At 55.5% G+C, this 115,343-nt stretch carries 106 protein-coding genes and 2 tRNA genes (2 of these 108 only partly in view); 51 read left to right on the forward strand and 57 right to left on the reverse strand.

Going from position 1 to position 115,343, the window contains the following annotated elements; genetic code table 11:
• On the forward strand, window positions 1-1,105 hold the 3' portion of the coding sequence (locus WBY09_RS01895; protein WP_336231864.1) for a hypothetical protein. 365 nt of this gene lie to the left of the window's left edge; the window shows 1,105 of its 1,470 coding nt (coding positions 366-1,470); its start codon lies beyond the left edge, outside the window; its stop codon occupies window positions 1,103-1,105.
• Window positions 1,106-1,188: 83 nt separating this feature from the next.
• Here WBY09_RS01895 and trpS read toward each other — a convergent pair whose 3' ends face one another.
• From trpS to mutS, 4 genes are all read right to left on the reverse strand, one after another.
• Window positions 1,189-2,190 carry a tryptophan--tRNA ligase gene (gene trpS / locus WBY09_RS01900; RefSeq protein WP_197147753.1) on the reverse strand — a complete coding sequence of 334 codons (1,002 nt, stop codon included), beginning with the start codon at window positions 2,188-2,190 and terminating at the stop codon, window positions 1,189-1,191.
• A 161-nt stretch (window positions 2,191-2,351) separates the two neighbouring features.
• A complete protein-coding gene (gene murJ / locus WBY09_RS01905; RefSeq protein ID WP_197146311.1) occupies window positions 2,352-3,902 on the reverse strand; it encodes a murein biosynthesis integral membrane protein MurJ in 1,551 nt (516 codons plus the stop codon).
• 540 nt (window positions 3,903-4,442) lie between these two features.
• The gene (locus tag WBY09_RS01910) at window positions 4,443-7,184 is read right to left on the reverse strand and encodes a [protein-PII] uridylyltransferase (RefSeq protein ID WP_336231865.1); all 2,742 of its coding nucleotides are present in this window, start codon (window positions 7,182-7,184) and stop codon (window positions 4,443-4,445) included.
• 178 nt (window positions 7,185-7,362) lie between these two features.
• Window positions 7,363-10,086: a DNA mismatch repair protein MutS gene (gene mutS / locus WBY09_RS01915; protein ID WP_286791116.1), complete on the reverse strand. Its 2,724-nt coding sequence runs from the start codon at window positions 10,084-10,086 to the stop codon at window positions 7,363-7,365.
• Between the two features lie 173 nt (window positions 10,087-10,259).
• Here mutS and WBY09_RS01920 point away from each other — a divergent pair, with 173 nt between their 5' ends.
• The gene (locus tag WBY09_RS01920; RefSeq protein ID WP_063086338.1) at window positions 10,260-10,760 is read left to right on the forward strand and encodes a hypothetical protein; all 501 of its coding nucleotides are present in this window, start codon (window positions 10,260-10,262) and stop codon (window positions 10,758-10,760) included.
• Window positions 10,761-11,283: 523 nt separating this feature from the next.
• Window positions 11,284-13,551 (forward strand): NADP-dependent malic enzyme, encoded by a 2,268-nt coding sequence (locus WBY09_RS01925; protein ID WP_008888727.1) that lies wholly within the window; start codon window positions 11,284-11,286, stop codon window positions 13,549-13,551.
• Between the two features lie 96 nt (window positions 13,552-13,647).
• On the opposite strand, the gene WBY09_RS01930 is transcribed toward WBY09_RS01925, so the two are convergent.
• Entirely contained in the window at window positions 13,648-14,850 is a 1,203-nt protein-coding gene (locus tag WBY09_RS01930) for a hypothetical protein (protein WP_336231866.1), read from the reverse strand.
• Between the two features lie 283 nt (window positions 14,851-15,133).
• Here WBY09_RS01930 and WBY09_RS01935 point away from each other — a divergent pair, with 283 nt between their 5' ends.
• Window positions 15,134-15,592 carry a hypothetical protein gene (locus WBY09_RS01935; protein WP_336231867.1) on the forward strand — a complete coding sequence of 153 codons (459 nt, stop codon included), beginning with the start codon at window positions 15,134-15,136 and terminating at the stop codon, window positions 15,590-15,592.
• A 101-nt stretch (window positions 15,593-15,693) separates the two neighbouring features.
• Here WBY09_RS01935 and WBY09_RS01940 read toward each other — a convergent pair whose 3' ends face one another.
• The 9 genes from WBY09_RS01940 to WBY09_RS01980 all read right to left on the reverse strand — a co-directional run bounded on the left by WBY09_RS01940 (window position 15,694) and on the right by WBY09_RS01980 (window position 23,656).
• Complete coding sequence (locus WBY09_RS01940; protein WP_008888724.1) at window positions 15,694-16,683, reverse strand: glucosaminidase domain-containing protein; 990 nt, start codon at window positions 16,681-16,683, stop codon at window positions 15,694-15,696.
• Between the two features lie 269 nt (window positions 16,684-16,952).
• Window positions 16,953-17,522: a NifU family protein gene (locus WBY09_RS01945; RefSeq protein ID WP_008888723.1), complete on the reverse strand. Its 570-nt coding sequence runs from the start codon at window positions 17,520-17,522 to the stop codon at window positions 16,953-16,955.
• 162 nt (window positions 17,523-17,684) lie between these two features.
• On the reverse strand, window positions 17,685-18,659 hold the full coding sequence (locus WBY09_RS01950) for a DUF2333 family protein (RefSeq protein WP_008888722.1): 975 nt from the start codon (window positions 18,657-18,659) through the stop codon (window positions 17,685-17,687).
• 69 nt (window positions 18,660-18,728) lie between these two features.
• A complete protein-coding gene (locus WBY09_RS01955; RefSeq protein WP_197146307.1) occupies window positions 18,729-19,271 on the reverse strand; it encodes a L,D-transpeptidase family protein in 543 nt (180 codons plus the stop codon).
• Between the two features lies 1 nt (window position 19,272).
• The gene (locus WBY09_RS01960; RefSeq protein ID WP_197146306.1) at window positions 19,273-19,818 is read right to left on the reverse strand and encodes an O-acetyl-ADP-ribose deacetylase; all 546 of its coding nucleotides are present in this window, start codon (window positions 19,816-19,818) and stop codon (window positions 19,273-19,275) included.
• Window positions 19,819-19,989: 171 nt separating this feature from the next.
• Entirely contained in the window at window positions 19,990-20,514 is a 525-nt protein-coding gene (ppa, locus tag WBY09_RS01965) for an inorganic diphosphatase (protein WP_008888719.1), read from the reverse strand.
• A 166-nt stretch (window positions 20,515-20,680) separates the two neighbouring features.
• Complete coding sequence (locus WBY09_RS01970) at window positions 20,681-21,520, reverse strand: glycosyltransferase family 2 protein (RefSeq protein ID WP_336231868.1); 840 nt, start codon at window positions 21,518-21,520, stop codon at window positions 20,681-20,683.
• A 141-nt stretch (window positions 21,521-21,661) separates the two neighbouring features.
• A complete protein-coding gene (gene galE / locus WBY09_RS01975; protein WP_336231869.1) occupies window positions 21,662-22,657 on the reverse strand; it encodes a UDP-glucose 4-epimerase GalE in 996 nt (331 codons plus the stop codon).
• 60 nt (window positions 22,658-22,717) lie between these two features.
• Entirely contained in the window at window positions 22,718-23,656 is a 939-nt protein-coding gene (locus WBY09_RS01980; RefSeq protein WP_008888717.1) for a LysR family transcriptional regulator, read from the reverse strand.
• Window positions 23,657-23,903: 247 nt separating this feature from the next.
• Between WBY09_RS01980 and WBY09_RS01985 the strand changes: the two genes are divergently transcribed.
• Window positions 23,904-24,866, forward strand: a complete 963-nt coding sequence (locus tag WBY09_RS01985; protein WP_336231870.1) for a DMT family transporter — start codon at window positions 23,904-23,906, stop codon at window positions 24,864-24,866.
• 23 nt (window positions 24,867-24,889) lie between these two features.
• Here WBY09_RS01985 and WBY09_RS01990 read toward each other — a convergent pair whose 3' ends face one another.
• The gene (locus WBY09_RS01990; RefSeq protein WP_336231871.1) at window positions 24,890-25,237 is read right to left on the reverse strand and encodes an antibiotic biosynthesis monooxygenase family protein; all 348 of its coding nucleotides are present in this window, start codon (window positions 25,235-25,237) and stop codon (window positions 24,890-24,892) included.
• Window positions 25,238-25,502: 265 nt separating this feature from the next.
• Entirely contained in the window at window positions 25,503-25,829 is a 327-nt protein-coding gene (locus WBY09_RS01995) for an NIPSNAP family protein (RefSeq protein WP_336231872.1), read from the reverse strand.
• A 90-nt stretch (window positions 25,830-25,919) separates the two neighbouring features.
• Here WBY09_RS01995 and WBY09_RS02000 point away from each other — a divergent pair, with 90 nt between their 5' ends.
• Window positions 25,920-26,600, forward strand: coding sequence for an ArsR/SmtB family transcription factor (locus tag WBY09_RS02000; RefSeq protein ID WP_336231873.1), 681 nt, complete (start codon window positions 25,920-25,922; stop codon window positions 26,598-26,600).
• A 9-nt stretch (window positions 26,601-26,609) separates the two neighbouring features.
• On the opposite strand, the gene WBY09_RS02005 is transcribed toward WBY09_RS02000, so the two are convergent.
• The 3 genes from WBY09_RS02005 to hrcA all read right to left on the reverse strand — a co-directional run bounded on the left by WBY09_RS02005 (window position 26,610) and on the right by hrcA (window position 29,236).
• Window positions 26,610-27,356: an NAD-dependent deacylase gene (locus tag WBY09_RS02005; RefSeq protein ID WP_336231874.1), complete on the reverse strand. Its 747-nt coding sequence runs from the start codon at window positions 27,354-27,356 to the stop codon at window positions 26,610-26,612.
• A gap of 128 nt (window positions 27,357-27,484) precedes the next feature.
• Window positions 27,485-28,126: a nucleotide exchange factor GrpE gene (gene grpE / locus WBY09_RS02010; RefSeq protein WP_336231875.1), complete on the reverse strand. Its 642-nt coding sequence runs from the start codon at window positions 28,124-28,126 to the stop codon at window positions 27,485-27,487.
• A 51-nt stretch (window positions 28,127-28,177) separates the two neighbouring features.
• The gene (gene hrcA, locus WBY09_RS02015; protein WP_008888710.1) at window positions 28,178-29,236 is read right to left on the reverse strand and encodes a heat-inducible transcriptional repressor HrcA; all 1,059 of its coding nucleotides are present in this window, start codon (window positions 29,234-29,236) and stop codon (window positions 28,178-28,180) included.
• A 305-nt stretch (window positions 29,237-29,541) separates the two neighbouring features.
• On the opposite strand from hrcA, the gene rph reads away from it, so the two are divergent.
• From rph to WBY09_RS02035, 4 genes are all read left to right on the forward strand, one after another.
• Complete coding sequence (gene rph / locus WBY09_RS02020) at window positions 29,542-30,258, forward strand: ribonuclease PH (RefSeq protein WP_286791126.1); 717 nt, start codon at window positions 29,542-29,544, stop codon at window positions 30,256-30,258.
• A gap of 78 nt (window positions 30,259-30,336) precedes the next feature.
• Complete coding sequence (gene rdgB / locus WBY09_RS02025) at window positions 30,337-30,936, forward strand: RdgB/HAM1 family non-canonical purine NTP pyrophosphatase (protein WP_063086365.1); 600 nt, start codon at window positions 30,337-30,339, stop codon at window positions 30,934-30,936.
• Window positions 30,937-31,045: 109 nt separating this feature from the next.
• Complete coding sequence (hemW, locus tag WBY09_RS02030) at window positions 31,046-32,239, forward strand: radical SAM family heme chaperone HemW (protein ID WP_336231876.1); 1,194 nt, start codon at window positions 31,046-31,048, stop codon at window positions 32,237-32,239.
• A 170-nt stretch (window positions 32,240-32,409) separates the two neighbouring features.
• A tRNA-Leu gene (locus tag WBY09_RS02035) sits at window positions 32,410-32,496 on the forward strand.
• A gap of 55 nt (window positions 32,497-32,551) precedes the next feature.
• Here the strand turns inward: WBY09_RS02035 and WBY09_RS02040 are convergent.
• Window positions 32,552-33,325: a class I SAM-dependent methyltransferase gene (locus WBY09_RS02040; RefSeq protein WP_083996980.1), complete on the reverse strand. Its 774-nt coding sequence runs from the start codon at window positions 33,323-33,325 to the stop codon at window positions 32,552-32,554.
• A 239-nt stretch (window positions 33,326-33,564) separates the two neighbouring features.
• On the opposite strand from WBY09_RS02040, the gene WBY09_RS02045 reads away from it, so the two are divergent.
• The 8 genes from WBY09_RS02045 (at window position 33,565) to ptsN (ending at window position 40,766) form a co-directional block, all read left to right on the forward strand.
• On the forward strand, window positions 33,565-34,179 hold the full coding sequence (locus WBY09_RS02045) for a ribonuclease D (protein WP_008888701.1): 615 nt from the start codon (window positions 33,565-33,567) through the stop codon (window positions 34,177-34,179).
• A 161-nt stretch (window positions 34,180-34,340) separates the two neighbouring features.
• On the forward strand, window positions 34,341-35,360 hold the full coding sequence (locus tag WBY09_RS02050) for a KpsF/GutQ family sugar-phosphate isomerase (RefSeq protein WP_209272095.1): 1,020 nt from the start codon (window positions 34,341-34,343) through the stop codon (window positions 35,358-35,360).
• Window positions 35,361-35,363: 3 nt separating this feature from the next.
• Complete coding sequence (gene lptC, locus WBY09_RS02055) at window positions 35,364-36,119, forward strand: LPS export ABC transporter periplasmic protein LptC (protein WP_064780189.1); 756 nt, start codon at window positions 35,364-35,366, stop codon at window positions 36,117-36,119.
• A 10-nt stretch (window positions 36,120-36,129) separates the two neighbouring features.
• The gene (locus tag WBY09_RS02060; protein ID WP_336231877.1) at window positions 36,130-37,023 is read left to right on the forward strand and encodes an LptA/OstA family protein; all 894 of its coding nucleotides are present in this window, start codon (window positions 36,130-36,132) and stop codon (window positions 37,021-37,023) included.
• 14 nt (window positions 37,024-37,037) lie between these two features.
• On the forward strand, window positions 37,038-37,871 hold the full coding sequence (gene lptB, locus WBY09_RS02065; RefSeq protein WP_443082653.1) for an LPS export ABC transporter ATP-binding protein: 834 nt from the start codon (window positions 37,038-37,040) through the stop codon (window positions 37,869-37,871).
• Between the two features lie 64 nt (window positions 37,872-37,935).
• Window positions 37,936-39,516, forward strand: coding sequence for an RNA polymerase factor sigma-54 (rpoN, locus tag WBY09_RS02070; RefSeq protein WP_336231878.1), 1,581 nt, complete (start codon window positions 37,936-37,938; stop codon window positions 39,514-39,516).
• 150 nt (window positions 39,517-39,666) lie between these two features.
• A complete protein-coding gene (gene hpf, locus WBY09_RS02075; protein WP_008888695.1) occupies window positions 39,667-40,263 on the forward strand; it encodes a ribosome hibernation-promoting factor, HPF/YfiA family in 597 nt (198 codons plus the stop codon).
• A gap of 38 nt (window positions 40,264-40,301) precedes the next feature.
• Window positions 40,302-40,766: a PTS IIA-like nitrogen regulatory protein PtsN gene (gene ptsN, locus WBY09_RS02080; protein WP_008888694.1), complete on the forward strand. Its 465-nt coding sequence runs from the start codon at window positions 40,302-40,304 to the stop codon at window positions 40,764-40,766.
• 129 nt (window positions 40,767-40,895) lie between these two features.
• Here the strand turns inward: ptsN and WBY09_RS02085 are convergent, their stop codons facing one another.
• The 6 genes from WBY09_RS02085 to WBY09_RS02110 form a co-directional block, all read right to left on the reverse strand.
• Window positions 40,896-42,461 (reverse strand): AmpG family muropeptide MFS transporter, encoded by a 1,566-nt coding sequence (locus tag WBY09_RS02085; protein ID WP_197146283.1) that lies wholly within the window; start codon window positions 42,459-42,461, stop codon window positions 40,896-40,898.
• A 153-nt stretch (window positions 42,462-42,614) separates the two neighbouring features.
• Window positions 42,615-44,426 (reverse strand): translational GTPase TypA, encoded by a 1,812-nt coding sequence (typA, locus tag WBY09_RS02090; protein ID WP_063086392.1) that lies wholly within the window; start codon window positions 44,424-44,426, stop codon window positions 42,615-42,617.
• Between the two features lie 437 nt (window positions 44,427-44,863).
• A complete protein-coding gene (locus WBY09_RS02095; protein WP_286791127.1) occupies window positions 44,864-45,853 on the reverse strand; it encodes an adenosine kinase in 990 nt (329 codons plus the stop codon).
• Window positions 45,854-46,532: 679 nt separating this feature from the next.
• Window positions 46,533-47,498 carry a SirB1 family protein gene (locus WBY09_RS02100; RefSeq protein WP_336231879.1) on the reverse strand — a complete coding sequence of 322 codons (966 nt, stop codon included), beginning with the start codon at window positions 47,496-47,498 and terminating at the stop codon, window positions 46,533-46,535.
• Between the two features lie 93 nt (window positions 47,499-47,591).
• Window positions 47,592-48,224: a BON domain-containing protein gene (locus WBY09_RS02105; RefSeq protein ID WP_296990332.1), complete on the reverse strand. Its 633-nt coding sequence runs from the start codon at window positions 48,222-48,224 to the stop codon at window positions 47,592-47,594.
• 148 nt (window positions 48,225-48,372) lie between these two features.
• Window positions 48,373-49,236 carry an AraC family transcriptional regulator gene (locus WBY09_RS02110; protein ID WP_336231880.1) on the reverse strand — a complete coding sequence of 288 codons (864 nt, stop codon included), beginning with the start codon at window positions 49,234-49,236 and terminating at the stop codon, window positions 48,373-48,375.
• 32 nt (window positions 49,237-49,268) lie between these two features.
• Here WBY09_RS02110 and WBY09_RS02115 point away from each other — a divergent pair, with 32 nt between their 5' ends.
• The gene (locus tag WBY09_RS02115) at window positions 49,269-49,676 is read left to right on the forward strand and encodes a DUF2000 family protein (RefSeq protein ID WP_197146280.1); all 408 of its coding nucleotides are present in this window, start codon (window positions 49,269-49,271) and stop codon (window positions 49,674-49,676) included.
• Between the two features lie 25 nt (window positions 49,677-49,701).
• On the opposite strand, the gene WBY09_RS02120 is transcribed toward WBY09_RS02115, so the two are convergent.
• Complete coding sequence (locus tag WBY09_RS02120; protein ID WP_336231881.1) at window positions 49,702-50,085, reverse strand: YraN family protein; 384 nt, start codon at window positions 50,083-50,085, stop codon at window positions 49,702-49,704.
• A gap of 2 nt (window positions 50,086-50,087) precedes the next feature.
• On the reverse strand, window positions 50,088-51,146 hold the full coding sequence (gene rsmI / locus WBY09_RS02125) for a 16S rRNA (cytidine(1402)-2'-O)-methyltransferase (RefSeq protein WP_336231882.1): 1,059 nt from the start codon (window positions 51,144-51,146) through the stop codon (window positions 50,088-50,090).
• Between the two features lie 68 nt (window positions 51,147-51,214).
• Between rsmI and WBY09_RS02130 the strand changes: the two genes are divergently transcribed.
• A complete protein-coding gene (locus WBY09_RS02130) occupies window positions 51,215-52,522 on the forward strand; it encodes a penicillin-binding protein activator (RefSeq protein ID WP_336231883.1) in 1,308 nt (435 codons plus the stop codon).
• A 42-nt stretch (window positions 52,523-52,564) separates the two neighbouring features.
• On the opposite strand, the gene nth is transcribed toward WBY09_RS02130, so the two are convergent.
• Window positions 52,565-53,206 carry an endonuclease III gene (gene nth / locus WBY09_RS02135; protein WP_336232363.1) on the reverse strand — a complete coding sequence of 214 codons (642 nt, stop codon included), beginning with the start codon at window positions 53,204-53,206 and terminating at the stop codon, window positions 52,565-52,567.
• A gap of 191 nt (window positions 53,207-53,397) precedes the next feature.
• Between nth and WBY09_RS02140 the strand changes: the two genes are divergently transcribed.
• The 4 genes from WBY09_RS02140 to dapB all read left to right on the forward strand — a co-directional run bounded on the left by WBY09_RS02140 (window position 53,398) and on the right by dapB (window position 58,331).
• Window positions 53,398-53,898, forward strand: a complete 501-nt coding sequence (locus tag WBY09_RS02140) for a DUF2244 domain-containing protein (protein ID WP_336231884.1) — start codon at window positions 53,398-53,400, stop codon at window positions 53,896-53,898.
• A 336-nt stretch (window positions 53,899-54,234) separates the two neighbouring features.
• On the forward strand, window positions 54,235-56,151 hold the full coding sequence (gene dnaK / locus WBY09_RS02145) for a molecular chaperone DnaK (protein ID WP_008888681.1): 1,917 nt from the start codon (window positions 54,235-54,237) through the stop codon (window positions 56,149-56,151).
• A 104-nt stretch (window positions 56,152-56,255) separates the two neighbouring features.
• Window positions 56,256-57,401: a molecular chaperone DnaJ gene (gene dnaJ, locus WBY09_RS02150; protein ID WP_063086408.1), complete on the forward strand. Its 1,146-nt coding sequence runs from the start codon at window positions 56,256-56,258 to the stop codon at window positions 57,399-57,401.
• 129 nt (window positions 57,402-57,530) lie between these two features.
• Window positions 57,531-58,331: a 4-hydroxy-tetrahydrodipicolinate reductase gene (gene dapB / locus WBY09_RS02155; protein WP_286791135.1), complete on the forward strand. Its 801-nt coding sequence runs from the start codon at window positions 57,531-57,533 to the stop codon at window positions 58,329-58,331.
• Between the two features lies 1 nt (window position 58,332).
• On the opposite strand, the gene WBY09_RS02160 is transcribed toward dapB, so the two are convergent.
• Both WBY09_RS02160 and polA read right to left on the reverse strand, forming a co-directional pair.
• Window positions 58,333-58,677: a hypothetical protein gene (locus WBY09_RS02160; RefSeq protein WP_286791136.1), complete on the reverse strand. Its 345-nt coding sequence runs from the start codon at window positions 58,675-58,677 to the stop codon at window positions 58,333-58,335.
• 106 nt (window positions 58,678-58,783) lie between these two features.
• A complete protein-coding gene (gene polA / locus WBY09_RS02165; protein ID WP_336231885.1) occupies window positions 58,784-61,615 on the reverse strand; it encodes a DNA polymerase I in 2,832 nt (943 codons plus the stop codon).
• Here polA and WBY09_RS02170 point away from each other — a divergent pair.
• Entirely contained in the window at window positions 61,614-61,877 is a 264-nt protein-coding gene (locus tag WBY09_RS02170; RefSeq protein ID WP_286791138.1) for a hypothetical protein, read from the forward strand. The two genes, polA and WBY09_RS02170, sit on opposite strands and share 2 nt — an antisense overlap.
• 39 nt (window positions 61,878-61,916) lie before the next feature.
• A complete protein-coding gene (locus WBY09_RS02175; protein ID WP_064780175.1) occupies window positions 61,917-62,678 on the forward strand; it encodes a hypothetical protein in 762 nt (253 codons plus the stop codon).
• A 20-nt stretch (window positions 62,679-62,698) separates the two neighbouring features.
• On the opposite strand, the gene WBY09_RS02180 is transcribed toward WBY09_RS02175, so the two are convergent.
• From WBY09_RS02180 to WBY09_RS02200, 5 genes are all read right to left on the reverse strand, one after another.
• Window positions 62,699-63,991, reverse strand: a complete 1,293-nt coding sequence (locus tag WBY09_RS02180) for a bifunctional folylpolyglutamate synthase/dihydrofolate synthase (RefSeq protein ID WP_286791139.1) — start codon at window positions 63,989-63,991, stop codon at window positions 62,699-62,701.
• A gap of 1 nt (window position 63,992) precedes the next feature.
• Window positions 63,993-64,919 carry an acetyl-CoA carboxylase, carboxyltransferase subunit beta gene (accD, locus tag WBY09_RS02185; RefSeq protein ID WP_063086422.1) on the reverse strand — a complete coding sequence of 309 codons (927 nt, stop codon included), beginning with the start codon at window positions 64,917-64,919 and terminating at the stop codon, window positions 63,993-63,995.
• A gap of 55 nt (window positions 64,920-64,974) precedes the next feature.
• Complete coding sequence (gene trpA / locus WBY09_RS02190) at window positions 64,975-65,823, reverse strand: tryptophan synthase subunit alpha (RefSeq protein WP_336231886.1); 849 nt, start codon at window positions 65,821-65,823, stop codon at window positions 64,975-64,977.
• The gene (trpB, locus tag WBY09_RS02195; protein WP_008888670.1) at window positions 65,820-67,037 is read right to left on the reverse strand and encodes a tryptophan synthase subunit beta; all 1,218 of its coding nucleotides are present in this window, start codon (window positions 67,035-67,037) and stop codon (window positions 65,820-65,822) included. Before trpB ends, trpA begins: the two co-directional genes overlap by 4 nt.
• A gap of 137 nt (window positions 67,038-67,174) precedes the next feature.
• Complete coding sequence (locus WBY09_RS02200) at window positions 67,175-67,354, reverse strand: zinc-finger domain-containing protein (RefSeq protein WP_040822460.1); 180 nt, start codon at window positions 67,352-67,354, stop codon at window positions 67,175-67,177.
• A gap of 195 nt (window positions 67,355-67,549) precedes the next feature.
• On the opposite strand from WBY09_RS02200, the gene WBY09_RS02205 reads away from it, so the two are divergent.
• On the forward strand, window positions 67,550-68,518 hold the full coding sequence (locus WBY09_RS02205) for an ABC transporter ATP-binding protein (protein WP_008888668.1): 969 nt from the start codon (window positions 67,550-67,552) through the stop codon (window positions 68,516-68,518).
• Between the two features lie 82 nt (window positions 68,519-68,600).
• Here WBY09_RS02205 and WBY09_RS02210 read toward each other — a convergent pair whose 3' ends face one another.
• Entirely contained in the window at window positions 68,601-68,888 is a 288-nt protein-coding gene (locus WBY09_RS02210; RefSeq protein ID WP_197146269.1) for a coiled coil domain-containing protein, read from the reverse strand.
• Window positions 68,889-69,158: 270 nt separating this feature from the next.
• Between WBY09_RS02210 and WBY09_RS02215 the strand changes: the two genes are divergently transcribed.
• From WBY09_RS02215 to WBY09_RS02235, 5 genes are all read left to right on the forward strand, one after another.
• A complete protein-coding gene (locus tag WBY09_RS02215) occupies window positions 69,159-70,142 on the forward strand; it encodes an alpha/beta hydrolase (RefSeq protein ID WP_252724008.1) in 984 nt (327 codons plus the stop codon).
• A gap of 147 nt (window positions 70,143-70,289) precedes the next feature.
• Window positions 70,290-72,026, forward strand: coding sequence for an adenylate/guanylate cyclase domain-containing protein (locus tag WBY09_RS02220; RefSeq protein WP_008888665.1), 1,737 nt, complete (start codon window positions 70,290-70,292; stop codon window positions 72,024-72,026).
• Window positions 72,027-72,176: 150 nt separating this feature from the next.
• Window positions 72,177-72,253, forward strand: a tRNA-Arg gene (locus WBY09_RS02225).
• A gap of 114 nt (window positions 72,254-72,367) precedes the next feature.
• Entirely contained in the window at window positions 72,368-72,844 is a 477-nt protein-coding gene (locus WBY09_RS02230) for a hypothetical protein (RefSeq protein ID WP_063086430.1), read from the forward strand.
• A 105-nt stretch (window positions 72,845-72,949) separates the two neighbouring features.
• The gene (locus WBY09_RS02235; RefSeq protein ID WP_197146268.1) at window positions 72,950-73,597 is read left to right on the forward strand and encodes a 5'-methylthioadenosine/S-adenosylhomocysteine nucleosidase; all 648 of its coding nucleotides are present in this window, start codon (window positions 72,950-72,952) and stop codon (window positions 73,595-73,597) included.
• Window positions 73,598-73,633: 36 nt separating this feature from the next.
• Here WBY09_RS02235 and WBY09_RS02240 read toward each other — a convergent pair whose 3' ends face one another.
• From WBY09_RS02240 to WBY09_RS02260, 5 genes are all read right to left on the reverse strand, one after another.
• Window positions 73,634-75,301, reverse strand: coding sequence for a thiamine pyrophosphate-binding protein (locus tag WBY09_RS02240; RefSeq protein ID WP_197146267.1), 1,668 nt, complete (start codon window positions 75,299-75,301; stop codon window positions 73,634-73,636).
• 226 nt (window positions 75,302-75,527) lie between these two features.
• Window positions 75,528-76,082 carry a polysaccharide biosynthesis/export family protein gene (locus WBY09_RS02245; protein ID WP_197146266.1) on the reverse strand — a complete coding sequence of 185 codons (555 nt, stop codon included), beginning with the start codon at window positions 76,080-76,082 and terminating at the stop codon, window positions 75,528-75,530.
• A complete protein-coding gene (locus WBY09_RS02250) occupies window positions 76,083-77,285 on the reverse strand; it encodes an outer membrane beta-barrel protein (RefSeq protein WP_336231887.1) in 1,203 nt (400 codons plus the stop codon). It lies immediately after the preceding gene.
• Window positions 77,285-77,938, reverse strand: coding sequence for a sugar transferase (locus WBY09_RS02255; RefSeq protein ID WP_336231888.1), 654 nt, complete (start codon window positions 77,936-77,938; stop codon window positions 77,285-77,287). Before WBY09_RS02255 ends, WBY09_RS02250 begins: the two co-directional genes overlap by 1 nt.
• Before the next feature lie 197 nt (window positions 77,939-78,135).
• The gene (locus tag WBY09_RS02260) at window positions 78,136-79,104 is read right to left on the reverse strand and encodes a DNA-binding response regulator (RefSeq protein WP_336231889.1); all 969 of its coding nucleotides are present in this window, start codon (window positions 79,102-79,104) and stop codon (window positions 78,136-78,138) included.
• A 152-nt stretch (window positions 79,105-79,256) separates the two neighbouring features.
• On the opposite strand from WBY09_RS02260, the gene WBY09_RS02265 reads away from it, so the two are divergent.
• From WBY09_RS02265 to WBY09_RS02275, 3 genes are all read left to right on the forward strand, one after another.
• On the forward strand, window positions 79,257-80,441 hold the full coding sequence (locus WBY09_RS02265; protein WP_336231890.1) for an EAL domain-containing response regulator: 1,185 nt from the start codon (window positions 79,257-79,259) through the stop codon (window positions 80,439-80,441).
• Between the two features lie 89 nt (window positions 80,442-80,530).
• A complete protein-coding gene (locus WBY09_RS02270) occupies window positions 80,531-81,010 on the forward strand; it encodes a hypothetical protein (protein WP_336231891.1) in 480 nt (159 codons plus the stop codon).
• A complete protein-coding gene (locus WBY09_RS02275) occupies window positions 80,997-82,517 on the forward strand; it encodes a sensor histidine kinase (RefSeq protein ID WP_336231892.1) in 1,521 nt (506 codons plus the stop codon). Before WBY09_RS02270 ends, WBY09_RS02275 begins: the two co-directional genes overlap by 14 nt.
• A gap of 31 nt (window positions 82,518-82,548) precedes the next feature.
• On the opposite strand, the gene WBY09_RS02280 is transcribed toward WBY09_RS02275, so the two are convergent.
• The 4 genes from WBY09_RS02280 to WBY09_RS02295 form a co-directional block, all read right to left on the reverse strand.
• Entirely contained in the window at window positions 82,549-83,784 is a 1,236-nt protein-coding gene (locus tag WBY09_RS02280) for a response regulator (protein ID WP_256430677.1), read from the reverse strand.
• Between the two features lie 15 nt (window positions 83,785-83,799).
• Entirely contained in the window at window positions 83,800-84,273 is a 474-nt protein-coding gene (locus tag WBY09_RS02285; RefSeq protein WP_008888653.1) for a response regulator, read from the reverse strand.
• A 158-nt stretch (window positions 84,274-84,431) separates the two neighbouring features.
• Window positions 84,432-84,899: a DoxX family protein gene (locus tag WBY09_RS02290; protein WP_197146258.1), complete on the reverse strand. Its 468-nt coding sequence runs from the start codon at window positions 84,897-84,899 to the stop codon at window positions 84,432-84,434.
• A gap of 39 nt (window positions 84,900-84,938) precedes the next feature.
• Window positions 84,939-85,640: a pirin family protein gene (locus WBY09_RS02295; RefSeq protein WP_008888651.1), complete on the reverse strand. Its 702-nt coding sequence runs from the start codon at window positions 85,638-85,640 to the stop codon at window positions 84,939-84,941.
• A 141-nt stretch (window positions 85,641-85,781) separates the two neighbouring features.
• Between WBY09_RS02295 and WBY09_RS02300 the strand changes: the two genes are divergently transcribed.
• Together WBY09_RS02300 and WBY09_RS02305 are read left to right on the forward strand one after the other, a co-directional pair.
• Complete coding sequence (locus WBY09_RS02300) at window positions 85,782-86,693, forward strand: LysR family transcriptional regulator (protein ID WP_197146256.1); 912 nt, start codon at window positions 85,782-85,784, stop codon at window positions 86,691-86,693.
• Window positions 86,694-86,798: 105 nt separating this feature from the next.
• Window positions 86,799-87,599, forward strand: coding sequence for a CbiX/SirB N-terminal domain-containing protein (locus tag WBY09_RS02305; RefSeq protein WP_197146255.1), 801 nt, complete (start codon window positions 86,799-86,801; stop codon window positions 87,597-87,599).
• A 9-nt stretch (window positions 87,600-87,608) separates the two neighbouring features.
• Here WBY09_RS02305 and WBY09_RS02310 read toward each other — a convergent pair whose 3' ends face one another.
• Both WBY09_RS02310 and WBY09_RS02315 read right to left on the reverse strand, forming a co-directional pair.
• Window positions 87,609-88,541, reverse strand: a complete 933-nt coding sequence (locus WBY09_RS02310; RefSeq protein WP_064780154.1) for a LysR family transcriptional regulator — start codon at window positions 88,539-88,541, stop codon at window positions 87,609-87,611.
• A gap of 103 nt (window positions 88,542-88,644) precedes the next feature.
• Entirely contained in the window at window positions 88,645-88,821 is a 177-nt protein-coding gene (locus tag WBY09_RS02315; protein WP_156518938.1) for a hypothetical protein, read from the reverse strand.
• Window positions 88,822-89,133: 312 nt separating this feature from the next.
• On the opposite strand from WBY09_RS02315, the gene WBY09_RS02320 reads away from it, so the two are divergent.
• Window positions 89,134-89,583 carry a PaaI family thioesterase gene (locus WBY09_RS02320; protein WP_286792708.1) on the forward strand — a complete coding sequence of 150 codons (450 nt, stop codon included), beginning with the start codon at window positions 89,134-89,136 and terminating at the stop codon, window positions 89,581-89,583.
• A 54-nt stretch (window positions 89,584-89,637) separates the two neighbouring features.
• Here the strand turns inward: WBY09_RS02320 and WBY09_RS02325 are convergent, their stop codons facing one another.
• Complete coding sequence (locus tag WBY09_RS02325; RefSeq protein WP_008888646.1) at window positions 89,638-90,387, reverse strand: GntR family transcriptional regulator; 750 nt, start codon at window positions 90,385-90,387, stop codon at window positions 89,638-89,640.
• 307 nt (window positions 90,388-90,694) lie between these two features.
• Here WBY09_RS02325 and WBY09_RS02330 point away from each other — a divergent pair, with 307 nt between their 5' ends.
• The 5 genes from WBY09_RS02330 to WBY09_RS02350 all read left to right on the forward strand — a co-directional run bounded on the left by WBY09_RS02330 (window position 90,695) and on the right by WBY09_RS02350 (window position 95,732).
• On the forward strand, window positions 90,695-91,780 hold the full coding sequence (locus WBY09_RS02330) for an ABC transporter ATP-binding protein (RefSeq protein WP_210515692.1): 1,086 nt from the start codon (window positions 90,695-90,697) through the stop codon (window positions 91,778-91,780).
• 36 nt (window positions 91,781-91,816) lie between these two features.
• Window positions 91,817-93,133, forward strand: a complete 1,317-nt coding sequence (locus tag WBY09_RS02335) for an ABC transporter substrate-binding protein (protein WP_008888644.1) — start codon at window positions 91,817-91,819, stop codon at window positions 93,131-93,133.
• Between the two features lie 147 nt (window positions 93,134-93,280).
• On the forward strand, window positions 93,281-94,138 hold the full coding sequence (locus WBY09_RS02340; RefSeq protein ID WP_120223961.1) for an ABC transporter permease: 858 nt from the start codon (window positions 93,281-93,283) through the stop codon (window positions 94,136-94,138).
• 2 nt (window positions 94,139-94,140) lie between these two features.
• The gene (locus WBY09_RS02345; RefSeq protein ID WP_063086472.1) at window positions 94,141-94,977 is read left to right on the forward strand and encodes an ABC transporter permease; all 837 of its coding nucleotides are present in this window, start codon (window positions 94,141-94,143) and stop codon (window positions 94,975-94,977) included.
• Window positions 94,974-95,732 carry an aspartate/glutamate racemase family protein gene (locus WBY09_RS02350; RefSeq protein ID WP_286792710.1) on the forward strand — a complete coding sequence of 253 codons (759 nt, stop codon included), beginning with the start codon at window positions 94,974-94,976 and terminating at the stop codon, window positions 95,730-95,732. Before WBY09_RS02345 ends, WBY09_RS02350 begins: the two co-directional genes overlap by 4 nt.
• A gap of 22 nt (window positions 95,733-95,754) precedes the next feature.
• Here the strand turns inward: WBY09_RS02350 and WBY09_RS02355 are convergent, their stop codons facing one another.
• Window positions 95,755-96,426 (reverse strand): FadR/GntR family transcriptional regulator, encoded by a 672-nt coding sequence (locus WBY09_RS02355; protein ID WP_286792711.1) that lies wholly within the window; start codon window positions 96,424-96,426, stop codon window positions 95,755-95,757.
• Window positions 96,427-96,577: 151 nt separating this feature from the next.
• Window positions 96,578-97,411, reverse strand: coding sequence for a sulfite exporter TauE/SafE family protein (locus WBY09_RS02360; protein ID WP_120223964.1), 834 nt, complete (start codon window positions 97,409-97,411; stop codon window positions 96,578-96,580).
• 211 nt (window positions 97,412-97,622) lie between these two features.
• Between WBY09_RS02360 and WBY09_RS02365 the strand changes: the two genes are divergently transcribed.
• Genes WBY09_RS02365 through WBY09_RS02380 form a run of 4 tightly spaced genes read left to right on the forward strand, consistent with a single transcriptional unit; the run spans window position 97,623 to window position 102,270 of the window.
• Window positions 97,623-98,567 (forward strand): tripartite tricarboxylate transporter substrate binding protein, encoded by a 945-nt coding sequence (locus tag WBY09_RS02365; RefSeq protein ID WP_064780148.1) that lies wholly within the window; start codon window positions 97,623-97,625, stop codon window positions 98,565-98,567.
• Window positions 98,564-99,115, forward strand: a complete 552-nt coding sequence (locus WBY09_RS02370; protein WP_336231893.1) for a tripartite tricarboxylate transporter TctB family protein — start codon at window positions 98,564-98,566, stop codon at window positions 99,113-99,115. Before WBY09_RS02365 ends, WBY09_RS02370 begins: the two co-directional genes overlap by 4 nt.
• A gap of 13 nt (window positions 99,116-99,128) precedes the next feature.
• Window positions 99,129-100,655, forward strand: coding sequence for a tripartite tricarboxylate transporter permease (locus WBY09_RS02375; protein WP_286792713.1), 1,527 nt, complete (start codon window positions 99,129-99,131; stop codon window positions 100,653-100,655).
• Window positions 100,656-100,671: 16 nt separating this feature from the next.
• Complete coding sequence (locus WBY09_RS02380; protein ID WP_197146247.1) at window positions 100,672-102,270, forward strand: gamma-glutamyltransferase family protein; 1,599 nt, start codon at window positions 100,672-100,674, stop codon at window positions 102,268-102,270.
• A gap of 121 nt (window positions 102,271-102,391) precedes the next feature.
• On the opposite strand, the gene WBY09_RS02385 is transcribed toward WBY09_RS02380, so the two are convergent.
• Window positions 102,392-102,931, reverse strand: a complete 540-nt coding sequence (locus WBY09_RS02385; protein ID WP_063086486.1) for a YHS domain-containing (seleno)protein — start codon at window positions 102,929-102,931, stop codon at window positions 102,392-102,394.
• A gap of 119 nt (window positions 102,932-103,050) precedes the next feature.
• Here WBY09_RS02385 and WBY09_RS02390 point away from each other — a divergent pair, with 119 nt between their 5' ends.
• The 4 genes from WBY09_RS02390 to WBY09_RS02405 all read left to right on the forward strand — a co-directional run bounded on the left by WBY09_RS02390 (window position 103,051) and on the right by WBY09_RS02405 (window position 108,719).
• Window positions 103,051-103,944 (forward strand): cupin domain-containing protein, encoded by an 894-nt coding sequence (locus WBY09_RS02390; protein WP_197146246.1) that lies wholly within the window; start codon window positions 103,051-103,053, stop codon window positions 103,942-103,944.
• Between the two features lie 236 nt (window positions 103,945-104,180).
• Window positions 104,181-105,929 carry a glucan biosynthesis protein gene (locus tag WBY09_RS02395; RefSeq protein ID WP_197146245.1) on the forward strand — a complete coding sequence of 583 codons (1,749 nt, stop codon included), beginning with the start codon at window positions 104,181-104,183 and terminating at the stop codon, window positions 105,927-105,929.
• A gap of 55 nt (window positions 105,930-105,984) precedes the next feature.
• The gene (mdoH, locus tag WBY09_RS02400) at window positions 105,985-108,102 is read left to right on the forward strand and encodes a glucans biosynthesis glucosyltransferase MdoH (RefSeq protein ID WP_197146244.1); all 2,118 of its coding nucleotides are present in this window, start codon (window positions 105,985-105,987) and stop codon (window positions 108,100-108,102) included.
• Window positions 108,103-108,239: 137 nt separating this feature from the next.
• A complete protein-coding gene (locus WBY09_RS02405; RefSeq protein ID WP_197146243.1) occupies window positions 108,240-108,719 on the forward strand; it encodes a hypothetical protein in 480 nt (159 codons plus the stop codon).
• 257 nt (window positions 108,720-108,976) lie between these two features.
• Here WBY09_RS02405 and WBY09_RS02410 read toward each other — a convergent pair whose 3' ends face one another.
• The 5 genes from WBY09_RS02410 to WBY09_RS02430 form a co-directional block, all read right to left on the reverse strand.
• Window positions 108,977-109,870: an SDR family oxidoreductase gene (locus WBY09_RS02410; protein WP_197146242.1), complete on the reverse strand. Its 894-nt coding sequence runs from the start codon at window positions 109,868-109,870 to the stop codon at window positions 108,977-108,979.
• Window positions 109,871-109,892: 22 nt separating this feature from the next.
• Window positions 109,893-110,699 carry an enoyl-CoA hydratase/isomerase family protein gene (locus WBY09_RS02415; protein WP_197146241.1) on the reverse strand — a complete coding sequence of 269 codons (807 nt, stop codon included), beginning with the start codon at window positions 110,697-110,699 and terminating at the stop codon, window positions 109,893-109,895.
• A gap of 62 nt (window positions 110,700-110,761) precedes the next feature.
• The gene (locus tag WBY09_RS02420) at window positions 110,762-111,292 is read right to left on the reverse strand and encodes an acyl-CoA thioesterase (protein WP_197146240.1); all 531 of its coding nucleotides are present in this window, start codon (window positions 111,290-111,292) and stop codon (window positions 110,762-110,764) included.
• A 55-nt stretch (window positions 111,293-111,347) separates the two neighbouring features.
• Window positions 111,348-113,132 carry an acyl-CoA dehydrogenase C-terminal domain-containing protein gene (locus tag WBY09_RS02425; protein ID WP_286792716.1) on the reverse strand — a complete coding sequence of 595 codons (1,785 nt, stop codon included), beginning with the start codon at window positions 113,130-113,132 and terminating at the stop codon, window positions 111,348-111,350.
• 22 nt (window positions 113,133-113,154) lie between these two features.
• Window positions 113,155-115,343 carry the 3' portion of a 3-hydroxyacyl-CoA dehydrogenase/enoyl-CoA hydratase family protein gene (locus tag WBY09_RS02430; protein WP_197146238.1) on the reverse strand. Its footprint extends 136 nt past the window's final position, so the window shows 2,189 of its 2,325 coding nt (coding positions 137-2,325); the start codon falls outside the window, past its right edge; its stop codon occupies window positions 113,155-113,157.

The following is a 115,343-nucleotide window of genomic DNA, read 5'->3' on the forward strand; positions in this document are numbered from 1 at the left end:
CGGCGACGATACCGGCACCCACTTCATGGCCATGATCGAAGACGGGTTTGGGGGCAGCGGCATTGATGATGGCCCGGCGGTGGCCGATGCGGGCAATGCGAACGCACCCACCAATCAGGCAACCACGGTCGCGCAGAACGGCGCCTATCAGGGCGATCTGGTTCTGCCCTGGATGACCGGCCCGCAATCACAATCTGTCAGCCCGGCCGAACAGGCCACCATTGTACAGTCTGCGCCAACGGCCCCGGTTGATCAGGCGATGCTGGCATCGAATGCCGCAGCTGGCAGCACGGGCGTTCGGGCCTCTGATTTGAATGTGCCGTGGGCACAAGGTGCGCAAATGCCTCAGACAGTGGCTGCACAGGTTGCACAAGCCAGCCAAACCCAGCCAACAACGCAGCCTGAGGCAGAACTTGCTTCGGCATCTGTCCCGCCCTCAACCGATCCGGCAGAACTGACCGTTGCCATGGCATCGGCAGGAACGGCGAACCCGGTATCTGCCTTCAACCGGACCGTCGCATCCAATTCGACGGCAACCGAGACCGCGCGTCGCCCGGTCACCAGCACCGGTGATGCCAATACCGTATGGGCGCGTGCCGCCAGCAGCGGCCGGCTTAGCCGCCAGACCAACGGCATGGCCATTTCCGCTGAAATGGCCGCCCATGAAGCCAAATACGCCAAACTGAATGCCGTGAAGGCCGAGACCGCAGAACGCAAGGCCAGCGAAATACAGACGACGTCGCCAGATGGCACGCCACTGTCGGCGGCCGAAATGGCGGCCCGCTTTAACGCTGCCCTTGGCCGTGACAAGGCACAAACCATGGCGGCAGATGCCGTCGCCAGCAGCAATGCGGTGGCCGATGATCGCCCGGAAACCGCCTATGACGGATACGATGTCGCCAACAAAGATCAGGGTGGATCGGCCATTCCCGCCAATGCACCGGCTGCTGACGCGCCAGCTGATCACCCGCTGTTGCAGCAGGCGTCTGATAACCTGAATGGCGATGCGCCGGTGGGTGCTTGGTTCAGCCAGACGATGATGGATGGTCTGAAGAAATATCAGGCGATGCAGCAGAAGCCTTCACCGTCTGGAAATGCGATCTGATAAGGCATGTTTCGAAATCAAAACAAAAAAGCCCGCCTGGTTTAAACCGGCGGGCTTTTTGATGTTCAGATGGTCTGGTGCGATCAGCTATTGAGGAAACCGACGATTTCCTTGACCTCTTTGAGGATCGGCTGGGCGATGGCGTTGGCACGCTCGGCACCCTTGGCCAGAACGGAATCGATATAGGCCGGATCGGCCTTGAGCCGTGCCATTTCTTCGGTGATCGGTGCCAGATTTTCGACAACCACGTCGGTCAGCGCCTGTTTGAAGCCAGAGAACTGGGTGCCGCCATGTTCTGCCAGAACTGCATCGACCGTGCTGTCGGTCAGCGCTGCATAGATGGTGATCAGGTTTTTGGCTTCCGGGCGGCCTTCAATACCGGCGACCTCGGATGGTAACGGTTCCGGATCGGTTTTTGCCTTGCGGATTTTTTTGGCAAGCGTTTCGGCATCGTCGGTCATGTTGATGCGCGACATATCGGACGCATCGGACTTTGACATCTTTTTCGAGCCGTCACGCAACGACATCACACGCGTTGCCGGACCCAGGATCAGCGGTTCCGGCTGCGGGAAGAAGCCTTCGACCTCGTAATCGGTGTTGAATTTCAACGCGATATCGCGTGCCAGCTCAAGATGCTGTTTCTGGTCTTCGCCGACCGGTACATGGGTCGCCTTATAGGCCAGAATGTCAGCCGCCATCAGGCTCGGATAGGCATAAAGGCCGAGCGACGCGTTTTCACGATGTTTGCCCGCCTTTTCCTTGAACTGGGTCATGCGGTTCATCCAGCCGATGCGCGCGACACAGTTAAAGATCCAGGCCAGTTCGGCATGGGCGGAAACCTGGCTTTGGTTAAACAGCACCTGATTTTCCGGATCAATGCCCGAAGCAATCATGCTGGCCGCCAGTTCGCGAATGTTGGAACGCAGTTCCTTGGGGTCTTGCCAGACCGTGATGGCATGCATATCGACCACGCAGAAGATGCATTCATATTTCTTCTGCAGTTCGACCCAGTTGCGGATCGCGCCAAGATAGTTGCCAAGGTGAAGGTTACCGGTGGGCTGAGCGCCCGAAAACACACGTTCCATAACGTCGTCGTCCATTTCAATTTAAGTTTAACAGAGCCAGCATACTCCGCCAGGTTTTGGACACCCGCCGGCGGACGAGCATGCAAGCAAACAGCGCGCGAGTTTAGGGTCTGGCCCGATTTGGTCAAGCTGCTTTCGGGAAATGCCCGGAAATATTCGGATCAGGCGGGTTTTCCGCGTTTGAGCGTCGCCTTGAGCTCGGAAAAGCTGGTCGCACCAAGCAGTTGGGCCGTAATCGCATAGACGGCCATGCCACCGGTTACAATCACCGCCATGGTGATGATGCGTGTGATCGAAAGCGCATCATTTTGCCAGAAGGCATCAATCGCAAACCAGAGTGCCGATCCCATCAGTGCTGATGCAACAAGAATGCGCGGGATGCGTCGGGCAAGGCGGGCATCAAAGGTCAGGTCGCCCCGCCGATGCAAAATAAGACCAAGCGAGGTCGCATTGACCCAGACCGAAACAGACGTTGCCGCCGCAATGCCAAGATGCCCGAACCATGGCATCAGTACCACGATCAGAACGATGTTGAGCACCATGCAGGAAATGCCGATACGGATCGGTGTTTTGGTGTCTTCGCGCGCAAAGAAGCCGGGTGCGAGGACCTTGACCAGAACCGAGGCCGGCAGGCCAAAGGCAAAGACCGTGAGCGCCATGCCGGTCATGAGGGTTTCTTCCGCGCCAAATGCCCCGCGTTCAAACAGGACATTGATCACCGGCAGGCCCATGACACCAAGGGCTATGGCGGCCGGAAGGGTCAGAAGAAGGGCAATTTCGATGCCGCGATTCTGGCTATACATCGCGGTTTTGGCATCATCACCCTGCAATTGGCGCGACAATGTCGGCAAAAGGGCGGTGCCAATCGCAATGCCAATCACACCCAGCGGCAATTGTTGCACGCGATCGGCATAATAAAGCCAGGAGACCGCGCCATCCGAGACGAGGGAGGCCAGCATGGTGTCGATCAGAAGATTGATCTGATAGACGCCGGCGCCAATCATGCCCGGGATCATGCGTTTGCCCAGAAGCTTGATGCGGTCATCAACACGCGGCATCTGCCATTTTATGGCGAAACCGACCCGTTTACACGCAATCACCAGCATCAGGAACTGTGCCACACCGGCAATCGCCACCCCCCAAGCCAAGGCATGGGCCGGGGTTTCGGTCACCGGTGCCAAGCCGAGCAAGGCCGCAATCAGGCAGATATTGAGAATGATCGGGGCGGCGGCGGCGGCGGCATAGCGATGAAGCGTATTCATCACGCCCGACATCAGCGCGACGGCGGAAATAAAGGCAAGATAGGGAAACGTGATGCGCGACAGTTCGACAGCAAGTTCGAACTTTTCGGGATTTTCGGCAAAGCCCGGCGCAAACACATACATCGCCCAGGGCATCAGGATTTCGATAATCGCCACCAGAAAACCGGTGATCAGGATCAGCATCGACATGGCGCGCGCAGCAAATTCGCGGGCCGCGTCCATACCACGTTTTTCAATGTCACCGGCCAGAAGCGGGATGAAGGCTGCGGAAAACGCGCCTTCGCCAAACAGGCGACGAAACAGGTTGGGAAACTTGAACGCGACAAAGAACGCATCGGCCATGCCGCCCGCCCCAAGCATCCCGGCAATCAGAATATCGCGGCAAAATCCCAGAAGGCGGGACAACAGCGTAAAGCCACTCACCGTGGCGATAGAGCGGACAAGCGACATTCGAGAGCGTTCCGTATTTATGCGTCACCAAAGGGCGCGATTCTGCCGGTGATGACGTGCGATTGCGGTATTTTCACGTTTGATGCACAGAAATCTGACAGTCGAAGGTGAAAATAGTCGTAATTTTTGAGGCCGAAAACCGCGGCGTATATCGCATTTTTGTGAAAGTGATTGAATTAGGTGATTTTTTTGAGGTCCCTGTGACAGCCGTCACAGAAAAACAGTTGCAACACCCGCATATTCACATTCGCTGAGGGTTCGTTGGGACGCGAGCCTCATATTGGACGGGCGGGGAAATACGGTATCCACCTCAACCTGCTGCACTCCGAGGATTTCGGCACCGTGAATAACAGGTCACGCTGTCGGGTTTGGTTTTACCCTTCCTCGTCCGTCACAATTTCCAAAGAAATATAATTCGAACAGTTTACTGGCCCTATCGGCCGGTACATCCGGATCTGATCCATACCGTGGCGTTGCCTAGGGTAGCGCATGGGTATTGGATCGATCCGGTTTGTTTTTTTGCGGCGATTGTAAAACGCGCTAGTCGTTGCGAATCGCCTGGGTCAGGGTTTCCTTGACCTGGACAAACTTGGTACGGCTGTCGATCTTGAGCCCGAACACATCCTTGACATAGAAGACGTCAACCGCGCGTTCGCCAAAGGTGGAAATGCGCGCAGAGGCAATCTGCATCGAAAGATCGCGGAGCGCGCGCGTGATGTCATAAAGCAGGCCCAGCCGGTCGCGGGCGGTGATTTCAATCACCGTGTGGGTGCGGCTGGCCTTGTTGTCGATAATGACATTCGGTTCGACCTTGAACACCGCGGTGCGGTGCTTGTTGTCCTTGGTCTGGCGGCGTTCGATTTCCTGACTGGGGCGGATCTGCCCGGAAATGACCTTTTCCAGTGTGTCGCGCAGGCGATCAAGTTTGGTGGAGTCGTTAAACGCCTCGCCATTGGTGTCCTGCACGAAAAAGGTATCAAGTGCCATGCCATCGGCAAGAGTCAGGATCTTTGCATCGACCACGTTGGCCCCGCACAGCGCCATTGCGCCTGCAATCTGGGAAAACAGGCCGGGATGGTCCGTGGTGTGGACGGTAATTTCGGTGGCATCAATTTCGGTATCGATGCGGACATCGACCGTGATCTCGGCCCCGGAATTTCGGGCGTCCCGGGTCAGATGGGCGTGATGGACGTGGATGTCGGTATCAAAGCTCAGCCAATAGGACGGATAGCCGCGTTCGATAAAGTCCTCGATATCCTGTTCGGGCCAGTCCTTGAGCGCGTCACGCAGCGCGTTTTGCGCATTTTCGACGCGCGAATCGCGGCTATCGGCATTAAGACCGCCTGACAGCATATCATCGGTGGCATAGTAAAGTTCACGCAGCAGGGTGGCCTTCCAGCCGTTCCAGACATTGGGACCCACCGCGCGGATGTCAGCCACCGTCAGGCACAGCAACAGGCGCAGGCGTTCCTGCGATTGCACCAGATCGGCAAAGGCGCGAATGGTACTGGGATCATTGAGATCACGCTTGAACGCGGTCAGGCTCATCCACAGATGCGCCTTGACCAGCCAGGCGACCGCCTCGGTATCGGCCGGCGACAGACCCAGCCGCGGGCAGAGCTTTTCGGCGACTTCGGCGCCAAGCTCGGAATGATCGCCGCCACGGCCCTTGGCGATGTCATGGAGCAATACCGCGACATACAGCACACGACGCGAAATCACCTGACCCATGATGCGGGTTGCAACCGGGGCGTCTTCGGCAAGTTCGCCGGACTCGATTTGATTAAGCACGCCAATCGCCCTGATGGTGTGCTCGTCCACGGTGTAGGTGTGGTACATGTCGTACTGCATCTGGGCAACGACACGGCCGAAATCGGGGATGAAACGCCCCAGTACACCGGCCTCGTTCATCTTGCGGAGCGTCACATCCGGGCTGTCGCGCTGGGTGAGGATTTCAAGGAAAACCTCGTTGGCGTCCGGATCGTTTTGCAGCTTGTGATCAACATATTTCAGGCTTTGCGTGATCCAGCGCAGCGTTTCGGGATGAATGCCGACCCGGTTTTGATGGGCAACCAGAAACAGGCGCAAAATCTTGATCGGGTCGTTCTTGAAGACATCAAGGCTTTCGACCGTCAGGCGTTCATTGCGCAGCTCAAACCCGTCAATTTCCTTGGTGCCAAACAGCTTGCCCGGAAAACGGATCAGCGGGCGGCGCTGATGGCTTTCTTCAAGAGCGGCACAGAAGATGCGGGTCAGGTTCCCGACATGTTTCACCATCAGATAATAGTGCTTCATGAAGCGTTCGACGCCCGATGCGCCGGCATGATCGGTATAGCCAAGCCGTTCGGCAATATCGCGCTGCATATCGAACGTCAGGCGATCTTCTTCGCGATCAGACAGATAATGCAACCAGCAGCGTACCGCCCACAGGAAGTTTTGCGCCTTCAAGAAGCCGCGTGCTTCCTTGCGGGTCAGGACCTTGAGATCGACCAGTTCCATCGGGGAATTGACGCGATAAAGGTATTTGCCAATCCAGAACAGGGTATGAAGGTCGCGAAGCCCGCCCTTGCCGTCCTTGACGTTGGGCTCGACCACATAACGTGAATCGCCCATGCGGGTGTGGCGTTCATCACGTTCGCCAAGCTTCTTTTCGATAAACTCGATGCCGCTGCCCTTGACCAGCTCTTCCATGAAGCGGGTGCGAAACAGTTTATAGGTTTCCTCATCACCCCAGACAAAGCGACTTTCAAGCAGGTTGGTACGAATGGTGATGTCCTGTTTGCCCATGCGCAGGCAATCATCGACGGATCGCGTCGCATGGCCGACCTTAAGCCCCAGATCCCAAAGCATATAAAGAATGAATTCAACGACCTGTTCGCCATGTGCGGTCTGTTTGTAGGGAAACAGAAACAGGATATCGACATCGGAATGCGGCGCCATGTCACCGCGGCCATAACCGCCGACGGCGACGACTGACATGCGTTGTTCATTGGTCGGATTGTGCAGTGGATAGACGAACGTGGTGGCAAATTCATGGATCAGGCGAACGATCTGATCCATCAGGAAACTGTTGGAAAAGACGGTGTCCTGCCCGGAATTGCTTTCTTCGAAGCGTGCGCGGATAACAGATCGCCCGGCCTCAAGTACTGATTTCAGCTTGTTGAGAACGGCGGTGCGCTGTTTGAAGCTTTTGAGTGCCGGATCGTTTGCGATCGCCTCAAGCTCGGCAAAGACCTTTTTGCGGTCGATGATTTCGCGCTGCTTCTTGATCTTGTAGGTCACGTTGGTCGGTTTCCTCGGCCCTGGCGTGCGGTCTGTCGGCGACAGGGTTTATATATCAATTTTCTTAACAGTTGCCGCACCATAGCGCCAATTTCATCTATCCGCATCAAATGCGTGCGCAAGTTCGATCGGCAGACACGCACCTGATATGGGGATAGGCCGCCTGTTTTGCAGGTGATCAGCCCTTCAGCGACTGAAGACGATACAGCGCATCAAGGGCTTCGCGCGGGGTCATGTTATCTGGATCAAGATCGGCAACCGCATCAAGCAGCGCCTTTTGCGCGTCCGACAGGGCCGGGGCGCTTGTGCGTTCCTCCTTGGCGGCCTGTTCGATGGCAACCGCAAACAGCGGCAGGTCATCGGCAAGCTTGGACACCGCGCCACCCTGTTCGCCCTTTTCCAAGGTCTTGAGCACCTGTTCGGCACGTTTGATCACGGGCTTTGGCAGACCCGCCAGCTGGGCGACGTGAATGCCATATGACCGATCCGCACTGCCAGCGCCGACTTCATGAAGGAAGACGACCTCGCCCTGCCACTCCTTGATCAGCATGGTGTGACACGACAGGTGTTTGAGCTTGGCCGCCAAAGCGGTCAGTTCGTGATAGTGGGTGGCGAAAAGACCACGGCACTGATTGATTTCATGCAGGTTTTCAACCACGGCCCAGGCAATCGACAGACCATCAAAGGTCGCGGTGCCACGCCCGATTTCATCCAAAATCACCAGCGAACGATCGGTTGCCTGATTAAGGATCGATGCGGTTTCCACCATTTCGACCATGAAGGTCGATCGCCCGCGCGCCAGATCGTCGGCCGCACCGACACGTGAAAACAGCCGGTCAATCACCCCGATATGGGCCTTGGTCGCCGGGACAAACGCGCCGATCTGGGCGAGCACCGCAATCAATGCATTCTGGCGCAGGAAGGTCGATTTACCGGCCATGTTCGGACCGGTGATCAGCCACAGGCTTTGTTCATCTTCAAGGCGGCAATCGTTGGCAACAAAGGGGGCGTCGCCATTTTCACGCAAGGCGGCCTCGACCACCGGATGGCGGCCAGCGGTGATGTCAAAGGCAAGGCTGTTATCGATGTTCGGGCGAATGCAGCCCTGATCGCGGGCGAGTTCGGCCAGAGCAGCCGATACATCAAGCCCGGCCAGCGCACTCGCACATTTGGCGATGTCATCGGCCTTGGCCAGAACGGCTGCGACCAGTTCGTCAAACAGTTCAAGTTCAAGCGCAAGGGCCTGATCACCGGCCTTGGAGACCTTGCTTTCAAGTTCGGACAGCTCGACGGTGGTAAAGCGCACCGCATTGGCCATGGTCTGGCGGTGGATAAACTCATCCATCTCCATCATCTTGTCCGCGGTTTTGGCCGATACTTCGATGAAATAGCCAAGTACGTTGTTGTGCTTGACCTTAAGGTTGGAAATCCCGGTTTGTTCGGTATAGCGGGCCTGCAGATTGGCGATCAGCTTTTTGCTTTCACTCGATAGCATGCGGAGCTCATCAAGCGGCGGGTGATAGCCCCCAGCAATGAAGCCACCATCGCGTGCGAGAAGCGGCAGGCTTTCGGCGATTGCCCGGCGCAACAGATCAATCAGATCGCCGTGATGGCCCATCATGGTCAAATGATCCGAAAGGGCTTCTGGCTGTGCAGTCAGGCCATCATTGCCGCCATCGGGTTTATTCAGAAGATTGCCAATCGCAAAGGCACAAGACAGCCCATCGCGCATCACCGCCAGATCGCGCGGACCACCCCGCCCGACCGACAGGCGCGACAACGCACGTTCGATATCCGGGCATTCGCCAAGGGCAGCGCGCAGATCAGATCGCAAGCCATCGCGATCATGGAAATATTCCACCAGATCAAGGCGTTTATTGACTTCATCGGCATTGGTCAGCGGGGCGGACAGGCGCGCGGCCAGCAAACGTGCGCCAGCACCCGTGCGGGTGCGGTCAATGACGGACAGCAACGATCCCTTGCGTTCGCCCGACTGGGTCTGGATCAGCTCCAGCGACCGACGGGTGGCGGCGTCGATTTCCATCGCCGCCCCCTCTGCCACGCGGGTTGGCGGGGCAAGGCGGGGCATCTGGCCCTTTTGGGTCAGTTCGACATAATCAATCAGCGCACCGGCAGCCGAAAGCTCGGCGATCTCAAAACCGCCAAAGGCATCAAGGGCCTCGACCTCATAAAGCTTTTTGAGCCTAAGCTGGGCATTTTCAGCATCAAAGCGTGCGGTCGGCTGCGGGGTGATGATGTTTTTATATTCGGCATAGATGTCGAACACTTCAGAACGGTTCAGCATCTTTTCCGAAAACAGGATTTCACCCGGATCAAGCCGGGCAAGGGCGGCACCAAGACCGGCCATCTCGCACGGCTGCACAAAGAAATCACCGGTCGACATATCAAGCCAGGCAAGCCCGATCTTGCCGCGCACTTCGGACACGGCGGCCAGATAATTGTGGCGCCGGGCATCCAGCAGGCTGTCTTCGGTAAGGGTGCCCGGCGTGATCAGGCGGACAACACCGCGTTTGACCACCGATTTGGCGCCGCGTTTTTTGGCCTCGGCCGGGTCTTCCATCTGTTCACAGACGGCAACCCGGAAACCCTTGCGGATCAGACGTTGCAGATAGGTTTCGTGACTATGGACGGGAACACCGGCCATGGGAATTTCGTTACCTTGATGCTTGCCACGTTTTGTCAGGGCAATATCAAGGGCTTCGGCGGCTTTGACCGCATCGTCAAAGAACAGCTCGTAGAAATCGCCCATCCGATAAAACAGCAGGCAGTCCTGATACTGTTCCTTGATTTCAAGGAACTGCATCATCATTGGCGTCGCGCCGTCTCTGGAAAAAGAAGGTGCGGTCGGTGTGGTATCGGATTTATCGGCGATCTGGTTCATGATGACTTGATAGCAAACCCTGAAGGCAAAGACGAGAGCAGGAAACTGGCGGGGTGATAAAACTTGATCTATGCCATTGCAACGCCTGAATTTCTGCGAATATATAAAGATCGTGACCAACAACCAACTGTCGTTTTTCGCGACAGAATAACAGTGAGCAAGGAGCGTACAAAATGGCAGAAGAACAGACCATCCCGCAGGCCCCGGAACTGGTCGGACTGTTTGATACCAAGGACGGTTTCGATGCGGCTCTGCGTGCGCTCCGCGATGCCGGGTTTGAACGCACCGATCTGTCGGTTCTAAGCTCCCACGAATCCATCGATGTGGCAGGCAAGGATGGTCGGTCCTGGTCCGATGTGCTGACCGCACTGGTGGGTGAAACCAAATATGAAGTGCCGCTGGTGGCGTCCGGTGCGATTGCATTGTTTGGTGGCGCTGCGACGGCGGCGGCTGCGATCGCGGTCGGGGCCGGTGTTGGCGCAGTCGCACTTCGTGAATTTATCGAAGAAGTGACCTCCACCCCGCATACCGAGGATTTCGCCCGCGCGGTCGATGCCGGATCGGTCATCCTGTGGGTGCGGATCGACCCGGACCACGAAGGTGCCGAGGCCAAGGCGCGCGCCATTCTTGAACAGAATGGTGCGACCAACATCCATCTGCATTCACCGAAGTAATCTGCACGTTTTGGTGTGGCGGGCAGCTGCGTGACAGAGTCCGTCGAGAACGATGGAATTTGCCGGTAAGGCAACGGGAACACGGGGGAATTTGCCCCCGTTTTTCGTATCGTGGAAAGTTCATATTTGTGCCAATCGGCGGGTCGGTTTGCGCGGCGCAATAAAAACGGCAAGCCCAAGGGCCCTTTGCGCGCATATGATTACGTCTCTGAAAAACCAGCACTTACTGCCAGTCACGGCGGCCGGATCATTAGGCCGGGTATGTCCGCCATTGCGTTTGCGCATGTGAAACGGGCCGGATCAGAGGTCAATGTTGCGCCGCAACATACGGAAAACGCTACGTAATTTTGCGGTTGCCGTTAACGTCGCCTTTGACCCGGGGCGCGAAGCCTGATTTATTGGGCGGTCCGACAAGGCGGCCCCACGCCGCAAACTTGTCGATCAGGAAAATCAGAACTTAAGAACAAAACAGACCGTACAGGTTGCTTTCCATCTCACCACGCAAGCGTCAGTGAAAAACACAATGTCAGATACAGAAATCAAGGTTCGTGACCGTGAAGCGCTGCTGTTTCATTCCAGCGGCCGCCCCGGCAAAATCGAAATCACCGCATCCAAACCGCTGACCACTCAGCGCGACCTCTCGCTCGCCTATTCGCCGGGTGTTGCGGTGCCTTGTCTTGAAATCGCTAAGAACCCGGCGACTGCCTATGATTACACCTCCAAGGGCAACATCGTTGCGGTCATCTCCAACGGCACCGCCGTGCTTGGCCTTGGCAACCTTGGTGCACTGGCCTCCAAGCCGGTGATGGAAGGCAAGGCGGTTCTGTTCAAACGCTTTGCCGATGTGGATGGGTTCGATCTTGAAGTGTCGACCGAAGATGTTGACGAGTTCGTCAATTGCGTGCGTTTCCTGGGCGCATCGTTTGGCGGGATCAACCTTGAAGACATCAAGGCGCCGGAATGCTTCATCATTGAACAGCGCCTGCGCGAAGTCATGGACATTCCGGTGTTCCATGATGACCAGCATGGCACGGCGATCATTGCGGCATCGGGGCTGATCAATGCCTGCGACCTTACGGGTCGCAAACTTGAAGACATCAAGCTTGTCATCAATGGGGCCGGTGCGGCTGCGATTGCGTGTTGCGAGCTGGTCAAAAGCATGGGTGTTGCCCATGACAACGTGATCATGTGTGACTCGCGCGGGGTGATCTACAAGGGCCGTGAAGATGGCATGAACCAGTGGAAATCGGCCCATGCGGCCGATACCGATGCCCGATCGCTTGACGATGCGATGAAGGGGGCTGATGCGTTCTTTGGCCTGTCGGTCAAGGGGGCGGTGACGTCGGCCATGGTCAAAAGCATGGCCAAACAGCCGATCATCTTTGCCATGGCCAACCCGGATCCGGAAATTTCCCCGGAAGAAGTTGCTGCTATTCGTGATGACGCGATTTGCGCCACCGGGCGTTCGGATTATCCGAACCAGATCAACAACGTTCTGGGCTTCCCGTATATCTTCCGCGGTGCGCTGGATGTTCAGGCATCCACGATCAACGAGGACATGAAGATTGCCGCAGCCCACGCGGTGGCATCGCTTGCGCGTGAAGACGTGCCTGATGAAGTGGCCGCGGCCTATTCCGGGCGTCGTTTGCAATATGGTCCGGAATATATCATCCCGGCCCCGTTTGACCCGCGCCTGATTACGGCCGTGCCCAAGGCGGTTGCCCAGGCCGCGATGGATAGCGGTGTGGCGCGTCGTCCGATCATTGATATGGAAGAATATGAAAATCAGCTGCGCGGACGTCTTGATCCGACGGCAGCCCATTTGCAGCTGATTTCCGATTATGTCCGTGCGCACCCGAAACGTATCGCCTTTGCCGAGGGCGAGGAAGAAACCGTGATCCGCGCAGCGGTGGCCTATCGCAATTCGGGCTATGGCACGCCGATCCTGATCGGGCGCGAAGACCGCATCCATGAAAGTGCCAAGAAGCTTGGTATTGAAAGCCTTGATGGTGTTGAAATCAGCAACGCGGCCCTTTCCAAGCATAACGCGGAATATGCCGAGTTCCTCTATCAGCGCCTGCAGCGCAAAGGCTTCCTGTGGCGTGATTGCCAGCGCATGGTCAACCAGAAGCGTAACGTCTTTGCCTCTGTCATGGTGGCACAGGGTCATGCCGATGGTTTGATCACCGGGCTTACCCGGAACTTCAATCGCAGCTTCGCCGATGTTGCCGGTGTGATTGATGCCAAGCCGGGCGAAATCCCGATGGGACTTTCGATTGCGATTGCAAAGGGCCGGACGGTGTTTATCGCCGATACCCGTGTGCACAACCTGCCCAATGCCGAAGAACTGGCCGAGATCGCCATTCAGGCGGCCGCCAAGGCCCGTCAGATGGGCCACGAGCCGCGTGTGGCGATGGTTTCGCACTCGACCTTCGGCAACCCGTATAGCGAGGATACCGACCGTATCCGCGAAGCCGTGGGCATCCTTGAAAGCAGCAATGTCGATTTCGAGTTCGATGGCGACATGGCAGTTGATGTGGCACTCGATACCGAGCTTCTGAAGCTTTATCCGTTCTGCCGTCTGTCGGGTCCGGCCAACGTTCTGGTGATGCCGGCGCTCCACGCGGCGACCACGGCATCCAAACTGCTTGATAAGCTGGGCGGTGGCACGGTGGTTGGTCCGGTGATGATCGGTCTGGAAAAACCGGCCCAGATCGCCCAGATGGGGGCAACCGTGAACGATCTGGTGAACCTTGCCGCCCTTGCCGCCCACGAGGCAGAGCACGGCTAAGCCGTTCTGAAATCAAAGATCAAAAAGGCGGAGCTGCTAAGTCAGTCTCCGCCTTTTTCTGTTCGGGGCTGGGCGAACCTTAAAGGGGCAGGGGGCTTATTCGACCGGCTGTCCCAGAATGGCGATAGCAGCCCCCAAGGCGGCCAGCACGGCAAAGAACGTGGCCTTGCCCGGATTGCCACGACGGATGGCAATGATGGCCGCCAAGGCTGCTTGCAGGCCGTAATAGATGGCAAAGGCGCGCGATGCGTAACTGACAATCGCAAAGATGTCCGCCGACCAGGTCAGTGCAATACCGATAATCCCCAGCGCCAGATAGGCCTGGGCTTCGGTAATGCGGTTTTGCGATAGTTGGGCAAACAGTCCGCCTGATCCACTGGTATCGGCAATCGCGGCACTGAATTGCGATGCCATGGCGGCCGCCACCAGCATGAACGGCAGTATCGGGGCGACGATCCCCATCATGTCGATAATACCGGTTTCCGACGATGTGATTTGATCTGGCGCGAAGACATAGGAAATCAGAAGGATGTAAATCAGATAGATCAGGGTCGACAGCCATTGGGCAAGGCGCATTGAACGGATGCGGGTTTTGGCATCATAGCTTGATCCCAGATAGCGCGATGTTTCGAACCCCTGAACCGTGATCAGAAGACCAAAACCCATGGTGATGGCAGGCCAGCCCGTAACGTTTTGGGGATTGAAAACCAGCTTCTCGTCGATGGCCTGTTCGCCGAAATGGGCCATCAACCCGACCAACAGACCGGCAATGATCGCGAGTTTCAAGCCGACCGAAACATATTCCATCTGCTCAAGGCTTTTGAACCCGTGTGACCAGCCAACCACAATGATGATGGCAAAAACACCGCTGGTCATCAGCTTGGCATCAAGGGCGGAATCAAATGGTGTCAGGCTCAGCGAAAAGGCGCCCAGCAGATTGAGGTAATAGGTCACCGAAATGATATAGGCAAAGGCCAGTGCCCAGGAAGACAGGGTTTCGACCCGTTGGGCCAGTTTGCCAAATGAACCGTCAATGATGGCGTCTTCGCCAGCCGCAATATTGGCGCGGATCACCGCCCCATAGAGATAGGCCACCAGACAAAGGGCGAGCATGACCAGCGGTGCATAACCGCCGTATCCGACATTCAGCACCGGTCCGAGCAGCAAAAAGCCACTGCCGATGATCGAGGCCAGTGGCGTCACAACAGCACGCCACGTGGTCGACCGCGAAACGCGGGGCATGGATAGCACAATCGCAATGCTGACAGTTGCGATGGCAATGATCAGATCGAATATCACGTTTTTTGCTCGGACTTTCGGGTGGTGGCGTCCTGATTTTCAAGGACTGTAAGCTGGTTGGTGTCGATTAGCATATCAGATGGTGTCTGTATCGTTGCCATCAGGGATCCCACGAATAAAATCAGCCTGCAGTCTTCGCCGGGATGAATGGTAACCTGTTTGGCATAGATATCCCGTTGTCGACGTTATTGTTGGCAGGATGTGACAGATGACCTGATTTTTGCCACATCATGTCGGCAGAAGTCAGGCAAATCGCAAAACGACCAGAAAACAGGAATCGCTCATGGGCCAGTTGACCCGGTTTTTCGCCGTTATCATGTTTTTGCCGCTGCTTGCCGCCTGCGAAGATGAACAGGTCAGCGGACCGACAGCCGATGAAATCACCACGGCGGTGATCGAACGGTTTCGCGATGATCCCTATGCCAAGGTCGGACATGTTGAAAACGTGACCAAAACCAACAGCATTTCCGAAGACGATGACGAGATGATTGTGATGGTGCGCTATGAGCTGGTGTTTGATCGCACGGTTGCCGACTTTGCCGATGACGTGACCGAAAAGGGCAAGGCGGCCGGAACGATGGACGATGTCGGCAGCACGGTGCGTGATGCGCTTGATCTGGTGAAAACCAAGATGCTGACGCTCAAGGAAGGCGAATACAAGGTGGGCGACCGTCGGGTGGTCGAGGATGAAATCCGGTTGCTGAAATCGGAAAAGGGCTGGATTTATCGCGGACGGCCATAACGGGGGCTGCTGATATCCGAACCAAAAAAAGGGACCCTATCGGGTCCCTTTTTATTTGCTTATCTGGTTTGGTGCCTGATTTATCTCTTTTGTCCTTGGGATTATTCCTCAAGGGCGGCGAGCACCTTTGGCGGCGGCGGGACGTCGCCTGCCGCAAAATCAAGACCATCAAGCTCGTTCAGCCCGTTCACACTCATGATCGCATGCAGGCTGTCGACATATTCTTCACCGCGCTCGGAATATTTGGTCAGGGTCTCGGCCAGTTCCCAGCCACTGATAAACTTGCCGTCGGCGCGAAGGGTTGCGCGACGTTCGCGCAATTCCTGATAGGCCGGGTGCGAGTTGATGTTGCGTGCATAGGCCCGCACACTGTCCATCAAGCTACCAAAAGCCTTGATGACGTGGGTTTTGCCATCTTCGCGATCCTTCGGCACGATGCCTTCATCGTCGCCCCATGCCCATTGACCAAACAGGGCGTTGCCTTTGCGCACAAAGCGTGACGTGCCCCAACCACTTTCCTCTGCCGACTGGGCAAGGATCAGGGAGGTCGGGATAACGTCAATGCGCTCAAGCAGGGCGTTGATGCCGCCATCGGTCACGCGATAGCGCTTCATCAGCTGATTGACCCATTGCTGATCGGCCTGGCTGACCGGGGTGCCGGAAATGCCCTTGGCCTGAATGGCCATCAGACGTTCACGGCGCGCGGTGATTTCTTCATTCACGCGCATGGCCAGCGGCAGCATGATTTTCAGGAAAAGCTGTTTACGCTCTTCAACCGATGCCAGTTCGCCAAGGCCTTCGGGCACACGCTTGATATAGACGCGCGGGACCTCGCCCACCTCATTGAGGTGATAGCCGATGCTTTTGAAATACTGGCTGAGTGCGATGACTTCAGGACCGCGGCGATAAACCGTTTTCTTCTTTTTGATAACGGCTTCATCTGCCGTGACTTCGACGGTTTCTGTCTCGAAACCTTCCGGAGTTGGAGAAAGATCAATTCCGGCGAAAAGCCCAATATACAGGAAAACAACCGCTCCGAAAATCGAAGCGAGCGCAACATTCCTGTAACTGTTTGTTTTTGCGCTAGTCATTGTTGAATCTCCAGGATCAGTCGAACTGTCCATCCCAAGTGGAGGTTATCTATGCCTGCCGCGCGCGATGATCGCAACGGGCAATATCTCCGAGAGTTGAAAACGCCAAGAAAACCTTTTCGTTCAGCGCATAATTTTTACGCCCGGCGCGGGTTAAAGTTCACGCCGGGCGTCTGAATTTGTTAACGACTCGTAAATCCGTGCGCGGTCAGTTCACCGGATGGTCGGACGCCATCTTGTCGGTGAGGTGTCCGAAAATCGGGTCAGGCTTAGTCAGCCATGACCGGTTCGACGGCCTGAACTTCGGGCACGTAATAACGCAGCATGTTTTCGATGCCCATCTTGAGCGTCGCGGTGCTGCTTGGGCAGCCGGCACATGCGCCGTGCATTTCAAGGAAGACCACGCCATCTTCGAAACGGTGGAAGACGATGTCACCACCATCCTGTGCCACGGCCGGGCGCACGCGGGTATCAAGCAGTTCCTTGATCTGGCTGACCAGTTCATCATCGCCTTCGGCAGCAGAGCTGGTACCGGTGGCGGCGTTGGAATCCTGATCTAGAACCGGCTGACCGGACGTGTAATGTTCCATGATCCCGCCAAGAATCTGCGGTTTCAGGGTCTGCCAGTCCTTGGAGTCATCCTTGGTGATGGTGATGAAATCACCGCCGAGGAAAACACCGGCAATGCCATCAATTTCAAACAGCTTGCGGGCAAGCGGCGATTTGATGGCTTCGTCACCCTTAACGAAGTTGGCCGTGCCAAGACGGCCCATGACTTCTTCACCCGGAAGGAATTTGAGTGTCGCCGGATTCGGGGTTGGTTCGGTCTGAATGAACATTTTCGGCTTGTCCTCTCACTCTGATTGTCGGGACTTATGCTGCCCACTCAACAATCTCTATTTCATTTGGTTAGGCCCTAAATGGGGCAAAAACCACAAAAGATCAAGTCGCAGCGCGCAACTCAGGTATTCCGGATGGCGTGTTTCGCAATCACATTGACGTCAACGTTGCAGAATGCTGCTGATTTCGCGCATCTGGGTACGGGCCCGCAAAAGATAGAAACCAAGCCCCGCCAGATGGTTAGGGAAGACGATGCCATCGGCCGATCCGTTCACAACCACCATCGGGTCAAGTGCGGCGGCCGCCTGCAGGGATCCGATCATTTCTGCCCAGACCGATGCGATCTGGCGTTCATTGATGATCTGTTCGAAGTCGGTGCCAAGATCGCGCAAGATCAGGCTATAGGCATAAAGGCGACCCTTGGTGGCATAGAAAACGTCATCGGCCGTGCGATCGAAGATCGACGGATTTTCCACCTTATCATCAATCAGGGCCGAGGCCGAGCCAAGGTCATTGGCAATGCGGTTGAGTGTTTCCTGAAGGTTATCCGCACGGCGTTCAAAAACCGCATTCCCGTTGGTCAGACGGGTATTGTAGTTTTGCAGGGACCGGATTGCCTGACGGTATTGTTGTTCGGACGTGACACCGGGCAGCAGCGAAACACTTGGATCAAACACCCATTTGTCGCCACGGAATTTCAAAAGGCCGGCGGCGTCATCCAGATCCGGGTCAACCTGACTTGACCCACGGGCGCGCCCGATCTGATCGGAAAGCTCGATCGCAAAGCGCGACAGGGCATAGACGATCCCGGTCTGGAAGTTCGGCATGTTATCAAGGGCCGCACTTGGCAGGAAGAACGGGTCGTTGGCGGTCCAGCGGTTCTGGTTGACCTCGCGATCAATCAGGGCTGCGGCGGTGTTCACCGCGTGACTGCCGCCCTTGTAATTGCCGATAAAGTCGGGGTTGTCATCGATACGATGCACAATCGCCATGCCTGCCGGATAATAGATCACGGCAATCAGAACGATCACACCAAGGCTGCGCACCCAGAACTTGCCCGAACCGAAAATAGCTTTCAGTCGGGAACCAAATCCTGCAACGCCGCCTTTTTTATAGAGATAATCGTCTTCAATCATGACTTGTCCTGTGAATTGATCCGGCAATTGAACCTAGGCGCTGTGCACCCAAACGGCAAGTCCATGATTTTACGCAGTGATGGTGATGAACGTTTCAAAGGTCGCCAGTCCAAGCAGTTGCTCAAGATCCTTCTCGGCCAAGGCAACACAGCCTTCGGTGCCAGCATAATCGGGTTTGGCGATATGCATGAAGATCGCCGATCCCTTTCCGGGCACGGGCGGGTCATCATTATGGCCCAGAACAACGATGATGTTATAGAGATCATCCTTGCGAAACAGCTTTTCATGGCTGGCATCAAACGGCAGGCGGACCGGGCAGTTATAGTCTGGATGACCGGGATCATCACACCAGCCGTCGGAAAATGAAATGGTGGTGACTGGAAGCTTGGTGCGCGGGCTGGGCCTGCGATCGGCACGATACATCACATAGCGCAGCTGCCAGCGACCGGCCGGCGTTTTACCGTCGCCTTCGGTTTTCTGGTCGGCATCAATCACGCCATTGATCCCAAGGGCACAGCGAAATGTGTGTTCACCCACGCTCAGCACACCGTCTGGCGAAGCAAACAGTTCAAGCGGTTGGGACGGCGAAGGTGCAGCAGCGTCGCTTTGCATTCTATTGATGGACCTTATCGTGGCACGCAGCTTCAATATGCTGACGCGCTAATGGTGAGAAACAACAAAGGTAAATTTGTGGCATTTGCGCCAATTCGCCAGTCAGCTCACAAATGGTTGATACGGCGATTTTGGCCGCCTGGTCTTCCGGATAGCCAAATATCCCGGTGGATATGGCAGGAAACGCCACAGAGGCCAGATTGTTCTCGACCGCCAGCAAGATTGATTGGCGATAACAGCTTGCCAACAAATCGGCCTCACCCTGTGTGCCGCCATGCCAGACCGGGCCGACGGTGTGGATGACGTATTTTGCCTTCAGTTTAAATCCGGGTGTGATTCGGGCCTCACCCGTCGGGCAGGGGGCAAGCGACCGGCAGGCGTTTGCCAGTTCAGGACCCGCCGCATGATGGATCGCACCGCAAACGCCACCGCCGGGCAACAGGGCCTCGTTGGCGGCATTGACGATGGCATCGACATCAAGTGTGGTGATGTCACTGAGGGTAATTTTGATGGCATGGGTTTTGTCGGGCGCGTTTTTGTGGGTCACGAATAGTATCCTGAAACGTGAATTCCTCCCTCAATACCAACCTGTAAGGATGGCGCCCCTGCACCAAAGTAGTGTTGCGCAACCGATAAGTCAAAAAACAACGCTCCGCCAAATCTGACGGAGCGTTGCATTTTAAATCCGGTGCTTGTCCGAAGACGGGTTGAATGCGGCTTATTTGCCGAGGCGGGTCACACCTTCTTCGATCAGTTTAGCGGCTTTTTCAGCGCCTTCCCAACCGGTGACCTTAACCCATTTGCCTTTTTCGAGGTCTTTGTAACGCTCGAAGAAGTGTTGGATCTGATCGCGCAGGATCTGCGGCAGATCTTCGTGGGATTTGATGTCGGTGTAGTACGGGTCGATCTTGTCATGCGGAACGCAGATCAGTTTTTCGTCCTGACCGGCTTCGTCTTCCATGATCAGAACACCGATCGGACGCGCACGGATCACCGAACCGGCAACGACCGGCTCGCGGAACATGACCATGGCATCAACCGGATCACCGTCTTCACCAAGCGTGTTGGGGATGAAGCCATAGTTGACCGGGTAATACATCGAGGTGTGCAGGAAACGATCCACAAAGACAGCACCGGAGTCTTTATCGACTTCATACTTGACCGGTCCGCCCTGCGGAATTTCGATGACGACGTTTACGTCCCACGGAACATCCTTGCCAACGGCAATCTTGCTGAGATCCATCTGGGAAAATCCCTTTCGCTTTTTGAACGCATGCCCCGATCACCAGGGCGGCTGATATGAGCTTCTAAGATGCAAAGACGCATCCGAAGGAAAATGATGCCGACCTTTTATCGCGAAACGCCGTCGCTTCCAAGGGGGCAGGAAATGATACTTTTGATCAGAAACGCTAGGCGGTTTCGGCAACCGGCAGCAAAGAACTTTTCACAGGCGTGAAGCGGTCTGTTTCTGCCTCAAGATTATTGAAATAACCCGGGTTCTTTGATGCGTTTGCATGACGGCTTGGCATCGAACGACCGTGGAAGAGGTGCAAGACAGGAGAGGTATATTCAACATTTTTGCGCCGGATACCTGCCCGGATCATGCGGAGTACGAAATCAGAGTCTTCCAATCCATGGCCTTCGTAGGCTTCGTCAAAGCCACCAATCTTTAAGATATCATCCTTGAAGGCCGCAATATTGCACCCCTGTGCTTTCTTCCAGCAATTGGCGTGCTCCCACAGGCTTTTCTGGCTTTGCGGGATCGGAATGAACTGAAATGGGCGATTGCAGTTGCCCGTCAGGCCCAGCATGAAGAGGATCGCACGTGGCCATTTGTGGAACCGGAGACGGTTCTTCATCGCAAGCTTGGTAAAGCGTTCCTTTAGGAAGACACGTTTGCCTGTGACAAAGCAGTTTGCTTCGGCCGCTTTGCGGTGGCTTGAAACAAAGTTCGACATCAGGCAGCAATCACCGTCGGTAAACACAATGATGTCACCCTCGGACATCGCGATGGCGCCGTTGCGCACGCGCGACAGCCGGTATCCCTGATCTTCCTGCCAGAAATGTTTGATCGGCACCGGGGATTTTTTTTGCATCTTGGCAATGGTCTGCGCGGTTTCCGGCCCTGAGCCATCATCGGCAACGATCACCTCGAAGTTATCGTCCTTCTGGTCGATCAGCGATTGCAAAACCATTTCCAGCGCCTCCGGCCAATTATAGGTCGAAACGATGACTGAGACCTTATGCACTAAAATACCCCTAAATGTTGCTTGTGGTGTCCGCTTCTGGAAGCACCAAGTCAGTGTGAGCAGACAGTATTTCCGACTGCTCTGACGATCAATACAGAATTGATACTGTCACGCGCCTGTAAAGATCACTGAGCGTCTGGCTTACCGGGTTTTCGTCATGTTTTTCTGATAATAGGCCCAGGCATGCGCGATGATCTGGCGTGGGGAAGGATAGTTTGCGCGCCATCCAAACATGTCTTGCGCCTTGGCCGGGTTTGCAACCAGTTTGGCGGGGTCTCCGGGGCGACGTGCATCTTCTATCACGCTGAAATCGCGACCGGTGATCTCTTTGCAAAGTTCGATGATCTCTTTGACGGAACAGCCTTCGCCTGTGCCGATATTGACGGCATCGAAAGCAGCATTCTCGGACGCGATGACATGCGAAAGCGCCTTGACGTGCGCGCTGGCAAGATCATCAACGTGAATATAGTCGCGAATGCAGGTTCCATCGGGCGTGTTATAGTTCGTGCCATAAATCTTGATATGGTCGCGTTGACCGGCAGCAGTTTGCAAAACCAGCGGGATAAGATGGGTTTCCGGATCATGCCTTTCGCCCATTCGACCTTCCGGGTCGGCGCCCGCAGCATTGAAGTAGCGAAGGGCAATGGCGTGAAAGCCGTATATGTCGGCGTAGTCCCTAAGCATGGTTTCGACCATGGCTTTTGAGCGACCATAGGGATTTTCCGCCCGGACCTCGAGCGTCTCGGACAGCAGCCCATCATCCCGATTGCCATAGACAGCAGCCGTTGACGAAAACACAATGTGGTTGCAGCCATTGCGCCGCATCGCTTCGAACAGGTTCAGCGCCCCGGCAGTGTTGACTTCATAAAACCTGGCCGGTTCGACCATCGAAGCGCCAGCTTCAATCAGAGCGGCCATGTGAATGACGGCAGCAGGCTTGAAATCGTCAAAGGCCTTATTCAAGGCAGCACAGTCGCGAATATCGGCGTGGATAAACGGAACATCTGGGGAAACAGCATCGCGGTGACCATTTGAAAGGTTATCAAACACAACCGGTTGGTAGCCACTTTCGCAAAGCTTGATGCAAATGTGCGATCCGATATATCCCGCACCGCCTGTTATCAAAATGTTTTGCATGAAATGGGATTACTACTTTGTTCCTGAGCCGGGTGAGAGAAACCGCAGCAAAAAATATGCTCACATCACCTTTTTGCGCGCAAGTGATGCGGTTTTCGGGTTGATGAGTTCGCGGATCCAGTTGGCGGCTTCGATCACGATCGGGTCTTTTTCGCGGGCCGGGCGGATCAGCAGGCGATACCACCAGTGCGAAATGAAATCCGGGAAATTAAGTGGCACCAGTTCACCGCGCTCAACGTAATTGCGCGCAACAACATCGGTGCTGGCAACGATGCCCTGACCGGCACGTGCGGCCTCAAGCGCCCAGATATGGTGGCTAAAGGTCCAGCAATCTGCCAGCGAGAAGCTGGCATCCTTGAACCATTGTTCGATCTGGGAGAACTGTTCGCTGTCACTGTCGATCAACAGGATATCGCGCGGCCCGAGTGTCGCGACGTCAACATTGCTGGCATCATAGCCGCGCTTGGCGAGCCATTCCGGGGCGGCAAAGGCGGTATAGACTTCAGGGGTCAGAAGCTCGGTAATCCAGTCTTCGGGACCGGGCAGGTCCTTTGGCGCGATCTGAAGGGCGAGATCAATTTCAAGCGGATCAAGACCGTCATCAAATTCGATCTTGCGAAATTGTACCGGAATATCGGCGGGCAGCCGGTCGCGCAGGTTATCAAGCTCATACAACAGCACGGTTAGGGCCGGGGTCGCCAGCGCCCCGATGCGGATCGCCTTGCCCTTGTCCGGGCCGACTTCACCAGTGATATCGGCAATGCCATCAAGCGCCTCGGTCAGGCGGGGCAAAAGGAGCTCGGCCGACTTGGTCAGGGTCAATCCACGGCCCTTGCGGGTAAAGAGTACCACTCCAAGGTTCTCTTCAAGCTGGCGGAGCTGATGACTGATCGCACTTTGCGTGACATGCAATTCTTCTGCGGCCCCCTTCACGCTTTGATGGCGTGCAGTGGCTTCAAAGGCGACAAGGGCGCGCAACGGTGGGAGCTTTCTGCGCATCGTGGGTTTCCATCCGGAGAGCATTACTGTCTTTTATTCTGTCTATCAGGCCTGATCGAAAAGTGGGCCAAAAAAATCTCAACAATGGCTGAAAAAGCTTCATTCGTATTTTTCCAAACAAGCAGGCAATATCATCGTCATACAGGGTTTCCGGCCGTAATGACTTATGCCTCCTTGCGCCACCACGTAAGCAGCCTCCCCCCAACTGCCGGAAACCCCAACACTCCTTTCGAAACCGGGATTGACCATGACCGCAACGCGACTGAGCGGAAATTTCCGCGGTGTCCTGTGGATGACGGCTGCCATGGCATCGGGCGTTTTTGTCGATGTTTGTGCCAAGCTCGTCTCGCATGATGTGCCAACCTCGCAGATCCTTGCGATGCGTGCCCTGACCACCGTTGCGGTGTTCCTGGTCATCATCATGTTTATCGGCACGCGCCAGATCCGTACGCGCCGCCCGGTGGCGCATATTGCGCGTGGTGTTTTGTGGTACGGGTCGCTGTTCTTTGTGTTCTTTGCGCTGCGCCAGATGAGCATCGCCGAGGTCAACGCCTATCTGTTTATCGAAGCCTTGCTGACCGTGATGTTGGCGGTGGTGATTTTGGGCGAGAAACTGACCCCGCGCAAAATCATCGCAACCCTTCTGGGCCTTGTTGGCGTGTGGGTGATGTGTTTCCCGCGGATGGATGGCTTTGGCGTGCCTCTGGGTGTGGCTGCGGCCCTTATCGGGGCGTTCTGTTTTTCGGCCCAGACTCTGTTTGCCAAGGTGCTGACCCGGACCGAAACCAATTTTTCCATGCTGTTCTGGCCTCAGATCATCGCGGTTGCGATCTGGGTGCCGATTGCGATGATTACCTGGTATCCGGCGTCATTGGCCGATTGGCTTTATTCATCAGGTGCCGGTTTCTTTGCCATGCTGACCAACTATATGGTGTTGCGCGCCGTGCGGGTTGCGGATGCCAGTGTGGTGTCGCCTGCGGCATACACCGCCCTGCCATTTTCGGTCGCGATGGACCTGATCTTTTTCGACATGCTGCCGGTGCCGGTGATTTTCATCGGGGCAGGCATTGTCGTGCTGGCCGTGATGCTGCTTGATTACAAGGGCGGTGCCAAAGCGGTCGAGGATGCCGTGGAAGAAGAATTTGCCGAATTTGCCGAGAGTAGCGAAATCGGGGATGAAGAAGCATCCCCGAAACCGGCAAAGGCCTGAGCCCCGATGACCGACGTTACAGATCAGCGATCATGTTGTGCGCGGGAGTCATCCGGCGCCTGATCGCGGTCATGAAGGCCGTAATCACGGATCACGCCAGCCACCCGTAAACGGTAATCCTCAAAAATCGTGTGCCGTCCCTTGATTTGGGCGGTGCGATGCTCGCCCAGATTGCGCCAGGCGACAATTGCGTCCTCATCGCGCCAGAAGGACAGCGATAGAACCTTGCCGGGATTTGTCAGGCTTTGAAACCGTTCGATTGAAATAAAGCCATCCATGGTTTCAAGCACGGGTTTGAGATCACCGGCAATCGCAAGGTAATCGTCATAGCGTCCATCGTGCGGTGTGACCTCGAAAATGACGGCAATCATGGTTTTATAAGCTCCTCAGGGTCAGGACCTATGAATTTGGTTCGAATGGCAGGGTTTATATTTGTGAAATCCAAGAAAAATCCCGCCGGGCGGGTTGGTATCCCGTGCAAGGGATTTGACGCGGGAGTTTGCAAATATAAACCCTGTCCGTCGGATCCCTCAGATATGCACGGACTACTTTGTCGCAAAACCTTGAAAGATGGATATCTTCCTGCGGTTTCGCTTCGCGTATCCGCACAGATCTGAGCGACCATTCTAACTAAATTCATAGGTCCTGACCCTTATGCGGGGTGGAGGCAATTTTCAGAAACTGGCGTTCTTCGCGCAGGATGAATTTCTCGCGCTGGGAAAATTCATAGTTCTCGCGGCCCAAGGGATCATCTTTCAGACGCGCGCGATAGGCTTCATATGATGCCAGATCGGGCAAATGATAGATACCATAGGCGGTCGAGACCGATCCTTCGTGCGGGACGAAATAACCGACAAGGTCAGCCCCGCAACGCGGAATGGCCTGCCCCCAGTTTCGGGCATATTCGATGAAGGCATCCTTTTTATAAGGATCGATTTCATAGCGAATGAAGCAGGTAATCATGACAGCGTCCTTTCAGGAGAAACATCTTGTTGGGTGACGCGGCCCATTATCCTGATTGCTGCGCATTAATGCTTCGATTAGCATCGAACTATGAAAGAAGGACCCGATATCGCCCGCGTGGCCGCATTGCTTGGCGATCCGGCGCGCGCAAATATGCTGACAGCACTTATGAGTGGCCGTGCGTTAACTGCGGCCGAATTGGCGCAAGAAGCCGGTGTGACGCCACAAACCGCAAGCTCGCATCTGGCAAAGCTTGAAGCCGGTCAGATTGTTGTGCCGCGCAAACAGGGGCGACATCGTTATTTCACGCTTTCGGGCCCCGATATTGTCGAGGCACTGGAAGTCCTGATGGGGATTGCCAATCGGGTCGGGCATAACCGCGTGCGCACCGGGCCCAAGGATCCGGAGCTGCGCAAGGCACGGGTTTGTTATGACCATCTGGCCGGGGATATGGGGGTTGCGCTGTTTGATGGCCTTGCCAAACGCAAGCTGATTGCAAGCGATGTGAATGGTGTTGCCCTGACACCGGCCGGGATCGATTTTGCCAACACGTTTGGCATTGATCTGGATGGATTGCGGGCCAAGCGCCGACCGCTGTGTCGGGAATGCCTTGATTGGAGTGCCCGACAGTCGCATCTGGCGGGCTCTTTCGGGGCGGCCTTGCTCGACCGGTTCTATGATTTGGGTTGGGCCCGACGGATGCCGGAGTCGCGCGTTGTACGGTTCAGCAATGCCGGCGAAAAATCATTCCGTGATTTGATCAATCCTTAAGGCCAGCTATCAATCACCGAGCAGGGCAGAAACAAAGGTCGGGACCAGTTCGGTGGCGGGGCCGTAGCAGCTGTGATCAAACAGTGTGGCACCCGAACTGGGTTCGAGATTGAGCTCAACCGTTTCAGCCCCGGCTTCTTCATGGGCGACCTGAACGAACCCGGCTGCCGGGTAGACATTGCCCGATGTCCCGATCGAGATGAAAAGCCCGCAATCGCCAAGGGCAGCGTAAATGCGTTCCATCTCAAGGGGCATTTCGCCAAACCACACCACATGCGGGCGCAATCCACCGGCCTTGCCGCAACTGGGGCACGGGGTTTCCTTGGCAAGGTCGCCCGGCCACTCGGTCAGCAGATCACAGTGATTGCAGCGGATTTTCAGAAGTTCACCATGCATGTGGATGAGGTTTTTGGACCCGGCCCGGCCATGCAGGTCATCAATGTTCTGGGTTACCAGCAACACATCACCGGGCCATTCGGCCTCTAGCCGTGCCAGGGCCAGATGGGCGGCATTGGGTTGAACATCCGGGTCATGCAAGCCAGCGCGGCGGTCATTATAAAAATGATGCACCAGATCGGGATTACTCACGAAGGCCCCGGGCGTTGCAACCTCGGAAATATCGTATCTCGCCCAGATGCCATCGGGATCGCGAAAGGTATGCAGGCCGCTTTCCTTGGAAATGCCAGCCCCGGTCAGAATGACAATCGTGGCTTTTTCATCGCGCAGGATTTCGATCAGGTCGGGGCGAAGCGGCATGGTGTGCGGTCCTGTGCTGGTGATCAGTACCGGTAGCCTAATGCAAATAAAACAGCCTCGCCAAGTATGTCTGGCGAGGCTGTTTTTAAACCCGATCCGCTAAAACCGGTTTATCTTCTTTGATGGCCTCAGGCAGAGGTATCAACGTTGCCGCCCGGGTTGTCGGTCTGGCTTGGTTTTTCACCGCCCGGATTTTTGGTCACACCGACCATGGCCGGGCGCAGCAAACGGCCCTTAAGCACGTAACCGGCCTGCATAACCTGTGCGACGTGGCCGTCCGGATATTCCGGATGCGGTAGTTCAAACACGGCCTGATGTTTGTTCGGGTCAAGCTTTTCACCAAGCGGTTCAAGCTTTTCGATGCCATTCTTTTCAAGCGCCTTTTGCAGGGCCTGTTCGGTCATTTCAACCCCGTCAAACAGGGTTTTCATCGCCGGATCGGCATTGGACGTATCGCCCGCAGCATCAAGCGCGCGGCGCAGGTTGTCGCTGACATCCAAAAGGTCGCGGGCGAATTTGGTGATGGCGTAGTTGCCGGCATCCTCGACGTCTTTTTTGGCGCGGCGGCGGGTGTTTTCCACCTCGGCGGCCTGGCGTAGCAGACGGTCTTTGAGCTCCGCGACTTCGGCTTCAAGTGCGGCGATCGGGTCTTGGGGTGCGGCGTCCTCAACAACTTCCTCAGTCGCCTCTGCTGCGACCTCTTCCGAAGCGGTTTCCTCTGCATTGACGTCCTGCAGATCTTCCGGAGTGTTCTTTGCGGTTTCCGACATGGCTAACCTTGCTACTTTCACGTTATGCGGCCTGACACGCAGCGCCGCGATTTATCCAATCAGTCGACCGACCAGCTTGGCGGTGTAATCGACCAGCGGAATGATCCGGGCATAATTGATCCGGGTCGGTCCGACAACCCCGATTGCACCCACAATGCTGCCTTCAGCATTCTGATAGGGCGAAATCACCATCGAAAGACCCGATCCGCCGAACAGTTTATTCTCCGACCCGATGAAAATCTGAACGCCTTGGGCATCCGTCGTCACATCGAGCAATTCAATCATCTGATCGCGGGCTTCCAGCACGTTAAACAGGCGGCGGACGGTCTCAAGCTGTTCAATCGTATCGATATTTTCCAACAGCTGGGATTGCCCCTTCACAATCAGGGACGATCCCTTGACCCCGCCGGCCCATGTTGCCAGGCCCGCATCAATCAGATTGGCGGAAAGTTCATCAAGCTCCTGCTTGAGACGATCACGCTCCTTCGTCATCAAAAGGCGCGCATCATCAAGCGTCTTTCCAGCCAACCGGGTATTTAGATAGTTTGCCGCTTCTGTCAATGCCGATGCGGGCAAATCAGGCGGAACATCAAGGATTCGGTTCTCAACACTGCCATTATGTGCCACCAGCACCGCCAGAACCTTGCCCGGCGACAGGGCAACGAATTCGATCTGTTTGAGGCGAATGCCATCTGTCTTGGGTGCAACCACAAGTCCGGCACAGCGCGACAGGCCAGATAACATCGTGGTTGCTTCGCCCAGCATCTGATCGAGTGAATAGCCCGCCTGTTCGCAGTTCTTGGTCAGTTGGTCGCGCTCGGCATTGGGAAGGTCACCGACTTCCATCAGGGCATTCACAAACAGGCGCAGGCCCTTTTCACTGGGCAGGCGCCCGGCCGAAATGTGCGGCGCGACCAGAAGACCCATTTCCTCAAGATCGGACATGACATTGCGAATGGTCGCAGCCGAAAGGTTTTCGGACATGCGACGCGCAATTGACCGCGAACCGATCGGTTCGCCGGTTTCGACATAGGCATCGACAATCTGGCGGAACACTTCACGTGACCGCGCATTCATGTCGCCCAGTAATGTATCGTCAAAATGCGCCATGTGTTGCGTGCCAATTGATCCAGATGGATGAAGCGTAAAACGTGAGGAGAATTTAGTCAGGCAAACGCATTGCGTCAATTGCACGGCCTATTGCTAAGCCAAGCTTGTAAATTTGGTCGAAGTTGTTGGTTTAACTGCTTTGCGCCAGGATTGCACCAGAACAGATAAAAACATCCGGGGAAACTGCTGGACGTTTGGTGGGTCACATCTTACTTTGGGCCAAATTTTTCAGGACAGTTTTGCTTCGTGCGCGGGCACTCAAGTCGCCAAGAATGCAAGCCCAGACAACCAAGAGGTTCCTTCTCATGCGCCCTTCCGGCCGTACCCCCGATCAGCTTCGCGATGTAACGATTGAAACCGGTGTTTCCAAATATGCCGAAGGTTCCTGCCTTATCAAATTCGGCGACACGCATGTGATCTGTACCGCCACGGTCGAAGACAAGGTACCGGGCTGGATGCGCAATTCCGGCAAGGGCTGGATCACTGCCGAATACGGCATGCTGCCGCGCGCAACCGATAGCCGCATGCAGCGCGAAGCCGCGCGCGGTGGTCAGTCTGGCCGTACCCAGGAAATTCAGCGTCTGATCGGGCGTTCGATCCGTGCGGTTGCCGATATGAAGGCCATGGGCGAAATGCAGATGCGCCTTGATTGCGATGTCATTCAGGCCGATGGCGGTACGCGCACCGCATCAATCACCGGTGCCTATGTTGCGGCCCATCTGGCGTTTCAGGGCGTGCGTCGCCTTGGCCTGATCAAGGAAATCCCGCTGACCCAGCCGGTTGCTGCCATTTCATGCGGCATCTATGAAGGTGAAGCGGTGCTTGATCTTGATTATGCCGAAGACAGCAATGCCGGGGCTGACGCCAACTTCGTGCTGGCGGGTAATGGCGGCATCGTCGAAGTCCAGGCAACCGCCGAAGACGTGCCGTTTGATCGCGCATCCTATGATCAGATGTTCGCGTTGGCGGAAAAAGGCTGCAAGGAATTGTTCGCCAAGCAGCGTGAGGCGCTTGGGCTCTAAGGTACCGTAATATTAACGGCGGGCATCGGGCCTGCCGTTTTTTCGCATCAGTTGGATATCGCAGTTTCAGGCAAGACCATGGCCCGTCGTTTCACGGAAAAAAAACTCGTCATCGCCAGCCACAACAAAGGCAAGATCAAGGAAATCGCCGAACTTCTTGAACCGTTTGGCATCGAGGTCTTCTCGGCCGGTGAGCTTGACCTGCCCGAACCCGAAGAAACCGAAAAAACCTTCATTGGCAATGCGCAGCTGAAATCAACGGCGGCGGCCAATGGAGCCAATCTTCCGGCCCTTGCCGATGACAGCGGTTTGGCGGTTTCGGCCCTTGATGGGGCGCCGGGGATTTATTCCGCGCGCTGGGCCGGGCCGGACAAGGATTTCGACATGGCGATGGAAAAGGTCAAGAACGGTATTGGTGATCATCCGGATCGCCGGGCATCGTTCATCTGTGCCCTGTCGCTCGCTTGGCCGGACGGACATGTTGAGAATTTCGAAGGCCGGGTTGAAGGCGAGATCGTCTGGCCCAAACGTGGCCCGCACGGCTTTGGCTATGACCCGATTTTCCAGCCCAAGGGTTACGGGGAAACCTTTGGCGAAATGGACCCGGCGAAAAAGCATGAAATGAGCCACCGCGCCGATGCCTTCCGCCAGTTGGTCAAGGCCTGCTTCGAAGACTGATTTCAGGTTTAACCACCTGCATTGAACTTATGCACGCATCGCGGATGTCATCATCGGCGGTGCGTGTTAGTTTATCGGCCAACATTCCCGCGTTTGAAAAGAGTCCCGCGTGTCCGCAGCCTCAAGTGAAACCGTGCCGTTTGGCATTTATATCCACTGGCCGTTCTGCCTGTCGAAATGCCCGTATTGCGATTTCAACAGCCATGTGGCGAACAGTGTTGATCATGTGCGCTGGCGCAAGGCGCTCCGGGCGGAGCTTGCACACGGTGCGGCCCGTCATCCGGGACGGACAGTGGGATCGGTGTTTTTTGGCGGCGGCACGCCATCCTTGATGGACCCGGAAACCGCCGGGGCCTTGATCGAGGACATCAAATCCTTCTGGCCGGTAACGGATGATCTGGAAATCACGCTCGAAGCCAATCCGGGCACAGTCGAGATTGACCGTTTTTCGGCCTTTGCCGCCAACGGGATCAACCGGGTTTCGATCGGCATTCAGGCGCTCAATGACCGCGACCTGAAATTCCTTGGTCGCCTGCACAGTGCCGAGGAAGCGATGCGGGCCTTGGATGTGGCGACATCGGTGTTTGATCGTTTTTCCTTTGATCTGATCTACGCCCGGCCCGATCATGATCCCAAGGCCTGGCGCGCGGAACTGCGCGAAGGGCTTGGCATCGCCAATGGGCATATCTCGCTTTATCAGCTGACCATCGAGCCGGGTACACAGTTCTATACCCTGCATCAGCGCGGCGATCTTGTGGTGCCGGACGAAGACCTTGCGACCGAACTTTACGAGATCACCCAGGAAGAAACCGAACGTGCGGGCTATCGCTGCTATGAGGTGTCCAACCATGCCAAACCGGGGCAGGAGAGCCGCCATAACCTCGTTTACTGGCGCTATGGCGATTATCTTGGTATCGGACCGGGCGCGCATGGCCGCGAGGCGGTGGTTGATGCCGATGGCAACACGACACCGATGGCAGTACGCCGTCACCGTGCGCCTGATATCTGGCTGGACCGGGTGGAAAAGCATGGCCATGGCACGCAGGAAGAAACCGCGCTCGAGGCCGATGAACGTCTGCTTGAAATGGTGATGATGGGCCTTCGGCTCAATGAAACCATCCCGACGGAACGCTTTAACCGCATTATCGGCAAGGGACCGCGTGATGTTCTGGCACTTGATCGTCTCGAAACCCTGATCGAGTCCGGTGATCTGATCTGTGATTCTTCGGGGCTGCGCGCCACCGATCAGGGCAGAAACCGTTTGAACGGAGTTCTCGCCTATTTGTTCGACCACGCGGTGTAAGCCCGAAACCGGCAAAACGCCGACAAAAACCGGGCGATTGGCGCGTACCCGCAACCGGACGCAGGAAGTTTCACCAAACCATCAAAAAGTTGGTTGACACTTAAGCCTGACCGCGTATATTCCGCCCCGTTCCGGCGGACGCCGCCCGAACAAATACCACAAGCCCCTATGCCCAGGTGGCGGAATTGGTAGACGCGCTGGCTTCAGGTGCCAGTGGCCATTAGGCCGTGGAAGTTCGAGTCTTCTCCTGGGCACCATACCCCAGCACATTTTTGATGTGCTGGGGTATTGTCGTTTTGGGCTAAAAAATATTCAGGACTTGATCCCAATGAACGTAACGCGTTGGGACATCGTTTTGCTGGCTTCAAGGCTTGCCGCGATGTTTGGTGCAAGTGAGTCGAACTGTTCAAAAACGAGGTCAAACCCGATTTTGTGAATCAGTTCCAGCAAGTATTCGCGACGTACCCAGAACGATTTGTTGTTTTCCCAAGACGCCCAGCGCAATTGCTCAAGTTGCTCTGCGCTGGTTTGTGGTGAGAACTCACCGTACCAGCGACCCGGCAGGCCCTCGTTCGTGGTGTTTTCGGATAGTGGGAATTCTCGTTTGCCGTCTTCTGCCAGTGAAACATGGGTTTGCAAGATTAGAAGCTTGCGGGTCTGTTTTGCCAGTTTTTCCAGAAATGCTCTTGGTTGGTCGAGGTGATAAAGAAGGCCACAACAAAAGCTGATATCAAACTCACCATACTTTTCGATATTGAGAACCGTATCTTTTGCAAACCGCAAATTGGGAAGATCTGTGTGCTCCCTGACATACTCACAGCATGCAAAGTTTGTTTCACGAACTTCAATGCCGAGGCTATCCATTCCCATGCGGGCAAATTCCGCCGTGTAACCACCTTCAAGACAGCCAAGATCTACGACGCTGACGCCTTTTTTGCTTCCGGGGAAAACAGTATCGATAAGTTTCCCGGTGCTAACGAACCAAGGGAACTGATCGACTGTATTGGACTCGTCCGGTTTTGTTTCCTGTCCGTTATCAAGACGAACATTGTGGGCCGTGAAGACCGGCATTTCCGAAATTGACATCGCGGTACCTTCATTTTTGCGCAGGATTGCAGTCTATTTTTGAGACAATAGATGTTAAAAGTTAAATTAAGTTTTTACCTTGTAGTTGTGAGATCGCGCTTTTAACCGGTGGGCACTCAAAAATGAGTCTGCTGCTTGCGTTTAGGGAAAAATTTGAGAGTAAATCCTTCGACTTTTGCGGTGCGATGCGCGGTTTGCTGTGTTAAGAACAGGCAAATTTTGACATTTGGAGAACCGCGATGACCAATTTCCTCCATCTCGGAGATCTGCCGGGTGACCTTGATCTTGGAAAGGTCGTAGCCATTGACAGTGAGACCATGGGCCTTAACCCGCACCGCGACCGTTTGTGTGTCGTGCAGCTTTCAAGCGGGGATGGCAATGCCCATCTGGTCAAGTTTGATGGGGAAGATTACAGCGCGCCGAACCTGAAAAAGCTTCTGGCTGATCCGTCTGTGTTGAAGTTGTTTCATTTCGGGCGTTTTGACATCGCAGTAATGGACAAATATCTCGGCGTGCGTTGCGCGCCGGTCTATTGCACCAAGATTGCCTCCAAATTGGTGCGCACCTATACCGACCGTCATGGTCTGAAGGATGTGCTGCGCGAGACCGTCGGGGTCGAGATTTCCAAGCAGCAGCAGAGCTCCGACTGGGGTGCGGCTGAGCTTTCCAAGGAACAGATCGATTACGCGGCCTCGGACGTTTTGTATCTGCACAAGGCCAAGGAAGAGCTGGATCGTCGTCTGGCGCGCGAAGGGCGCACCGAGATCGCGCAGGCCTGTTTTGACTTCCTGCCGACCCGAGCGACGCTTGATCTGGCGGGCTGGGAAGAAACCGATATTTTTGCCCATTCATAAGTTCGGCATAGGGTCGGTTAACCATCTGTGAAGATTGGCGGTGTATGGGGGATGCAATAGAATTGACCCCCACGCCAACCGGGTTCATAGTTTTGGCCCAATGATCTTGCAAGATGGGTCAAATAGCCTACCTCCGGGCGGGAAACGCTAACAAGAAACAGATGACAGTGACCCCAGTCTCAAAAGACATCTCAAACGAGTCCCCCAAAGTGCCAGCACCGGCGAGTGACGCCGATCTTGCCATCGCGCGCCGTGTTCTTGATATCGAGGCCAATGCGCTGCGCGAGCTTGCAGACTCGCTTAATGGTGAGTTCTGCAACGTTATCAACCTGATCGAGGGCCTGAAAGGCCGTCTGGTTGTCACCGGCATGGGCAAAAGCGGCCATATTGCCAAGAAAATTGCCGCGACCTTTGCCTCGACCGGTACCCCGTCCTTTTTCGTGCATCCGGCCGAGGCCAGCCACGGTGATCTGGGCATGATTGGCAAGGATGATGCGGTTCTGGCCCTGTCCAATTCGGGCGAAACCCCGGAACTGTCCGATATCATTGCCTTTACCCGGCGCTTTAACGTGCCGTTGATTGGCATGACCCGCAAACCGGAAAGCTCGCTTGCCAAGCAGTCCGATTGCCCGCTGGTCCTGCCGGCAAGCCCGGAAGCCTGCCCGAACAAGCAGGCACCGACGACATCAACCACCGCCATGCTGGCCCTTGCCGATGCGCTGGCGGTGACATTGATGGAGCGGCGCGGCTTTTCATCCGAAGATTTCCGCACGTTCCACCCCGGTGGCAAGCTGGGTCAGCGGTTGCTGCATGTCCATGATGTGATGCACGGGGTTGATACCCTGCCGCTGATTTCGCCCGATGCCCTGATGGCCGAGGCGCTTGTAACCATGACCAGCCATTCGTTTGGTTGTGTCGGTGTGGTTGATGATGCCGGTGTTCTGGCCGGGATCGTGACCGATGGCGACTTGCGTCGTCACATGGCCGATAATCTGGTGGCGATGAAGGTGGGTGATGTCATGACCACTGGGCCGAAAGTGACCAGTGCTGATGCCCTGGCGGTTGAGGCACTAGCCATCATGAATGATCGTTCGATTACATCCCTGTTTGTCTTGGATGACGGTGGTGTGCCGGTGGGCCTTGTTCATATCCATGATCTGTTGCGCGTTGGGGTGGCATAACGCATGAGCATAGAGGGCACGCCACAGTTCGAAGACCGCGAAAAAAGCCAGAAGGCAGCAGCGCATGACGAACGTCAGGCGCGCCAAGAGCGTGGCTTTTCGCGTGATCGCATGCCCTCGGCCCGGCGCAATGTGCGGATCAATCCGTTCCGGCGTGTCATCGTCAATATGCTGAAATTCGTGCTGCCGCTGATCGCAATGACGATCATGGCGCTGGTGGTTTTGTGGCCGCAGATCGAACAGGTTCAGGATAGTGGTTTTCGGCTTGGCTTTTCGACCTCGCCCGAGGATCTGATGGAAAATGTTGCGATGAGCAATCCGCGCTTCTTTGGCGTGGATGGCAATCGCCAGCCCTTCACGGTGACCGCCAGCGAAGCGGTGGAAACTGACGCAACCGAAACACGGCCCGATCATGTCTATCTGTCCGGTCCGCAGGCCGACATCACGCTGAATGACGGATCGTGGATTGCGATGACCGCCAACGAAGGCTTCTATACCGAAACCGACGGGATGCTTGATCTGGTGGGTACGGTCAATATGTACCACGACAACGGTTTTGAAATTCACACCGAGGAAGCTGAAATCGCCATGAATTCCGGCAGTGCCAGCGGTGATGTGCCGGTTGACGGGCAGGGGCCGTTTGGCACCATTGCATCGGATTCCGGGTTTGAGCTTGAAGACAAGGGGGCGGTGATCCGCTTTTTGGGGAAATCCCGGCTGGTGGTTTTCGACAGTGCATTGAATTCGACGGAGCAATGAGAGGGAAGTCATGATTGCGATGCCGCATCTCGCCCGCAAGACTGGAACGCTGCTGACACCCCTTTTGCTGGGGGGCCTTATGCTGGGTGCGGCCGCGCTTGGCCTGTCGGCCATGGCAAAGGATGCTGCGGCCAATCCGTTGGGTTTGGCCCAGAACGGCAGTGGCGGACTTGAAGTCGAGTCTGATAACGGCATCGAATGGCGCCGCAATGAACAGATCCTGATTGCCCGTGGCAATGCGGTGGCCAAACGGGGTTCCTCGCGCGTCGATGCCGACGAGTTGCAGGCGCTCTATCGTGATCGCGACGGCAATAGCGAGATTTACCGCATCATTGCGGTTGGCAATGTCAAATTGTCGTCCGATACCGATGTCGCGGTCGGTGATCGAGCGGTCTATGACATTGACGAGGCCGTGGTTGTTCTGACCGGTGATAACCTTAAATACAGCACGCCCAATGAAACCCTGACCGCGCGCGACAGCCTTGAATATTGGGAGACGGAGCGTGTCGCGGTTGCACGCGGTGATGCGGTTGCGGTGTCCGAAGATCGCACGCTGCGCGGTGATGTTTTGACCGCGCGCTTTGAGGCCGGTTCGGATGGCGCAAATGAATTGCGCCGCATTGACGGGCAGGGCAATGTGAATATTCGCACAGCAACAGAGTTTGTTGTCGGCGATCAGGGTGTTTATGATGCGAAAACAGGTATCGCCACCCTTATCGGATCGGTTAAGATCACCCGCGGGGAGAACCAGTTGAACGGGGATCGTGCCGTGGTCGATCTGAATACCGGGATCAGTCGTCTGACGGCTGACGGTAATGGCGATGGCAAAACCCGCGTTCGGGGCCTTCTGGTTCCGCAAAAAGACGAAAACAACAGCCCGGCCGATGCCGGGACCGGTAACTGAGAAAGGTCGGTCATTTGTTCTGGTCGCGCAAAAGCGTAAAATCCGACAAGGCAAAGGCGACAGCTGTATCTGGCAGCGCACAGCCAACTGACGGCGGGGCAAGCGGCCCGCGCCTGATCACCACCAACAAGGGTCTTGTGGCGCATAATCTGGGCAAAAGCTTTAAAAAGCGCCCGGTGCTGAAAGATGTCTCGGTTTCGGTGCAGCGCGGCGAGGCGGTTGGCCTTCTGGGTCCGAACGGGGCCGGCAAGACCACCAGTTTTTATATCATTACCGGCCTGATTGCCGCAGATCGTGGCACGATTTCTCTTGATGGGCGCGATATCACCATGATGCCGATGTATCAGCGTGCGCGCATGGGAATCGGCTATTTGCCGCAGGAAGCCTCGATCTTCCGGGGGATGACGGTTGAACAGAACATCATGGCCGTGCTTGAAGTGGTCGAGGATGATCGCATCAAGCGCGAACAGTCGCTTGAAGACCTTCTGGCAGAGTTTGCCATCGAACATTTGCGCCGCACACCGGCCCTGGCCCTTTCGGGCGGGGAACGCAGGCGTTGCGAGATCGCGCGTGCCTTGGCAGCCCATCCGAACTTTGTTCTGCTTGATGAACCACTTGCCGGGATTGACCCGATTGCAGTGGGGGATATTCGCGATCTTGTACGTCATCTGAAAGATCGTGGCATTGGGGTCTTGATTACTGACCACAATGTGCGCGAGACTCTAGACATTATCGACCGGGCATATATCTTGCATGATGGTCGGGTTCTGATGGAAGGTGGTCCTGAGGAAATCGTCAGAAACGACGATGTACGAAGGGTTTATCTGGGCGATCGTTTCAGCCTTTGATAACACCCACCAGACCGTCAACCAAGTCTAGGGGGAGTTCGGATTGACACGGGGTAGTGCATAAATGGCCCTGAAGGCGCGTCTGGATCTACGCCAGTCCCAGTCACTTGTCATGACTCCCCAGCTGCAGCAGGCAATCAAACTGCTGCAATTCAATAATATTGAGCTTTCCAATTTCATCGACAGTGAACTGATGGAAAACCCGCTGTTGGAGCGGGCCGATCCCGGCCAGACCTATGCTGAGGCCGGTGATGGTGCGGTTGGCAATGGCGATGAAGGCCTTGATAGCCGATCAAACGACAATTTCACTGACCGCGATGACCGGTTCGGCACGGATCGCCTGACGTCGAGCGAAACCATGGGCAGTGATGACGGCCCCCTAGATGTTTCAAGTGACGCGCTTTATGGCGGCGAGGGTGAAATCACCCGCAACGGCGAACCGGTTTCAGGCAGTCACGATTATTCCGCGCCCTATAGCGGGGGTGCGGGTGGCGGTTCTGGCGGTTCGGCCGCAGGTGGAGATGACCTTCCGGGACTTGAACAGACGCTGGCCGATGAAGCGACATTGCGCCAGACCCTTGATGATCAGCTCAATATCGCCTTTGCCGATGCCACGTCGCGTATGATCGGCAGTTACCTGATCGATATGCTTGATGAAAATGGCTATATCAGCGGCGATCTTGATGAAGTTTCCGAATCCCTTGAATGCGATATCGCGGATGTTGAACGCGTTCTGAAGGTCATGCAGGGCTTTGACCCGGTTGGCATTTTTGCCCGCGATCTGGCGGAATGTCTGGAATTGCAACTGCGCGAACTCAACCGGTTTGATCCAGCGATGGCGGCCCTTCTGGCCAATCTTGATTTGCTGGCCAAGCGGGACTTTGATCGCCTGCGTCGGGTATGCGGCGTCGATTCGGATGATCTCCATGACATGATCGCCGAGATCAAAACCCTTGATCCGCGCCCGGGCAAGACCGCCGATGGCGAAATTGCAACCCCGGTGATCCCGGATGTTTTGATGCGTGCGGCAGGCAATGGCAACTGGCACCTGGAACTGAATTCCGAAGCCCTGCCGCGGGTTCTGGTCAATGAAGACTATGTCGCCCAAATCGGGTCGGGCCTGCGCGATCGCGAAGAGCGTGGCTTCATGAGCGAGAAGCTGCAAAGTGCCAACTGGCTGGTCAAGGCGCTGCATCAGCGTGCGACCACGATCATGAAGGTGGCTAGCGAAATCGTGCGTCAGCAGGACGGGTTCTTTACCCACGGGGTTGCGCATCTGCGGCCCCTGATCTTGCGCGACATCGCCGAAGCAATCGGCATGCATGAAAGTACGGTTTCACGTGTGACCAATGGCAAGTTCATGTCGACGCCGCGCGGCATGTTCGAGCTGAAATATTTCTTCACCACGGCAATTTCATCTTCAGACGGTGGGGACGCCTATTCGTCCGAAGCGGTACGTCACCGGATCAAGTCCTTGATCGACAATGAAGAACCCAAGAAGATTTTGTCGGATGACAAACTGGTTGAGCTTCTGGGCAAGGAAGGGATCGACATCGCGCGTCGAACAGTGGCAAAATACCGCGAAGCGATGCGCATCCCATCGTCAGTGCAGCGTCGGCGCGAGAAAAAATCACGTGCTTCCTAGCACGAATTTATCGAAAAAACGCACCTTAAGGTGCTGTAATTCAAGGGAACATACCCATATCTTGACTTGGTAATGACGAGGGAATATGGTGCGCCCACCTACGAGAGGGGCACCAAACTGGTATGTCACTCAACCGGGGATAGGCGATCCATGCAAATTACGGTTATCGGTAAGCAACTTGACGTTGGCGATGCTTTTCGCCAGCACGTCGTCGAGACCTTGGACCCTGCAGTAGAGAAGTATTTCGATCACGCGATTGAAGCCACGGTGACCGTCACCAAACAGGCACATCTCTATCACGCGCAGATTTCGGTCCATGTCGGCAAGGGCATGATGGTTCAGGCCAAGGCATCAGCGAACGAGGTTTATCCTGCGTTTGATGCCGCCTGTGACAGAGTGGCCAAACAGTTGCGGCGTTATAAACGGCGCCTGCGTGATCATCACGCAACCCGTGACCACTATGAGGAGGCTCGCCTGGAGGCGATCCACTATGTGATCGCACAGGAAGATGAAGATCAAACGGACGATAATCACACAAATGGCTTCGAGCCTGTGATTGTTGCCGAGACACCCGATCGCATCGATACGCTTTCCGTCGGGGAAGCTGTCATGCGGCTCGACTTGGGGGACATTCCGGCACTGATGTTCCGGAATGGCAAACATGGCGGACTGAACGTTGTCTACCGTCGCTCGGACGGAAATATCGGCTGGTTGGACCCAAACGATAATGAAGCGAGTGGCGCGTGACAGACACAGATTCCGAGCCAAACAACGCAACGCGAAAAATGGACATATCATCTATTCTTACTCCGTCCGGAGTTATTCCGGCACTGCGTGCCGGTGCGAAGAAGGCTGTGCTTGAGGAACTTGCCGAAAAGGCCGCCGAAGTTACCGGCCGCCCTGCAAGCGAGATTTTCTCTGTCCTGCTTGACCGTGAAAAGCTTGGCAGTACCGGTGTCGGTGGCGGTGTCGCGATTCCGCATGGCAAGCTCAATGATCTGGACCGCCTGTATATGGTTTTTGCCCGTGCAGGCAATCCGATCGAGTTTGACGCGGTTGATGAACACCCGGTCGACCTTTTCTGCATGCTGATTGCGCCCGAAGAAGCCGGTGCTGATCACCTGAAGGCACTGGCACGGATTTCCCGTCTGCTGCGCAATCAGGGCATGTGCGACAAGCTCCGCGGTGCCGGATCTGCAGATGCGATCTACGCATTGCTGACCCAGGACGAGGCCGAACAGGCCGCCTGAAAAGGTCAGTGAGTGGCGGGTAACCCCCGTAACAGACACAAGATTTAAAAAACCGGACGCCTGATTGGCGTCCGGTTTTGTTTTGGAATAGTGGACCCGTCGGTGGGCCGGATTTGGTTTCTGATCTGATCAGGCTTCGGCAGTCTTGGGTTCTTCGGGGTCCTTTACGTCTGTCAGGCGGGCGGCCAGAACAACGAGATAAAGCACCGGAATGCCGATCACAGCTGTGCCGATAAAGAACCAGCTATATCCGACCGCATCAACCACCGTGCCCGAGAAGCCGGCAAGGATTTTCGGGAACAGGGTCATGATCGAACTGAAGATCGCGTACTGCATCGCGGTGAACGAGATATTGGTCAAGCCCGACAGATAGGCGATGAAGGCCGCCGTTGCGAGACCACCCGACAGGTTATCGGCCATGATGACAACGACAAACATCGTGGTGTCGGGGCCAAGCTGTGCCATGAAGGCAAACAGGACATTGGTGATCGCCGATAACAACGCGCCAAGAAACAGGATCCGCACCACGCCATAGCGGACCGACAGAACCCCACCCAGGAAACTGCCACCAATGGTCATGAACAGGCCGAATGTCTTGGAAACGGCGGCGATTTCTTCCTTGGAATAACCAAGGTCGGTGTAAAACACGTTGGCCATCACGCCCATGACGATATCGGCGATGCGATACACCCCGATCAGGGCCAGGATGACGATGGCCGCCTTGCCATAGCGGTCAATGAAGTCCTTGACCGGCGAGATGTAGGTTTCCTGAACCATGCCGGTCGGTGTCAGGCCAACCCGGGTGGTGAGCCAGGCAACAAGGATGGCAAATCCGACCGAAATGGCCAGTTTGACGGTACCGGCAATGAAGCCTGACAGCTCGCTGATCATGCCGCCGTCAGTCAGGGCGGTTTTCAGCGGATTGGTGATCTCCCCGGCATAGACATTGGCAAGGATGAAGGCGACCACGGTAAGCGCGAACATCGCCAGAAACCGGACATAGTCCGATGTTTCGTGGAAATATTTGCTGTCGAGCTTTACGACCTTGGGCTCGCTGACAAGTAAGGTGGTGATCACACCCACACACATCGCAAGCGCCATGCAGGCATAGGCTACCGTCCATGCATGGTGTTGATAGGTACCTTCGGCTTCAAACAATCCGGCAATGGTCAGGGCCCCGGCACCAGCGACGATCATGCCAATGCGATAACCGCCGATATAGGCCGAGCTCATCATCGCCTGAAGGTCGGCATCGGCGGCCTCGATGCGATAGGCGTCAATAACAATGTCCTGGGTGGCCGAGGCAAAACCAAGGGCAACCGCGGCAAAGGCCATCATGGTCAGGTTTTCTGCCGGGTCGGTCAGTCCCATCCACAGGATGGCGGCGATGATGCCGCCCTGGGCAATGATCAGCCAGCTGCGCCGACGGCCCAGAATGCCGTGCAAAACTGGCAAGGGCAGACGGTCAATCAGTGGCGCCCAGACAAACTTGAAGGAATAGCCAAGTGCCGCCCAACTGAAATAGGTAACAGTGGAACGATCCACACCTGCTTCGCGCAGCCATATCGACAGGGTGGAGAAAATCAGAAGGATGGGAATGCCGGCCGACAGTCCCAGAAACAGCATCGTGATCACGCGCGGATGAATAAAGGCCCCAAAGGCCTCGCCCCAGCTTCGTTTTTCTGCGCTGTGCATCGATTTCCCCCAACTTGAAGCATGCTGTCATGAAGCTAGGGCAAACAGGTTAAGGAAAGCCGAAACATCGGGCTGTATGGCGAAAACGCGAACAGCAAAAAGGCCGATCCATATGGACCGGCCTTTTTGAATTCGGCTTGGCAAGAGAAAGGCTTAGCCTTCTTTCTTGCGGCTTTCGCGCTTACGCACGTTCGGATCAAGGTGCAGCTTACGGATACGAACGCTTTTCGGGGTCACTTCGACCAGTTCATCGTCCTGAATGTAAGACAGCGCTTCTTCAAGCGACATACGACGCGGCGGTGTCAGCGTAACAGCTTCGTCCTTGCCCGATGCACGAACGTTGGTCAGCTTCTTGCCCTTGAGCACATTGACTTCAAGGTCGTTGTCACGGTTGTGTTCACCAATGATCATGCCCTGATAGACGCGTTCGCCATGTTCGATGAACATGATGCCACGATCTTCAAGGTTAAACAGGGCGTAGGCCACTGCTTCGCCCTGATCGTTGGAAATCAGCGCACCGTTACGACGGCCAGCGATAGAGCCCTTGACCGGGCCATAGGAATGGAACACGCGGTTCATAACGCCGGTACCGCGGGTATCGGTCAGGAATTCACCGTGATAACCGATCAGGCCACGCGACGGCGCAATAAAGATGATACGGGTCTTGCCGCCACCAGAAGAACGCATGTCGGTCATCTCAGCCTTGCGCAGGCTCATTTTCTCGACCACGACGCCGGAATATTCCTCGTCAACGTCAACCTGGACTTCTTCGAACGGTTCGGACAGAACGCCGTCGATTTCCTTGAACAGAACGCGCGGACGCGATATCGACAGTTCGAAGCCTTCACGACGCATGGTTTCCACCAGAACGCCCAGCTGAAGTTCGCCACGACCGGCAACCTCGAATGCGTCCTTGTCTTCGGTTTCACCGATCTTGATCGCGATGTTGCCTTCGGCTTCGCGTTCCAGACGGGCACGGATCATGCGCGAGGTAACCTTGTCACCTTCCTGACCGGCCAGCGGCGAGTTGTTGACCGAGAAGGTCATCGCTAGGGTCGGCGGATCGATCGGCTGGCTTTCGATGGCGGTGGTAACTTCGGTGGAGCAGATGGTGTCAGCCACGGTTGCCTCGGTCAGACCGGCAATCGCGATGATGTCACCGGCGACGGCTTCTTCCTGCGGGACACGTTCCAGACCGCGGAAGCCCATCAGTTTCGACAGACGGCCGGTTTCAACCGTGCCATCGCCACGAATAACCTTCACCGGCATGTTGAGTTTCGCACGGCCCTGATAAACACGACCGGTCAGAATACGACCAAGGAAGTTATCGGCATGCAGCATGGTTGCCAGCATGGCAAACGGTGCTTTTTCATCAACGTCCGGTGCCGGAACGTGGCTCAGAACCAGTTCCATCAGCGGGGTCAGGTTTTCTTTCGGGCCTTCCGGGTTTTCAGCTGCCCAGCCGTCACGGCCGGATGCGTACAGAACCGGGAAGTCGAGCTGTTCTTCGGATGCTTCGAGCGACACGAACAGATCGAAAATCTCGTCGAGGACTTCCTCGGCGCGCTGGTCCGGACGGTCGATCTTGTTGATGATCACAATCGGCTTCAGACCGAGTTTAAGCGCCTTGCCCAGAACGAATTTGGTCTGCGGCATCGGGCCTTCGGCCGAGTCAACCAGCAGGACAACACCTTCAACCATGGACAGGATACGTTCGACTTCACCACCGAAATCGGCGTGGCCCGGGGTATCGACGATGTTTACGCGGGTTTCGCCCCACTGAACGGCCGTCGGTTTCGCGACGATGGTGATGCCACGTTCACGTTCCAGGTCGTTGCTGTCCATGGCGCGTTCGTCAACACGCTGGTTGTCACGATAGACACCGGACTGGCGGAACATGGAATCGACCAGCGTGGTTTTGCCGTGGTCAACGTGGGCGATGATGGCGATATTGCGCAAGCTCATGGGCGCGGACTCCAGAAATAAAAATGCCGCGCGCCGGGTCATGCCCATGCGCATCGGTCAGTAAGTAAGTGTTTCAAGGCCAGTAGATATTCAGCAACAAGCGCGATGGTTGCCGCCGCCGGTATCACCGGTGGGAAACCCACATCAACGTATGTGCTGAATGTTTACTGGCCCGGATCGTAATCGTGCAGATATACCCGAAGGCCGCCCTGTCATAGCCAATGTTAAGGCGAAAGGCCAGCGTTGTAAGCGCCATGTCGGGTTGATTATTCTGCAATGCGGGCTGTTTGCGCCAAACTCTGGACAAAGTCAATGATTGTGTTGCGCTGCAGCGCCATGCAAACCCGGCCTTCGCGACAGAAAAAACGGGACGGCAATGAAATGTTGCCGTCCCGTGAAATCTTTCAAACATCCGTACTCTTTATATAAAAGAGCGATCAGAGTGCCTTTGCGATCAGTTCCTTGAGATCCGCATCCGGGCGCGCACCCATATGCGAAATCACCTCGGCAGCACAGATCGCACCCAGCTGACCACAAATCTCAAGGGTGTGACCCTGGGTGTAGCCATACAGGAAGCCCGACGCGAACAGATCGCCGGCACCCGTGGTGTCGACCACTTTGGCGACCGGTTCGGCACTGATTTCATAAAGTTCGTTCTGGCTTACGATGACAGCACCCTTTTCACTGCGGGTCAGGGCTGCAACACGGCAATGCTTGCGGACTTCGGCCAGGGCTTCTTCAAAGGTCTCGACTTCGTAAAGCGACTTGATCTCTTCCTCATTGGCAAACAGGACGTCGATATGGTCGTCGACCAGTTCGCGGAAAGATTCGCGGTGGCGATCAACGCAGAAGGAATCAGACAGGCTGATCGAAACCTGACGACCGGCATCATGGGCAACCTTGGCGGCCTTGACGAAGGCATCCTTGGCTTCGGGGCGATCCCACAGATAGCCTTCCATGTAGGTGACCTTGGCTGATTTGATCAGATCTTCATCAATATCATCCGGGCCAAGCTCGGTGCAGGCACCGAGGAAGGTGTTCATGGTACGGTGACCATCGGGGGTGACGAAGATCAGGCAACGCGCGGTCGGGGAACCCTCGGTCGCAGCCGCAGAATCAAACGCGACACCAATCGCACGGATGTCATGGCGGAAAACCTGGCCCAGCTGATCATCACGCACCTTGCCGATATAGGCACCCTTGCCGCCAAGGGCTGCGATGCCAGCCATCGTATTGCCAGCCGATCCGCCCGACATTTCAAGGCCCGGACCCATCTGGTCATACAGCGCATCGGCCCGGTCGGCATCAATCAGGGTCATGGCGTTTTTGACAAGCTCAAGACGCGCAAGGTCTTCTTCCTTGCAGTGGGCAAGGACGTCGACAATGGCGTTGCCGATCCCGACGACGTCGAATTTGGTGTCGTTCATATAGTAAATTCCTGCGGTTATGTGGGCTCAGACCCTGATTCATACGGCACAGTAAAAAACCGGCAAGCCACGCCGCGCGTGCGTTGGCCTGATCATTTTCAGTGTGCCTGATACTGACTGTTGCGGAGTATAGGGAATGCGATTTTCGGTGCAAGCTTTGCAACTGTTTCGTGCCCGGTCGTTTAACCTGTCCTTAACTTCGCCAAAAAACTGCAAAAGATGTTTTTTTAGGTGTTGATCGGTGAAATTCGATCTGGATCCGGTTCGAATTTCCGGGTCACGACTGCAAAAATCGATTTTGAACGGGCATTGGCAAAAACGGCCGGGCGCAAAGCCCCGGAAATCAACGGTTCGGGCTTTGTTTAGGTTTTGCGCAGGTAACAGCGCGCAAATCGCGCGAAAACCCCGCAAAAATACCGAAACAAGAAGATTTATATGATTTTGAAGGGCCAATTCGACCGGTTTTGCGACGGAGAGGTTTCAAGACAAACCGGTTTGTCTTTGGATAGATGCAAATAACAAATGCTATAATGTAAACTATAAATAACTTTATTTAATCCTAAATGCGGAAAATCGCTACTTTGTAGCCATACGGGTTGGCGCGATGTTGATCTGGCACATCTCGCCAAATGCGACATTTCTGGCACGCAGCACAGGATTTTTGGGCGCTATTTCGGGGTTATTTATCGGGGAAAAGCGGGATCGGCGCATTGTCGTCTGCCGATCCGGTGTCGTCCTTGTCGGTGTAATCCGCAACGACCCTGTTCTTTTCAGTGTGTGCCGTTCCGGGGCCCGCTTCATGACGGACCCTTTCATACAATTCTTCGATCACTGCTTCGATCCGGGCGCGATGAAGCGGGTCTTCACAGCGTTTGACGAACTGTTCAAACGCACCAAGCGCCATATGGTCCTGGTCAAGGCGGGCATAGAGCGCGCCAAGCTGATGCCAAAGCCCTTCATGGTCCGGCGCGATCAGCAAACTGTGTTCGACAACACGGGTTGCGAGCTCCAGTTCACCGGCGCGAAGCGCCCGTACCTTTATGTTGTTTTGAAGCCGTAACAAAATATCGATGTCGGATGACGGCCGGTAATGATGGGGTGCCAGTTCGGCATCAAGGCCGCTGAATGACTTTAGCAATTCACGTAGTTCTGCCGGACCGAGACTGATCGCGCCATGGAACGGGTCGATCATCTTGCGTTTGCCATTGGCCTGCACGCGCAGCAGGAAATGACCGGGAAAATCAATGCCGGTGACGGCAATGCCGCACCGCATGGCCGCGTGGATATAGAGCATGCCAAGGGCAACTGGCAGGCCACGCTTGCGCTCAATCACCTGCATCAGATCGGCATTGGCAATGTCATCATAGTTTTCCGCATCCCCTTGAAAGCCATTGCGTTCGGCAATCACGGTCTGCAAGGCGCGCACGACCTGATCAATGGTCGGCTCGGCTTCCTTGTCATCAACCGGCAGGGCCTGCTGATCCGCGCCATCGGTGGCAAGATCGGGCTGCAAGGTCAGACCGGCCAACTCGGCACGGACCTGATCGGCGAGATCATCCAAAATCGTAATGAACGGCGCGACATCGCGTTTATGGGTGCCGTTTGATTGGTTCAGGCGGGCAAAATGCAGGGCCGCCTCCGCCACGCTGGCGTCAGGTTTCAGGCCCTTGCCATAATCGACAAGCCATTGGCGATCCGGATCGGTCGGTGCTGTTATGTGGCTTACGGTACTGATGGCTCAGGTTCCTTGTCGGATGGCATCGTCTTTCAGACGGATATGACTGACAACCCGTTTGACATAGCTGGTGTCCCGGGCATGTGAAATCACGCGACTGCGTTCATGGTCGTCCTGGGCAATTCCCATCAGATGGACGGTGCCATTGACGGTCTCGACGCTGTAATTGATGGCAAAAACATCACCATCAAACATCAATGCAGTCTTGATCTTGGTGGTGATCAACAGGTCGCTTGCATTATCAACAAGCGTCAGGCCGTCACCGATCTCAATCTCGTTATGAACACTTTTGACCCCGCTAACCTGCCAGCTTAGGCGAACAGCTTCAAGTTGATCAGCCACGGTGGGCACCTGACCGGCCAAAAGAACTTCGCCTTCAACCACTTCAATCTCGATATCGAGAAACAGCTTTTCGTCCTGTGCCAGAAACTTCTGCCAGATTTGGGCGGTGATCGCCGTATCACTGACAGCACCGTTAAAGCCGCGCTCCTGAAAGGCGGCAACACCGGCGGTTGCGCCAGCTCCGAGCACAACGGATGTGGGCGTGCATCCCGAAAGCGGCAAAATGCACATACCCGTCAGCAGAAGTGCCCTGGCAAAGCCAAGTGGCCGATTGACCATTCTTATTGGTGACATTAACGGATGTCTCGTCCAGTTCCCCCAAGTCTTACATCACCCATCATGGCCCGCGGGGGTTAAAGAGACTTAAAACACTGGCCGGTTTATCAGCAAAAATGCATTTTTCTGCAAATTCGTGCCTAAAATCGATGTCGCAGGGCGACGATCACAGGTTGTTGCTGGTGAACAATTCCGCCCAACGTCCGGGTGACACACCATAAGTCTGGCGGAAATGGCGGTTGAAATGGCTTTGATCGGCAAACCCGGTCTCGGCGGCGATTCCGGCCAGGGGTTGCCCAACCATCATCAATGCCCGCGCCTTTTGCAGGCGACGCATCATCAGATATCGATAGGGTGTGGTTCCGAACCGCGCACGGAAATGCCGGATCAGGCGAAAACGGTCCATACCGGCAACCTGTTCAAGCTCGTCAGATTGTACCGGGCGGTCAAAGTTATCTTCCAGAAAGGCGCGCACCTGATCCATGCTTTGGCTGGCCGTAAAGCGCGGGCGTTTCAGTGGTGCCTTGGCATGTAAGGACAGGCGCCGGGCGATGTCGCTGACAAACTGATCGCGCAAAAGCGGATCCATGTCGCTTTCAAGTTCCCCCAAAGCCGATGCCATGATCGACCACAAAACCGGGTCCTGAATAACCGGTTCACCGACAAAGGGCAGGGGATCGGCTTCGTGATCAAGGCCCGATCGCAACAAGGCGGGTTCAAGATACAGCATGCGATATTGCAAGCCGTCTTCGGTCCCAGCGCCGCCATCATGCAGCTCGTCAGGATGCAGGATGATGATATTGCCCGGATTACTGGCGCGAAATTCCCCGCGATAATTAAAAGTCTGGACACCTTTCAAGGTGATGCCCAGCGCATAGGTATCGTGGCGATGCGGGGTGAACATATTGCCATAGAACAGGGCTTCGATCCGCTCGATCCCCGGTGCAGTCGGGGCCGCAACGAAGCGTTCGCGCTTTTTGCACAAACGTTCAATACCGCGATCATCTGCCTGTTCTATTGCTTCTTTCATTACCGGATCATCCGACCGATTGGAGGAAGTGAATGTTTGATACCAAAGTCGCCCTGATTTTGCGCAATGACCTTGAAACTTGGCAATCCCTGAATGTGACGGCCTTCCTGATGAGCGGCATTGTTGCCCAAACCCCCGATATCATCGGCGAGCCTTATATCGACGCCAACCAGAATATCTATAACCCGTTGTCACGCCAGCCCGCCATCGTTCTGGCCGCCGATGGCGATACCATCGCGAAAATCCATCAGCGCGCCTTAAATCGCGGTGTCCGGGTATCGGCCTATATCGAGGAAATGTTTGCCACTGGCCACGATGCGGCCAATCGGGATGTTTTTGCCAACGCGGATCCTGAAACGGCAAAGTTTGTTGGCATTGGCATTCATGCCGATAAACGCAGTGTGGATAAGATCACCAAGGGTGCGAAAATGCATCCCTAAGCCCAACAAACTGCGGGAATGCCTGCTATGAAACCTGCCAGGCATTCCTGAGATGCTCGGTCCTGCCCCAATTTCGAACAATCATCAGATCAAGGCGAAGATCACCCGTATGGCCGATCTTGCCTGCGTAAGATTCAAGGGCACGGGCGATGCGGCTTTGTTGCCTTGGGGTAATGGCATGCAGGGCGGTTGCGCGATCGGTGCGATTTTTGACCTCAATCGCGACCATGACATTTCCGCGTCTGGCAATGATGTCGATTTCACCGACCGGGCTTTTGTGGCGGATGGCCAGAATGCGATAGCCCTTCAGGCGTAACCAGAATTCACAAAGTTTTTCCGCCCGGCGTCCGGCCTTTTCCGCCCGCTTGCGGCTTGATGTTTCATCATGCACAGGACGGGATCGGGCCATGGTCAATCCGGGTCCGACTTGGCAAGTTCAAGGGCACGATTATAAAGGTCGCGCTTCTTAAGGCCGGTTTCGCGGGCCAGGATATCGGCGGCATCCTTGGTGCGGTGGGTTTTGATCAGATCGCTCAGGCGCGCGTCGATATCCTCGGCACTTGGTTCGTTTTCGCGGGCATCGGTCGGACCGACAATCACCACGATCTCGCCTTTGGGGGCGCCGGCCTCATTATAATGCGCCGCCAGATCAGCAAGTGTGCCATTGCGGACTTCTTCAAACATTTTGGTTAGTTCGCGGGTTACCGCGGCTTCGCGTGTACCGCCCAGCATTTCGGCCATATCGGTTAGGCTGGCGGCCAGTCGCTTGGGACTTTCAAGAAAGATCAGGCTGCCCGGGATCGGGGCAAAGCGCGCCAGTTCCTTTTTGCGCGCCATCGATTTGGGCGGCAGGAAGCCGGCATAAAAGAAATGATCGCTCGGCAGGCCAGACAGGATCAGGGCAACAATCGGTGACGCCGCACCCGGGGCGGCGGTGACAGTGAAACCTTCTGCCTTGCAGTCGCGTACAAGTTTGTAGCCCGGATCATTGATCAAGGGTGTTCCGGCATCGGAAATAAGGGCAAGCCCCTGTCCCTTGCCCAGACGGTCCATGATTTCGGGACGCATTTTGGCTGCGTTATGTTCGTGATAGGCGATTCGCTTGGTTTTCACGCCATATCGCGACAGCAATTTCCCCGACGTTCTGGTGTCTTCACACAGGATAACATCGGCACGTTTGAGGATTTCAAGCGCCCTGAACGTAATATCGCCCAAATTTCCGATTGGAGTAGCGACAAGATAAAGACCAGCTGAAAGCGGCAAATGGCTTTCATCATGTTTACTTGCACCCTCGCCCGCATTACCCTGCGGACGAAACGACTTATCTGGAGGTGAGAGTGGGTTGTCCGAAACGTCATCCGTCACAGAATCGGATGCAGAAAGAGGCGCTGCCGTGTCAGGCGTTGTCAGATCGGGATCGGTTTTCGGATCTATTTCCGGCTTGGGGCCGGATTGCGCGCCGGACGGCATCTGTGGTTGTCCTCTCTTTCGGGCTGACCGCTTGTAATGCGACCACGAGTATCACGGACCTTTTCGGCATGCAACGTGATGGGGCGTCGGTTGAAAGTGCCAATCAGCCGGGCGGCAATACCGTTGATCCCAACAGTGCCCCCAATCAGGGCCTGATCCCCGATGCCAGCCCATGGCCAAGCGATGCTGCCCTGCCCGAGGGTGAGGGCGCTGAGCTGCCGTTGCTTTATAATGACGATGCGGCTGTTTTTGAAAAGCGGGTCGCGTTGTTGTTGCCGCTGTCAGGTCAGCATGGCGAACTGGGCCGGGCGATGCGCCACGCTGCTGAACTCGCCATGTTTGACATTGCCGGTGATGACTTCATCCTGATGCCGATCGATACTGCTGGCACCTATCAGGGCGGGCAGAATGCCGCGCGCGAAGCCGTCGATGCCGGTGCCAAGATGATCCTTGGCCCGCTATTTGCCGAATCGGTCAGTGGGGCGAGCGAAGTTGCCAAATCGGCAAATGTGCCGGTGGTGGCCTTTTCCAACAATCGTCGGGTGGCGGAAAGCGGTGTTTGGGTCAATGGCCTGATCCCCGAAGACCAGATTGCTCGTGCGGCTGGCTATGCCACGACGCAAGGGCGTTACCGTTTCGCAGCCCTTCTGCCGCAAAACGATTATGGCCGCCAGATCGCAAGCGGACTTAATACCGTTGTCTCGCGCGTTGGCGGGACCCTTGGCCGGGTGGCGTTCTATCAGCCCGGTTCGGAAGACTTGCAGCAAACCATTCGGGACTTTGCCAATTATGACGCGCGGCGTGCGAACCTGCGCGCACACAAGGCACAGCTTGAAGCCGATGGCAGTGCCGGTTCCAAACGCGCGCTGCGACGTCTTGAAGGGGTCGATACCTTTGGCGAGCTTGATTTTGATGCCCTGATCCTGCCGGCCACCGGCGGTGAATTGCGTCAGGTTTCCTCGCTTCTGGCCTATTTCGATGTTGATCCATCGGTGGTGCAGTTTATCGGAACGTTCGGCTGGAACGATCCGGGTCTGTTTGCCGAACCGGCGCTTAAGGGCGGGATTTTTGCCGCCCCCAATCCGGAAAACTGGGAACTGTTTGCTGCCCGTTTTGAGCGTACCTTTGGCAGCCAGCCGCCCCGCATTTCAAGCCTTGCCTATGACAGCACGGCTTTGGCGGCCCTTATGGCGCGTGATGAAAACAATATGAGCCAGCAGACGCTGACCAATCCAAGCGGATTTGTCGGTGTGGACGGTATCTTCCGTCTGACCCCGGATGGTCAGTCAGAACGTGGCTATGCCATCATGCAAGTCCAGCCCGATGGCGCAAAGGTAATTGCACCCGCCCCGGCAAGTTTCGATCAGGTCTTCTGATCACGACTTGATAAGCCCAGACCTTTTTAAACGCCTGTCGGATCAAGCCCCGGCAGGCGTTTTGTCTTTGTAATTGCACAGATCATTGACGATGCAGTCGCCACAGCGCGGCTTGCGCGCCTTGCAGATATAGCGCCCATGCAGGATCAGCCAGTGATGCGCATGGGTCATGAAGCGGGCCGGAACCTTTTTCAGCAGCGCCTTTTCAACCGCCAGAACCGTTTTGCCATTGGCCATGCCGGTACGATTGCCGAGCCGGAAAATATGGGTATCAACCGCCATGGTGTGCTCACCCCAGGCGATGTTGCGCACCACATTGGCGGTCTTGCGACCAACACCGGGTAGTTCTTCGAGGGCTTCCTGATCGTTGGGGACAATGCCGCCATGCTTTTCGACAAGGATTTTGGCCGCTGCCATCACGTTCTTGGCCTTGCCACGATAAAGCCCGATAGTCTTGATGTGCTCGATCAATGCTTCTTCGCCAAGATCAAGCATGTCCTGCGGGGTTGAAACGATCTGAAACAGTTTTTTGGTTGCCTTGTTGACCCCGACATCTGTCGCCTGTGCCGACAGGGCAACCGCGACCAGAAGGGTATAGGGGTTGGTGTAATCAAGCTCCCCTTTCGGTTCCGGGTCCGCATCAGACAGACGCTGGAAAAACTCTTCGATGGCGGCTTGGTTCATCGGGCGGGCCATGGGCTGCGATCTCTTTTTATGTATCGATATTTGGGGCTCGGGGTGGCGTTGATGCGCATCCCCTGATCCGATTTAAGTGTTGCAAACTATATAAACTGTGAGGGGTGAAAAATCGAATTTTGATTGCAGCTGTCCTGTGCCCCGACGCACAATCGGATATCCAGCAACAGGTAACTTACATGCCAAACGTGCCGCGTTCAGCCAAACCGATCTTTCGGGTGGATCTGTTTCCGCCGCGATCGCTGTCGCGTCGCGCTGCCCGCAATATTGTGCTGTTCATTGCAGCACTCACCACGACCATCGGGTTTATCTTCTGGTCGGTGGGCGCGTGGCCGGTGATCGGGTTTTTGGGGCTTGATGTTGTGTTGCTGTCGCTGGCCTTTTATTTCAGTTTTCGTTCCGCCCGTCAGGAAGAACGGATCGAGCTTGCAGCAGGCAACCTTCGGGTGACACGGATTTCTGTGCGTGGCGAACGCGAGGAGTTTGATTTTCAGCCCTATTGGCTGCGCGTGGTGTTGGAGCGCGGCGAGGATGAACAAGCCGCACTGTTTTTGCGCACGCACGGCAAAAGTCTGGAAATTGCGCGTTTTCTGGGCGCAGATGAAAAGGAAAATCTGGCAAACAAGCTTGAGACCGTGTTGCGCCAAACCCGCTGTAATCCTGCCGATATTCCGATCTGAGGCCCGTGATCTGAGTGTTTTGCAACCCGGTTATGAAGCAATTCGAAAGCCGGGTTTTGTGCCTTAAAAACCGGCTTTTTTTGCCCATTGCGCCAGTTTATCGGGCCTGAAATGCAGTTGATCGGATCAAAAATGCGGTTTGAAGGCAAAAAACAGCCAAGATTCCCCACTTTGACCGCTTGCGACTTTGTGGCGACTTTCATATATAGGTTCGCGGGGTAACGAAGAAGCCCCAGAAAAATTACGTGTATTACAACCATTGGTCCCAGGAGGTCCTGCGCGGCGCTTCATTTTGGAGGCTGCGGGACGGACCGGCCGCTAAAAGAGGAACTTACTATGGGTAAGATTATTGGTATCGACCTTGGCACCACCAACTCGTGCGTAGCAGTCATGGACGGCAAAGAAGGCCGTGTGATTGAAAACAGCGAAGGTGCTCGTACCACTCCGTCAATGGTCGCTTTCACCGATGATGGTGAACGCCTTGTCGGTCAGCCGGCGAAACGCCAGGCAGTCACCAACCCGGAAAACACCCTGTTTGCCATTAAACGTCTGATCGGTCGTCGTTACGGCGATCCGGAAGTCGAAAAGGACAAGGATCTCGTTCCGTACAAAATCGTATCGGGCGAAAACGGCGATGCATGGGTTGAAGTCAATGGCGAGAAAATGGCCCCGAGCCAGATCGCAGCCATGGTGCTTCAGAAAATGAAGGAAACTGCAGAAGCCCATCTGGGTGAGCCGGTAACCGAAGCCGTGATTACCGTTCCGGCATACTTCAACGACTCCCAGCGCCAGGCAACCAAAGACGCCGGCAAGATTGCGGGTCTTGAAGTCAAACGTATCATCAACGAGCCGACCGCAGCAGCACTGGCCTATGGTCTGGACAAGAAAGACGGCGGCACCGTGGTCGTTTATGACCTTGGTGGTGGCACCTTTGACGTGTCGGTTCTGGAAATCGGCGATGGCGTTTTCGAAGTTAAATCGACCAACGGTGATACCTTCCTTGGTGGTGAAGACTTCGACAAACAGATCATCGATTACCTTGCTGACGAGTTCAAAAAAGAACAGCAGATCGACCTGCGTAAAGACCGTCTGGCCCTGCAGCGTCTGAAAGAAGCTGCCGAGAAAGCCAAGATCGAGCTTTCCTCGTCGATGCAGACCGATGTCAACCTGCCGTTCATCACCGCAGACGCCTCTGGTCCGAAACACCTTAACATCAAGCTGTCGCGTGCGAAGCTTGAAGGTCTGGTTGGCGATCTGATCGAACGCACCATGACCCCGTGCAAGGCAGCGCTGAAAGATGCCGGCATCACCGCTGGTGAAATCGATGACGTTATCCTGGTCGGCGGCATGACCCGTATGCCGAAGGTTCAGGAACGCGTTAAAGAGTTCTTTGGCCGTGACCCGCACAAAGGTGTGAACCCGGATGAGGTTGTTGCCCTTGGTGCCGCGATTCAGGGTGGTGTTCTGCAGGGTGACGTCAAAGACGTTCTTCTGCTGGATGTGACCCCGCTGTCGCTTGGTATCGAGACGCTTGGTGGTGTCTTCACCCGCCTGATCGACCGTAACACCACGATCCCGACCCGTAAGTCGCAGACCTTCTCGACCGCTGAAGACAATCAGACGGCCGTGACCATCCGCGTCTTCCAGGGTGAACGTGAAATGGCGGCTGACAACAAGATGCTTGGCCAGTTCGATCTGGTTGGTATCCCGCCGGCACCGCGCGGTGTTCCGCAGATTGAAGTGACTTTTGACATCGACGCCAACGGTATCGTCAACGTGTCTGCCAAAGACAAGGCGACCAACAAGGAACAGCAGATCCGTATCCAGGCATCTGGTGGTCTTTCCGATGACGAGATCGAAAACATGGTCAAGGATGCGGAAAGCAATGCCGAAGCTGATAAAAAGCGTAAGGCCCTTGTCGAAGCCCGCAACCAGGCAGAAGCCATCATCCACGCCACCGAAAAGAACCTTTCGGAGCATGGTGACAAGGTTGACGACGCGACCAAGTCGGAAATCGAAAACGCCCTGTCGGCTTTGAAAGAAGCCAAGGACGGTGAAGATGCCGAAGCCATCACCACCAAGCTGAACGAACTGCAGCAGGCCTCGATGAAACTTGGCGAAGCCATGTATCAGGCCCAGCAGGAAGAAGCTGGCGCTGGTGACGCGGCGGACGCTGATGCCTCTGCACAGGCCGACGACGGTGTTGTTGACGCCGACTTCGAAGAAGTCGATGACAACAAAAAAGACAAGTAAGGCGACCGCAGAGGTCGTCTTGAACGACGCCCTGTAAAGAAAAATCGGGCCGTTCCGGACGCAAGAATTTGCTGGAACGGCCCGACCGTATTTCGGAGTTACAGATGGCGAAAGAAGATTATTACGAGCTGTTGGGTGTCAGTAAAGATGCCAGTGCAGCCGAGCTGAAAAGCGCCTATCGCAAGCAAGCGATGAAATACCACCCGGACAAAAATCCGGGCGATACCGAAGCTGAAGTCAAATTCAAACAGGTCAGCGAAGCTTACGAGGTCCTGAAGGATCAGGAAAAGCGCGCGGCCTATGACCGTTTTGGCCATGCTGCCTTTGAACAGGGCGGCCCCGGTGGTGGCGGCTTTGGTGGTGGCTTCGGCGGTGGATTTGGCGGCGGTGGTTTTGCCGACGTCTTTGACGAGATCTTTGGCGCCATGGGCGGCGGACGCCGCGGTGGCGGTGGATCGTCCCGTGGGGCGGATCTGCGCTACAACATGGCGATCACGCTTGAAGAAGCGTTCGAAGGCAAAAAGGCCGAAATTACCATTCCGGGGTCCGTATCGTGCGACAGCTGTGATGGCACCGGTGCCGAAGCCGGTTCGCAGCCGGTCAATTGCCCGACCTGTAATGGTCACGGCAAGGTCCGCGCGCAGCAGGGCTTCTTTACCATTGAACGCACCTGCCCGAGCTGCCATGGCAAAGGCAAGATCATCAAGAACCCGTGCAAATCCTGCCACGGTGTTGGTCGCGTCGAAAAGGAAAAGACCCTTCAGGTCACCATTCCGGCCGGTGTCGAAGATGGCACGCGCATTCGCCTGGCGGGCGAGGGCGAGGCAGGCACCAATGGTGCGCCTCCCGGGGATTTGTATATCTTCCTCGATATCGGGCATCACCGCTTCTTCCAGCGCGAAGGGGCCAACCTGTATTGCCGGATTCCGATCCCGATGGGCAAAGCCGCCCTTGGTGGCACCATCGAGGTGCCGACCATCGAAGGCACGCGCACCCGGATCAATATCCCGGCCGGTACCCAGTCCGGTCAGCAGCTTCGTCTGCGCGGCAAGGGGATGAGCATCCTGCGCTCGCAGGCGCGCGGTGACATGTTTGTCGAAGTCAGCGTCGAAACTCCGGTTAATCTGACAGACCGTCAGAAAGAACTGCTTGAGGAATTCGACGAGATTTCGCGCGAACAGGGGTCCAGCCCGGAAAGCGAAGGGTTCTTTTCCAAGATGAAGGAAATCTGGAAAGACCTGACCGACTGATCGGCTTGCGCTTAAAAGATCAATATCTCAAACCCCCGGCCGCTTTGCCGGGGGTTTTGTTTTGCGCTGTCGGAGCCGTGTGTTAAAGCAATTACGAGTTTGAATTTGCTTGCCCGGAGGAGACCGGAAATGAAGATCGGGATTGTTGGATGTGCTGGCCGTATGGGGCGGATGTTGGTCAATGAAACGGCCAAGACCAAGGGCTGTGAAGTTGGTGGTGGCACCGATCTGCCCGGAAGCCCGTTCATCGGCAAGGACATAACCCTGATCGCCGGTCTTGAAGAAAGTGGCGTTGTGGTTGGCGATGATCCCAAGGCACTGTTTGAAGCGGTTGATGCGGTGATCGATTTCACCGCACCGGCAGCGACGATGAAACACGCGAAACTGGCCGCCGAAACCGGCACCATCCTTGTTATCGGCACCACAGGGCTTTCCAACGATCAGAAGGACGAGTTGAAGGTCGCTGCCAAAAAGGCCCCGATCATCTTTGCGCCCAATATGAGTGTCGGTGTGAACCTTGCCTTCGCACTGGTCGAGAAGGTGGCGAGCGTCCTTGACAAGGATGTGGCCGACATCGAAATCGTTGAGATGCACCACAAACACAAGGTCGATGCCCCGTCAGGTACCGCGCTTGGCCTTGGTGAAGCCGCCGCCAAGGGGCGTGGGGTTAATCTGGATGATGTTGCGGTCCGATCGCGTGATGGCCACACAGGTGCGCGTGAAGACGGCACCATCGGCTTTGCAACGCTTCGCGGTGGTGACGTGGTTGGCGATCACACGGTTGTTTTTGCCTGCGAGGGCGAGCGGATCGAGATCACCCACAAGGCATCCTCACGAGAAGTCTTTGCCAAGGGCGCGGTTCGCGCCGCCAAATGGGCCGAAGGCAAGGCGCCGGGGCTTTATTCCATGCGTGAAGTTTTGGGGCTTTAATCTAGTTCTGCGGACTAGCGAGCCTCAGATAGCCGCGATAAACTGCAAGCACGATATCAGCATCAAGTTCTGGGTTGTTGTATTTCCCATCTTTGATTGCCTGATTTGCTTCACGGACGCTCATGCCATCTCGTAGGCACTCCGACCAAATTTGGAAACGGTACCCGGACTGTTTGGTTAAAGCTCGGCTTATGGGAAGCTCTGTGCGTTGAAGCACCAAATCTTCCCGAAGCCTGTAGTGACGGCAAAATTCTCTTGATACCTCGCCCTTGGCGGACTTTGAAAGTTCGGCAAAAGCGATGTAGTCGACCTCTTGAAGACTATTTGAGCGAAGATCCATATTCATAAGTGCTCTCCTCGACTGTCATCAAGGCATAGCGAAGATTGTAAATGATGCTCAGGCACTAGCCGAGAAGTTTTGAGCAAATATCTCGGTTAGCACTTGGCTTCAGTTAATGCGCGTCGGCCCAGCTATCCCCGATGCCGGCATCGGCAATCAGCGGTACGGACAGGTGGGCGGCGTTTTCCATGACTTCGCGGATGGTTTTGATCGCCTTTTCGGCTTCGTCTTCCGGGGCCTCAAAGATCAATTCATCGTGGACCTGAAGCAGCATGCGGGTTTTGAGTCCCGCATCAACCAAGGCACCTGGCACCGCAATCATCGCGCGTTTGATGATGTCGGCTGCACCGCCCTGAATGGGCGCGTTGATCGCGGCACGTTCGCCAAAGCTTCGGCGCATGCCGTTTTTGTCGTTGATGCCGTTGATATGGATATGGCGGCCAAACAGGGTGCGGACAAAGCCGTGCTTTTTGGCGAATTCCTTGGCCTCGTCCATGTAATCGCGGATGCCTGGATAAATCTCGAAATAGGCTTCGATGAATTCCTTGGCTTCCTTCTGGGCGATGCCAAGCTGGTTGGCGAGACCAAAGGCCGAGATGCCATAAATGATGCCGAAGTTGATCGCCTTGGCCTTGCGACGGACCATCGGGTCCATGCCCTCGATCGGGACGCCAAACACCTTCGATGCGGTTGCGGCGTGGATGTCCTCGCCGTTTTTAAACGCCTCGCGCAGGGCATCGATCTCGGCCACGTGGGCCAAAAGGCGCAGTTCGATCTGCGAATAGTCGGCAGAAATCAGTTTGTGACCGGGCTCGGCGATAAAGGCTGTACGGATTTTCCGGCCTTCCTCACTTCGGATCGGGATGTTTTGCAGGTTCGGGTCATTCGATGACAAACGCCCGGTATTGACGTTGGTTTGTCCGTAACTGGTGTGCACGCGGCCCGTATTGGGGTTGATATGGTGGGCCAGCGCGTCGGTATAGGTGCTTTTAAGCTTGGAAAGCTGACGCCATTCCAGAAGCTTGGCCGGAAGGTCGTGACCTTGGGCGGCCAACGCTTCAAGCACGTCTGCCCCGGTCTGCCAGGCGCCGGTTTTGGTCTTTTTACCGCCGGGCAGGCTCATCTTATCAAACAGGATTTCACCCAGCTGCTTGGGGCTGCCAAGGTTGAACGGCTCGCCCGCCATTTCGTGAATGGTTTCTTCAAGGGCGGCCATGCGTTTGGCGAAGTCTTCGGACAGGTTTTTAAGGATCTCGGCATCGACCTTGACCCCAAGGCCTTCCATTTCGGCCAGAACTGCCACCAGCGGACGATCAAGCGTCTCATAGACGCTGGCCATATGTTCCTGCGCGATGCGGGGTTTGAGCAACCGATGCAGGCGCAGCGTGATATCGGCGTCCTCGGCCGCGTAATCAAGCGCCTTGTCGAGCGGGACCTGATCGAAGGTGATCTGGGTCTTGCCAATGCCACAAACATCCTTGAAGGAAATCGGTTTGTAATCCAGATGCAGCTCGGCCAATTCATCCATGCCGTGCCCGTGGCTGGTGCCATCAAGCACATAGGACAGCACCATGGTGTCATCCATCGGGGCAACCTTGATGCCATGGCGGGCCAGAACGATCATATCGTATTTCAGGTTCTGACCGACCTTAAGAACACCGGGGTCTTCCAACAGCGGTTTGAGCAGCTCAATCGCGCGTTCGAGCTTGATTTGCTTTGGCGCGTCCTTGCTGTTGCTTGGGCTGTCGGCGGGATTGTCGCCAAAATCAAAGCCGCCCTGTGCTTCGCCACTGACATGACCAAGCGGGATGTAGCAGCCATTGCCGGGCTCGGTCGAAAGTGAAACGCCGACCAGTTTGGCCTGATGGGCATCAAGCGATGTGGTTTCGGTATCGACCGCGACGGTGCCAAGATATTCGGCCTCGGAAATCCAGTGCTTTAGGCGGTCTTCATCCTGCACCAGTTCATATTCGGCCTTTTCGACTTTGATATCATTGACACCAACACCGGCCGCTGTCGGGCTTTCAAATTCAACATCGCCGCCGAATTTCGACTTTACTTTAGAAAGCAATGATTTAAAGCCGTGACTTGCGATGAAGCTTAAAAGAACTTCCGGATCGGGTTCACGTAATTCGAAATCACCCAGTGGTTCGACCACCGGCACATCGGTTTTCAGCGTCACCAGATCGCGCGAAATACGGGCAAGCTGGGCATTTTCAATCAGCTTTTCACGGCGCTTGGGCTGTTTGATTTCGCCAGCGCGCTCCAGTAGAGAATCAAGATCGCCATATTCATCAATAAGTTGAGCGGCGGTTTTAATACCAATACCAGGCACACCCGGGACATTATCGACGGAATCGCCTGCAAGTGCCTGAATATCAATGACCTTGTCCGGGGAAACACCGAATTTTTCCAGAACTTCGGCAGCACCGATGGTGCGATTCTTCATCGCATCAAACATTTGCACCCGATCGGTGACCAACTGCATGAGGTCCTTGTCCGAAGACACGATAATCACGTCAGAACCTTCTGCCTCGGCCTGGCGGGCATAGGTCGCGATCAGATCGTCGGCCTCAAAACCTTCAAGCTCGATCGATGGCAGATTAAATGCACGGGTCGCATCACGGATCAGGCCAAACTGCGGTACCAGTTCTTCGGGGGGCGGTGGACGATGGGCCTTGTAGTCGGGATAGAAGTCGTTGCGGAACGACTTGCCTTTGGTGTCAAAGATCACCGCCATATGGTCTGGTTTGGTATCTTCGCGCAGCTTCATCAGCATGGTGCAGAAACCATAAACCGCATTCACCGGCGTGCCATCGGGGCTCGTCATCGGTGGCAGGGCGTGGAAGGCGCGGAAAATAAAGCCGGAACCGTCAACCAGAACGACGCGACGCGGGGATTTGTCGGCGGACGAACCGGTGCTGGACGGGGCGGAATCTGTCATGCGTCTCGTGCTCTTATACTCGTTAAAAGATTGGCCGGAAGAATGCCCGATCCCGGCCTGTAAGTCGAGTGCCGCCTGCCTTAAAGAGGCAAAAACACCCAAGGCTGCTGACAGTTTTGCGCTTGCGAATGCCAAGGGTAAGCTTGCGTGGCTCAGATATCATTTCGAAATCATAACAATATCACTAAAACCCTCATTTTCCGGGTTTTTTGGCATCATTCTTCTTTGTGCTTATCAGCTTGCCCCGGGATTGCTATGGTAGCGGATTACTTCATCCCAAGGGACATGGGAGAGCGGGTTCGTGGCCCGGAAAACGAGCAAGCCGGAATTTTTGCCAAAAGGCATCGGCGTCGAAACTGCAGGTCCGGCGCGTGAGCTTTCAGATGACATGAAGCTCGCCACCCGGAAAGGCAAAAAGCAGAAAGACCGTCGCAACGCGAACGGTGGTGGATGGCGCAGCTTTTTTAGCGTCACTGCATGGCTGCGCTTTATCCTGACCTTTGGTACTTTTGGCCTGATCGTTCATGGCCTGTTCGTTGTTTTTGGCATTTATGAACGCAATCAACGCCTCGCCAACTTTGATCACTTCGTCTTGTTGATCAAACTCGTGGTGTTTGTCGCGCTGATGTACCTGTTCTACGCGATGCTGATGCATTACGGCCCGATCCGCCACAAGGTGCGTGGCATCTTCTTTCTGGCCTTGGCACCCGTGGCCGCCCTTTGCATCTTCATGATCTATGGTGGCGGACAGATTTTTGGCAGTTTCCTACCGGTGTTGCAGTTCCTGACCCTGACCGTCGGGGTGGGTGGATTTTTGCTCTATATTCTGGGCTATACCTGGATTACCGGGCGCAAGGTCAAACGCGAAGCGGCCAAACACGGTGATCCGGCCCAAGTTGTAAATGATGGCGATGCTGCGGGTGACAGAACTTTGCCACCGCTGGTCCAGGGCGATCGTCGTCGCCAGAATACGGCGGGCAATCTGCGTCTGCGCCGTACAGATGGCGGTGATGGTCCGGCACGGGGCTCAGCGCGGCGCAAGATCGAACTGCCTGACGTATAATTGCCGCATTAAAGCTTCGTTCAGGAGCTGTGTTTTTCCAGAACCAGACCCGCAAGATAGAGGGATCCCAGAATAAGCACCCGTTTCGGGGTGCGGCAGGCATCAAGAAGCGGGGTAATGGCCGCTTCGAAGCCGTCACAGGAAAATGCCGGGGAAATGCCACAGGCAATTGCCGCGTCGCGCAGGGTTTCTGGCAGATGTGCCTGATGTTCGCCAGGGATCGGTACACCAGCCAAGGCGGTGATATGCGTTGCCAAAGGTTTCAGGAAGGCTTCCGCATCGCGGTTATCAAGCATGCCCATGATGACAACGGTGTCGCCAGCGGGTTGGCGCGACAGCCAGTCGGCAATCGCCTCGGCCGCGGCAATGTTGTGGCCACCATCCAAAATCAGATCGCAGCCATCGGGCAAGGCGTCACACAGCGGGCCTTTGGTAAGTTTCTGAAGCCGTGCGGGCCAGCTTGCGGTTTCAAGACCACGGGCAAGGATATTGATGTCCTTTCCGTCAAAGCCGGGAATGCCGGCCTTGCGCACCGAGGCAATCGCAGTGGCAGCATTGGTGTATTGATGGCGTCCCGGCAGGGCCGGGTGCGGGAGATCGATCTGCTCGGTCCCGATGCGGATCGTAAAGTCGTCTTCGCGTTCCTCAGTCACCTCGAAATCATTGAAGATCGGGGCCGAAATGCGGTTGGCGTGACAGGCCAGCGTATTAAACGCCTCAAGGCTTTGTAGTGCGGTAATGCATGGAACGCCGGTTTTCATGATCCCGGCCTTCTCGAACGCGATTTTGGCAATCGTGTCACCAAGGAAGCCCTGATGATCTAGCGAGATTGGCGTGATCACGGTCGCGGCAGGTTTATCGATGACGTTGGATGCATCAACACGTCCACCCAGCCCGGTTTCAAGCAACAGGACATCGGCCGGAACCCGCGAAAACGCCAGGAACGCCGCGGCCTGGGTAATTTCAAAGAAGGTAATCGAGTCCCCGGCATTAACCGCCTCAACTTCTTCGAGAAGATCACACAGGGCTTCTTCTGAAATCATCTGGCCGGCGAGGGTGATGCGTTCATGAAAACGCACCAGATGCGGGGATGTGGAGCAATGCACCCGAAGTCCCGCCGCCTCATAGATCGCGCGCAGATAGGCAAGGGTCGATCCCTTGCCATTGGTGCCGGCGATATGAATGACGGGGGGGAGTGAAAGGTGCGGATTGCCCAGCTTTTCAAGCAGCCGGGTAATCCGCCCTAACGAAAGGTCGATGACTTTCGGGTGCAGCTTGCCAAGGCGAGCAAGGATTGCGTCGCTGCCCGCCAAGTTATTTATCCGCACTCGGAGTTTTGGATTTGGTCGATTTGGCCTTGGCGTCCTTGATCGGCACCACAGCCGCACCCGGTTTGGTGCGACGGATCATATCGATCAGGCGGCCAAAGGTCGCATTCAGTTCCGAACGCGGCACGACCATATCCACCATGCCGTGTTCCAGAAGGTATTCAGCCGTCTGGAAGTCATCTGGCAGTTTTTCGCGGATGGTGCTTTCGATCACGCGGCGCCCAGCAAAGCCGATCTGTGCGCCCGGTTCTGCGATCTGGATATCACCCAGCATGGCAAAGGATGCCGAAACACCGCCGGTGGTCGGATCGGTCAGGAGCACGAAATAGGGGAGGCCCTTTTCCTTGACCTTTTCGATCGCAGCCGTGGTGCGTGCCATCTGCATCAGGCTGAGAATGCCTTCCTGCATGCGCGCGCCACCCGATGCCGGAACGACGATCAGGGCGGCATCCTGCACACAGGCAAGTTCAGCTGCTGCAACGATGCCTTCGCCAACGGCGATGCCCATCGATCCACCCATGAAGGAGAAATCGAAAACGGCAATCACGGTCGGATGACCACCGACTTCGCCATGGGCCACAGCCAGCGCATCTTTGAAGGTTGCTTTGGCCTGGGCCGCCTTGAGGCGGTCGGTATATTTCTTCTGATCGCGGAATTTCAGCGGATCGACCGGAACATTCGGCAGTTCAATGGTCTGGTACTTGCCATCATCAAACAGGGTTTCGAGACGTTCCTTGGCGGAAATGCGCATGTGATGACCGCAATGCTGGCAAACATGATTGTTCTTTGCCAGATCGCGATGGAAGATCATCTGTTCGCAGGATTTGCATTTGTGCCAGAGGTTTTCGGGCACATCAGTGCGGCGAACAAGTTTCTGAATCTTTGGACGGACGAATTCAGTCAGCCACGACATATCGGATACTGATCCTTGGTTCTGTCTATATCGGTTCTTTCAAACGCAGCGCCATCTATTTGCGCGCGTTTCGGACCCCGTTCGCAAGTTCACTTACAAGGCCGGTAACCATAGAGGCGGTCTTATCGGTGGCCTTGCCGTTTTCGTCAAGACTTTCGGCAACTTTTGATACGATTGCCGATCCGACGACAGCGGCATCGGCCTGTTTTGCCACGTCGGCTGCCTGGGCTGCGGTCTTGATGCCAAACCCGACCGCAATCGGCAGATCGGTATGGCGACGCAGGCGTCCCATTGCTTCGACGATCTGCTCGTTGCTGGCAGATCCGGCACCGGTCACACCGGCAACCGAGACATAGTAAACAAAGCCCGAGGTATTCTGAACAAGTTTCGGAAGACGCTTGTCATCAGAGGTCGGCGTGGTCAGGCGAATGAAGGACAGGCCCTTTTCCACGGTCGGAATGCAAAGCTCTGCATCTTCTTCGGGCGGCAGATCAACAACGATCAGGCCATCAACCCCGGCATTGCGCGCATCTTCAAGGAATTCGGCGACGCCATAGATATAGATCGGGTTGTAATAGCCCATCAGGATGATCGGCGTATCATGATCCTGATCGCGGAAACCGCGCACAATCGACAGCGTCTTGCGCATATGCATGCCAGCGGCAAGCGCGCGCAGCGATGCTTCCTGAATGGCGGGGCCATCGGCCATCGGATCGGTAAACGGCATGCCCAGTTCGATGATGTCGGCACCGGCTTCTGGCAGCTGTTTGAGGATTTCAAACGAGGTTTCCGGGTCGGGATCGCCTGCGGTGATAAAGGTTACCAGACCGGCACGGCCTTCTTCCTTGAGCTTGGCAAAACGTTTGGCGATGCGGTCCTGGCCGCCGATGATAGCGTCGCTCACAATTCTACTCCCAGTGCTTCGGCCACGGTAAAGATGTCCTTGTCACCCCGGCCACTCAGACACATGAGGATGATCTTGTCCTTGCCCATTTTCGGGGCCTCTTTCATGATCTGCGCGATCGCATGGCTGCATTCCAGTGCGGGAATGATGCCTTCGAGTTCCGAACAGAGTTTGAAGGCCGCAAGGGCTTCCTTGTCGGTGATCGGTTCATAACGCGCGCGACCGATATCCTTAAGCCAGCTGTGCTCTGGCCCGATGCCGGGATAATCCAGACCGGCCGAAATCGAATCGGCTTCCTTGATCTGGCCGTCATCATCCATCAGCAGATAGGTACGGTTGCCGTGCAGAACGCCCGGCTTGCCCGCCGAAAGGCTTGCGGCATGTTTGCCGGTATGAACGCCGTGACCGGCGGCTTCGACACCGACAACTTCGACACCCTTGTCATCAAGGAACGGGTGGAACAGGCCAATGGCGTTGGACCCGCCGCCAACCGATGCGATCACCTGATCGGGGAGGCGATTTTCGGCTTCCATGATCTGTCGGCGGGCTTCATTGCCGATGACCGACTGGAAATCACGGACCATTTCCGGATAGGGGTGCGGGCCAGCCGCGGTACCGATGATGTAGAAGGTATCTTCGACGTTGGTGACCCAGTCACGCAGGGCTTCGTTCATCGCATCTTTCAGCGAGTTCGAACCGGAAACGACCGGTTTGACCTCTGCACCGAGAAGGCGCATGCGGAACACATTTGGCGACTGACGTTCGATATCCTTGGAACCCATATAGACCGTGCAGGGCAGGCCAAAGCGTGCACAAACGGTCGCGGTCGCAACGCCATGCTGACCAGCGCCGGTTTCGGCGATGATACGGGTTTTGCCCATGCGCTTGGCCAACAGGATCTGACCGATGCAGTTATTGATCTTGTGCGCGCCGGTATGGTTAAGGTCCTCGCGCTTGAAATAGATCTTTGCACCGCCGAGTTCCTCGGTCAGGCGTTCGGCGAAATAGAGCGGGTTTTCACGGCCAACATAGTGACGGAGATAGTAATCCATCTCTTTTTTAAACGCAGGGTCTGCCTTGGCGTCCTTGTAGGCCTGTTCCAGCTCAAGGATCAGCGGCATCAGGGTTTCGGCGACAAAGCGTCCGCCGAAATTGCCGAAATGCCCGTCCGGATCGGGCAGAGCGCGGAAGCTGTTAGGTGCAGAAGACGTCATGGAAGTTCCCCGTGGATTGGCCGTGATGGCGTTCACGACAGCATAGGCAGGTGACAATATATGGTCTGCCAGACCATCTGTGCGCAAGCACCGGCAGGGTCTGGCCCCATACTGTACCTAAAAAGGTGCGTATTGGATTAGTGGGCTGCGTGCTCGGCCAAGGATTTGTCGAAGATATATTTTTTCGAGCAATACGGGCAGACCACCTCGCCTTTTTCCTCAAGATTAAGGTAAACGGTCGGGTGCCCAAGGTGACCTTTTCCGCCGTCGCAGGCAACATTTAGCGTGCCGACTTTGATTTCTTCGGTGATCTTCATATATCCAGTTCCAAGTTTGCCTTTTTCAGGCTTGTATGACCATCGGGATTGGCCGCGCACTGTGGACAGCATTGACCCCGGTTTCCCGGGAATGATACCGATTGGGCATATTCAATCAATACTTCCGCGTGCTCATGGCGCCTCATGGTCTTAGCGCAAACAAGCGACGCGGAAAAGAGTGGAGATCACGGACATATGACTGCAATGCCCGACTATGCCATCGAAGTCGAGGGGCTGACAAAGGTCTATAAGGGATCAAACGGCGAAAAACTCGCCCTTGATAACGTTTCGCTCAAGATTCCGCGCGGCTCGTTTTTTGCCCTGCTGGGCCCGAACGGCGCCGGAAAGTCTACATTTATCAACATCTTGGCCGGTCTTGTTACCAAGACCAGCGGTACGGCAAAAATCTGGGGCAACGATATCGAAGCCCAGATGCGGGCCGCACGCTGCTCCATCGGGATCGTGCCCCAGGAACTCAATCTGGATGCATTTTTCACCCCGCGTCAGGTGATGGAATTGCAGGCGGGCCTCTATGGCGTGCCGAAATCCGAACGCCGCACGGACGAGATTCTTGCCGCCATCGGACTCGCCGACAAGGCAGACTCGTATGCAAGGTCGCTTTCGGGCGGGATGCGTCGCCGTCTTCTGGTCGGCAAGGCGATGGTCCATACGCCGCCCGTTCTGGTTCTTGATGAACCGACCGCCGGTGTGGATATCGAACTGCGTCAGCAGCTTTGGGCTTACGTCAAGGAGTTGAACAAAGCGGGCGTCACGATTGTTCTGACCACGCATTACCTTGAAGAAGCCGAAGAACTTTGTGACGAGATCGCGATCATCAATCAGGGCAATGTCATTGCCCATGAAGACAAGCGCAGCTTGCTGCGCCGGATTGATCACAAGACGCTGGTTCTGACCGTGAACAACGAACTGAACGCAGTACCCGATGCCCTGTCGCCCTGGGGGGCAGAGCTTAAATCGGAAAACCAGATCGCGCTTCATTACCGCCCAAGCAACACCCAGATGGCGGAAATCCTTGAGGCGATCCATGGCTGTGGTCTTGCGATCAAGGATCTGTCGACCGAGGAAGGCGATCTTGAAGACATCTTCTTGATGCTGACCCGCGATAATAACAAGCAACGCGCAGGTGCCGGCAAGGCTGCCTAATTCGTTGCGTTTTCGTAATCATGTACAAAACCCCGCAAGTTTTCTTGCGGGGTTTTGTGTTATTGCGTTTTGATCCGCTCGATCACTTGAATCTGCTGGTAGCCATTTTCATCGCAGCTTCAATCGAGTCCCAAGCGTTATCCATGCCAGCTTTCAGGTCCTGCCAGGCGGTATCGCTTGATTTTTGCAATTCTCTAAGCTTCTGCTCGGCCTCGTCTTGCATGGCGCGGAGCTCTTTGACTTGTTTCTGATACTGTATTTGTGCATCGGCTTCTGCCAACTCAGCCTGCGCCTTAAGCTTGTCAATCTGGGCACTCCACTCATTGAGTTGGGCTTCCAGTTTTTTCTCGTAAGCTTCTTTCATGCTCATGGTCGTATCCTTTCGTTGGAAAACGTGTGGAACGATCGATATGGCAACAAGGCAAAATACCCAATGTCTGCGTCTGTCATTGGATTAAAAAACCCGCTGAACCTGCTGTAGTTCTACTAGATTGGGCCGATTGGTTAAACCTTAAACCAGAATTTCCTCAATAACCCGACTGCCCGCTTGGAATATGTAATGTGTGACAATACCTTGCGGGCGAACGCATTATAATCTTCATTGAGTGTCTCTGTTTCCTGCGTAGGGTTGGTCACCACTTTGTCACCGTGTTTATTGCGCCCCGTTGTCCGCCTTTGTGCGATGTTGTTGTTTGCCGGGATGGTAAGCGCCTGTGCGCCAACTGTTCGCCCGGCGGGGCTACCGATTGCCCAGACCGTGCTTGGGCCAGACGTTTTTGTTGCGGCCGATGGTACTGCGCTACCGTTGCAAAGCTGGGGCAATCTTGAAGATCCCGATGCAGTGATCCTTGGTCTGCACGGGATGGGTGATTATGCCAATGCCTTCATGGAACTGGGTGAACAGGTCGGCCCGAAGGGCATCGCGATCTATGCTTATGATCAGCGTGGCTTTGGCCGTACGGCTACACGTCCATTCTGGGCCGGCACGGGCAGTCTGGTCAATGATGCTAGTGACGCATTGACGCTGTTGCGCGCCCGCTATCCTGACACACCGATTTACCTTCTGGGGAATTCGATGGGCGGGGCGGTGGCGATCATCACCGCTGCCACGCGCGGGCATCTGATGGATGGCTTGGTTTTGGTGGCACCGGCAGTTTGGAACCGGAACATGATGCCGTGGTACCAGACCGCACCGCTTTCGATCCTGTCGTACAGCCTGCCATGGTTGCCGCTGACCGGGCGGGGACTTGATATCTGGCCGTCGGACAATATCGAAATGCTGCGTCGGCTGTCGCGTGACCCGCACATGATGTCTTCAGTCCGGGTCGATTTGCTTGCCGGTGTTGCCGATATCATGGATCTGGCGCGCGTTCGGGCCGGGGATATATCTGTGCCAACACTTTTGCTGTCGGGGATGCAAGATCAGGTGATCCCGCCCAAGGCAGTTGCGGCGCTTGATGATCAACTGTCCAGTCTTGGTTTGCCCGACTATCACCGCTGCCTTTATTCGGAGGGGTATCACATGTTGTTGCGGGATCTGAACGGGCCGGTGGTGATCGAGGATATCCGGCGCTGGGTCACGGATCGCACAGATCGGAAAAATTATTCCTGCACCAACAACTGATTGCTTTTTGACCCTCAATCAATGATCAGGTAGCCTTTTTTAAATAGTTGCAAGGCATTATGCAGGTTGTCGAACCGCTGTTTCGTTCCGATATGCCAAGCAGCAATTGATGATGCAACATCACTTAACCGGAGGATCAGGACCGGCATGCTAAGGACCATTCGGGCGAAGTTCCTGGGTGTCGCGGCCTTTTTTGTCGTGTGGCTCGTTGTGGCCACCGGGTTCTCCGTGATCCAGTCCCTTGGCATCAATGGTGATCTTGAGGCGGTGTCGCGCTACGTCACGCCGGTTAAGGACTCGCTTTCGGACGTGCGTGCGCGCCAGCTTGAACAGATTTCGCTGATTGATCGTTACATGCGGGTGGTCGAAAGTGACGGACCGCAGACATCGCTTCTAAATGGCATCGAGATCGAAATCGAAGCCAAACAAACCCAGATCGAACAGGCCTTCCGCAAATCCTTTACCTTTGCTGCCCTTGGTCGGGCGCAGGCATCCGGTCACTTTGACGAGGGTGTGCTGTTTGATCTTGATGTGCGCATGCGGGAATTTGCCGATGTATCGGCACAGTTTTCCTTGGGCGTTGAACGGTTGCTTGATCAGGTGCGGGCAGGAAATCTTGCCGATGCCCGGTCACAGGAAAACACCGTGCGCGGCCTGCATCGGATTATCGTGCTGAACCTGCGCAATGAAATCCGGCTTCTCGAAGACTACGCGGCCCAAACGGTTGAAAACGTTTCCAAGCGCGAAGATTTCCTGATTCAGGCCGAATTCATCATGATGCTGGCCGCCGTCATTATCGGCATTTCGCTGGCCTATTATATGGCGCATGCGGTGGTGGTTGCTGTGCGCAAAACCACGAGTGCATTGAATTCCATTCAGTCGGGCAAGCTTGATACCAAGCTTGAATTCAGCTCCAAGGGTGACTTTGGCCGGTTGGCAGATGCCTTTAACCGCATGACGCGCGAACTCCGCGTGCGGTTTCGGATGCGCGAACGGTTTGGCAAATATGTCGATCCGAAAGTCATCAATAATCTGATCAATCAGGAAACCGCGCTTGAGAACTCCGAAAAGCGCGTGATGACCGTTAGTGTCGTCAACCTGACCGGGTTTGACTGGCTGGCGGAACATACGCCGCCAGAAAAGCTTGTCGACTTCCTGAATGACTATCTGACAGCGATGACTGAACCGATTGCCAATCAAAGCGGGATTATCGACAACTTTGTTGGTGACCGGGTGATCGGCTTCTGGGGCCCTCCCTTCTGCGGCGAAGGGGCCCATGCCAAACATGCCTGTCAGGCGGCCCTTGAACAGGTTGCGCGCTTTAACGCGCTTAAGACCAAATATGCCGAACTGATTGGCGATCATGGTCTTGAAATCCGTGTTGGCATTGCGACCGGCGAGGTCGTTGTCGGGTCCATTGGTACGGACAAATCACGCGCCTATACCGTGGTTGGCGATTGCGTGAACTATGCCAACCGTCTGGAAAAGGCCAACCGGGTCTATGGCACGCAAATTCTGGCTTCGCACGAAACGGCCAGCATGGCGTCGGGTGAGGTCGAAATGCGCGACCTTGATCATGTGGTGCTGCTGGGTACTGAAAAGGTCGTCTTCCTTTACGAAGTTCTGGCGCAAGGCGGACAGCTTTCTGAAGAACGGCGTGAATGGCGCAGCAAGTACGAAACCGCCATGGCGCATTACCGCGATGGCAATTTCGATGCGGCCCGGCCGCTTTATGAAGAAGTCATCGCGTTTGATGACAGCGACTTTGCCGCACAGCTGATGATGAACCGCATGGAGCGCCTTGAGCGGCGCGAACAGGACCGCGAATGGGATGGCACCTGGGTGGTGCGTGACCCGTATGAACGCCGTGATGTCGAAAGCTGATTGCAGCCACAACCTGCCAAGGTTACCTTAACCGGTATCGGGGATGATTGAGCGGGTATCGGGGTTCGAAAACCCTTGCCCGTTCAGGCCAAAACCTGTATCACCCATCGCACTCGGGCCACATATTCCAGTCACGGTCCGACATATTGCGCACCCGTAGCTCAGCTGGATAGAGCGTTGCCCTCCGAAGGCAAAGGCCACAGGTTCGAATCCTGTCGGGTGCGCCAATTTTCTCCCAAAATTGCTTTGTCAGTTGGCATCCGCGGATAGTGCGCGTAAGGATGATTTTTACCATGCCGAAACCGGCAGGGGTGCGTTTTTGCATTTGTTGGGGCGAACCAATGACAAAGCTGTTTTTCCTTTTCACCATTCATCCGGTTTCGTTGGCGATCTGGACCTTTGTTGTGATGGCAATGGTGGTGATGACCGGCTGGGCACACCTTGCCACGCTGACCTTTGCGTTTGAGGCTGGCATATTCGATGCTGATGTGACGCTTGAAGAAGATGTCGCCGTCATTCTGGTTGCCTTTGGCGTGTTCCTTGAGATGCGCGAAATGTTGGCGAAACGAGCTTATGGCGAAGAGATTGCCGAGAAACAGCATGATCTCAACGAACTTTCAGAGCGTTATGGCGCCTACCTGCTCATCATCGGGCTGTTTATGGAAATCAATGACCAGTGCTTCGAGCCACTGCTTGAAAATACCGGGTTTGCCGCGATTGGCGTATCGACCATGGCTTTGTTTGACGTGATCGCGCTTGTTGTGGGCTTTGGTTATCTCGCCAAACTGTTCGCTCCGACCCGTTCTGTCGCCGCCTGATGCGATCACGTTACACTGACAGTGATGCCGTGATTTTGGGGCTGCGGAAATGTTGCCCGGCCTTTATGCTGCGGGTTCTGATTTCAAGAATGTGGAAAGTCAAAGATGCGCGGATACCTTCATGATGTCGCAGGCCATAACGTGTTGTTCGCAATGGCGGCACCGGCGGAATATGGCGACCACCTCAAGGAGCGGTTTACGCCCTTGATGATCGGGGTTGGGCCGGTGGAGGCTGCGATCAATCTGACCGCGGCATTGACCGAATTGAAGCTGTCGGATGATTTGCCCGATCTTGTCGTGACATTGGGATCAGCCGGATCGCGTACGCTGGAACAGGCCGAGGTTTATCAGGCCGTTTCGGTATCGTATCGGGATATGGATGCATCGGTTCTGGGCTTTGAGAAGGGCTGCACGCCGTTTGTTGATCTGCCTGCCGAGATCGAGATGGCGTTACGCATTCCCGGTATCCCCGAAGCGCGTTTGTCGACCGGGGCCAATGTGGTGTCGGGTGCGGCCTATGACGTGATTGATGCCGACATGGTCGATATGGAAAGCTTTGCCATCCTGCGTGCGTGCCACAAGTTTGGCGTGCCGCTGATTGGTTTGCGCGGCATTTCCGACGGCAAGGAAGAGCTTTCCAAGCTGTCGGACTGGACGGCCTATCTGCATGTGGTTGATGAGAAACTTGCCGTTGCGGTCGATGCGCTGAAAGCTGGCCTTGAAAGCGGCGAGATCAGCATTCCCAGACGCTGATCCCGCTTATTGCATTTTCGAAACAATTAAGTCGACTTAGGTGCCCGCACGGATCTGATCAAGGGTTTTGATCGGGGTAAGCGCTTGTGGGTCCACCTGGATTTCAAGGATGGCCGGTTTGCCGGAGGCAACTGCGCGGTCGAAGGCCGGGCCGAAATCCTCGGTCCTTGTGACGGTTTCACCGTATCCGCCAAAGGCCTTGGCGTAGGCGGCGAAATCCGGGTTATGCAGTTCGGTGCCAGACACACGGCCGGGATAGTTGCGTTCCTGATGCATGCGGATGGTGCCAAACATACCGTTATTGACCACCAGCGTGATGATATTCGCGCCATATTGCACGGCGGTGGCAAATTCCTGTCCGTGCATCAAAAAGCATCCGTCGCCGGCAAGACAGACGACCGGGCGATCCGGATGAGCGAGCTTGGCCGAGACCGAGGCCGGAAGCCCATACCCCATCGAGCCCGATGTCGGGGCCAGTTCGGTGCGGTATTCCCGGTAGCGGAAGAAACGATGCAAAAAGGCGGCGTAGTTGCCCGCCCCATTGGTGACAATCGCATTGTCGGGCAGTTTTTCACGCAGTTCCGCCACCACATGGGCCATTTTGACATCGCCCGGGGTTTCAACCGGGGTGGAAAAGGCGATGTAGTTGGCGTGTGCGGTTTCGATCATGTCATCGCGGGCCGATCCATCCACCGGCTCCATCATGGCGATGGCGCGCAGGAAAGATCGCTGGGACGCATTGATTGCAACATCGGGGCGATAAACCCGGCCCAACTCATCCGGGCCGCTGTAAACATGGACCAGTTTCTGTTTCGGGCAGGGGATATCAAGCAGGCTATAGCCGCTGCTGGTCATTTCCCCCATGCGCGATCCGACAAGGATCACAAGATCACTGTCCTTGATGAGCTCGGCCAGCTTCGGGTTGATGCCGATCCCGACATCACCAATGAAGTGGCTGTGCGTGTTGGGGATATAGTCCTGACAGCGGAAGCTTGTCGCAATCGGCACATTGTTACGAACTGCAAACGATTTAAGGTTTTCAGTCGCTTCGCGGGTCCAGCCACCCCCACCAACGATCATGACCGGCTTTGCGGATTTCGCAAGAGCGTCACGGAAGCGAGAGACATCTTCAGGCGCTGTTTTGGCCTCAACCGGGACGTAGGGTTTGGCATCGGCAACATCTGTGCTTGAAGACAGCATGTCTTCGGGAAGCGCCAGAACCACAGGGCCGGGGCGACCGGATGTCGCGATGTGATAGGCGTGGCTGATATATTCCGGAATGCGGTTGATGTCATCAATCTGCCCGACCCACTTTGCCAATGGGTCGAACATTTTGCGGTAATCGACTTCCTGAAACGCTTCGCGATCAACCATGTCACGCCCGATCTGCCCGACCAGCAGGATCATTGGTGTGCTGTCCTGATGGGCGACATGAACGCCGGCCGATGCGTTGGTGGCACCGGGACCACGGGTGACCATGCAGATGCCGGGTTTATTGGTCAGCTTGCCATAGGCCTCTGCCATGATGGCGGCCCCGCCTTCCTGACGGCAAATGATCGGATCGATGCCCGGATGATCGACAAGGCCATCAAGCACGGCGAGATAGCTTTCGCCCGGGACAAGAAAGACGCGTTCAGCCCCGTGCAGGGCCAGTTGATCGACCAGAATGCGTCCGCCATGGCGCGTTTCTGTTTTCCCGGACATGTTTCGTGAACTCCGTTGCGTGGGGCAAAATCGTTTTAGTTTTTATCTGTTTGCCATCTGGTGATGGCGTGAGCGCGATTTCATCATGGAAAACGGGCGCAGGTAAAGATGGTTGATCCAGAAAACAGCGGAAAATCCGACGATATGTGGAGCAGTTCTAAAACCCCAGCGTTCTGATCGAAAATGTATAGTGGATTGTGCTGGAAATCCGCTATTTTGCAGTGATTTAGAAGTACCTTTCGGCCACGCGCACGATGTCGCCGGGCATAACGATGGTGGCGAGCGTTGCCGGGATAATGACGCGCGATGCATCATGACCACGCAGGATTTCGATGTCATCCTCATCCCCGCGATAGGTCAGCCCGCCGCCGACTGCGATGGCATTGAGCACATTCATTCCCGGCACATAATCATAGGATCCGGGTTGATTGACCTCCCCCATGATGAAGAACGGGCGAAAGGCGATGATTTCGACCGCAATATCGGGGTGCCGCAAATAACCATCCAGATAGGCGTCATGGATTTTCTGGCGCGCCTGATCTGTGGTGAGGTTGCGCACGCTTACCGGCCCGATCAGCGCAAGGTTCAGCCTGCCCATGGCATCGACCTTGAATTCGCCTGACAGGTCCGGTTCACCAAACACCGTGACCCGCACCGTATCGCCACTATCCATGACATAGATGGTCTGGGCTTTTGCCGTCATCGTCATCACGATCAAGGCGAGCAGCGTGATCAGGACCGTGCGCAAGCCATTGAACAAGCGTGGCTTTGGTGTTGTCATTTACATCTCCAGCTTGAGGCGGATGTGGCTTTGCAGGCGTTCATAATCCTCACCCGCGCTATTTGAGTTTCGCTGGTCATAAGCGAGGCCACCCTCGATCCGGGCAAGGCGATTAAGCTCATAGCGAACGCCAACCCCGAACCGACTGGTGTTGTCACGCCGCGTGGTTTGTTGGAAGGTTTCTGCGCTGTAGTCAGCACTGAGTGAAACGGTCAGTCGACGTCGCAGTTCATGGGAAATACCTGCTCCTGCCTCAAAGGCCAGAATGCCACTGGCGCCGGTCTGGGTCGTTTCGCGCACAGTTCGGGCAGCATTGAACGTGATATTGGTCAGGCGGGTGACCGACCAGTCGAAATCGCCGCGCAAGGTATAATCCCCGATATCGCCAAAGGCCGGGTCGGCATAAGTCTGGTTCATCCAGCCCGCCGCCAGATCGGCCGTAATCAGATCGGTCAGATCAAGGCGAAGGCCGCCCAGCATCTGATAGCCCGCAGAATCGCGGATGCGTCCACCATCATCGGGGGTGCGGTCATATTGTCGCTGGTTAAACGTGACTTCGCCGTAAGCCTCACGCCCAAGATCAAGCGGCCACAGAATACGGAGCGTCTCGCGCAGTTCAAGGCGATCACGATCATCATTGCGGATGAGTGATCCGTTGCGCGCGGTGCTGTCGTCAAAATCAAGACGGCGAAGTGCAAACTGTGATTCGTAATGCAGACCGTTGGTAATATGGCGTCCGCCAATCTGGGCGCTGACATCACGATAAATCACGGGCTCTGTGGCACTGGTCGGGACATCATTGCTGCCGCGCCGGTCATGGGCGCGTTTAAGCTGAACCCCGCCTTCAACGGATGTCGCACCGAGATCAAGACTGCCGGCAGTACTGAGTTCAAGGTCCTGATAATCATCGCTTGATGAGCCGGCAAAAAAGCCAAGCTCGCCACCGGCTGCCAGATGTAGGCGAAAAATCCGCCAGTCGCCCTGCAGGGTCAGGCGCGGGGTCAAGGTTGTGATGACATCTGCGGTCGGATTGGCATCGCTTTGGAAGATGTTGCTGTCATATCGCGTGCCGAATTCAACCAACGGGGTTGCCAGAATTCGGCCGAGACGAATGCCACCAGCGTCATCGGGATTTTCCATTGCGGCGGCGGGGGCCACGACATTTGCAAAGAGCAGTGCGGTGGACATCACGAATTTACGCATTACACCAGCCGCCGGTCGCGACCAAGACAGGGTTTGAGCGCGCGTTGGGGCTGGCGTTGCGGCCGATATCGCGTAAGCGTCCTGAAGGGCAGGGCAACCGTGCGGATCAGAATGGCGCAATCAAACAGAGGGGTCTGGCGGCGGATATATTCAAGATCGCAGGCAATACGCGCCTGCAAGTGATCATCGCTGCAGACCGGGCCGCGCCAGCCCTGAATTTGCGCCCATCCGGTCATGCCCGGTTTTATCGCAAGCCGGGCGGTATAGTCGGGAATATGTTTGGCAAATCGATGGTGATCGGCAAGGCTGTGCGGGCGCGGCCCGACCAGTGACATGTCGCCGCGCAGCACATTGATGAATTGCGGCAATTCATCAAGTCCGGTGATACGCAAAATCGAACTGAGCGTTTCTGCAAATCGCAGGCCGCGTGGAGAAAGCGGGCGGCAGGTGCGATCGCGTATAGTTCGGAACTTGAAAATAACAAAGATCCGACCCTCAAAACCAACCCGCTTTTGCAAAAACAGAGGATTGTGAAAGCCAGATCCGAACAGCAAGACCGCGATGATCATCAGAACAGGGAAAAGCACCAGCAACCCGATCCCGGCAAACAGAATATCGCATGCCCGTTTGACAGATCGGTTATGGTCGAACATCGACCGATGACAGGCCCAGGACGGTTTTGACGACGGTTCTGATGTGTCGCTATCTCCAGTCAACTCCTGTGCCCCACCCCAGCATTCAAGACCCTGATGTTTCTTAACTCAGGGTAGATGTATTGGCGGCGTTTTCAAGTTTTTATGGTGTCGATCTTTGGTCGGATGACGTTGTTTAAGCACTAATTTACAGTGCGTTAGCGCAAGGACGGAATACTTGAAAGTACCGTTTTCATCAGTTGCGGCTGCCGGTTCACACCGGTTTTCGAGAAGATGGTCTTAAGATACGTCCGTGCTGAAGAATGCGAGATTCCGACCAGTTCTGCGGCCTGATCAAGGGCCAATCCCTCGGCCAGTTTTTGAGTCAGTTTGGCTTCGGATCGGGTCAGGCCAAACAGATCCATCAGGTCGTCAACCGCAGGCGGGCGCTGCTGGGCCGGATCAACCAGAATGATCATGAAGCTTTGTTTGCCATCGGCTTTTTTGGGGACCCGGCGAATAAGAAGCGACAGCTTTTCACCGTCACGTTCAAGCGAGAAGCTCTGATGGCTGCGGGGAACGGTTTTGCCCGGCGGCACAAGAAATTTCGTCAGTCCTTCCGGGCTTGGGTCAATGATCAGGCGTCCTTGCGGGCCGGACCGCACCAGTGAGGACCGCCTGAGAACCTCGGCACCCTGTGAATTGAGATGCAAGATGGTCAGGGTCTCGTCAACCGCAATCACGCCCAGCTCAAACAGGTCGAGAAACTCGGTCGGCAGGGTATCTTCGCTTTGGCCGAGACGGCTTTTGATCTCGGTTTCGATGTCATCAAGCATCGTCTCAAGCATGGTTGGTTTGGGATAGAAGCGAAAGACGCCGATTTCATTGACCGCCATCAGTGCTGATTGCAGATCGGCATAACCCGTCAGCATCACAATGATCAATTCCTTGCGGGCCTTGCGCAGTTCGGCGGCAAGTTCAAGGCCGGTCATGCCCGGCATGTGGATATCAAGGATGACTGCCGAAACATCCGGATCAGCGATGATGGCGTCACGCGCGGCAATCGGGTCATTGACAAAGACCCCCTCCCAGTCCGGGCGCAGGCGGGCAAAATTGCGGCGATGAGACGACAGAAGATTTTCGTCATCATCGACAAAGGCAATCCGGACCGTCTTTTTGGCCGTCATCAAAAGCGCCCTCCACAAATGGGGATATTGGAGAAAGGTAGTCTGACACTAATCTGCGAACGTTCAAAGCTCCGCTATTTGTATAGCACGCATTTAGGCGGGGCTGTCTTGAGAAGATTACCGCGGTGATCGCGTTCCGGAGATGTCCATTTATGGATCAGGTTGATAAACAACGGCCCGTCATTCTGATGGTCGATGATGATGAAAAGTTGCTGGCTGCGGTACGTCGTACCCTGTCGGGCTGCTTTGAATTCGTCACCCATACAGACGGGCAGGCTGCACTGGATTGGCTGGCGCAAAACCGCGACCGGACCGACCTGATCATTGCCGATCTGGTGATGCCGAATATTGACGGCATTTCCTTTCTCAAACAGTCAGCGCGCATGGCGCCCGGTATCAACCGGATGTTGTTGTCTGGTAACGTCTCCAGCCTGTCGCTGCGTGAGGCGATCAATCAGGCCATGGTGACACGCGTTCTGGCCAAGCCGGTATCGGTCGCGGTCCTTAAGGAAGCGATTGACCGTATTCTCAATACCGGCGTGGTGGTTAAAAAGGTTTCTTCGGGCCCAACGGCCCTGATGGTCAATAGCGCCATTGACCGGGCAGACTTCCACACCGTCCTGCAGCCGCGTTTTCGTGCAAGCGACCTTGGCCTGTGCGGGGCAGAGGTCCTGTGTCGCATGCCATCTCTTGAAAAGGAATTTGGTATCGACGAGATCATCGAAGCCTCTCAGGACAATCCGGTGATCAACCGCCTTGGCAGTCAGTTGATGGCTATCATGATTGATCAGGCGCCGCGCTATCGTGCGCTTATGGGTGATCAGGCCAACCTTGCGGTCAATCTGTCGCTGTTCTCTCTGAAGACACCGCAATTCTTTGAGCTGCTCATTCGCTTCTATGAAAAGATGCGGATGCGCGGGGTGACCGTGTCCTACGAAATTCCCGAACGCCAATTGCTGTCCAACGATCTTGAGATGCTGGCCAATGCCACGCGTTTGCGCGAACGCGGTATAGCGCTTCTGATTGATGATTTCGGATCGGGGAACAATTCGCTTGATCTGCTGCGTCAGGAAGTCTTTGCCGGCATCAAGCTTGATCGCGATCTGGTGCGTGGCACCATGACCGATTTTCTCGATGATGCCTTTGTTGAATGGATTGCACAGGTCTGCTCGAAAATGGGTCTTTCGATTTCCGCCAAGGGTATCGAAAACCCGGGTGTCGTCGAAAGGCTGCGGGTTTACGGGATTACAGAACTGCAAGGTTTCCACCTTGGTGTACCGGTGTCACTCGAAGAGTGGGAAGAAACCGCAATCATACCCCTTCAGGCATCTGGCTGATTGAAATCGCGTCAAAATTCCCGGTACAGGCATTGAAAAACAATTGCTGGCAACCACTGTGTATAATCGTGTGATGGAGCATGAAAAAAATGATGAAAAGCGCCTTTAAACTGGTTGCGATGGTGATCGCACTGATTGGATTTCATGTCGCCCCGTCTTTGGCGGGTGGCACATTGTCCATGACCAGGATTGATGGTGAAACTGTCCATGTTTCGCTTGAGGAACTGATGAAGCTGCAGGCCACCGAAATCAGTACGTCGACCCAGTGGACTGACGGGGTACAGAAGTTCCGTGGTGTTGCCTTTGATACGTTGTTTGACACCTATGGTTTGACAGCGGAAACCGTGCGTGTTTCAGCACTCAACGACTATAACGTGATGGTGCCTGCGGATGTTCTGCGCAACGATGGTGCCATTCTGGCCTATCACCTCAACGATGCCGAAATGTCGGTGCGTGAAAAGGGGCCGTTCTGGGTCATCTTCCCTTATGACGCCGACGCGCGGTTTCAGACTGATACCTATTGGGCTTATTCCGTCTGGCAGGTAAAGTCTGTTGATGCAGCAAATTAAGTCGTTCCTGTTCAAGCAGTCAGGCAGGGCCATGTTTATCGCATTGGTCCTGTTTGTCGTGCTTTACGGATTTCTGTCGGCAGCGATTGTCCACCAGCTTGACGATGAGCGGTTCAAGTACCGCGAAAATTTCGTCTGGGCGGTTTTTCAGGTGCAGCGTCAGTTTCTTGTCGTGCAGCGTGACATTGAGGCTGCAATCGGCCGGTTTGGTTTGTCTGAGGATGTGGTTGACCGCGTCCTGCTGGAATATGAAATTCTGGTCAGCCGTGTCTACCTGCTGCGTGATGGTGACGGGTTCGAGGTGCTGTTTACTGTGCCGGAAGTCGCCGAAACAATAAAACAGCTTGAACGTCAGATCGAGAAGATCGACGCGGCGTTGGCGACCATCACCGATCCTGAGGAAAAGCTGAGCGCGTTGTATCGCTTGCTTGAGCCGATGAACGACTCTTTGCAACAGGCGGTGGTGCGTACAACGAACTTTGTTTCGATTTACAACGCCAACAATATCTCGGTCGTGAAAACCGATATTCAGATCCTGTCCTATCTGTTTTTCGTCGGTGTGATTGTCATGGCAGTTCTTGCTACTTTCATGATTCGCCAGCGCCAAAAGATTTTTGCCGCCGATATGGCCGCCCAAAAAGCGCGCCAGGAACAGGAAGTGATCGAGGAAGCCGCCGATTACGCCAAGATGCATGCGCTTGGCACCTTGGCCGGCGGGGTTGCGCATGAAATCAACACGCCGGCACAATATATCCAGAACAATCTTGAATTCTTGTCCGACAGCTTCGCCGATCTGGTTGGCGCGATTGACCGCAAGAATCCCGATGAACCGGCACGGCTTAATCTTGATAAACCCAAGATCGACTTCATCACAGAAGAAGTCCCGATGGCGATTGACGAGAGCATTCAGGGCCTGAACCGGATTGCCGAGATTGTCCGTGGTATTCGCAAATTTGCCCATCCGACAACCGATGCCGTGGAGCCGATTTCGATTACCGAGGAAATCGATACCGCCGTTACCCTGACGCGCAACCAGGTCAAACATATCGCCGATCTGGACGTTGTCATGCAGTCCGATGTCACCGAAGTCAGTGGGCGCAGAAACCACTTGTCGCAAGCGCTGATCAACCTGATCGTCAATGCGTCACAAGCCATCCGTGAAACAGGTCAGCGCCGCGGGCGCATTGATCTTCTGGTGACGTCTGATGAAGACAATGTCTATATCCGCTTGCGTGATAATGGCGCGGGCGTTCCCGAAAATATCCGGGAACGCATCTTTGATTACTTCTTTACCACCAAGGAACGGGGTGTTGGCACCGGTCAGGGATTGCCGATCTGTCGCAAACTTATTCAGGATGATTTCAACGGGGATCTGACTTTGTCCGCGGACTATATCGACGGGGCGGAATTTGTGATCCGGTTGCCGAAACCCGATCAAAACGCCGCCACTGACGCCAACACGGATCTCCTTGAAGGGCCAAGTGACCTTAATAGTTTGCTTCGGTAATCAGGCAGGTCTTTGATCAGAAGGCAGTGTTTCAGAAATTATGAGGCTTGGTTGCTTCCAGCGGGATGTGCTTGCCAATGCAGGCGCGTTCCCAAATCTGCCAATCAGCCGCAGCACCACATCGGGTGATAAATCCACGCGCGAGGTCATATTTTTCTGCGCGTGTCACACCATCAACACCTGCCTTGCGCGCAAAATGCTGTGCTGCATAGACAATCAGCAAGCTTTCCGACCTGTCGGTTGGTGCGGATTCCGGACGATGATGAAATGCGATGTTTTCAATGATCTGATGGGAAAAACCCCAGCAGGCACACAGGCACGCTGATACAGCCGGATGAGCAAAGCCCATTTCACTGATTTCAGCTGATATGATGTCGCAATTATCTACGTCTGCACGATGGCGGCTGGCTGCATGTTTTTCAGGCACAACGCGAGCAGTGAAAATATCGCCGATGTGACACAGAAGAGCAGCGGCACGGATCTGATCGACAGATTCCGGTTCAAGGTTGCGAAGTCGTGCGATCTCGGCCGCCATCTGACCCAGGACAAGGGGACGATGAAGGTCGACACTGATCCGCTCGCCATCAAACTGGCTGGGTTGTCCCAGTTCGCACCAAAGCACGCACAGTGCTTTGATGGTCTCGATACCCAAGATTTTAAGAAGCTTGATGAAGTCAGGATGACAGTCCCCGGGTATGAGTTGCTCACGCAGGGCAAGCTCATGGACAAGGTTCGTTAACGCCGGGTGATCGTTTGCGAAATCAGTAAGTTCGGCATGGCTACTGGGACCGCTGAATTGCAGTATGGAATGCAGGCGACGAAAGGTTATTGGCCACATCAGATCGCCCGGAACGATGGAAAGCAAATCAACCAGAAACGGGTCGCGCAGATATCTGTTCATGATCAGGCCGCGCTCGGCTGCGTGGATGATGTCGCTATCGGTGCAGGGTTTGGCCAAAAAATGATGGGTGGCGGCAGCACCATTCTGGATGGCGATTTCATCGGCATAGCCGGACAACAGAATGCGGGATGTTTGCGGCCAGCGTGTTGCAACGATCCGAAGGAACTCCGCCCCGTCCATGGACGGCATGCGCATGTCGGAAATGACGACGTCTGCAGGCTGTTCTTCCAGTCCGATCAACGCCTGTTCCGCACCTTCGTAAAAGCGCATCTTCCAGTTCGGACGCATTGATAACATACGCCGCCGTAAACCTCTGAGAACGTTGAGGTCATCATCAACAAATATGATCGAGGCATTATGCGGCATTGCTTGTATGGCTCTCTAAGCGATTGCTGCAGACAGGCTGGCGGCATCACAGGGTTTGCTCAGAACGAAGGTCGCGCCGACAGATTTGGCTTCTTCATTGACCTTGGCGTCATAGAAACCGGTCAACATGATTTTGCGTGTACCTTCGGCATTCTTGATTTCACGGCGCTCGATCTCATAAAGCAATTCGATGCCTGACATTCCGGGCATCATATAATCAAGAATCACCACGTCATAAGGCGTTTGTTTGCGGCCCGCCTGGGCCAGCATCTGCAACGCGATTTCGCCGTTTTCAGCGACGTCTATGTGAGTGGCACCGGCACTGCGCAGGACACGGCGAACGGAGAAGCGCACTTCGATACTGTCATCGACCAGCAGGAAACGCTTTTCGGCATTCGGTTTGCGGTATGCGTTATCCCCTTTGCAGCGGCGCAAACCGTCGGCGATTTCGATATCATTCTGACTGTTTCTGGGCGATGCGATGTTCATGGCTTCGTTCCGGATCACTTTGCAATGGTTGGATCAGTAGCTTGGTCACCATCTTCGCCATTTTCCGGGGCGGGCAATATCCCCATTTGGGGAGCAAACGAAAAACGGGCTGCACTTATGGCAGCCCGTTGAAAACACGCGCGAATTTGGCGGTATGATCAGAATTCACGGCCGATCTTGTGATCGACAGAGAATTTTCCCCCGCCCTGAATAAGCACCGACAGGGCAAGAAGCCCCCACATCAGAGGCATTTCAAAACCACCCTCGTTCCAGAAATAACCAGCTGGAAGATGGGTTGAAACAGCAATCGCCATGAAAACAAGAACTGCCGCTGCCACCGGACGGGTCAAAAGGCCAATCGTCAGCATAAGGCCGCCGACAAATTCCAGAAGGCCAATAGCAAGCGCAAACAGGAAGCCCGGAACAAAGCCGATGCTTTCCAGCCAGCCTGCGGTTCCTTCGAGGCCATAACCACCAAAGGCACCAAACAGTTTCTGGGCACCGTGCGGGACCAACAGAATGCCGGTGGTCACACGGACAATGACAGGCGAAAGCGGTTGCAGGGTTGACCATACATTGCCAAGGGCAGGGATGATCGAACGGGTGTTTGCGTTATACGAAGTCATGGTCGTTCTCCTAACCATGGGGCACGCGGGTTTCGCGCTTCAGGCCGCCATGTCAAAAACAAGGGCTTCGGCGTTGTCCGCGTCCGAGAAGACAAGTTCGTCTTCATCCTTGATCGCAGCGCCATCACCAGCATTAAGGGTTTCACCGTTCACCGTCAGGCTGCCGCGCGCGACCTGTACCCAGGCAATGCGACCTTTGCCGATCTTGTGCTGGGCACTTTCGCCATCACTGAGATGGGCGACATAAAGATCGACATTCTGATGAATGGTGATCGAGTCTTCGCGGCCATCGCGGCTGCCGATCAGGGTCAGGCCAGAGCCGGTATCGCGGCGTGCGATTTCCTTTTCCTCGTAACCCGGTTCCAGACCGGCCGCTTCGGGGATGATCCAGATTTGCAGGAAATGCACCGGATCGGTTTTGGAATGGTTGTATTCCGAATGGCGAATGCCGGTCCCGGCGGTCATGCGTTGCAGGCGGCCCGGACGGATGACAGATCCGGTGCCGATGCTGTCCTTGTGTTCAAGGGCACCATCAAGAACATAGGAAATGATTTCCATATCCTTGTGACCATGCGTGTCAAAACCGGCACCGGGAATAACCCGGTCTTCGTTGATCACGCGAAGCGGACCCCAACCCATGCGGTTCGGATCGTAGTAGTGCCCGAACGAGAATGTGTGATTGGAATCAAGCCAGCCAAACTGGGCACGGCCGCGGGTATCAGCATCAACTTTAATAAGCATCTTCTACCTCCATGAGGTTGTCTGTTGTTGAAGGCAGAATACCCTTTTCAACTGAGGAGACAATTCGTGTAATTATCGCCATTGTGTTGCATATTATGCGACAATCTGAACCAACCGGGGCGATAAACAGGAAGACGCACCATGGACAAACTGGCCAGCCTCAAGAGTTTCGTGCGCGTGGTTGAAGAAGGAAGTTTTGCTTCTGCCGCGCGTGCGATCGGACAATCACGTTCGCAGGTCAACCGTGCGGTGGCGGCACTTGAAGATGATCTTGGCGTTCAATTGCTGAACCGGACAACGCGCAAAGTTTCGGTCACGCCAAGCGGACAGGCCTTTTATCAGCGGGCCAAAGCCATTCTGTCCGATCTGGGGGACGCAGAAGACTCCATCCGCGAACATCGCGATCACCCTTCCGGGGATATCCGGATCAATGCGCCAATGTCTTTTGGCACGTTGCATCTGGGGCCGGCATTGGTCGATTTTGCCCGGACCTATCCTGATATCCGGGTCGAACTGTCGCTTGATGATCACTTTATTGATCCGGTGGCAGATGGCTTTGACATGACCGTGCGTATCAGCCGCCCGACAGAAACCCTTGCCCTGATCGATCATGAAATCGTGCCGATGCGTCGCGTGCTGTGCGCGTCGCCCGAGTTTATTCGAATGCATGGGGAACCGGCCGACATTCGTGATCTGGCGCGGTTACCCTGTCTGCATTACGGCAACCTGCCATCCGGGGCGCGCTGGAAAATGACCGGTCCGGACGGGCCGGTCGCGGTACAGGTCAATGGCGTGTTTTGCTGCAACAACGCGGAAGTGTTGCGTGATGCGGCCCTTGCCGGGCTGGGCATTGCCGAATTACCGACATTTATCGCCGGGCCGGAATTGCAGACCGGGCGACTGGTCAGTGTTCTTTGCGATTATGCGCCGGGTCCTTTGTCCCTGTATCTTTTGTATCCGCCCAGCCGTCAGCTTGCTGCGCGTATCAGGTTGCTGGTTGAATTCATCCAGGACCGCTTTGGCGATCAGCCGCGATGGGATCTGGTGCAATGAAATTTTCGCGCCAAAACAGGGGTTTTTGCCCGTCCGGCGATCCAGATGGTTGCATGATGCGTATATGAAACTACGCTTTAGACAATGCAGACTATGGTGAGATGCATGCCACATTTCGAAATGCCGACACTCATGATGGTGTCCCATGGCAACAGCGGTAATGGCGGTGATCCGGCAGGGGACCTTGCGCGGACAATTGCACCTGACTGGAATGGCCGTGTCAGCCACGGATATATGCGAAGCCAACCCTCTGTCAGTGATCAGCTTGAAAACCTAAAGGAAACGGCTGATGCCAATCGTCTGATTGTTTTCCCGCTATTCTTCAGTGAAGGCTATCTGGTGTTCGAAGAACTGCCAGCCAAATTGCACGAGGCGGGGCTCGGCGATGCTGTCATCCTGCCACCGGCCATCAACCTTCCGGGTTTTTGTGAAATGATTGCGGCGCATGTTCATGCATCAGCACGCAATCGTGGCTGGAGCCTTTCTGAAACATCTGTCTTTCTTGTTCCGCACGGCTTGAAAACCCTGACCGATCCGCTTCCCGAAACAGTCAAACTTGCAGATCGTCTGGGGCGGATTTGCGTTGGTGCTGAAATCTGCATTGGCAATATCGAAGGATCGCCATCGCTTGGCGATTGGCGCGACATCGCCGCCCACAGGCAGGCGATTATTGTGCCTATGCTTGCAGGTGGTGGAACGCACGCGCGTGAAGATCTGCCTGAACTGCTTGATGTTAAATCAGATGAACGTGTCGAGGTGCTGGCACCGATCGGTCAGTGGTCTGAATTGCCCGGTCTTGTTCTGGCAGAAGCCGAACGTCATGTGGCGCGTTTTGGCGGCATGGCAGTGCCGTTGGGCCCGAGTGGACAGGACCTTTGGGCGGAACGCGCACAGCGTTCTGCCTGACGAGCAGGATCAGCCCAAAACCGGTTTGAACTGAGTTTCCGCCGATTTGCGCAGAAGATAATCACGAAACAGGCGTGCGGCACTGGTCAGATTGGCGTTGCCTTCGTGGGCGATCAGTAATTGGCGTTTGGCCCAGTCATCGGCAATCGGCGCGCCAGCGATGTTCATGTGCCCGATATAGCCCGCGACCGAGCTTTTGCGCAGGAAACCAATCCCGAGACCCGCCGCAATCATTTGCCGCAAAGAGCCAAATCGCACGACCTTGATATGTGGATGCATGTCGAGTTTGATTTTCGATGCGGCCTCGGAAATCAGATCATCAATCACGCCGCCTTCATGCAGTGAGATGATGTCGTATTTGGCGGCTTCGGAAAATTTCACCGGTTTTGGATTATCGGCATTTGGGATCAACGGATGCCCCTTGGGCGTTACAACCCAGATCGGATCATCACAGAACACATCATGGGACAGATCGCCAAGCGGGCTGTTATCGGCCAGAATTGCCAGATCAGCGCGGCCTTCACGGACGGCCTCGGCACTTTCGCGTGACGTCAGTTCACGGACATCAACTGTGATGTGGGGGAAATCTCGTTCAAAATCGGCCAAGAAGGATGGCAGGCCGGTCAAAATCGCCGAAGTGACTGCGGCAAGATAGATCTTGCCCTTTTCACCGGCGTTGAAATCGCGCAATTCGTTGGAAAGATGGTTCAGATCGCCCAGAAGCTTTTCGCCATAACGGGCAAAGATCGTGCCTTCTTCGGTCGGCTCGACCCCGCGTGGCAGGCGGCGCAAAAGTTTGACGCCCAACATGGCTTCAAGTTCGCCAATACGGCGCGAAACTGCCGAAGTCGCGATATGTTCGCGCCGGGCAGCTTCATTGATACTTCCGGCGCGCACGATGGCGACAAAAAGCCGGATGGTCACGATATCAAACTTTTGCATGGAACCGTTGTCGGTGGTTCAACCCGAAGCGTCAAGCAGTTTGAGGGCGCGATGATGTAAGGACCGTCGCACCATCCTCAAACGATACGTAAAGGCAGGTGCCTTAACCTTCAACCTGACGCCATGCCTTGTTCCAGTCCGCAGTCAGTTCTGCGTGGTTTTTGGCCTGGGATGCTTTCATGATCACGGCAACCTGAAGGGCACGAACAAAGCTGGTGAACCAACCGATACGGACTTCGCGTTCGATGCTGGTGGTGTCTTTGTAAGCAATTGTCGTCATGGCTTTGATCCTTGTAGAACCGTTTGTGTCTGGGGTGACTACAGATATACCGACAGCCGGTTCGAACGACTATTCTCGTTTCACCGCTATCCCGTTCTTGGTTGGAGAACGGTGTTGTTATCGCTTTGAAATAAAATCGTTATTTCATGTTGCATCGCCTAACATTGATTAAGGAATGCGGTTTTCCAGCCGGTTTTGCGCTGTGTTGGGAGCGGTGTCGTGGCCGGCCAAGGCATGCGACTCATCGCGGTTTTCGGCGCTCAGCGATTTCTGCTATAGCTTGGTGAGTTTTACGATAGGGATGGTTTATACATGACCGGCACGCACGATAATCTGGCCTATGAACAGGCCCATGGCAGCGGATTGCAGGATCATCTTGGCTATCGCCTGGTGGAATGGGCGGAAGACCACGCGGTGGTCGAACTTGACGTGCAAAACCATCACTGCAACCGCGCCGGGATTCTGCATGGTGGCGTGCTGACAACCCTTATGGATACAGCGTCTGGCTATTCTGTGTGTTTCTGCCCTGTGCCGGGCAATGTGCGCAAATCCCTGACCCTGTCATTGACCACCAATTTCCTTGGGATGGCAAGGGATGGTTTGGTCCGGGTTGTTGCCCGCAAGCAGGGCGGCGGACGCAAGGTGGTGTTCACCGAGGCAACCGCCTATGACGCGAATGGCAATGTAATCGGCACATCGACGGGCACGTTCAAATATCACCGCGGTAGCGAGGATCCAAGCGGGGTTCCGCGTGATGCGTGAACGGAATATGCGCGGGTAGCGAATGGCGCGCGTTACCGGAAATTGCCAAGAGGCTTAGCTGGCTTCCGAGGTCGGGATTCGGCCAAAGATGCTGGCAAAATCGGTTTTGCCCGGCTTGGGCCGCTGCAATTGCAGGCGATCGCGGATGGCATCAAGGTGGCGCGACATTTCAGCCGCCGCGACATCGGGATCGCCACTAAGCAGAGCATTGAGCAGCTGGTCATGTTCTGTGTGGGAGCAATCGACCGGTTGCGGGCTTTCATACATGGCAATAATCAGCGACGTGCGCAGGATCAGGCGTTCAAGGAATTCCTCGATCACCAGATTGCCGCTAAGCCGTGCCAGCAACAGGTGGAATTCACCCGACAGAATGATGGCAGCCCGATGATCCCCGCGATGATGGGCATCATGTTCGCGATCCAGATGCGCCTTGATCTGTTCGGCGCGTTCGGGGGTCATGCTGGTGGCGACCTTGCGCGCAACGCCATCTTCGATCATGCGGCGCGCGGAAAAGACTTCGATGGCTTCGTCAATGGTCGGTTCAGCGACAAAGGCGCCGCGATTGGGCACCAGATTGATCAGCTTGTCATGGGCGAGCTGCAGGAAAGTCGCACGGATGCGTGCACGACTGACCCCAAAGGTTTTGGCAAGATCTTCCTCGATGAGCTTCATGCCCGGCTCCAGACGGCGATCCAGGATCGCGTCGAGCATCTCGTGATAGATCATTTCCTCCGGGCGCAGCTTTTCGCTGCCTTTATAGCTGCCGGTCTGTTCGGCCTTGGCCATCGTGACGATACTTTCCATCGTTCATGTTCGTTGGGTGGTTCTCTATTTCTACAAAATTGTTGACGATTTGCACAACATAAAATGGTTCTTTATTTTCCGTACAGGGACGAAGATGATTATAATTTTCGCATATAAATCACGATGATTAATAAATATGCATAAAGTGGACATAAAACGGGCAGAATGAGAGCCCTAACAAACGCGCCAGTTTTGACAGCTTGGCGGGACTCGTTGAAAAACTGCCAATGAAATCAAGTGGCACGCATCTTGCCTTAGATCGCTGACATGATTGTTAACAATTTTGCATGCAGCGACGGGTGAGCGGATGACGGGCAACGGGGCCATTGAATTGATTGCTGTCAGTAAATTCTACGGCAGCACACAGGCAGTGAAATCGATTGATCTGCAAATTCCGGCAGGGGCGTATTGCTGTTTGATTGGTCCGTCCGGGTGCGGCAAGTCAACCACGCTGCGCATGATCGCCGGTCATGAAGTGATCAGCGAGGGCGATCTTCTGATCGGGGATCGCAATGTGACCGAACTGCCGCCGGTCAAACGCGGCACGGCAATGATGTTTCAGAATTACGCACTTTTCCCGCACATGACCTGTGCGGAGAACGTTGCCTTTGGCCTCAAGATGCAAGGTGTCTCCCCATCGGATCGTAAAGATCGGGCCAAAGAGATGTTGGCCCGGGTCCATATGGAGCAATTTGCAGATCGCAAGCCCGACCAGCTCTCTGGCGGGCAGCAACAGCGTATTGCTTTGGCGCGTTCCCTGATTACCGAGCCGTCCGTGCTGTTGCTTGATGAGCCGCTTTCGGCCCTTGATCCGTTCCTGCGGGCGCGCATGCGTGATGAATTGCGCCGCCTTCAGCAGGAATTGGGCATTACATTCGTTCACGTCACGCATGCACAGGACGAGGCATTGGCCCTTTCGGACATGGTGGTTGTGATGGAAGACGGGATCATTCGCCAGAAAGGCACCCCGCACGAAATCTTTAACCAGCCCAAATCGCGCTTCATCGCGAATTTCATGGGCGGCCAGAACATCTTCAAAGGCACCGTTTCGGAATCCGGCCCGGCAGGCACGTTGCTTGCGCGCGGTCCGGACAGTTTCTTCCTGCCCGGTTTTGCTGACGGCAAGGCGGGCGAGGATATCGAATTCACCATTCGTACCGACCTGATCGGTCTGGACGAAACGCCACCAGCAGACAGCAAGAACGGTCAGATCCCTGTCGAAATTACCACGGTCGAGTATCTCGGCCTGTGGGTCAGGATTGTCGCAACGACAGCCGACGGCAAGGAAATAACCCTAATGAAGACCGAAAGCGAATTTCGGCAGGCACCGGTCAGGCGACTGGACAAATTCATCGCCTATTGGAAGCCGGAACATGCCCATGTTCTGGCCTGAATGAAATAAACCAACAAGCTATCAGGAGTGCTTCACATGACGATCGAAAAGAAAATTTCGAAGAAAACAATCGAGACGGAAACCGGCGTTTCACGCCGTGGCTTCGTTAAGGGTGCAGCGGTTGTAACCGGTGCGGCTATCGGTTCGGGTGCCATCACCGGCTTCCCGACCATCTGGGCGCAGAACATCAAGGACGTTACCCTGCGTCAGTTCGGTACTGGTGTTTCGAACATCAACGCCGTTGCGGACAAGGTCAAAGAAGATCTTGGCTTTACCCTTCAGATGACTGCCCTTGATTCGGATGCGGTTGCCCAGCGCGCCGTGACCCAGCCGAACTCGTTTGATATTGCCGATATCGAATACTGGATCTGTAAGAAGGTCTTCCCGGCCGGCACCATGCAGCCGATGGATACCACCAAGCTGAAAAACTATCAGTACATCTCCAAGCTGTTCATTGATGGCAAACTGACCCCGGATTCAGAAATCGCGCAAGGTACCGCGCCGCATACGGTTGGTTTCGTTGAAGGTGCCGACAGTGTCGAGTTTGCATCTGCCCCGACCCAGTGGATGACCCTGATCCCGACCATTTATAACGCAGATACCCTTGGTATTCGTCCTGACCTGATTGATCGCGAAATCACCAGCTGGGCCGATCTGCTTGATCCGGCATTCAAGGGCAAGGCATCGATCCTGAACATTCCGTCTATTGGCATCATGGATGCGGCGATGGTGTGCGAAGCCATGGGCGAAGTCACCTATGGCGATAAGGGCAACATGACCCAGGAAGAAATCGACAAGACCATCGCGGTCATGATCGACGCCAAGAAAGCCGGTCAGTTCCGCGCCTTCTGGAAGAGCTTCGATGAGTCGGTCAACCTGATGGCATCTGGCGAAGTCGTCATTCAGTCCATGTGGTCGCCGGCCGTTGCGGCCGTGCGTTCCAAAGGCATCGCCTGCAAATACCAGCCGCTTAAGGAAGGGTATCGTGCATGGGGTGGCGGCATCGGTCTTGCCAAGCACCTTTCTGGTCTCGAGCTTGAAGCAGCCTACGAGTATATCGACTGGTACCTGTCGGGCTGGGTTGGTGCGTATCTTAACCGTCAGGGTTACTACAGCGCAGCACCGGAAACCGCGAAGAAGTTCATGTCCGAAGACGAGTGGGGCTTCTGGATGGAAGGCAAAGCCGCCGAAGGTGACATCCTCAGCCCGGAAGGCAAGGTCATGGAAAAAGCTGGTGCGGTTCGCGATGGCGGTTCCTACGAAGAGCGTATGGGCTCGGTCGCGTGCTGGAACTCTGTCATGGACGAGAACAAGCACATGGTCCGCAAGTGGAACGAATTCATCGCAGCATAATTTGCGACAGATATCTGGTGGGCGCGGCTTTGGTCGCGCCCGTCATCTCGACTTTCTGATTTTACATTTTCAATTTTCCGACAGCATGTCGGGCCCATTTATTCGTTTTTACTTTTTGGTTTTCTGGCAGGGTTTCAAGGACAGAGCATGGCTTCTGATACGTCAAAAAGATCGTCCTATTTCCTGATCTCGCCGATGGCGCTGATCTTTGCGGTGTTTCTTGTCATCCCGCTTCTGACCATTGTTGTGGTCAGTTTCTGGGACTATGACGAATATCGCATACTGCCGGACTTCATTTTAGAGAATTACAAGTACCTGCTGGGCTCCTCGGTCACCTGGAGCATCTATCTCAATACCCTGAAATATGCTGCTCTGACCTGGGTCTTTACCCTGCTGATCGGATTTACGGTGGCCTATTTCCTGGCGTTTCATGTGCGCAGTCTGACCTGGCAGATCGTTTTGTTCATGCTGTGCACCATTCCGTTCTGGACGTCGAACATCATTCGCATGATTTCGTGGATCCCGTTCCTTGGGCGTAACGGGCTTTTGAACTCTGCTCTGATCAATCTGGGGATTGTCGATCAGCCGCTTGAATTCCTTCTGTTTTCCGATTTCGCAGTCGTGTTGGCAGATGTTCACCTCTACACCCTGTTCATGGTGGTTCCGATCTTCAATTCCATGATGCGCATTGACCGGTCCTTGATCGAGGCGGCGCGCGATGCAGGTGCCAGCGGGTTCGAGACCCTAAAATCCGTCATCGTCCCGCTGTCCAAGCCGGGCATTGCCATTGGATCGATCTTTGTCATTACGGTGGTGATGGGTGATTTCATCACGGTCCGTTTGATGAGTGGCGGGCAGAGTGCCTCGGTCGGTTTGCAGATTTCCAATGAAATCGGACTTCTGCAATATCCGGCCGCAGCCGCCAGTGCGGTGGTGTTGCTGATCACGGTTTTGCTGATCGTGACCGCGTTGTTGCGTCTTGTTGATATCCGCAAGGAGCTGTGATCATGGCATTACTCACCAAAACCCGTGAACGCCGTCCGACCAGCTTCTATTTCCTTGCGGCATTTTTTACGCTGTTCGTGCTGTTTCTTTATGGCCCGATGCTGACGATTTTCATTCTGTCCTTTCAGGGGGAGAATGGCGGTCTGACCTTCCCGATGAACGGGTTCTCGTTCCATTGGTTTGGCAATCTGTTTGAACAACAGGCCGTTGGTGACTTTGGCGGATCGTTCAGCAGATCGCTTAAGCTTGGCCTGATTGTCATGGTTGTAACGGTTGTAGTGTCCTTCATGGCCGGTCTTGCGTTCCGCAAGCGGTTCCGGGGCGACAGCGTGATTTTTTATCTTGCGATTGCCAGCCTGATTGTACCGTCGATCCTGATTTCGCTGGGCATCGGTTTGCTGTTCAATATCGTTGAATGGCAGCCGCAATGGTTTACTTCCGCCCTTGGTGCGCATCTGACATGGACGTTCCCGTTCGGTCTTCTGATCATGTTTGCGGTGTTTAACCGGTTTGATCCGTCTTATGAGGAAGCCGCACGCGATTTGGGCGCAAGCAACTGGCAAACCATTCAATATGTTGTTTTGCCGATGGTGGGGCCAAGCCTGATCGGGGTTGCGATGTTCTCGTTCACCCTGTCCTACGATGAATTTGCCCGCACCCTGATGACGGCTGGCGCACTCAATACCCTGCCGCTTGAGATCTATGGCATGACAACCAACGTCACCACACCGGTACTTTATGCGCTGGGCACGGTGACCACCGGGTTCTCCTTCCTGGTGATTGCACTGGCATTGGGCACGGTTGCCATCATGCGCCGCCGCAAAGGACAAAAAGCATGAGCCGCATTGCCGTTATCAATCCCAACTTGTCGACCGGCTTTACCAAAAAGGTCGGCGAACAGGCGCAAAGGATTGTTGGGCCGACAACACAGGTTTTAGCACTCAACCCGACTTTCGGACCGGATAGTATTGAGGGCTATTACGACGAGGCCTTTGCCAGTGTCGGATTGCTTTCGGTCATTCGCGAACTCGAAGCTGCACCCGAACAGGAATCTGATCCAATTGGCGGCTATGTGGTGGCGTGCTTTGATGATACCGGGGTCGATGCTGCGCGCTGTCTGACCGGTGCGCCAGTGCTGGGGCTATGTGAGGCGGCCCTGCGTATGGCGGCGGCCGTGTCATCGCGCTTTGCGATTGTTACCCCGATGCCGGTTTCGGTCCGGCCGCTTGAACATCTGGTGTCGAAATACGGGGCGTCATCGCAATGTGTCGTCCGGGCGGCCGGTGTGCGGACGCTGGATTTCGAAGGGGCTAACGCCAAGGCGGCATACGCTGCACTTAAAAAGCAGGCGGAGATTTGCCTTGCTGATGATTATGCCGAGGCGATTGTTCTGGGCTGTGCGGGAATGACCGATATCGCCGATCGCCTGACCGAGGAGCTTGGCGTACCGGTGATTGACGGGGTCAGTGCCGCGGTCAAGATGATCGAGGCCATGGCGTTTCTGGGGCTTCGCACAAGCAAGGCAGGCGCCTATGCCAAGCCGCCGCTTAAGGCGTACCACGGCATGTTTGCGGACTTTGCGCCGCAGGGCTGACCGCAAAAAAATCGTTATCAGATCAGGTTTGTTTCAGTGCGTGTTCCACCTCGGACAGGTGGCGGCGCATGGCGTCTTCGGCGCGTTTGGGGTCGCGTTGCTCAATCGCGTTGATGATGTCGCGATGCTGGGCGCTGAGTTCTTCGATCAATGTGTCTGAATGGCTGCTTTCACGCAGGCGAGCCCATGCCGCTTCGCGGCGGACCGCATTGACGGCCTCAAACACCGCCAGAAACAGCGTGTTCTTGACCGATTCGGCCAGGCGCTGATGAAAGGCCGCATCCCATTTTTCGTATTCGGCCTGTGTGGTCGCACGGGCGGCCTTTTCGACCATGCTGCGCATGGCGTCGATATCGCCTTGTGAGGCGCGAAGGGCAGCGAACCGGGCCATCGATGGTTCGATTTCCTGACGGACTTCCATGATTTCAAACGGGCTGGTTTTGGTGGCCAGTCCTTCAAGCTTGCGCAGGCGCGGGGTCGGCGGGGTTCCAACAAAGGTGCCCTGACCCTGGCGACGCCAGATGAGGCCTTCTGATTCAAGCTGATCAAGCGCCTTGCGAAGCGCCCGGCGACCGACATCAAGCTTTTCGGCAAGGGTGCGTTCGGCGATCACACGCCCGTCCTTGACAAAGTCCCCCTGTGCAAAGCCGGTCTTGAGCTTTTCTGCCAGCGCCTGGGTCGCGAATTCAGTCATGGTTTTTGGTCATTTTTTATGGCGTTTCTATCGACGTTTCCGAATGCGTTTCTATTGGCGAACCAATGCGCACCTATCATTGTAAGCCATTGGTTTATCTAAGAACAAGCATATACAATTCCTGTTTGTTCCCAGATGTTTGCAAGGATGCCTAGCTCAGAAGGTCATAGAACATCCGCGCAGACGTGATCGCCAGAAACAGGCCAAAGCACATGCGCAATGCCCGGCGCGGAATGGTGTGGGCTATGCGTGCCCCGATCGGTGCACACAGTACCGTCATCGGAATAAGCAGGGCCGCCGCCAGAACATTGACATAGCCAATTGAAAATGGCGGGCGACCATCGACACCAATGCCGGACATCGCATAGCCGATGGTACCGGGAAGGGCGATGATAAGGCCAATCGCGGCCGAAGTGCCAACCGCGCGGCGGATGTCGTAACCCAGGAAATTCAGGACCGGCACGCAAATGGTGCCGCCGCCAATTCCCATCATGGCCGAAAGACTGCCGGCAATCACCCCAAGTACCGCCCAGACGGATTTTGGCGGGTTTTTGGTCTCGTTGGTTTCGCGGTCTTTCACAAGGATCATGTTGCCAGCCACGATCAGGGCGACAACGGCAAACACGATGGTCAGAACCCGGCCATCGGCCAATCCGCCGATTGCTGTGCCAAGGATCACGCCAACTATGATCGCCGGGCCCCAATGTTTGAGAAGCGCTGTATCGACCGAGCCCTTTTTATAGTGGCTGCGCGTTGATGAGATTGCTGTGGCAATGATTGTGGTCAGCGATGTGGCAACAGCGACCTGCATGCGAAGGCTTTCATCGACGCCCATGGTGGTCAGAAAATGATAAAGCACCGGGACAATCACAATCCCGCCGCCAACACCGAGAAGCCCGGCCATGATCCCGCCAAGGACGCCAGCAAACAGCATGGCTGCGCCCCAGACGAGATAGAGGCTCATGGCGCCATCCATTTCAAACATTCGAACCAATCCGTACCAATTATGATATCAATTAATAAGTGGTACTATCCATCTTTGGTAAAAATCTGCAACATAATCCTTGTTTAAAGCCAAATATTATTTTTGCGCTTGCGAAATTGGTTTGTTGCTGCCAACAATGTCCCGACAAATAGATTGAACCAAAGTAGTAATGGTTCACGAATTTCAGGCGAGATATCAGGAGGCAAGATACATGTTCCGCAAGATTGCAGTCGCTGCCGGTTTGTTGGCCGCAGCCATCGCAGGTCCGGCGCAGGCGCAGGACTATCCAGAAAAACCGATCGAATTCATCGTGCCTTGGGGCCCGGGTGGCGGCAGTGACACGCTGATGCGCATCGTCGCCATGGGTCTGTCGGAAGTCACTGGTCAGGCCGTGCCGATCGTCAATATGCCGGGTGTTGGTGGCACCGTTGGTCTGGCCGAATTCGCCAAACGTCCGGCAGATGGCTATACCATTTCGCAGATCCACGAAGGCCTTTACACCGCCAACAAGCTTGGCATCACCGAGCTCAGCTACAAAAACTTCATTCCGGTGGCTCTGGTGACGTCGTCGCCGCAGTATCTGGTGCTGTCGAAGAATGACAACTTCTCCAACCTGGAAGAGCTGAAGGCATATGCCGCAGCAAACCCGGGGGCCGTGCGCGCCGGTGTGACCCTTGGCGGTGTTCCGCATCTTCACATGGCAATGATCGAAGAAGCCCTTGGCGTTCAGTTCAGCTATGTGGGTTTCCGCGACACTGGCGAGCGTATCCGTGCGGCTGTTGGCGGCAATGTTGACATCGTGATCGGTGACGTTGCATCGGCCAGCGAGTTTGTGAAAAACGGCGACCTGATCTTTGCTGGTGTCGGCACCGAAGAACGTACCTCCGAAGAGCCGGACGTGCCGACCATGGCCGAACAGGGTTATGATCTTTCGATGGCGGTGACCCGTGGTGTTGTTCTTCCGGCCGGTACCCCGGACGAGATCGTCGAGGCTCTTGATGCTGCGCTTGAAAAGGCAATGTCCCTGCCTGATATCCGCGAAAAGATGACCAATGCCGGTTCGGCTGACATCTATCTCGGTCACGAGGCATACAAAGCCTATCTCGATAAACTTGACGGTGAAGTCGACAAAGTTGTCGGCAAACTTCAGGGATGAGTCAGTCGACTGCGAAAGCAGCAGCAGCGGACGCAGGTGCGTCCGCTGCTCTTCGTGCAAGAACTGAAGTCGCACGGCTGATTTCCTATATCGTTATCGGTTTGGGTGCTGCGTTTCTGAGCCTGCGTGCCAGCACCTTGCCGACCTCACGCTGGGAGCCGCTTGGGGCGGGTTCCTTCCCGGAACTGGTTTTCGGCGTGCTTGCGGTTTTATGCCTGATCGCAGCGGTGCGTGCGGTGATTGATATCCGCAAGGCCGGGGGTGCAAACCGTCTTGGGTCGTCATTGGGTGCATGGCTTGTTGCCCGGCGCTATTCCTTTGCGCTGTTCGGGCTTCTGGTGGTCTATCTGCTGTTGCTGCCGCTTGGTGGCTTTTCGCTGACCACCTTTGTGTTTCTGCTGATCGCGCAATTGATGATCGCAGGTATTTCCAAAAAGACCCTCTTACAGTCACTGATCGCCGCCGTGATTTTCTCGGTCGGCTTGAACATGCTGTTTGCAGAAGTCTTTAACGTGTTCCTCCCGCGCGGCGTGCTGTTTGCGGGCTAGGTAAAGTTTTACGATGATGTTGGATGCATTTCTTGCCGGTGCACATCAGGTTTTCGCATTCGATACCCTGATTTACATGCTGATCGGTTCCGTTGCCGGGATCGTCGCAGCCGCAATTCCGGGCTTCACCGTGACCATGGCGATCATTCTGACCTTGCCGCTGACCTTTACCATGGGTCCGTTGCAGGGCGTTTCGGTGATGCTGTCGGTTTATGTCGGCGGGTATACCGGTGGCCTGATCAGTGCCGCACTTTTGGGGATTCCGGGCACGCCAAGTTCAGTCGCAACCACCTTTGATGCCTATCCGATGGCGCGCGGTGGTGAACCGGGACGCGCCCTTTCGCTTGGTGTCTGGTCGTCCTTCTTCGGGACTGTCATTTCGACCATCGTTCTGATCATTGCGGCTCCGCCGCTTGCGATGATTGCGGTCAAGCTTGGCCCTTGGGAATATTTCTCGCTGATCGTCTTTGCGTTGACCATTGTCGCAAGCCTTGTGGGCAATTCGCTGATGCGCGGTCTGATTGCCGGGGTGATTGGCCTTGGTCTTGCGACCATTGGCCCCGACCCGATGATGGGCCAGCCGCGTCTGACATTTGAGTCGTCGATCCTCATGCCGGGTCTGCCGTTCCTTGTGGTTTTGATCGGGATCTTTGCCATCAGTCAGCTGATGGGCGAGCTTGAGGATCATGGCAAAGGCCCAAGCAGCGATGCGCTTATTCCCGATGTCATCGAATTCAAGACTTGGGCGGTCATGCGTGAAGTTCTGATGCATCCGGTCAATCTGGTGCGTTCCTCGCTTATTGGTGTGTTTATTGGGGCTCTTCCGGGTGCCGGTGGTTCGATCGCGAACCTTCTGGCCTATGATCAGGCCAAGCGCAGTTCCAAAAATCCCGATGAATTTGGCAAGGGCAATCCCGATGGCGTGATTGCGTCCGAAGCCGGGAACTCTGCCACGGCCGGTGGCGGCCTTATTCCGATGATTGCACTGGGTATTCCGGGATCAGCAGTCGATGCCATCCTGATGGCGGCCCTTATGGTGCATGGCATTTCGGTGGGTCCGCGTCTGATCATGGACAATGCCGATCTGGCCTATGGAATGTTCGTTGCCATGGTTGTGGCATCGCTCATGATGCTGGTGGTTTGCGTGCTGTCGATGCGCCTGTTCCTGCGCGTGACCGACATTCCCAAACAGTTCATCGTGCCGACTGTCATGATCTGTTGCGTGATCGGGGCCTTTGCGCTCAATAACCGGGTGACGGATCTTTATCTGCTCGGCGCGATTGGACTTGTCGGCTATGGATTGAAGTCGCTTGATTATCCGCTGGCGCCGCTGGTGCTGGGTGTCATTCTGGGGCCGATTGCCGAGACCAACCTGCGCCGCGCGCTGATGAGTGATGCCGACTGGACGGTGTTCTTTACCCGTCCGATTTCCGCAGTCCTGCTGGCGGCGGCCCTTCTTTCAGTCATCTTCAGTGTCCGTTCGGTTCTGAAGATGCGCAAAAAAGTCCGTCCTGCCACCGATGAACAAGACGGCGATTAAGGATTAGGAGACTTCCATGAAACTTCGTCACGACGCGCTTTATGCTTCACGCCGGTCCCCGGTGCTGGCGCGCAATATGGTTTCAACATCCCAGCCGCTTGCAGCCCAGGCCGGTTTGCGCATGCTGTGGGCCGGTGGTAATGCCGCCGATGCTGCACTTGCATCCGCGATTGCGCTTGCCGTGGTTGAACCGACCGGTAACGGCCTTGGATCGGATGCCTATGCCATTATCTGGGATGGCAAGGAACTGCATGGTCTGAATGCATCGGGCCGTGCGCCTGCGGCTTGGAACCCGGAACGCTTTGCCGGTTCTGACACCATGCCACAGCGCGGCTGGGAATCGGTCACCACACCGGGTGCGGTATCGTCTTGGCGTGAAATTTCAGAGAAGTTCGGCAAGCTGCCGTTCGAAAAACTGTTCGAGCCAGCGATTGAATACGCGACCCGCGGCTTTGCCGTATCGCCAATCATCGCCACCCTGTGGGAAAAGGGCGGCGATTTGCTTGGCAAGCAGCCTGGCTTTGCCGAGGCGTTCCTGCCGGGTGGCAAGGCCCCCAAGGCGGGCGAGCTGTTTGTCAACAAGGACGCGGCCGAAAGCCTGATTGATATCGCCGAAACCAAGGGCGAGAGTTTCTATCGCGGCAAACTGGCCAGCAAGATTGCCGCCTTTGCCAAGGAACATGGTGCGGCCCTGTCTGAGGAAGACCTTGGCAATCACAAGGCCGATTGGGTTGGTACGATTTCGCAAAGCTTTGGCAATGTGAAGCTGCATGAAATCCCGCCAAACGGGCAGGGGATTTCGGCCCTGATCGCGCTGGGCATTTTGCGCCATACCAACATTACCGATTATGAGCCGGACTCGGTCGAGGCGCTTCATCTTGAGATCGAGGCCATGAAACTGGCCTTTGCCGATATGCGCGAATTCGTTGCCGACCTTGATTATATGACCGATGTTACGGTCGAACATCTTTTGTCCGATGATTACCTGAAATCGCGGGCGGCATTGATTGATGCCAACAAGGCACAGGATTTCAAGGCAGGTGCCCCCAAACATGGTGGCACGGTTTATGTCACTACGGCTGATGAAAACGGCATGATGGTGTCGTTCATCCAGTCGAACTATATGGGCTTTGGGTCTGGTGTCGTGGTGCCGGGCACCTCGATCAGCCTGCAGAACCGTGGTCACGGCTTTAGCCTCAAAGACGGTCATCCCAATCTGGTCAAGGGCGGCAAGCGTCCGTTCCAGACGATCATTCCGGCCTTCCTGATGGGCCTTGATGGCAATCCGGTCATGAGCTTTGGCGTCATGGGCGGCCCGATGCAGGCACAGGGCCATTTGCAGATGACGCTCCGTACCCAGCTTTGGGGGCAGGACCCGCAAACCGCGGTCGATGCGCCGCGTTGGCAGGCGCTTTCGGGGCTGAATGTTGCCGTGGAAACATCTGTCGGTGCTGAGGTGATTGATGCGCTTAAGGCCAAGGGCCATGTCATCAAGGTCGAAACGCCCGACAGCACCAATTTCGGATTTGGCGGCGCGCAGCTGATTGCCAAGACCGATGCCGGGTACGTTGCGGGTTCGGATCCGCGCAAGGATGGTTGTGCGGTCGGATACTGATCGCACCATTTACAGATCAAAAAAAAACAAATGGCCGGCCCGTTCATTCGGGCCGGCCATTGTCATACCGGGCAACAGGGAGCCAGGGAGGAACCCGGATCAGGGCATTCCGCGCCCGGGATTATTGTGCGCCGATGGTCAGGCCTTTGGGGGCCATTTTCTCATCAGCGAGTTTGGCGTCTTCGATCGTTTCGATGATTTCCCAATTGTGATCAGCACCGCGAATGAAGCCGGGGATATCGGCAACCCAGCGCTGCTGGATTTCCTTGTTCAGGTTCAGATAAAGTTTGTCGTCAACGATGCGCCATGCCTGCGGATCGGCACCGAATTTACGACCCATTGCCGCACCAAAGGCACAGAACCCGCCATACTGCGGTGCGTATTTTTCCGGGTTAGCATTGAACAGGTCACGGTTTTCAGCGCTGGCAAAGCGATAGGTCGCGCCGCCGTGCTCGGCCTTGAACTCGGAGTTGCCCGGGGTCGGGGCACCTACGGTGAAGTATGCAACCGGGTCAAAACCCTGCAGGGCGTAGCCTTCAACAATGTGGACTTCCTGTGCGGCTGATGCCGGTGCGCTGATGGCGACAATGCTGCCAACTGCAGAAATACCCAGGACGGCGGCGAGGGCTGCGGAACGCATGAAACTGGAACGTTTGGTCATCTTTTTCATCTCCTTCACGGGGTGATCACCGGGTCTTTACTGGCAGGCGATCACGGAACTGGTTCATCAAGAGGGCGTCTTGAAATCTGAAAACAGCCTATCGTCGGAGAAGTGACTTGTTGTCTGAGGAAGCGCGCAATTCGTCTGAGAAGGATGTCCTGTCCGATCTGTTTGCCGGAAACCATCCGCGTGGTGATGTGATTTTTGCCGGAACCCATTGCGGCAGCAGCCATCACCAGGGGCGAGCGGATCTTCCATCGCAACAGCAAGGCATGCTGCATGTTTTGCAAAGTGGCACGATGCGGGTCCTTTTTGACGGCCGCGAAAAGGCGATACTGGATCGCCCCGGCGTGGTGCTTTTCGGATGTCCGGTTCCCCATGATATCGAGACGCCCATAGGTGGCGCTGCAATGGTCTGTGCCAATCTCGATTTCCCCGATATTGGTCTAAGCCCCGCTAAACTGGGTTTGCCGGAATATCTTTTCTTGCCTTTTGAAGAGCTTCCCGGGCTTGAGGCCATCACCGATCAGCTGTTCTTGGAATCAAAGGGCGGGCAGCCCGGGCAACGCACGGCAATCAATCTTCTAGTTGATCTGCTGTTGTTGATGGTGTTGCGCCATTGTCAGGCCAAGAACCTTGTCCGTCCGGGCATTCTGGCCGCCATGCGTGATCCGCGGATTGCGCGCGTGGTGGGTGAACTTCATCAGAAACCCGGCGAAAACTGGTCGGTTGAACGACAGGCCGAAATTGCCGGTATGTCGCGGGCGAGTTTTGCAGCCCGGTTTCGCGATTTGCTGGGCACATCGCCCGGTGATTTCCTGCAAACCATTCGCCTTGATCTGGCGTTTGGGTTGTTGCGCGATGGCAAAAGGCTGCAGGCGGTGGCAGGGCAAGTCGGTTATCGCAGCACAACGGCACTGGCACGTGCCATCCAGCAGCGCCACAACATTTCACCCCGTGAATTGCACGCCGATTCCAGCGCGGAAAACAGCGCGTTTCAATCAGCGGTTTGACAAACGGTTTTGCGTTTCCGTCAAGCGGTTCTTTGCAGCGTTTTTCCGTTGCTGCCCATGCAAAAATGACGCTTTGCCAATGACATGTCCGGGATTAAAGCAATCCTTTCGGGCAGCAGATCGGTTGTGGCTTTGCGGATTCTTACCCTGATGACGACACATTCCTGCCCTGTTTTCTGTGCACAACAGCAACCAATAAATTCGGAAAAATCCAACGGTTGGTAGCATATAAGAGCATGACGCAACATTTTCAGCAGCATAGCAAGCTGCCCCTCAGACGTGTTCTTTTGGGGGCTGCCGCGTCCGCGATGATCATGATCGGCGGGCCTGCGGCCATCCATGCACAGGAAAGTGATCCGGCACCTGTCCCACAGAGTGCCGAGGAAAATGCGTCTGCGCCAGTTTCAGCACCAGTTCCAGCTTCCGGGCAAACTGCACCGGCCGAACAGACAGCCGACACCGCAGCACAACCGGAAGATACGGTTGAGAATGCGGTGTCTGATGCCGAAAAACAGCCAAACGTCTCCAAACCGGTGATGTTCGATCCGGCAATGGTGACCAACCTTGCGCGCAATCTGGCCAAACAGCCGTTCGTTAATCCGCATCGCGAACTGCCCGAGGCACTTTCAGCCCTGAGCGCAGAAGATTACGCACAGATCCGCTTCAAGTCGCAGCGTGCCTTCTTTAATCCGGCCGAGACGGATTTCAGTCTGGAGCTGTTTCATCCGGGCACCATGTATGACGTGCCGGTAACCATCAATCTGGTGCGCGACGGTGAAGTTCAGGTCATTCCTTACTCGGCCGGACTGTTTGATTTCGGCAAGACTGGCCTGTCGGGCAACGATTTTTCGACGCAGAACTATGCCGGGTTCCGCCTGCGCTATCCGCTTTCTGATGTCACCAGCAATGATGAGCTGACCCGTTTTCTGGGCGCGTCCTATTTCCGCCTTCAGGGTCAGGGCCAGTCAATCGGTCAGATGGCGCGGGGCCTTGCGGTGGATCTTGCCGGTCCGACCGGCGAGGAAATCCCGGTCTTTCGTGAATTCTGGATTGTCGAGCCAAAGGATGGCGCAAATACCATCACGGTGTTCGCGTTGCTCGACAGTGAACGGATAACCGGTGCCTATCAGTTTGATATTACGCCTGGCAACCGGAGCCAGGCCGACATCAAGGCCCACCTGTTCTTCCGCGATGGGGTGGAGAAGATTGGCATTGCGCCGCTGAATGGTATGTTCCTGTTTGGCGAACAGCGCCGCCGGTTCTTTGATGATTATCGCGGTGAAGTCCATTCAAGCGACGGGCTTTTGATCAATAATGGCCGCGGTGAATGGTTGTGGCGTCCGCTGGACAATCCCCAGCACCTGCAGATGAGCTCGTTTCTGGATGAAAACCCCATCGGTTTCGGTCTTTTGCAGCGTGACCGCAATTTCGATCACTATCAGGATCTGGAAAAACGCTTTGACCAGCAGCCGGGCTATTGGGTGACGCCGAAGGGCAAATGGGGCAAGGGCCATATCGAACTGGTCGAAATCCCGAGTCCGTCGGAAACAAACGACAATATCGTTGCTTATTGGGTGCCGGAAACCAAGCCGGCGGCCGGCGGTGAAATGCAGGTCGAATTCAGTGTTACCGCGACCCGCGATGGCACAGGTTTGCATGGCATGGCGCAAGCAACCGATACCCGTATCCAGCGTTTGGCCAGCCAAGGTGATGAAGATCGGACCGGTACGCGTTTTGTGCTGAACTTTGCCGGTGGCGATCTGGATTATTTCATCAAGGATGCCAATAATTTGCAGGCTGATATCAGCGCATCAAAGGGCGAGGTCCGTAACATCCGCATCCTGCCCGATCCGGAAAATGGAGGTGTGCGTGTGTTCTTTGACCTGGTCAATGCCGGGGATGCGACATCAAGCAATCTCAGGGTCTTCTTGCTGTATCAAAACAAGGTCCTGAGCGAGACCTGGACCATGCCGTGGGCCTTCTGATCCTCTGGGATCAAGCGCCTCAATTGCCAGAAACAGATAACCCCAGAAGAGCCAGATGACAGAAGCCGCCAACACACCCAGAAAAGGGACCATACCCGCAGAGCGATCAGAGGACGCATTTTGTGATCCGACGGTCAAACTGCGCGGGCCCGGTGTCGGATCGCGGCGGATTTTCCTGTTTGGGGCATCGATTGCGGCGACTGCCTATGCGGCGTGGCTGATGACCGATGTTCTGGGCGCGGATCAGCTGACCATCATGGAAATGGTGGTTGTGGCGTTCTTTACCATCAACTTTGCCTGGATTTCGTTGTCGTTCTTTACCGGGATTGTCGGGCTGGTTTTGCGCGGGCTGAAACTTGATGCCATCACGCTCAAACGCCTGAAGCCGATTGTGCGCAAAGGCCGGCTGCGATCCAAGAATGTGGTGGTGATCCCGGTTTATAACGAAGACCCCAACCGTGTCTTTGCGGGCTTGCGCGCGAGCTATGAAAGCCTCGCTGCGACCGGCGAACTTGATGCGTTTCATTTCTTTGTGCTGTCTGATACCCGCGATCCCGATATCTGGATTGCCGAGGAAATGGCATGGGCCAAGGCTTGCTCGGATCTGAATGCACGTGGCAAGATTTTCTTCCGCCGCCGGGCAGAGAACACCGAACGCAAGTCCGGCAACCTCAAGGAATTCTGCGAGACCTATGCCGCCAATTACGATCACATGATCGTCTTTGACGCCGATAGCGTCATGTCCGGCGAGGCCATGGTCAATATGGCCTATCTGATGGAAAACAACCCGGATGCCGGGATCATTCAAAGCCCGCCGCAACCGACCGGCCGCCAGACCCTTTTTGCCCGTATCCTGCAATTCATTTCGCGCGTGCATGGCCCGACCATGTCGGCGGGTCTGTCATTCTGGTGCATGGGCAGTTCGAACTATTGGGGCCATAACGCGATCATTCGCACCAAGGCGTTTATCGAATGCTGTGGCCTGCCGGTTCTGTCGGGCAAACCGCCGATGGGTGGTCATATCCTCAGTCACGATTTCGTTGAAGCCGCCTTTATGCGCAAGGCAGGCTGGCGGTGCTGGTTGATCCCGCAGCTTGAAGGCAGTTGGGAAGAATTGCCGCCCAACCTGATTGATTTTGCCATCCGTGACCGGCGCTGGTGTCAGGGCAATATGCAGCATGCGCGGCTGATGGTTGCGCCGGGCTTTAAACCGCTAAGCCGTCTGCATTTCTTTATGGGGGTGATGAGCTTTGTGTCATCGCCACTGTGGCTTTTGCTGTTGCTGAGCTCGACGATTGCGACCCTTCAGAACACCCAGCTGACCTATAGCTTCTTCCCCGGTCAGTTCACCATGTTTCCGCAATGGCCGGTGGATCGGTCGTTTGAAATGCTGGTGTTGCTGATCTTTACCATCGGCATGCTGGTGCTGCCCAAGATCATCTCGATCCTGATGGTCTGTCTTGGCCGCGACCGCAAACAGTATGGCGGGGTAATGGTATTGGCCAGTGGCCTTCTTGAAACCCTGTATTCTGCCTTGCAGGCCCCGATCATGATGATGCTCCATTCCCAGTTCGTGTTTTCGGTCCTGACCGGTAATCAGGTGGGTTGGGACGCGCAGGAACGCGACGATGCCGGGGTACCGTTCAAGGCCGCCCTTAAAACCCATCGCACGATTATTGTGATTGGTGTTGTCTGGGGCGCGATTGCTGTCTTTGTGGATACGGCATTCTTCTGGTGGTTGTCGCCCATTCTGGCCGGTTTGGTGCTTTCGCCTTGGCTGACCCATTATTCCAGCAGCCTTGCCATCGGAAAGGCTGCGCGCCGGATGAAGCTTTTTGTGACCCCCGAAGAATATGACAGCCCCGAAGAGCTTCGCGCGTTGGCACGGATCAATGCCGAGAGCGGTGATGATGATGTCAAAGACGGGTTGCTGCGCCTGATCGAAGATCCTTACGCCAATGCACTGCATTCGGCCTTGTTGCCGGTGCGCAAGCCTGATGCGCGTACCGCGATAGAAATCGGGATCATCTATGAAAAGCTTGCCCGGCTTGGTGTTGAAAGCCTGACGCGCGATGAAAAGCTTCTAATTCTGTCTTGGCCGGTCAAACCGCTTGATCAGATCATGGCAGGGCGCGATCACATCACGGCCGAAGGTCCGAAGCCAGCAAGTTAGTGGTTTGTTTTCAAAAGATTCTCGACGCCACAAAAACGCCCAGATTCGAGCAAATTATCCCGCGTTTTTTCAGCGATATTCATCCTTAACGAAGCGTTAAGTCCCGCTGATTGTTCACCGCCCGGAGGGCCAGACGAATGACTGACATGACCATTGCATCAAAGGGTTTCACCTACGCCGCGTTTGAATCGGCTGCGATGACGCGTTTGATCGAAGATACGGCACGTGCGTGGTTGCGTTCATTCGGTGTCAACTCTCCGCAGGCCAGTCAGCGTATGATCAACGCCCTTCGCGATGCGCTGGCCGAAGACAGCATTGCAGCCAGTGATCGGGCCAGCATGCAGGATATCCTTGATCAGGCTGCCCATGATGCAATCGCCGACTGGCTTGCACAGGTGACGGGGGAGCATAACTGTCATGGATCAAGCCGTTTTTCGATGCTGCGTTGTGCGTTTCTGTCAGCCAACCGTGACGGCATCTGGTCGGAGCATTTCCTCGATGCCAAACGCGATCACCGCGACCTTGGCATGGCACTTTCGGTACAGATGATGTTGCCAACACCAGGTCTTGTTGCTTGTGAAATGCCGCGTCAGTCACTGGAACGCCGCGCTTCCTGAAGCTTACTTATAACTACTCCTTCGCTTCACGCTTTTTCATCATATCCCTCAACGTCTAGCGTTTAATGCGAAGGCGGCACCGCCATTCTCCCCGTGGCGGTGCCTTTATGTGCGTATGTCACAAAAAAGAACCCGCCACAAAGGGCGGGTTTAGTTCAGCGGGCGAGAGAGCCCGATTTCCAGTGCAGATCATCCACAGCCGTAAAATCAGGCCCCTACGAGACGCCGAGGCACACACTTCCCCGGCGCCATAACGGTCAGGCTGCTTTGTGAAAGCGGCCCAGTTTCGTAAGAAGTTTTGCAACCTGCGGGTCGTTCTTGCCGTTGCGATCAAGCTCCAGGAAGAAGTCCGGATAGGGCGGCTTGCCCGGGGTCAGGTTGTATTGTTCGAAATCGGTGACACCGATGGCCTCAAGCACACTTTCATCGGTAAAGAAGCCCCCGGTAATTTCGCGCGATGGTGCTGTCAGGATGGCATGCGCCGCATCGGCCAGAATTTGCGGTGTGCGTGCACGGCCCTGCTCCAGACCGGGGATCATGTTGAGCGCGGCAGTTTCAATCACCGTGACCGGCCAAAGCGAATTGACGGCCACCCCTTCATCGGCAAACTCGGCGGCCAGACCAAGCGTGATCAGGCTCATGCCGTATTTTGAAATCGTATAGGCCGTATGATTGGCAAACCACTGCGGCGACAGGTTGGGCGGTGGTGACATGGTCAGGATATGTGGGTTGTCCGACTTCAGAAGATGCGGCAGGCAGGCCTGTGCACAGGCAAAGCTCGCACGCGTATTGACCTGATGCATCAGGTCAAACCGCTTCATCGGTGTTTGCAACGTTGGGGTCAGATTGATTGCGCTGGCATTGTTGATCAGGATGTCGATCCCGCCAAAGGTTTTGACGGTCTTTGCGACAGCCTCGGCAATCTGGTCTTCGTCGCGGATATCAGTCTTAAGGGCCAGTGCCTTGCCACCAACTTCCTCGATCTCGGCGGCGGCACTATGGATGGTGCCGGGCAGCTTCGGGTGTGGTTCATCGGTTTTGGCAATGATCGCAACATTGGCCCCATCGCGCGCTGCACGCAGGGCAATTTCCTTTCCGATGCCGCGCGATGCGCCGGTGATGAACAGTGTTTTGCCTTTAAGACTCGTCATCAAATTCTTCCCTGAATTCTTTTTATGATTTGCCAAAACGCGGCGTGCGTTTTTCCACAAAAGCAGTAACGCCCTCGCGGAAATCGGCACTTACGGTGCAATCAGCGAATGATTTGGCCTCGGCCTTCAGTTGTGTTTGCAGATCGGCCTCTGGGGCGGCATTCAGCAACGCCTTGGTACGGGCGATCGCATCGCGGGGCCCGTTTGACAAACGGGTGGCGTATTTCGCGGTTGCAGATGCCAGCAGATCTGCCGGGACGACCTTGTTGATCAGGCCGCAATCATGGGCTTCATCGGCCCCGAACCGATCGCCAAGCAGGGCGATTTCCTTGGCCTTTTTCATGCCGACCAACCGAGTCAAAGAATGCGTCGCCCCGCCATCGGGCGAAGTGCCGATATGGATATAGGCCAGGGTGAAAACGGTTTCCTCAGCCGCAATGGCAAGGTCGCAGGCATTCATCAGACTAATGCCAAATCCGGCAACCGCGCCTTCAAGTTTGGCGATGACCGGGCGGGGCAGAGCGTTGATGCGCAAAACAATTTCGTGAACCCGATCAATCAATGCTTCGATTGAGGAGCGGGCGTCTTCGACCGGGCCTTTTGATACCTGATGGAAGAATTTTACATCGCCACCGGCCATGAAAGTACCGCCCGATCCTTCGATGATGACGGCTCCGATATCGGGAAGGTTGGCTTCGATCTTGTCCATGGCAGCTGCCAAGCCACTGACCATCGCCTGATCAAGGGCGTTCATGCGATCCGGGCGGTTCAGCGTAATCGTTGCGACCGCATCAGTGATGTTGAGCAATACGGCGTCATCGGATGCCATGATGTTTCCTCCTGCGCGGTGTTTTTCCGCAATTCTCCCGGTTTTCCGGTTGTTCGTGTGTGTTAAATCGCCAGTCGCGCTTCAATCGCGGTTTCCATATCGGGCCACCCAGAAAGCCAGTCGGGCATGGATGGCGACGTCTCATCTGCGCCGACCATCCGACAGACTTCCTCAGGCGCAACAATGCCATCCGGGCCGACGAAAACCGCCTTTACCACGCCAAGGGCCAGCGTCTTTCCTTTGGCCACAAAGCGTTGCTCAAGATAGAAGCCCTTTTCATCCCAATACAAAGCCTGCGTTTCGAGTGCGAATTTCTGAAACGGTTTGATCGCGCGTTTGAACCGCATGGTCGATCCGGACACCACCGGCTGCCATTTGCGTTTCAGCATCTGCTTGGCAATGCCATTGCGCATGATCAGTTCGGTTCGGCCCAGATCCATCAGCGCGAAATAGCGTGAATTGGTCATGTGCACATTGATATCAATATCCAGCGGCCATGCCCGGAAATGCAGGGTCGATGGATCAAGCGGGTGCAGGCGGGGCCGCAACAAGGACAGGATCACCACACGGATCAGTCGGAAAATCAGGTTCACGACAAGGCTCCGTATCCGGGTGACAGGTCTTTATGCATGCGGCCCACAGCCATGATCAGAACAGCTCCTCGTCAAGCGCCATCATGGTCGAAGACCCCGACATGATCTGGCTGAACAGGGCACCTGATTGCGGAAGAACACGTTCCATATAGAACTTGGCCGTGATCAGCTTGCCCTTGTAGAAACCGTCTTCGTCATCACCCTGTTTGGCGAGTGCGATTTCCGCCATCCGGGCCCACATGAAGCCGACGGCAACCAGACCAAACAGATGCAGGAATTCGGTGGCGGCGGCCCCGGCTTCATCGGGGTTTTTCATGCCCCGCTGAGCAAGTTCGCCGGTCGCCTGTTGCAGGCGCATGAAGGCCTTCGCCAGCGGCTGAACAAACTCACCAAGCTCGCCGTTCGAGACATTGGCATCGATATATTCCTTCACAGGATGGAAGAAACGACGCAGGTAACGACCGGCTTTGCTCGGCATTTTGCGCCCGACAAGGTCAAGCGCCTGAATGCCGTTGGTGCCTTCGTAAATCTGGGCAATACGGGCATCACGAACATACTGCTCCATGCCCCATTCGCGGATATAGCCATGCCCGCCAAAGACCTGAACACCAAGGTTGGTGTTATCAAAGCCCCAGTCAGTGAACAGCGCCTTGACGATCGGGGTCATCAGTTGAACGAACTCGTCGGCCTCTTCGCGTTTGACCGGATCTTCGTGGTGTTTGGCGGTATCAAGTGCGCGTGCCACCCACATGCCCATCGCCCGGCAGCCTTCGTTGGTCGCCTTGGCAGTCAGTAACATGCGGCGCACATCGGGATGCACGATGATGGAATCGGCGGGTTGGTTGGGGGATTTCGCACCGGTCAGGGCGCGGCCCTGCAGGCGATCCTTGGCATAGGCCCGCGCACCCTGATAGGCCGCTTCGCCAAGGCCAAGACCCTGAATGCCAACCGAAAGGCGTTCCTGGTTCATCATGGTGAACATGGCGGGCATGCCCTGATGGGGTTCACCCACCAGATAACCGACCGCGCCATCAAAGTTCATGACACAGGTCGATGATGCCTTGATGCCCATCTTGTGTTCGATGGAACCGCATTTGACCGCGTTGCGATCCGCAAGTGATCCGTCATCACTGACCATGAATTTTGGCACAAGGAACAGTGAAATGCCCTTGGTGCCGCTTGGGGCGTCAGGCAGTTTGGCCAGAACCAGGTGGATGATGTTTTCCGTCAGGTCATGTTCCCCGGCCGAGATAAAGATCTTGGTACCGGAAATCGCATAGGACCCGTCGTCAAGGGGTTCGGCCTTGGTCTTGATGATGCCAAGATCGGTACCGCAATGCGGTTCGGTCAGGCACATGGTCCCTGACCAGGTGCCTTCGACCATCTTGGGCAGGAATTTGTCCTTGAGTTCGTCCGATGCGTGGCTGTGAAGGGCGGCATAGGCGCCAAAGGACAGGCCCGGATACATGCCAAAGGAAAGGTTGGTCGAACAAATCATTTCCTCGACCAGGGCATTGATGGATTTCGGCGCGCCCTGACCGCCATATTTCGGGTCACAGGCAATCCCGGTCCAGCCACCTTCGGCAAAGGTCTGGTAGGCTTCCTTGAAACCTTTGGGGGTTGTGACAACCCCGTCATCCCAAGCGCAGCCTTCCTCGTCGCCCGACCGGTTGATCGGGAACAGGACTTCTTCGCAGACTTTGGCAGCTTCTTCGAGAACCGCATCGACCACATCGGGGGTAAAATCCTCGCAACCGGGCATCTGATTGATATCGTTGAAATCAAACAGCTCGGTCAGGACGAAGCGCATGTCGCGCAGGGGTGCTTTATATTCAGCCATTTTACTTTTCCTCCCGGACCGGTCAGTTGCGCAGCGGCTTGCCGGTCAGCAGCATATGCTCAACCCGGGCCATGGTGCCTTCATTGCGGACCAGACGCATGAAGCCTTCGCGTTCCAGTTCAAGAATATCGTCTTCGGAAAGTTCCTCGGTCACGTCGGTATCGCCACCGGCCAGAACCTTTGCCAATTCACCGGCGACCACGCGGTCATAATCTGTGGCCTTGCCAAGGCGATGGAAACCATCGACCGCCATTTCAAAGGCAACCCGGGCCGCTTCGCCCGGCAGTCGATAGGTAAATTCTTCGGGTGCTTCGTAACCATCGACCATCGAAAGCGCGCGTTCCTTGGCATCGGCCAGCAAACGGTTGCGGTTCATGGTGATGCCGTCAGTTTCGCGGAAGAACAGGTTTTCCTTGGCCTCCATCGCCGATTTGGCGACGGTCGCGACCGAGATGATCTCAAACGCCTTGGCACTTGGGGCCATCGGGCCTTTGACAAACTTCGGATTTTCCGCCCAGCGACGGATCATTTCCTTACATCCGCCCCAGGCCGGAATCAGACCCACACCGGGTTCAACCAGCCCGATATAGGTTTCCCCGTGCGCCTGAACCGCATCACAATGCAGCAGAACTTCACAGCCGCCACCAAGGGCAAGGCCACTTGGGGCACCGACGACCGGGAACGGCGAGTATTTAAGCGCCTTGTAGGTTTCCTGACCGGTTTCAACGAGGTTTTCGATCTCGGACCATGCCGCGATATTGGCGGCAAACAGCGCCAGTCCAAGGTTTGCCCCGGCTGAGAAGTTGCTTGCTTCGTTATAGATGACCATCGCCTTGAACTGCTTTTTGACAGTCCGGATGGATGTCTTGATCGCACCAAGCACATCGGCATCAAGCGCATTCATCTTGGTATGGAATTCAAGGCAGGCAACGCCATCACCGATATCCCAAAGCGATGCGGCGCGGTTGCCGGCAATCCGTTCGGATATGCGTTTGATATCTTCAAGCAGGATGACGCCATCCGGGCGGGTGACCTTGGCATATTCGCCATCAAAGCCAAGGTAATAAAGATCACCGTCTTCGACCTTGTAGAACGACTTGCCTGCGGCCTTTTTCAGCAATGCCGGGACTTCAACGCCGTCTTCTTCGAGCATCGAAATCAGGACATCGACGCCAATGGCATCAATCAGCTCAAACGGCCCGGTTTTCCAAGCATAACCCAGCTTCATCGCATCATCGACATCGACAATGGAATTCGAAGCCGCCTCGGCAATAAAGGCCGCATAGGCCAGTGTCTTGCCCATGACAGCGCGGCCATATTGGCCACCCTTGTCAGACGCTTCCATCATCTTGCGCGGATCTTTGCCTGCGGCCCGGACACTGCCCAAACGGGCCTTTTCGGATTTGGCAAATTTACCAGTTTGCAGATCCACCGATTCCTTAACTTTCTGGCCGCCATCACGGTTCAGGCGATAGAAACCACCCTTGCCCTTGCGTCCGGTATAGCCATCGGCAATCAGTTTGCTGACCAGATCGCTTTCGCGGTAGATCGCGTGGAACGGATCGGATTTGTCCAGAAGACCAGCCATGCTTGATTGCACATGGGGCATCAGATCAAGACCCACCAGATCCATCAGGCCAAATACCCCCGTTTTGGGAATACCGAACGGCCGGCCAATGACGCTGTCGGCTTCTTCGACAGTCAGTTTGCGGTCCATGGCCTCAACCATGGCGGCCTGAATCCAGTAGACACCCAGACGGTTGGCGATAAAGCCCGGTTCGTCATGACAGGTGACACAGGTCTTGCCCAGTTTGCGATCAGCAAAATCGGCAACCCCATCAATCACACCATCGCGGGTAACACCCGATCCAACCAGCTCCAGCAGGCGCATATAGCGTGGCGGGTTGAAGAAGTGGGTAATGATGAAGTCCTGTGCGAAGCTTTCGTCCATCCCGTCAATCAGGGTGGCGAGCGGAATGGTCGATGTGTTTGATGACACCACCGATCCCTTGGCACGGACCGCATCAATCTTGCGATACAGATCCTGCTTGATATCAAGGCGTTCAATAACGGCCTCGATCACCCAGTCACATTTGGCGATTTTATCAAGGTCATCCTCGATATTGCCACACGTGATCAACTTGGCGACCCGTTTGGACATGAACGGTGCCGGGTCGGTTTTCAGCATCTTGGCAACCGCACCCTCGGCAA

It is taken from the genome of Thalassospira sp. CH_XMU1458, assembly GCF_037027205.1.
GTDB classification, from domain to species: Bacteria; Pseudomonadota; Alphaproteobacteria; order Rhodospirillales; family Thalassospiraceae; genus Thalassospira; species Thalassospira tepidiphila.

What these genes read in the sequence shown, in the direction of transcription:
- trpS (WP_197147753.1), bottom strand. Translation starts at nt 2,190, where the DNA reads ATGGAACGTGTGTTTTCGGGCGCTCAGCCCACCGGTAACCTTCACCTT.
- murJ (WP_197146311.1), bottom strand. Translation starts at nt 3,902, where the DNA reads ATGTCGCTTGTCCGCTCTATCGCCACGGTGAGTGGCTTTACGCTGTTG.
- mutS (WP_286791116.1), bottom strand. Translation starts at nt 10,086, where the DNA reads ATGAACCAGATCGCCGATAAATCCGATACCACACCGACCGCACCTTCT.
- WBY09_RS01920 (WP_063086338.1), top strand. Translation starts at nt 10,260, where the DNA reads ATGGCAGAAGAACAGACCATCCCGCAGGCCCCGGAACTGGTCGGACTG.
- WBY09_RS01925 (WP_008888727.1), top strand. Translation starts at nt 11,284, where the DNA reads ATGTCAGATACAGAAATCAAGGTTCGTGACCGTGAAGCGCTGCTGTTT.
- WBY09_RS01935 (WP_336231867.1), top strand. Translation starts at nt 15,134, where the DNA reads ATGGGCCAGTTGACCCGGTTTTTCGCCGTTATCATGTTTTTGCCGCTG.
- WBY09_RS01940 (WP_008888724.1), bottom strand. Translation starts at nt 16,683, where the DNA reads ATGACTAGCGCAAAAACAAACAGTTACAGGAATGTTGCGCTCGCTTCG.
- WBY09_RS01945 (WP_008888723.1), bottom strand. Translation starts at nt 17,522, where the DNA reads ATGTTCATTCAGACCGAACCAACCCCGAATCCGGCGACACTCAAATTC.
- WBY09_RS01950 (WP_008888722.1), bottom strand. Translation starts at nt 18,659, where the DNA reads ATGATTGAAGACGATTATCTCTATAAAAAAGGCGGCGTTGCAGGATTT.
- WBY09_RS01955 (WP_197146307.1), bottom strand. Translation starts at nt 19,271, where the DNA reads ATGCAAAGCGACGCTGCTGCACCTTCGCCGTCCCAACCGCTTGAACTG.
- ppa (WP_008888719.1), bottom strand. Translation starts at nt 20,514, where the DNA reads ATGGATCTCAGCAAGATTGCCGTTGGCAAGGATGTTCCGTGGGACGTA.
- galE (WP_336231869.1), bottom strand. Translation starts at nt 22,657, where the DNA reads ATGCAAAACATTTTGATAACAGGCGGTGCGGGATATATCGGATCGCAC.
- WBY09_RS01980 (WP_008888717.1), bottom strand. Translation starts at nt 23,656, where the DNA reads ATGCGCAGAAAGCTCCCACCGTTGCGCGCCCTTGTCGCCTTTGAAGCC.
- WBY09_RS01985 (WP_336231870.1), top strand. Translation starts at nt 23,904, where the DNA reads ATGACCGCAACGCGACTGAGCGGAAATTTCCGCGGTGTCCTGTGGATG.
- WBY09_RS01990 (WP_336231871.1), bottom strand. Translation starts at nt 25,237, where the DNA reads ATGATTGCCGTCATTTTCGAGGTCACACCGCACGATGGACGCTATGAC.
- WBY09_RS01995 (WP_336231872.1), bottom strand. Translation starts at nt 25,829, where the DNA reads ATGATTACCTGCTTCATTCGCTATGAAATCGATCCTTATAAAAAGGAT.
- WBY09_RS02000 (WP_336231873.1), top strand. Translation starts at nt 25,920, where the DNA reads ATGAAAGAAGGACCCGATATCGCCCGCGTGGCCGCATTGCTTGGCGAT.
- WBY09_RS02005 (WP_336231874.1), bottom strand. Translation starts at nt 27,356, where the DNA reads ATGCCGCTTCGCCCCGACCTGATCGAAATCCTGCGCGATGAAAAAGCC.
- grpE (WP_336231875.1), bottom strand. Translation starts at nt 28,126, where the DNA reads ATGTCGGAAACCGCAAAGAACACTCCGGAAGATCTGCAGGACGTCAAT.
- hrcA (WP_008888710.1), bottom strand. Translation starts at nt 29,236, where the DNA reads ATGGCGCATTTTGACGATACATTACTGGGCGACATGAATGCGCGGTCA.
- rph (WP_286791126.1), top strand. Translation starts at nt 29,542, where the DNA reads ATGCGCCCTTCCGGCCGTACCCCCGATCAGCTTCGCGATGTAACGATT.
- rdgB (WP_063086365.1), top strand. Translation starts at nt 30,337, where the DNA reads ATGGCCCGTCGTTTCACGGAAAAAAAACTCGTCATCGCCAGCCACAAC.
- WBY09_RS02040 (WP_083996980.1), bottom strand. Translation starts at nt 33,325, where the DNA reads ATGTCAATTTCGGAAATGCCGGTCTTCACGGCCCACAATGTTCGTCTT.
- WBY09_RS02045 (WP_008888701.1), top strand. Translation starts at nt 33,565, where the DNA reads ATGACCAATTTCCTCCATCTCGGAGATCTGCCGGGTGACCTTGATCTT.
- WBY09_RS02050 (WP_209272095.1), top strand. Translation starts at nt 34,341, where the DNA reads ATGACAGTGACCCCAGTCTCAAAAGACATCTCAAACGAGTCCCCCAAA.
- lptC (WP_064780189.1), top strand. Translation starts at nt 35,364, where the DNA reads ATGAGCATAGAGGGCACGCCACAGTTCGAAGACCGCGAAAAAAGCCAG.
- WBY09_RS02060 (WP_336231877.1), top strand. Translation starts at nt 36,130, where the DNA reads ATGATTGCGATGCCGCATCTCGCCCGCAAGACTGGAACGCTGCTGACA.
- rpoN (WP_336231878.1), top strand. Translation starts at nt 37,936, where the DNA reads ATGGCCCTGAAGGCGCGTCTGGATCTACGCCAGTCCCAGTCACTTGTC.
- hpf (WP_008888695.1), top strand. Translation starts at nt 39,667, where the DNA reads ATGCAAATTACGGTTATCGGTAAGCAACTTGACGTTGGCGATGCTTTT.
- ptsN (WP_008888694.1), top strand. Translation starts at nt 40,302, where the DNA reads ATGGACATATCATCTATTCTTACTCCGTCCGGAGTTATTCCGGCACTG.
- WBY09_RS02085 (WP_197146283.1), bottom strand. Translation starts at nt 42,461, where the DNA reads ATGCACAGCGCAGAAAAACGAAGCTGGGGCGAGGCCTTTGGGGCCTTT.
- typA (WP_063086392.1), bottom strand. Translation starts at nt 44,426, where the DNA reads ATGAGCTTGCGCAATATCGCCATCATCGCCCACGTTGACCACGGCAAA.
- WBY09_RS02095 (WP_286791127.1), bottom strand. Translation starts at nt 45,853, where the DNA reads ATGAACGACACCAAATTCGACGTCGTCGGGATCGGCAACGCCATTGTC.
- WBY09_RS02105 (WP_296990332.1), bottom strand. Translation starts at nt 48,224, where the DNA reads ATGTCACCAATAAGAATGGTCAATCGGCCACTTGGCTTTGCCAGGGCA.
- WBY09_RS02110 (WP_336231880.1), bottom strand. Translation starts at nt 49,236, where the DNA reads ATGAAAGAAGCAATAGAACAGGCAGATGATCGCGGTATTGAACGTTTG.
- WBY09_RS02115 (WP_197146280.1), top strand. Translation starts at nt 49,269, where the DNA reads ATGTTTGATACCAAAGTCGCCCTGATTTTGCGCAATGACCTTGAAACT.
- WBY09_RS02120 (WP_336231881.1), bottom strand. Translation starts at nt 50,085, where the DNA reads ATGGCCCGATCCCGTCCTGTGCATGATGAAACATCAAGCCGCAAGCGG.
- rsmI (WP_336231882.1), bottom strand. Translation starts at nt 51,146, where the DNA reads ATGCCGTCCGGCGCGCAATCCGGCCCCAAGCCGGAAATAGATCCGAAA.
- WBY09_RS02130 (WP_336231883.1), top strand. Translation starts at nt 51,215, where the DNA reads ATGCAACGTGATGGGGCGTCGGTTGAAAGTGCCAATCAGCCGGGCGGC.
- nth (WP_336232363.1), bottom strand. Translation starts at nt 53,206, where the DNA reads ATGAACCAAGCCGCCATCGAAGAGTTTTTCCAGCGTCTGTCTGATGCG.
- WBY09_RS02140 (WP_336231884.1), top strand. Translation starts at nt 53,398, where the DNA reads ATGCCAAACGTGCCGCGTTCAGCCAAACCGATCTTTCGGGTGGATCTG.
- dnaK (WP_008888681.1), top strand. Translation starts at nt 54,235, where the DNA reads ATGGGTAAGATTATTGGTATCGACCTTGGCACCACCAACTCGTGCGTA.
- dnaJ (WP_063086408.1), top strand. Translation starts at nt 56,256, where the DNA reads ATGGCGAAAGAAGATTATTACGAGCTGTTGGGTGTCAGTAAAGATGCC.
- dapB (WP_286791135.1), top strand. Translation starts at nt 57,531, where the DNA reads ATGAAGATCGGGATTGTTGGATGTGCTGGCCGTATGGGGCGGATGTTG.
- WBY09_RS02160 (WP_286791136.1), bottom strand. Translation starts at nt 58,677, where the DNA reads ATGAATATGGATCTTCGCTCAAATAGTCTTCAAGAGGTCGACTACATC.
- WBY09_RS02170 (WP_286791138.1), top strand. Translation starts at nt 61,614, where the DNA reads ATGCGTCTCGTGCTCTTATACTCGTTAAAAGATTGGCCGGAAGAATGC.
- polA (WP_336231885.1), bottom strand. Translation starts at nt 61,615, where the DNA reads ATGACAGATTCCGCCCCGTCCAGCACCGGTTCGTCCGCCGACAAATCC.
- accD (WP_063086422.1), bottom strand. Translation starts at nt 64,919, where the DNA reads ATGTCGTGGCTGACTGAATTCGTCCGTCCAAAGATTCAGAAACTTGTT.
- trpB (WP_008888670.1), bottom strand. Translation starts at nt 67,037, where the DNA reads ATGACGTCTTCTGCACCTAACAGCTTCCGCGCTCTGCCCGATCCGGAC.
- WBY09_RS02200 (WP_040822460.1), bottom strand. Translation starts at nt 67,354, where the DNA reads ATGAAGATCACCGAAGAAATCAAAGTCGGCACGCTAAATGTTGCCTGC.
- WBY09_RS02205 (WP_008888668.1), top strand. Translation starts at nt 67,550, where the DNA reads ATGACTGCAATGCCCGACTATGCCATCGAAGTCGAGGGGCTGACAAAG.
- WBY09_RS02210 (WP_197146269.1), bottom strand. Translation starts at nt 68,888, where the DNA reads ATGAGCATGAAAGAAGCTTACGAGAAAAAACTGGAAGCCCAACTCAAT.
- WBY09_RS02220 (WP_008888665.1), top strand. Translation starts at nt 70,290, where the DNA reads ATGCTAAGGACCATTCGGGCGAAGTTCCTGGGTGTCGCGGCCTTTTTT.
- WBY09_RS02230 (WP_063086430.1), top strand. Translation starts at nt 72,368, where the DNA reads ATGACAAAGCTGTTTTTCCTTTTCACCATTCATCCGGTTTCGTTGGCG.
- WBY09_RS02235 (WP_197146268.1), top strand. Translation starts at nt 72,950, where the DNA reads ATGCGCGGATACCTTCATGATGTCGCAGGCCATAACGTGTTGTTCGCA.
- WBY09_RS02240 (WP_197146267.1), bottom strand. Translation starts at nt 75,301, where the DNA reads ATGTCCGGGAAAACAGAAACGCGCCATGGCGGACGCATTCTGGTCGAT.
- WBY09_RS02245 (WP_197146266.1), bottom strand. Translation starts at nt 76,082, where the DNA reads ATGACAACACCAAAGCCACGCTTGTTCAATGGCTTGCGCACGGTCCTG.
- WBY09_RS02250 (WP_336231887.1), bottom strand. Translation starts at nt 77,285, where the DNA reads ATGCGTAAATTCGTGATGTCCACCGCACTGCTCTTTGCAAATGTCGTG.
- WBY09_RS02255 (WP_336231888.1), bottom strand. Translation starts at nt 77,938, where the DNA reads ATGTTCGACCATAACCGATCTGTCAAACGGGCATGCGATATTCTGTTT.
- WBY09_RS02260 (WP_336231889.1), bottom strand. Translation starts at nt 79,104, where the DNA reads ATGACGGCCAAAAAGACGGTCCGGATTGCCTTTGTCGATGATGACGAA.
- WBY09_RS02265 (WP_336231890.1), top strand. Translation starts at nt 79,257, where the DNA reads ATGGATCAGGTTGATAAACAACGGCCCGTCATTCTGATGGTCGATGAT.
- WBY09_RS02270 (WP_336231891.1), top strand. Translation starts at nt 80,531, where the DNA reads ATGATGAAAAGCGCCTTTAAACTGGTTGCGATGGTGATCGCACTGATT.
- WBY09_RS02275 (WP_336231892.1), top strand. Translation starts at nt 80,997, where the DNA reads ATGCAGCAAATTAAGTCGTTCCTGTTCAAGCAGTCAGGCAGGGCCATG.
- WBY09_RS02280 (WP_256430677.1), bottom strand. Translation starts at nt 83,784, where the DNA reads ATGCCGCATAATGCCTCGATCATATTTGTTGATGATGACCTCAACGTT.
- WBY09_RS02285 (WP_008888653.1), bottom strand. Translation starts at nt 84,273, where the DNA reads ATGAACATCGCATCGCCCAGAAACAGTCAGAATGATATCGAAATCGCC.
- WBY09_RS02290 (WP_197146258.1), bottom strand. Translation starts at nt 84,899, where the DNA reads ATGACTTCGTATAACGCAAACACCCGTTCGATCATCCCTGCCCTTGGC.
- WBY09_RS02295 (WP_008888651.1), bottom strand. Translation starts at nt 85,640, where the DNA reads ATGCTTATTAAAGTTGATGCTGATACCCGCGGCCGTGCCCAGTTTGGC.
- WBY09_RS02300 (WP_197146256.1), top strand. Translation starts at nt 85,782, where the DNA reads ATGGACAAACTGGCCAGCCTCAAGAGTTTCGTGCGCGTGGTTGAAGAA.
- WBY09_RS02305 (WP_197146255.1), top strand. Translation starts at nt 86,799, where the DNA reads ATGCCACATTTCGAAATGCCGACACTCATGATGGTGTCCCATGGCAAC.
- WBY09_RS02310 (WP_064780154.1), bottom strand. Translation starts at nt 88,541, where the DNA reads ATGCAAAAGTTTGATATCGTGACCATCCGGCTTTTTGTCGCCATCGTG.
- WBY09_RS02315 (WP_156518938.1), bottom strand. Translation starts at nt 88,821, where the DNA reads ATGACGACAATTGCTTACAAAGACACCACCAGCATCGAACGCGAAGTC.
- WBY09_RS02320 (WP_286792708.1), top strand. Translation starts at nt 89,134, where the DNA reads ATGACCGGCACGCACGATAATCTGGCCTATGAACAGGCCCATGGCAGC.
- WBY09_RS02325 (WP_008888646.1), bottom strand. Translation starts at nt 90,387, where the DNA reads ATGGAAAGTATCGTCACGATGGCCAAGGCCGAACAGACCGGCAGCTAT.
- WBY09_RS02330 (WP_210515692.1), top strand. Translation starts at nt 90,695, where the DNA reads ATGACGGGCAACGGGGCCATTGAATTGATTGCTGTCAGTAAATTCTAC.
- WBY09_RS02335 (WP_008888644.1), top strand. Translation starts at nt 91,817, where the DNA reads ATGACGATCGAAAAGAAAATTTCGAAGAAAACAATCGAGACGGAAACC.
- WBY09_RS02340 (WP_120223961.1), top strand. Translation starts at nt 93,281, where the DNA reads ATGGCTTCTGATACGTCAAAAAGATCGTCCTATTTCCTGATCTCGCCG.
- WBY09_RS02345 (WP_063086472.1), top strand. Translation starts at nt 94,141, where the DNA reads ATGGCATTACTCACCAAAACCCGTGAACGCCGTCCGACCAGCTTCTAT.
- WBY09_RS02350 (WP_286792710.1), top strand. Translation starts at nt 94,974, where the DNA reads ATGAGCCGCATTGCCGTTATCAATCCCAACTTGTCGACCGGCTTTACC.
- WBY09_RS02355 (WP_286792711.1), bottom strand. Translation starts at nt 96,426, where the DNA reads ATGACTGAATTCGCGACCCAGGCGCTGGCAGAAAAGCTCAAGACCGGC.
- WBY09_RS02360 (WP_120223964.1), bottom strand. Translation starts at nt 97,411, where the DNA reads ATGTTTGAAATGGATGGCGCCATGAGCCTCTATCTCGTCTGGGGCGCA.
- WBY09_RS02365 (WP_064780148.1), top strand. Translation starts at nt 97,623, where the DNA reads ATGTTCCGCAAGATTGCAGTCGCTGCCGGTTTGTTGGCCGCAGCCATC.
- WBY09_RS02370 (WP_336231893.1), top strand. Translation starts at nt 98,564, where the DNA reads ATGAGTCAGTCGACTGCGAAAGCAGCAGCAGCGGACGCAGGTGCGTCC.
- WBY09_RS02375 (WP_286792713.1), top strand. Translation starts at nt 99,129, where the DNA reads ATGATGTTGGATGCATTTCTTGCCGGTGCACATCAGGTTTTCGCATTC.
- WBY09_RS02380 (WP_197146247.1), top strand. Translation starts at nt 100,672, where the DNA reads ATGAAACTTCGTCACGACGCGCTTTATGCTTCACGCCGGTCCCCGGTG.
- WBY09_RS02385 (WP_063086486.1), bottom strand. Translation starts at nt 102,931, where the DNA reads ATGACCAAACGTTCCAGTTTCATGCGTTCCGCAGCCCTCGCCGCCGTC.
- WBY09_RS02395 (WP_197146245.1), top strand. Translation starts at nt 104,181, where the DNA reads ATGACGCAACATTTTCAGCAGCATAGCAAGCTGCCCCTCAGACGTGTT.
- mdoH (WP_197146244.1), top strand. Translation starts at nt 105,985, where the DNA reads ATGACAGAAGCCGCCAACACACCCAGAAAAGGGACCATACCCGCAGAG.
- WBY09_RS02405 (WP_197146243.1), top strand. Translation starts at nt 108,240, where the DNA reads ATGACTGACATGACCATTGCATCAAAGGGTTTCACCTACGCCGCGTTT.
- WBY09_RS02410 (WP_197146242.1), bottom strand. Translation starts at nt 109,870, where the DNA reads ATGACGAGTCTTAAAGGCAAAACACTGTTCATCACCGGCGCATCGCGC.
- WBY09_RS02415 (WP_197146241.1), bottom strand. Translation starts at nt 110,699, where the DNA reads ATGGCATCCGATGACGCCGTATTGCTCAACATCACTGATGCGGTCGCA.
- WBY09_RS02425 (WP_286792716.1), bottom strand. Translation starts at nt 113,132, where the DNA reads ATGGCTGAATATAAAGCACCCCTGCGCGACATGCGCTTCGTCCTGACC.